The following is a 115,343-nucleotide window of genomic DNA, read 5'->3' as shown; positions in this document are numbered from 1 at the left end:
ATAAAAAAACGGTAATTATCCATAAAAAAAACACCATAAAAATGATGTTTTATATTAAAATGTGGAATTGATAAATTATTTTCTATTCTTAATAATAACGTATTATTTTTCGAACATCATTTTAGTAATAAAGTCCTTCTCTCCTTTTCCTCTGGCTGGTGAATATTCTCTTCCGTAGTAAATAATCTGAAGATGAAGCTTGTTCCATACTTCTTCAGGAAATATTGCTTTGGCATCTTTTTCCGTTTCTACCACATTTTTTCCTGATGTAAGCTTCCACTGTGTCATCAGTCTGTGAATGTGTGTATCCACAGGAAAAGCGGGAAATCCGAAGCCCTGGCTCATGACTACAGAAGCTGTTTTATGACCTACTCCCGGCAGCGCTTCCAGTTCTTCGTAAGTTTGGGGAACGATCCCGTTATGTCTTTCCAGTAAAAGTTCAGCCATTCTTTTAAGGTTTTTAGCCTTGGTATTGGAAAGTCCTATCTCTTTGATAAGCTCTTTGATCTGATATTCCTCCAGCCTGGCCATCCTTTGGGGTGTTCCTGCCACTTCGAAAAGAGCGGGAGTTACCTGGTTTACTTTTTTATCTGTGGTCTGTGCAGAAAGCGCTACAGCCACCATGAGTGTATAAGGATCGGTATGATCCAGCGGAATAGGTGTTGTAGGATATAATTTATCCAATTCTCTCTGAACGAGCTCCGCTCTTTGCTTTTTTGTCATTTAACCATTAAATTTGAACAAAATTAATTCATTATGCTGAAAGTAGGAGATAAATTACCTGAATTTGAAGGAACAAATCAGGATGGAGAAACAATAACCTCATCGAAGTTACTCGGAAAGAAACTGGTCGTTTTCTTTTATCCTCAAGCCAACACTCCTACATGTACTGTGGAAGCCTGTAACCTGAGCGACAATTATTCAAAGCTTGAAAAAGCCGGATATCAACTTCTGGGCGTGAGCGGCGATACGGTAAAAAAGCAAAAGAATTTCCACAGCAAATTTGCTTTCCCTTATGATCTTATTGCTGATGAGAACCATGACGTTATCGGAAAATTCGGGGTTTGGCAGGAGAAAAAAACATTTGGAAAAACATATATGGGTATTGTAAGAACTACCTTTATTTTTGATGAAAATGGCGTTTGTACAAGAGTGATTGAAAAAGTAACGTCAAAGACTGCTGCTGAGCAGATTCTGGAAGGATAATTTTTCTTTTGAAACACAGATATCACTACTATTTCACAAATAATACAATTACATCTCTGTATTATTTGTGAAAATATTTTTTATGATCTATTATTCGGTTTCGTAATAGTTTAATTCTTCGGTTTCTCCAGGAAGAATGACATGTTTTTTAAATTTTAACCCCAATTTTTCGATCAGTTTTTGGGAAGAAATATTATCTTTTGAAATGATAGCAGATATTTTTGTTAACCCAAATTCATCCATCCCGATAGATTTTACTTTCTGAGCAGCTTCAAAGGCATATCCTTTTCCTTCAAATTCTTCCAATAGAGAATACCCGATATCCACAATATCAAGACCTTCTCTTTCGAAAATTCCTACTGCTCCTACTTTTTCGTTTCCTTCTTTAGTTACTAAAAGATAGTTTCCATATCCCAGTCTTTCAATCTGTGGAGCAAATCTGTTCAGGATATAATTTTCTGCATCTTCAACGGTATTCACATTGCGATTGCCGATATGTTGAATAAATTTTGGTCTGTTATAAAGCTCAAAGATAAAATCTTTGTCTTCACGAGACATAGGACGAAGCATTAATCGTTCGGTCTCATAGGTATTATTTGCGCTTGGGTGTTTTTCTAGGCTCATCTTTCTTTGGTTCTTCTTTTTTTTCGATTTTTAAAAGTCTCGGGTTATTAGCACATTTTTTATTGTAGAGTTCAATATAAGTTCCATTATCCTTTACATTGCTTACAGCGCCTGTTGATTTATTGACAGTCACTGTATAATGTGTTTTCTGGTAAGGACACTCTTTTGAGGTAAGCTTCCCCAAATCCAGATAATAATGGGCTGTGTCTTCATAATAATTACCGGCAACATCTTTAAATTCTTCATCCACCATATAGCCGTCAGCTGTCAGAACAATGGCCGCCTCTTCAGCATTGTCAATTTTCCCGGCAAATTTTTTCAGGGCTTCAAGATCTGTAATGTAATTCATTTTTCCACCTGCTGAGTATGCAATATAATAAAAGCTGTCTTCTTCAGGGAATAGATTAAATCCTGAAAACTGTGGTGTATAGTCTGTTTTTCCGCCAGATGTTCTGATCTCCTGGTTTTTTCCGTAACTGTTATAAACCAAAACCCAGGAATCTATCCTGTCATTTGGAATAATTTGTTGTAAAATATTGGGAATACCTGAAAAGTTTTTCTTGTTCTGGGCATATCCTAGAAATCCCAAAAGCAGAAATATAAGAGCTATTGATCGTATTGCAGTTTTCATCATAATTTTAAAAATCAGCAGAAAGATAGCAATATTACATGAATTTATCTCCTTTCTTAAAGCTTTTCAGATCAAGAACATAGTCTTTAATCAGCTGATCATTGTCTCTGGGGCAGATCAGTAGTGCTTTATCTGTGTCTACAACAATAAAATTTTCAAGCCCGTCAATGATCACAGCTTTATTATTGTTCTTAAGACGAATAATGTTTCCCTTTGAGTTATAGTTCAGGAAATGCCTTAGCTTTACTGCATTTCCGTTCTTATCCTTTTCAGTGTTTTCATAGACAGAAGTCCATGTACCCAGATCACTCCATCCAAGATCTGAAGGAATAACATATACATTCTTTGCTTTTTCAAGGATCCCGTTATCAATGGAAATTTTCTGAACCTTCGGATAAATAGTTTCAATGCAACTGTCCTCTTTTTCAGAATTGTATTCACAGGCCATAAAATGCTGCATCATCTCAGGAAGATACAGTTCAAATGCATGATGGATGCTTTTCACATTCCAGATAAAAATTCCTGCATTCCACAGGAAATCACCGCTTTCTAAAAAGCTTTGGGCAATTTCAAGAATAGGCTTCTCCGTAAAGGTTTTTACTTTAAAATAATCTGACCCTTTCTTTTCCACAAACTGGATGTATCCGTATCCGGTATCAGGTCTTGTAGGTGTAATCCCAAGGGTTACGAGATAATCATGCCTGGCAGCGAGATCAAAAGCAAGCTCCACTTTCTCCAGGAATATCTCTTCTTTTAAAATCAGGTGATCCGCCGGAAGAACAATCATGGTTGCATCCGGATTAATTTCAGCAATCTTGTTAGCCATGTACAGATTACAGGCCGCCGTATTTTTCATCAGGGGTTCGCCCACAATATTTTCTTCAGGAACTTCCGGAAGCTGCTGATGGGAAAGTGCAACGTATTCTTTATTCGTTATCACGAATATCTGCTCTTTAGGAATGATCCGGCTGATTCTGTCATAAGTCTGCTGAATCATGGTACGCCCTGTTCCTAAAATATCCTGAAACTGTTTTGGAAATTTCTGTGTACTCATAGGCCAGAACCGGCTGCCGATTCCTCCCGCCATGATGACACAGTATCTATCTGATTTTAACATTCTTGCCTACATTTTTCAACCCTAGCCAGAGGCTTGAAAGAATACTTTCTTCCTGTAGCCAGATTCTTACAAAGATAGTTTTTTTTAATCAGACCTTCTAATAAATACTTTTCGTTCCGGTACATAAAAAACTCTCCTTTTTCAAGCTCTTCAATGAAATGCAGTCTATCGTCCTGTTTTTCAGTATGAAAATACCTTACGAGATCCGGGCTGGCCATGAAATTGGCCTTGGGGGATTTTGAAAATCTTATGATGATAGGTCTCAGATCCTCATCATAGATCTCAAGGCTTTCAAGAAGCATGTTTCTAAATGTTTCTTTCCATTCGTTTCCATGCGGTGATATTCTTCGCCCGTATTTTTCAAAGGCGATCAGATGAGCAAGCTCATGCGTAAGGACAAAGAAAAAAAGCGGCGGCGTCAGCGTTGAATTAACTGTTATTTCGTGGGAGTTATCAGGAAGTTTTCTATAATCTCCCAACTTAGAATTTCTGCCACGCGTCACTTTTATATGAATATAATAATCCGAAAACCAGACTCTTAAGTACTTATGGGTGTTTTGAGGTAAATATTTTTCTAATGACTGGATAGACATTTTACAAAGTTAATGGAATTCCTGAATAGAAGTTCAGCAGTTTAAGACTGAAAAGATAATTATATTTTGCCTGGGCAACAGATCCCTGGGCATTGGCATAGTTATTTCTGGCTACATTCACATCATAAATTGTTGATCTTCCTGCTGCATAACTTTTATCCGCAAACTCTAAGGCCAGTTTGGTACTTTTCTCTGTTTCTACTGCTGCAAGGAAGGTTTCATAATTGGCATCTGCATCAAACTGTGCTTTCTGCACATTCTGTCTTACCGTCTGCTTCTGTTGTTCCAGGGTATTTTTAGCGACACTCTGGTTAATTACAGACTGCTCCACCTGCAGTCTGGTAATTCCTTTGTTGAAAATAGGAATATTCAGGGAAAGTCCTATATTCTGACCGAAATTATCTTTATACTGCTGGAAAAAAGAAGGATCATTAACAGGGTTCCCAAGCTGGTCGTAGTTTTTACTTAACATATTATTATAGAACGAAGCAAGACCGGCATTCGCAGTCAGTGTTGGCCAAAACCCTGTCTTTGTAACTTCCGTCTGTGCTTCAGCAGAACGGATTCTGCTTTCGGCAGCTTTTATCTGCGGTTGGTTTTCATAGGCGGTAGTAAGAACGTCATCCACAGACTTAAGCTGGGACGGCAGTGTATCAGAAACAGTTACATCTTCCACATCAAAGCCTTTATATTCGGGAAGCTGTAAAAGCTGAACAATGGCAAACAAAGCTCTTCCTACGTTTATTTCCGCAGTTTTAAGATTCTGCTTTTCTCTTGCTAAGGCCGCTTCTGCTTCTGCCAGGATAGTTTGTGCGGTTGTTCCTACCTGGGTTGTTATTTTGGCTCTGTCATATTGCTTCTGAGCATTATCTACCGCACTCTGGGAGATTTTAACAATTTCCTTGTTCAGGAGAACAGTAAGATACTGCTGCGCTATCTGCAGAGAAATATCATTTTTAATGGTTTCTATATCGTATTGGCTGGCTTCTACATCAAACTGTATTTTTCTGATGTTTTTCTCTAATCTGCCATTATTGTAAAGCAGGACATCCGCACCCAGATTCGCACTGTTGTTGAACCTGTCATTCCTGATACTTCCCGTACCCAATGGAAGCTGCCCGAAACCTACTGAATTGGACATTCCTGCGGATACAGAAGGCAGATATTCTTTTTTAGCCATTTTAAGGTTAGAATCCTGGATCTGTTTAGAATATTGATTTTGGATAACCTGAAGATTATGCTCTACGGCATAGTCTACACATTCTTTTAAGGACCATTTCTTCTGAGCGCTTAATCCCAGACAACTTAATCCAAAAACGATAATCCAAACTTTTTTCATATTAAGAATTTTCCATATTAGACGAGCCAAATATAAAAAAGTTACAGTTTTAATAATTAATATTTTATTTTAAAAAAACTTTTGTGAATTTTGCATCATGACAAACGGACAATATCAGGAAGCTGTAGACTGGCTTTTCGTGCAGGCTCCCAACTATCAGATCGATGGGCTGAAAGCCTATAAGCCTGGATTAGAAAACATTACAAAGCTTTGTACTTTCTTTGGAACCCCACAGGAAAAGATACAATGCATCCACATTGGAGGCACAAACGGCAAAGGATCTACCAGTAATATGCTGGCCTCTGTTCTGCAGGAGGCGGGATATAAGGTTGGTTTATACAATTCTCCACACCTTATTGATTTCACAGAACGTATTAAGGTGAACGGTAAAAACTGCAATAAAGAGTTTGTTTATCATTTTATTCAAAAACTAAAAACCCTTCCTGAAGATATCCTTCCTTCTTTTTTTGAATTTACCACAATCATGGCTTTTGAATATTTTTATCAGCAAAAGGTTGATTTTGCCATTATTGAGGTTGGACTTGGCGGAAGACTGGATTCAACGAATATTATTAAGCCTTTGGTAGCTGCAATTACTAATGTACAGCTGGATCACCAGAATATTTTGGGAGACAGTATTGAAGAGATCGCTTCGGAAAAGGCAGGAATTATCAAAGCCCATATTCCGATAATTTCCGGCGATGAAAATGAGACCGTTAAAAATATCATCCGACAAACTGCGTATAAAGAAAATGCTCCTTTTATTGATGCTACAATGATACATTCTGATCTGGCTTCTGATCTCAAAGGAAATTATCAGAAGAAAAATATCCGTGTTGTTCTTGCCCTGATAGAAGAGCTGAAAAAAATAAATATTCCTGTTTCTGAAGAAAATATTGAGAAAGGATTGCTTCATGTTCATCAAAATACGGGTTTTATCGGGCGCTGGTTTGAGTTTTCAAAAAATCCGCTTACGATCTGTGACACCGGGCACAACCAGGCCGGACTTGAGTATGTATTTTCTCAACTGAACTCCATAAACAAGCATAAACACGTTATTTTAGGGTTTGTGAATGATAAAAAGATAGATGAAGTAATGGCTCTTCTTCCTGAAAATTCAGAATTTTATTTCGCCAAACCATCCATCAATAGAGGAAGGCATCCGGAAGACTATGAAAATCTCTTGCAGGAGGCAAAAATTTCTTATACAATTTTCGATTCCGTACAGGAAGCGTATCTTTCTGCAAAAGAGCAATGTACAAAAGAAGAAATGATTTTCATCGGCGGAAGTAATTTTGTGGTGGGAGAATTTTTAGAAAAAAATTTGGAGATTTCTGAATAAGTCGTATATTTGCACCACTCTAAACGAGGAAACAAGTATAGGGGGCTCTTAGCTCAGTTGGTTCAGAGCATCTGGTTTACACCCAGAGGGTCGGGGGTTCGAATCCCTCAGGGCCCACACAAAGGTAACTGAAGCCTTTCAAAAAAAGTTCAGGGCTCTTAGCTCAGTTGGTTCAGAGCATCTGGTTTACACCCAGAGGGTCGGGGGTTCGAATCCCTCAGGGCCCACAAAATCTCTCAATGTTTTGGGAGATTTTTTTTGTTTAAAACACTCGGGATATTCTTACCTTTGTGATCTTACTGCCTTAAATACACTTTTTTGAAGGAACTTCATCTTATATCATTCAATTATCCATATCCTCCCTCCTACGGCGGTATTATTGATGTTTATTATAAGATTAAAGCATTGTCCGGATTAGGCATAAAGATCCATCTTCACTGTTTTGCAGACAGCATTCCGGAAACAGTTGACCAGGAAATTAAAAGCATTACAGAGAATGTTTTCTTTTACAAAAAGAAGAAAAATCCTTTCTATTATCTTTCATCTGTACCTTTTGCTGCAGCTATAAGAACTTCTGATGCTCTTTTTGAAAATATTATGAGCGTAAATGCTCCGGTATTGTTTGAAGGACTGCAAACAACCCAGACTATTCGCAGATTAAAAAATAAAGGCTACAAACTCTATCTCAGGTTTCACAACAATGAATCTGAATATTACAAAGGCCTTTCTTCTTCGGAAAAAAATATTTTAAAAAAGATTGTTTACAGGATAGAATCCTTAAAATTTGCTGATTATCAGAAAAAGACTTTAAAGGAATTCGAAAGTGTATTCTGTCTTTCTGAGAAAGAATTTAATGAGGTAGATTCATATTCAAAAAATGCGCGGCTTATTCATATTTTTCATGGCAATGAATATGTAAAGCATCTGAACGGAAAAGGTAATTATTTTCTTTTTCATGGTGATCTGAGTATATCTGACAACAAAAAAGCATTGGAAGAAACCATCAGCATGTTTAAAAATCTACCTCAACACAAACTTGTAGTGGCGTCTGACCGCGCAGGTGATGATTTAAAAAAGAAGATTAATAACATCGGAAATATAAGCCTTGTCCCAATTGAAACCAGTGAAAACCTTCGCCGGCTTTTTGAAAATGCCCATGCTAATATTCTCCTCTCCTATCAGAATTCCGGCACGAAGGTAAAGCTGTTTAATGCATTGTATAACAGCAGATTCGTTATTATCAATCAGAATATCACAGATGATCCGGTCCTGATGAGTTTATGCCGTTTAGGTTCTACTTCCGATGAAATCCGCCAGCGGATTATTGAATCAGCAGCTGAAGTTTACAATGAAAACGAAATCCGAAGTAAGATTTTGGACAAGAATTATTCTGATCATGCTAAAGCAGAAGAAATAAGTAAGGTCATTTTTAAGAATTGACAGCTTTTACTATTTTCTGGATATTAAGCTCTTCAAGACAGGCCCAGTCACCACGGTAACATTCTTTATCTCCAAAAACAGAGCATGGTCTGCAGGTAAGATCAGTTACCTGAACCACATCATTTTCGCTTTGTCCGAAGCCTAAAAATCCTGCATAAGGATGTGTTGCGCCCCAAATGGAGATACATCTGGTTCCCATAAGGCTTGCAAGATGCATATTGGCAGAATCCATAGAGATCATCAGTTCCAGTTCAGAAATTTTCTGAAGCTCTTCTGAAAGATTCAGTTTTCCTGAAAGGCTTTTAGTATTTGGGATTTCACTTTCCCATTTTTCAAGGGTTTCTGTTTCTTTTTTACCGCCTCCAAAGAAATATATGGTCTGCTTTTTTGAGAGGATTTTTGCCAGCTCATATGATTTTTCCAAAGGAAGCATTTTTCCTCTATGCTGTGCAAAAGGAGCCAGCCCAATTCCTGATTTTTGTCCCGATGCCGGCCTAAGCTTATGAGAAAGCTCTACTTTAAAACCCATCGCGCGGAACACATCTGCATAACGCTCAACGGTCTTTTTTAACTGAACTTTATTTAAATTCCATACATCTGTAAGCTCTTCCTTTTCTTCTTTCCCTTTGTTTATTTTAAAGACTTTATATCCTTTTCTTCTGTAGATTCTATCCAGGATTTTGGTCCTTATTACATCATGAAGATTGGCTATAAGGTCAGGGTGGAATTCTTTGATCAGCTCATTGGCCAGTCTTCTCAATCCAAAGATACCCTTATAATCATCAAGGTTGATTCCTTTAAACGTAACATTTGGAATATCAGCAAATAAGCTTTCAAAATTTTTCCTGGAAACCATGATAATTTCCACATCAGGATTCTGTTCCAGAAATTCCCGAAAGACTGGCGCCGTCATCGCGACATCGCCAAAAGCAGAAAAACGATATGCTAGAATTCTGGTCACTGCTACGATTTTAGCTGATAAGCAACTGCGTAAAATTTAATCTGTTTTGTCATCGCCATTAGCCCGTTTGCTCTGGATGGTGAAAGAAATTCCTGAAGTCCGATCTCAGAAATAAATTCAAAATCAGAATCTAAGATTTCCTGAGTGGAATGGCCGCTGTAAATGCTTACTAAAAGAGAAACGATCCCTTTTGGAAGAATTCCGTCAGAGTCTGCATCGAAAAAAAGCTTACCATCTTTGAATTCAGCATCAATCCATACCTTACTCTGGCATCCTTTGATAAGATTATCATCCGTTTTGCGGTCTTCGGGAAGTCCTTTTAATTCTTTTCCAAGATCAATAATATACTCATACTTTTGTTCCCAGTCATCAAGAAACGCAAACTCTTCAATGATTTCCTGCTGTTTTTCTTTAATGGTCATTTTATTTAACAAATTTTTAATGCAAAGATACCATTTTTTATAAAGATTATTTATTTTGATGCTTTTTCAAAAACTTTCAGCAGTTTTATTTCTTCATTTTCCCAGCAAAATACTTTAGAAGCCTTCTCAAGTTCATCCTGATAGCTTTCCCTTCCCTTATTGAGGATTTTCTGTACTGCAGCTGCAATATTTTCTGGCTGGTGGTCTTTAATAATTTCTCCCACATCAAACTGATTTTTGATATTCTTCATTTCGGGAAGATTGGACAGGACCAACGGAACACGGGATTGGATACAGTCTAAAACTTTGTTCGGAAGTGAATAAAAGTAACTTTCGCCTCCGTTTTCTTCGATACTCATCCCCACATCAGCTGTTACCGTTATTTTTCTCAGGTTTTCCGGTTTTAATTTTCCTAAAAACTGTACTTTATCTTCAAGCTTTTCTTTACTAACAAGATCTTGATATTCTTTTTTTCTCGGGCCGTCTCCTGCTATTTTAAAAACTACACCGTCAAGATGATGCATTGCCAGAATAGCTTTGTCGATACCGCGAAAAGGATTAAGTGCTCCCTGGTATAAAAATATTTTAGGATTATTTTGGGGAATTTCTATTGTAAAATCCTGTAGTCTGGGCGCATTTTGAATGACTACCGGATCAACTCCGTATTTTATTTGGAACCATTTTGCGTAACTTTTGCTGGCCGTAGTCATAAATTTAAGCTTGGGAATGACTTTCTTTTCCAGATATCTCCAGATTTTTTGTGACATTTTGCCCTGAATTGCAGGCATTTCTGAAAAAATTTCATGACTGTCAAAAACCAAAGGGATATTTAATTTTTTGGCAATGAGATAATTTGGCAGCAATACATCAACGTCGTTGGCATGAAGAATTGTATTATAATCTGCCTTTTTCTTTAGCTCATGATATAGTTTCCAGTTAAATTCGAAGTAAGCCGTTTTTAAACTTGCGGAAGATAAATGCATCCTTGAAAACGGATAAGGCCGCTCCATGGGATCCGCTCCTTTCCAGTCATTACCTATCAGTTCTATCTGATACCCGTCCTCATATAAAGTCCTGCATACTTTTTCTATTCGCTGATCCGTATACAGGTTGCTGAAAGCAGAGGTAATTACTTTTTTCTTCATTACTTTTTGTTTCCTGCCAGTAAATGATAAACCTGAATAAAGCAGATCAGTCCATTTGGGATAATAACCGGCCATAGCATTCCATTGAAGATACCATAAATGACAAAGCAGATACAGCCTATCATATTGACTATTCTAATTTTTCTTACATCTTTTAATATAAAACTCAGTACTATAAAAATGGATGCAGAATAACCAATATATGTAGTAATTTCAGGATTCATGAGGAATTTTTAAAGGATAACAAACTTAATCATTTTCAATAAGATAATAAAATTTTTTCTGCCATAAAGTCATTAATTGATTTTTGGTAAAATATTTGTAATTTAGATAATGAATAAATGGCACCGCTGCCATTATTCTAATGAGATATATTATGGATTATAAGTTTTCACAAGGTTTGAGCCAAGTGTTCAAACAAAGCAAGAGCGAAGCGAAAAGGCTCAAAAGTGAATTTCTTAATACAGAACATCTACTTTTAGGTATTATAAAAACAGAAAACTCTGCAAAAGAAATCCTTCAAAACCTTAATGCGGATTTAACACAAATCAGAAGAAAAATTGAAACTCTAAATACAGCAAGTCTTAATCCTATTTCTGAGGAGGTTACTAATATTTCTTTCACTAAGATGGCAGATCATGCGATCAAACGTGCTGAGCTGGAATGCAGACAATATAAAAGCAATGAAATTAATACCGTTCATTTGCTTTTAGGCATTCTTTACAAATATGAGGACCCTACTTCAAATATTCTGGGAGCTTATGACATCGACTATGAAGGAGTTTCAAGAGAATACCAGACGATGCTTAAAAATTCCGGCCAGGCACCACAGATGAGTGCTTATGATGATGATGATGACCGGGAGGAATTTGAGCAGATGAGAAAGCCTTCAGGAAATCTAGGCTCTGCAAAAAGTAAAACACCTACATTGGACAACTTTGGCAGGGACTTAACTTCTTTGGCAAGAGATGGAAAACTGGATCCGGTAATCGGCCGTGAAAAAGAAATTGAGCGAGTTTCTCAGATCTTATCGCGTAGAAAGAAAAACAACCCACTCCTTATAGGGGAGCCGGGGGTTGGTAAATCTGCGATTGCGGAAGGGTTAGCTTTAAGAATTCAACAGAAAAAGGTTTCCAGAGTTCTTTACGGAAAACGTGTGATCACTTTAGATCTGGCAAGTTTAGTGGCCGGAACAAAATACCGTGGTCAGTTTGAAGAAAGAATGAAGGCCATCATGACTGAACTGGAAAAGAACAGAGATGTAATCCTATTCATTGACGAGCTTCACACTATTGTTGGTGCGGGAAGCTCTACAGGAAGTTTAGATGCATCGAATATGTTTAAACCCGCTTTGGCAAGAGGTGAAATTCAATGCATTGGGGCAACTACTCTGGATGAGTACCGTCAATATATTGAGAAAGACGGGGCTTTGGAAAGAAGATTCCAGAAAGTAATGGTAGAGCCTACTTCCATTGATGAAACCATTCAGATCCTGAATCAGATTAAAGATAAATATGAAGAGCATCATAATGTAGTCTATACTCCGGAGGCTATTCTGGCGTGTGTCAATTTGACATCAAGATATATTACAGACCGTTTCTTACCGGATAAAGCTATTGATGCCATGGATGAAGCTGGTTCACGTGTTTATATTAAAAACATGAAAGTTCCGACCGAAATCATCGATTTTGAAAAGAAAATCGAGGATATTAAAGAAATGAAGCAGAAAGCAGTTAAGGCTCAGGATTATCTTGAGGCCAGAAAGCTTAAAGATGAAGAAGAACGTCTTCAGATGGAACTGAATGCGGCTCAGGAGAAATGGGATAAGGATGTAAAAGAGAAAAAAGAAACGGTAACGGAAGAAAATGTAGCCGAAGTGGTTTCTATGATGAGTGGTGTTCCGGTAACGAAAGTCGGTAAAAATGAGCTTGATAAATTAGCTCAGATGGATGAAAAGCTGAACGGAAAAGTGATTGGTCAGGAAGACGCTGTGAAGAAAGTTGTAAAAGCAATTCAGAGAAACAGAGCCGGCCTTAAAGATCCGAACCGTCCTATCGGTACTTTTATTTTCCTTGGTACTACCGGGGTTGGTAAAACCGAACTTGCCAAAGTAATGGCAAGAGAGCTTTTCGAGTCTGATGAATCTTTGATCCGAATTGACATGAGTGAATACATGGAAAAATTTGCGGTTTCAAGATTGGTTGGTGCGCCTCCTGGATATGTCGGATACGAAGAAGGCGGACAGCTGACTGAAGCTGTGAGAAGAAAGCCTTATGCTGTGGTTCTTCTGGATGAGATTGAAAAAGCTCACCCTGATGTGTTCAACATTCTTTTACAGATCCTGGATGAAGGTCATGTTACGGACAGTTTAGGAAGAAAAATTGATTTTAGAAATACGATCATTATTCTTACTTCAAATATCGGAACAAGAGATCTTAAAGATTTCGGAGACGGTGTAGGATTCGGAACTTCAGCCAAGAAAACAAGTTCAGATTCAAGAGCAAGAAGTACGATTGAAAATGCACTTAAGAAAGCATTTGCTCCGGAATTCTTGAACAGAATTGATGATATTGTGATCTTCAACTCTCTTGTACAGGATGATATTAAAAGAATTATTGATATCGAACTGAATAAGTTATATGGCAGACTTGAAAAATTAGGCTATAAAGTTGAGTTAACCGAAGAAGCGAAAGACTTTATCTCTGAAAAAGGATGGGATAAAGATTTTGGAGCAAGACCGTTGAAACGTGCTATCCAGAAATATATTGAAGATTTATTGGCAGAAATGCTGGTAAACAAGCAATTATCTGAAGGAGAAACAGTGATACTGGATCTTAATGATGCAAAAGATGCATTGATTGGAAAAGCTCCTAAAGCTAAAAAAACGACTGAAAAGTCTTCACAATCGTAATTGATTAACATCATATATTGAAAAGCACCGGAAAATCCGGTGCTTTTTGTTTTATATGTTTTGGCCAAAGCCTTTTCATATATGTGTAAAAATTAAGCAGGCTAAAGTTCTTTTCTATTAATAATTTTGGTAATGCTCTCTTTATTTTAACCACAGATTTCACGGATTTTCACAGATATTTGCGAAAGTATTACTTTAATAATATCAACAAATAAAGTACTTAAAGAGCATACATTTTGATAGCCATTAGGGCATGATCTGTGAAAATCCGTGAAATCTGTGGTTAGAAAATATTGTGAAAAACAATTCTTATAAACAAAGATTAGAGCCCTACTACAAACCCAATACTTGGGACAAGACCGCTAGAGAAAACACTTGAATTTTCTTTCCACAGTACATTGTACATTACTCCCAACTGCATAAAAGAGTTTCCTCCTATTCTCTGCATATAACCGCCGCCAAGATACAGGGCAGTTTCCTGCTCATTTACTTTATAATCGTAAAATTTGTCTTTATAATTGATAAAGTACTGTTGAAGATTCGCTCCTACATAAAATGATCTCGCAAAATAATAGTTGGCGAAAGGTCCCACCCCAAACATCGTGGATTTATAATAATCGGAGGTTTGCCAGGAAACACTTCCTACCACACCAGCCTCAAGATCATCGGTAAGTCTGTACCCCACTCTGGGAGAAGCCTGAAGGTAAAAGGAACTGTTGCTGCCAAATCCTAACCCAATTCCCCCACCAAAGGTCCAGCGATTGGTTTCTGCGACAGGTGTGCTGGTGGTAATCTGGGAAAATACAGATCCTGAAATCATCAGCATTACGGGAATAATAATTTTTTTCATATTAATATCGTTTTTATCAATGTTTAAAATTATGGTTTTTTTGCGAATCTTTTTAATTGTATTTTTGCCGGGTCAAACTAAGGGCTCCCGTTAAGAGTTCCGTAAAATTGAAATAAAATGAAAGTAGTAGTAGGATTATCTGGAGGTGTAGACTCCAGTGTTACAGCGTATTTGTTGCAACAACAGGGCCATGAAGTGGTGGCTTTGTTTATGAGAAACTGGAATGATGCTTCGGTAACGCTGGAGGATGAATGTCCGTGGATTGAGGACAGTAATGATGCCCTGATGGTCGCTCAGAAATTAGGAATTCCTTTCCAGGTCATCGATATGAGCGAGCTTTACAAAGAGCGCATCGTAGATTATATGTTTGATGAATACCAGAAAGGAAGAACTCCGAATCCGGACGTTCTATGCAACAGAGAAGTAAAATTTGATGTTTTCATGAAGACCGCGATGTCTTTAGGTGCTGATAAAGTGGCTACAGGACATTACGCACAGGTTAATTCGACCTTTGATGAAAACGGAAAGGAAATTTTCCATCTTTTAGCCGGAAAGGATAACAATAAAGATCAGTCTTATTTCCTGTGCCAGCTGAACCAGGATCAGCTGTCAAAAGCGTTGTTCCCTATCGGAGAGCTTACCAAGCCTCAGGTAAGGGAAATTGCCAAAGAAATCGGGCTTGTAACTGCTGATAAAAAGGACTCTCAGGGATTATGTTTTATCGGAAAGGTAAGTCTTCCGCAGTTTTTACAGCAGCAGCTGATTCCCAAAGAAGGAGAAATTGTGGAAATCTTCAAAGATTCGCCTCTGTTTTCAGTAGAGAAACCTGAATTTTCTTCGAAGGAGGAAGAACTGGAATTTTTATCCAGAAAAATCGATTATAAAAAATCTGATGGCAAAGTAATAGGGAAGCATCAGGGTGCTCAATTTTTCACGATCGGACAAAGCAAAGGACTTGGTATCGGCGGGCACAAAGAAAGCTGTTTTATCCTCTCCAGAGATATGGAAAACAATATTATTTTTGTGGGAGAAGGTCACAGCTCTCCGGGACTGCACAAAAAAGCATTAAAAATTGACAATTCAGAGGTTCATTGGGTTCGTGAGGACTTGAAGCTGGAAAATGGCGGAACTATGGACGTAATGGCGAGATTCAGATACAGGCAATCGTTGCAGAAAGCCGTTCTCTATCAATTTGAAAATGCGGCTTATATTGAATTTGAAGAACCTCAGTCAGCGATTGCAGAAGGACAGTTTGCAGCCTGGTATATTGATGAAGAGCTTATTGGAAGCGGTGTTATTGCCTAAAGAAAAAATTTTTGAAAATTTTCTGTAACTCAGTAAATGACAATAAAAATATCACTATGAAAACTACTTCAAAAAACCAGTATGCTTTTGTGAATCAGATTTTAATCGCTGTAGTAGGTGGCGTTTTTGGCTATAATCTTTACCAAGCGATTGTACATCAGGAAACCTCAAATATTGCAGCAACTCTTATTCTGGCAGTTGTAACTTCTGTAATGGTCAGAAAATACGGTTACAAACCGATAAAGGAAAAACAGAAAAATTAAATCATTTTAATGATCCTTATAAATCCCGAAGCATTTATGTTTCGGGTTTTTTTTTATTGATCTATTGAGTTTTTAGTACTTAATTCTATTCTTGAATTCAGTTGATATAAAAATCATATTAACAATAATTTCCGCCATCAGAATACTGAATAAAATTCCTACCGGCCGGTCTAAGCTCAACCCCCTGAATAATTTAATAACGCCTAGAAGAAAAATAAAGATCATGAAGTAAAAAGAGATCTTAGAAGGACGTTCCCTGAAGAATTTTAAACTGACAACAGATAGATAAAACCCTATGGTCAGGGTAAAATAGAATTTTAAAAATTCCGGTCCTCTTAAAACAATGGGGTTCAGTGTATGATAAAATATAGCCAATCCTATAAAGCTTATCAATACTGGTATTGAGTGAATGATTATCTTTTTCATAGCTCCGTTTTTAACCTCCACATCCTCCTCCGCAACCACCACAACCTCCTCCGCAGCCGCTGCTACAACCACTTCCCCCTCCATCGCCGCTACAGCTGGAAGCACCACCATCGCCACCTCCGCCTATACTGCCATCATCTTTCTTCTTAACGGTGATATTATCGCTGTTGGCCTGAAATGAGCCCACTATATGAAAAAAAATAAAAAAGCCTATGATTGGCAATGCCACTAATGTTAATGTTCCAATAACTTCTCCCAGACAGGACGACAGCATGAAAAGGGCAGTAAATAAAGGAACGATTCTTAACCTTTTCAGCCATGTTGTCCTGACCCCGGTTTTTTCTTTTTCATACCAGATACCCTTAGGAGCTTCCTGCTGAAAGATCTCCTGATAGCTTTTCAAAGTATCTGAAAACCAGTTCCTGTGTTTTCTATTTTCATTAGAACCTCCTTTTGAAGGATGATGATGGAGTTTTCTTTTTAAAATATTCGGGCAGAAATCTTCCCAGTAATTCTGGGTATAAATCAAATGCATGTGCCATACTTTGTCTACCGTTTCGCTTGGAGAGGCTCCATTGGGAAGGATGCAGCAGAGATAAACAAATTTTTTGTACTCCTGAATAGCTTTTTGAGTAAAATCTAAGGTCCACCGTTCTTCTTTAGCTAGTTTTTTCGAAAAAGGAAAATCAGCATCTGAAGCATCTAATGAAAAACTCTGGATCCTGCTCCAAAGGGTTTCGTCTTTTAATAAGATTGTTGTTTCCATTATGTTAATTTTTGTTTTTCTACTCAAATATCATTTGATTTTAGAATATAAAAGTCTTTCAAAAATCTTATCTGGATGTATAAAAATCTTATATTAGTCTTATATTTAGATTTATCTGATACCTCATATTTAAGACTAAAGCTGATGAAAAAAGAAGATATTCTGCACCTTGAGAAATTAATGAATTTTTTAAGCCTGCATTTTTTAAAGAAAAATCATTGGGAAGATGTGACAAAAACCGAATGGTCGTACATCAGTTCGGAACTTAATGACCTCATCATCAGTGATCATTCTGAAAAAGAAATCAAAAAAGAGCCTGATCTTCTGGGGTCAAACTATCTCTATGAACATCTGATTATCAACAAACTAAAGAAATACAAACAAAATAGCAATGCTGTTTTACGCAGACCTAATCTTGCTAAGCTAAGCCAGATCGTGAAGGTTTTAGGCTATTCCAATTACATTGATTTCATTAATTCCAATACTGAAGCATTCAATTTCAATGATCTCAGGATAGAAATGAATAATGTGAATCAGAATACGGCTTTGCTGGAGCGTTTGGTTGGCTGCTGGTATTCCTACAACAGAAACCTCCCGGAGAATCCCCTTCAGTCCCGGGAAGAGCGTATATGGCGTTCCGCTATGGAAATCTATAAGTCTGAAACCTCCGGCGAATATTTCATCGAAAGAAGCGGCGGAGATCACCATAAATATTTTGGAAAGGTAACAGCTTATTCAGATTACGTATTCATCATCATGAACAGCAATACATTCATCCGTCAGCGACATTTTATCTCAAGGATAAAAGATATCAAGGAAAAGCTCAAAAATCCAGAATATAAGCTCCATGAGGTTCATTTTATAAGTACATGTATTAGTTTTAATCAAGAGCCAATAGCCCTGTTCGAAATATTCCAGAAAGCAGACAGAAAGACTTTTATTTCCGACTCCATCAGTTTTCCGATTGACAGTGATGAAATCCCAAAATCTATTATACAACAGCTTGAAGATACTGAGTCTAACAGGATTGATTACAGATAGTTACTGCTTAGGAGTGATAGGATTTGAGGGTTCGGCTTTAAAGTTAAGCGATATGGTTTCATTATCAATGCTTTAATCTTACTCTAGCCTAAACCAGAATCTGATGTCTGATGTCTGAAATCTAATCAATCTACCCTATCAGCCATTCTTTAAAATCTTTTACCCTGTCCCGGCTGACTGTGATCTCTTCCTGTGGCTGAAATTCCATATCAACTTTGTAATACGGTGAGGTGTGGATATTTTTTATATGGTCTGAATTGATGATAAACTGCCGGTTTACCCGGAAAAATTTCTTTTCTTCCAGAATATCTTCAAGCTCATCCAGCGTGAAATCTGAAGGATAAGCACGTTCTCCGGTCTGGAGATAGACAATCTTGTTTTCACTGAAAAAACAGCTTATTTCCTGTGTCTGGACTATTTTCAGATTATATCCTATCTTCACCAACACCCTGGAAAGTGTAGATTTTTCTTTCCTGATCAGCTGTTTGATGTCCTCAGAGCCTGGTGTATTGCTGGCCGGTATAAATGATTTGAACTTTTCTACTGCCCCCGAAAGATCTTCTTCCAGAATAGGTTTTAGAAGATAATCAATGCTGTTCAGCTTAAATGCTTTCAAAGTATACTGATCAAAAGCTGTGGTATAAATGATAAAGCCTTTGGTAGGTATTTTTTCAAAAATATCGAAAGATAAGCCATCACCAAGAACGATATCTGAAAAAATAAGTTGCGGATGCTCATTTTCAGAGAACCAGGAAATTCCTTCTTCTACTGATTCTATTTTGCCAACGATCTCTATTTCGGGAAAATTACTCAGCATTCTTTCCAGTTTCCTTGAGGCAGGTTTTTCGTCTTCGATAATGACAGTCTTTATCATGGCGTATAGTTTTTAAAGTAGGAAATAAAATTAGAAAAAACAGCTTAAAAATCTATGCTCTTTTTGCTTTTTTTCATCTCTTTTTCTATGATCTCCCTTTCCCATTCTGCATCTAAAAGGAACAACTTTACAGCTTTTACTGTCAAAATAACACCCCATATGAACAAAATGACGGATCCGTCGAATAAAGAAAAGTCAATTTTCCCATTTTCAAAAACATCATTAAAAAATATAATTCCAGCTACTATTCCAAACCAAAGTAAGCTTTTGTAAAATTTCTTTAGCTGAGTGACTCTTTCGTACGCACTATCGTAATCCATGATCGTTATAGTTTTATGATTAATTATAATGTTTTTATATTTTTCCTTTCCTGATCCATTAATTCTTTGATCTTTTTTTCTTCCCACTCTTTTCCAATCCCGAAAACGTTCACCGCATGAGCTAAAATTCCGATTCCCCATCCTAGCATGGGCCAGTAGAACCATAAGTGTTCCGGTGATGTTAGCAAATTCAATGCGAGCAGGAAAGGAATAACCAAACAGTATGAAGTAAGATTTCCGTAGAACCCTTTCAGTTCTTTTACTCTTTTTGCTGCTTTTTCATAAGCCAGTGTTTCTTTTGTGTATCCTAATGTTTCCATAATTGTTATTTTAAAAAGGTAATTTGTTTTTGTTGAATCAAAGGTAGTTCAGAAACAGGGCTCCAATCAATTTTATATGACTGAGTCGTAGAATATGCTTTCTGAATCGTAAAAAGTTTAACTTAACTGTATAAGCTTTGTTTTTGGATGTTCCTCTTTTTTGTCTCCCACAGATCCCGCAGTTTTACAGGTGACTATATTTGAAAGAAAAATCAGTAAATAAAAGGGATAAGCTTTTTGGTATTTTTCCGGTACTCTACATATTCCTCTCCGAACTGTTCTACCAAAGCCTGCTCTTCAATTTTTATACGATAAGTGAAAGCGATAAATGGTGGCAGGAACGCCAGGGACAAAGAAGCCCAGTTATTAAGATAAAATCCTAATCCTGAAGAAGTTAGAATGGAGAATGTATATGAAGGATGCCTCAGGTATCTGTAGAAGCCGTTTTTCTTGATCTTATGATCTTGTTTTATTGTGACATCCACTGTAAAATACTTACCTAAAGATCTGATTATTATAAATCTAAAAACAATTCCTATAAGGATAAAAGCTTCGCCTGCATATAAAATCCAGACTCCTTCGGTGATTGGGAATTTTGTGATATATGATATCGTTACGGATGCTGCAATGGAAAACGGAATGGCCATCCATAAAATATTCAGTGTGGATTTATCTTTGTCTTTCCTGTCCTCTTTGCCGGATTTCAGCATGTTTTTATAGAGAATCTCTGTAAGAAACCAGGCAACCATTGAGAGTGTAAATAAAACTTGGAGTAAATGCATATTATCAGATTAAGATAAGGTGAGTTTAAACTTCATTTTCAGCGTTTTTAGCTTTTCTTTTTCTCTATCAGTTTCCTGATTTGTTTTTCTTCCCAATTTCTAAAAAAGCTAATATTGGATGAAAAAGTGATGATAGCATGAGTTATCAGCCCAATTCCCCAAAATGTTGCCGTTAAAAAGTTATTGAACTGAAAATAACTCTCTCCGGGTTCTAAATGCTTAATATTATACACTACAATCATAGCATTCACTGCGATATACGAGAATAAGTGTCCATAGAAGCCCCTTAACCTTTCAACCTGCCTTTTGGCCTGCTGGTAACGGATGTCATTTTCATTGTAGGTTTCCATTATTTCTATTTTTTTGTTTATCCATAATTTCCCGGATTTTCTTTTCTTTCCAGGATTCTCCTACTCCAAAAACCTGAAATGCGTGAGAAGCCAGACCAATTCCCCATCCTAGCATTGGATAAAAGAACCAAAGGTGCTTAGGAGAAACAATCAGGTTTAAAATGATTAAAAAAGGAATGATTGTACAGTAGGAAATAAGATTACCATAAAAGCTTTTTAACTCTTTTACGCGTTTCCTTGCTTTTTCATAGGCTCCGTTTTCATCATCAGCTTTTACACTGATATTGTTTGGCTTAGTGGAAAGTATCGGAACTTTTACTTTAAAATAATCTTCTGATTTCTCAATGAAAACGTTCTTCTTGGTAAGCAGGGCATACCGCTGAACAATATTGGCCAGCCCAATTCCCGCGCTTTCTTTCATCTGCTCTCTTGCCTGCAGGTTGTTTTCTATACATAAGGAATCATTATCTGAAAATATTTTAATAACTAAAGGTTTTGAAGAGGTTGCAAAATTGTGTTTGATACAGTTTTCGAGCAAGAGCTGTAATGAAAGCGGCACAACATACCTTCTGTAATCTTCTTTTTTAACATCAAAAATAAAGTCTACGCTATCTTCAAATCTTGTTTTTAAAAGATCACAGTAAGTTTTTGCAAACTCAATCTCGTCTTCTATCGTTACCAATTCTTTGTCTTTCTGTTCAAGAACATAACGGTAAATCTTTGACATTGAAGCAGTAAACTTCTGCGCCTGCGCCGGATTCTCATCGATAAGAGAGCTCAATACATTTAAAGAATTAAATAAAAAATGTGGGTCCAGCTGGTTTTTCAGGCTTTCAAACTGTGCATTGGCAGATTTTGCGATGAGCTTCTGTTCCACCACTTCTTTCCTGGATGTTTTCTTAAGCTCCTCCATGAAGCTTTTTGCATGAAGAAATGCGGAGATAAGAAGCGCAATATTGATCATGAACCAGTTTGTTGTGGCATATTCTTTAGAAAAAAAGGTTTCTGCTGTGGCCACTTTCTGAATCACTACATAATTGATATAATTACAGAAATATACAAGCATAAAGTTTCCGATAATAATGGAAACGATACTTAAAATAGCTCTTGTTCTTGTTGTTTCGGACCAGGGAAACTTTTTATTGAGAAAGTCATTTATAAAAGCATTTCCAAATCCAAGAACAAAAGAATACATCGTAGAGATCAGAAGCGTAATCAAAAAATTGTAAAAAGTCTTCTCTTTTGTGAAAACCAAGAAGAAAAATAGCGCTGTGGCCAACGATACCCAAAATAAAATTATAAATCCTTTACGTTTCATGATCCGTTTTCTTGACTCAAAATTAGTCTTTAATAAAGGTATCTAAAATTATTTTTTACTGAAAGGCAGATTTTTCTTTCCGAATGGAATAAAAAAACCTTCCGTGTCAGGAAGGCTTGGTTTTCGTTATTACTTTGCCGACATACTGATAAAATATTCAGCTTCTACCCTTCCCCAATTCGGATCTAAGGCTGTTTTAGGTTTGTAAGCATTAAATTTTGCAATGGCCTCTTTAAACATTTCTATTCCTTTGGTTTTACTTCCGCCATACTGTTCAGGGGTAAAATAGGTGTCTTCTGCTTTAATAAGAGCTATCCTTGGGTTGGAAGGATCAAGCTTCTCTGCAATACCAAGCTCCTCAGTAGCTTTAGCACCATCTGTCATATAACGCTGAGCCGGGTTGACCATCATTCTTAAAGATGCCGCCATTTTTCTCAACAAATGGATCTCCGCATTATCCGCTCCCGCAAGGTTTTGGGCGCTTGCCAGATATTTATCAGCCTGAGCTGCTGTTTCATCCAGCTCCTGCATGTTTCCGTTTCTCATCATCAGCCTTCCTTTTTGAATCTGGGAGAATGCTGCGTAGTATGGAGGAAGCCATTTTGAGCTTTCTTTACTGCCGATTCTCTGAAAATCGTTAGCCAGAGCCTGGAACTCTTCAGGCGTTTTACAGGTTTCTGTTTTAGCGATTTTTTCGGCCATTATTTTTTCATAATCTGCCTGTGCAAAAGCAGTTAAGCTCATAAAAGCTAAAGCAAAACTTAATAGGTATTTTTTCATTATATTAATTTTTTAAGTTAGTTAATTGTATTTTCGAAGTTATGTATTTTGTAATTATTATAATATCCGTTGCTGTTATTTTATAAATTATTATTGATTGCGTCCTGCGTTCTGTCCACTCCAAAACTGATAAAAGCGCCTATAAATACAAAGGTATTGACTGGTGGGACTACTGATGAACTCCTGGCACCATCCAATGAGAAATTGTATCCGTAAACATTTTTAGATCCTAAAACATTGGAAACACTCAATACAAATACGGTAAAAGCTTTAGCATCTTTTTTTCCAAGATTCGGAAGGTAATTAAAGCTGATGTTAAGCGCATTATAATCTTTCAGCTTTCCTTCATTTCTTATATAATTGATCATGTTTCCATTTTCATCTTTTGTTGCTATATCATAATAAGGACGGCCTTTGGAATAGGTATAAGATAAATTGACGCCCAGCTTCCATTCCGGAATAAATCTCTTGGCCACAGCAGAAAGAGTATGTGCAGAAGCAAAATTCGGTTTTAAGCTGACCGGGTAATTGATGAAATCTCTCTTTGAATCAAGAAATGAATAGCTGATCCAGTAATCGATGTTGTCAAATGTCTTTTTATCTCTCCAGAAAAGCTCCAGACCTTTGGCATATCCGAAACCATTGTTGTTCAGAGCCGTCTGTACCTGCTGATTCTGCTCTTTATCCGGCGTGATATTGAACATTTTGATTAACTGATCATATTTTTTATAAAAAGCCTCAAAACGCAGGCTTCTGCCTTCTGACGCTCTCTGAACCTGGAAAATATAATGTTGTGATTTCTGGAAATCAAGATCTGCGGGGCCGTTGATGTATTTGCTCTCAGGGTTCTGGTAGAATAATCCATAGGCAAAGGAAGTCGTCCAGTCTTTTGCCAAACGGTAAGCCAATGCAAAGCGCGGAGCAATATTACTTTTCCCCAGAAAGGAAGAGTTTTCTGCTCTTAGTCCTATTTTTGCCGACAATGCATTGCTGAACCCCAGGTCTGTTTCTGCAAAAAAAGCAGATATGAGATCTTTATAATTCTTCTGCACTTCTCCAAAGTTGAGCTTCTCATCCGTATTATTCAATTCAAAACCGGCTCTTACCGCGCTGATTTTATTTATTTTCCGCTCAAGAACAGCTTTGAAGTTGATATAATTTCCATCCGTTAAAAGTTGAGATCTTCCTGATTCTGTTCCGTGAGTTTCCGTAGAAAAGTTAAGGTCAGATCTGTTGTAAGAATAAGAAGTTCCTGCGTTTAAAAGGTATTTCCCGAATTTCTGTTTGAAGGACAGATTGTGGTAGGTGTTTTTTCCTTTAAGCCTTACCAGCGCAAAATCATATTCCGGTTCTAAGCTTTCTGCTCTCACCCCCATTTTATTGGAATCGTACATTCCGTAATATTTAAAAAATCCGCCTGATTTTGTTTTGATTCTGAAATTAAAATCTCCGTTTAAGCCCTGTGGAGCATCAATAAAATCTGTATTAAAATTAAAAACCTTCTGCATAACGCTTAAAAGCGAATAACCCAAAGTGGCTCCGAAAGAATGGTTTTTATCTTCTCCAAGCTTCTGGAATCCGGCGCTCAAAAAGATGGGTGAAATTCCAAAATCATAAGAGCTTTGGTCCGGGAGATCTACGCTTTCCAGCATCAGTGCTCCTGAAAGGGCCTGGCCATATAATGCAGAGTAGCCACCACTTGAAAAGATGTTTCCTTTAAAAAGAGAGGTATTGAAGCGGTCCCTTCCTGCAATTCCCGGAACTGAGCTGGAGAAATAATTGTTGATCAGACTTCCATCCATAAAGATCTTGGATTCTGTTCCCGTACCTCCACGGATGAAAAGTCCTTCCGTTTCCCCTACTTTCTGTACACCGGGAAGATAATTTAAAGCTGAAGAGATCTGCCCATCCGCTCCTGCGGTAGTATAAATATCAATGGGTGTCAGCAGGGCTGTGGCTCTTTTTTTATCGCTGGCTTCTATGGAGCCTGCAGAAACCACTACAGCATCAATTTCACTGATCTGCTCTTTAAGCTCTGCATTAACTGAAACATCCTGATTATCAACCACTACTGTTTTTTCTACATCCTGATACTTCGGATGAGTAAATGTCAGGATTCGACTCCCTTTTTCTGACGTTTCAAAAGAAAAATTTCCCTGGGTATCCGTTGTAGCGCCGTCATAAGTATCTTTTAATGTAACATTTATTTCGCTGATCCCTTTATTTTTAAACGTAACCTTTCCTGAGATTCTGACCTGTGAATATCCTACAATAAAGGATAGAAAAGCAATCAAAAGTAACAGTTTATTTCCTTGTGTTTTCATGGGTTTTATTTTCGGATCAAAAATAACATGTAATATGTCTTTCTTTAAAATAAATTTTACTGAAAGGCATACTTTGGCTTCTGAATGGGAAACTGATGTGGTGCTGTTTTTGAAAAAAGGATTGAAATCATAAAGCCTTTCGGAAAATGTTTTATAAATTTATCGTTAAATCACTTTAAACCATTTAAAAATGAAAGGACAAACAATAGCATTACTGGCGGGGTGTGCATTTTTAGCGGCTTCATGCTGCACAACAAAAACGTACACGGTAAACGCTAAGAGCGGAACACAGACGGGTGGAACGGCAAAGTTTACCCAGAAAGGAGAAGAGGTGACCATGAAACTTGAAGTAACGAATCTTACTCCCGGTATTCATGCGGTACATATCCATGAAAAAGGCGACTGTTCTGCAGCCGATGGAACCTCTACAGGAGGGCACTGGAATCCGGCCAAGGATGACCACGGAAAATGGGGTACTGAACATTTCCACATGGGCGATATAGGAAACTTAACGGCTGACCAGACCGGAAAGGCTGTCCTTACTTTCAAAACGGATAAATGGTGTCTGGGCTGCACGGATGAGTCTAAAAATATCATCGGAAAAGGCCTTATCGTACATGCGGCGGCAGATGATTTCCATACTCAGCCTACAGGAAATGCTGGCGGAAGAGTGGGATGTATAGAGATTAAATAATTTCTATTGCAATAAAAAAACTCCGCTGATGTGTATCAGCGGAGTTTTTTATTTATGATTTGCTTCCCATATCGGAAACGATATTCATTGCTTCCTGCAGGTATGGATCTTTTTTCAGATTTTTGATCCACATTTCAGATTTTTTCTTGAAAGCTTCGTCTTTTTTCTCTCTTTCCATTTCAGCCGGATACATCGTGAACTTAAGACCGTTTTCAAATTTGCTTAAAGCTTTGAATTTCTCGATCTGAGCTTTTCTCTGCTTCATCAGTTCATTGAACTTATTAATGTTAAGTGTAATGTTTTCTTCTTTATCCAGCTTTTCTCTCCATTGGGCAGATTCAAGCAGAAGCTGATAGTTGCTGTTTTTAGCCATTCTGTCTGCGCTTGCTTTTTCAAGAGCCTGAATATTGAAATAGTTCAGTTTCTGGAAATTAGTCGCTGGAATTTTATCCCAGGCCAAGGCAAAATCATCATATCTCTCTCCTACTTCAGCATAGGTAAAGAAGTCTTTCATCTGGATATCGGAAACAATTCCTTTTCTCTGTGTAGATTCTCCTGTAATTTTGTAGAATTTCTGGATGGTCAGCTTTAAAGAACCGAAATCATCTTCAGTATTTAAGAACCTGTTCAGGTCCACAAAGGTCTGTACGGTTCCTTTTCCGAAAGACTGCGGAGAACCGATGATCATCGCTCTTCCGTAATCCTGCATTACACCGGCAAGAATCTCTGAAGCCGAAGCTGAAAGTTCATTCTGCATGATCACTAACGGACCTGTCCAGATCGGAGTTTCATTTTTATTCTTTAAGGTCTGGATTTTTCCGTTTCCGTCTTTTACCTGTACGTAAGGTCCTGCATCCATGAAAAGGCCCATGATATCGCCAACTTCAGTCAATGATCCTCCTCCGTTATTTCTAAGGTCAAGGACAATTCCTTCAATGTTCTGTCCTTTGAGCTTAATGATCTCATTTTTGATGTCATCAGAAGCATTTCTTCCTTTAGCATCCTCAAAATCAGCATTAAAGCTTGGAAGATTGATGAATCCGTATTTCTTTCCGTTCGGAGAGTTTACGACAATACTTCTTGCGAATGTATCTTCAATAGCAACTTCCTCACGGATCATGGTTACATCCTTAATGGTTCCGTCTTTCTTCTGAACCGTTAATGTTACCGGAGTTCCTTTTTCACCTCTGATGAGTCTTACGGCTTCATCAGAAAGCATTCCCACTACGTTCACAGCATCATCTTTCGGTTTTGATTTTACTTTTAAAATCTTGTCGCCTTCGGAAAGCTGTTTAGATTTCCAGGCCGGTGCACCAATCGTTAAAGCTCCAAGGAAAAGATTTCCTTTTTTCTCCTGGATAAGAGCTCCGATACCGATCACTTTTCCGGTGAACTGGGTATCAAAATCTTCTTTATCTTTTGGAGAATAGTAATTGGTATGCGGATCGAATACTTCAGTATATGCGTTCATATACACGGTAAACCAATCCATTTTCTTTCTCTTCTTGAATCTTGTGAAGGTATCTTTTACAAGATCTTTCACTTCATCAGTAGCTTTCTTGATTTTCTGATCCTGGTTAAGCGGCTGATATTTAATCGTATCTTTCAGCTTATACTTCTGAACAGAGTCTTTCTTCTCTTTCTGAGCTTCCTCCTTACTGTTCATAGACTCAATCTCCTGAAGAATATTGTATTTAATATACTTTCTCCACTCGTTATACTGCTCCTGTTTGTTGACAGGTACCTTTTTAAGCTTCGGCTCAAGAGTCAACGATTCGTCTTCTTCAAGATTAATCGGCTTGCTGAAGATATCCTGAGTAATTTTGTCTATCTCGTCCACTCTCTGATAAAGCCTGTCGATGGTAAGTTTGTAGAATATCAGATCGCCCTGGCTGATGTAATCGTCCAGCTTTGCTTCATGCTTGCTGAATTCGTCCATATCCGATTGCAGGAAGTATCTTTTAGCAGGATCCACCAGTTCGAAATAATGTTTATAAACGTCCTTTGAATAGGCATCATTGATGGGTTTCGGGCTGTAATGTAAATAAGAAAGTGTATTCTTTACGCTCACCATAATCGTCTGCATCTTTTCATCGTCATTCTTTGGCGAGTTGAAACAAAACATTAGACTTGTCAATGGAATTAGGAGTAAAAATTTATTCAGTTTGAAATTTTTCCACATAAACTGTCTTTATTTATTAATTTTTTTTAAAATATGTACTACAATTAGTAGCAGTAATTAATTCGCTGTTACAAACTATCAAATTTAATACCTTATTTATAATTATCGGATAGTTTTGAGTATTTTTGTTAAAATTTAATTTTTTTATGGAAAGACCACTTATTCTGGTAACTAATGATGACGGAATCACAGCGCCTGGTATCAGAAATCTTATACAATTCATGAACGAAATTGGAGAAGTTATTGTCGTTGCACCCAACTCTCCCCAAAGTGGAAAAGGCCACGCAATTACAATTAATTCTACCTTAAGCTACGAAGAAGTAACGCTTGACGGACCACAAACAGATTATTCCTGCAGCGGAACTCCTGTTGACTGCGTAAAAATGGCTCTTGACAAAATTCTGAAAAGAAGACCGGATATTGTAGTTTCAGGGATCAATCATGGAGCTAATTCTTCGATCAACGTGATCTATTCCGGAACGATGTCTGCAGCCGTAGAGGCAGGTGTGGAAGGAATTCCCGCTATCGGATTTTCGCTTCTAGATTTCAGCTGGGAAGCTGATTTTACCCAGGCAAAAGAACATATTCAGAACATTGTAAGAAGAACTCTTGAAAACCCAATGCCAAGAGGAATTGTACTGAACGTCAACATCCCGAAATTAACTGCAGGAGAAATAAAAGGCATAAAGGTCTGCAAACAGGCCAACGCCAAATGGGAAGAAAGCTTTGACGAAAGGGTGAATCCTCACGGAAAGAAATATTACTGGCTAACCGGATATTTCAATAATATGGATGATTCTGAAGATGCTGATGAGACGGCATTGGCCAACGGATATATTTCAATTGTTCCTGTAAAGTTCGACCTTACGGCTTATGAATATATGAAAACTCTTGAGGAAGTAATGAATTTCAACTGATGTACGGAAAGCTAGACAATCCTGTTTATCATTCACTTAATGAATATCACAAAAAGTTCTGCTTTAATTGTGGGGGCACGAAATTCTATAACCCTGAAGTAGCCTCTTTTGGCGGCGCAGCAGAGATTTCAACAGCAGAAGACATTACAGAATATGCGAAGATCTGTGATGATTTTTTGATTTTCGGAGCCCGGCCGGATCTTGGAAGTTTAAAAACTGATCTGTCACAGCTTGTATGTGACCAATATGTTCTTGAAAACCCGATTGAGCTTGATCTGACCGAGGAAATTGTTGAACTGAAAGAAGAAAACCACGAGGAACTCCTGGCATTTGTCATGAAGTTCTATCCTTATTATTTTAAAGCAAGGACGCCTGAACTGGGACGTTATTTCGGAATCTTTAAGGAAGGTAAATTAGTTGCAGTAACGGGTGAGAGAATGCAGATGAACGATATGACGGAGGTAAGCGCCGTGATCACAGATACAGATTATCTGGGAAAAGGTTTGGCCAAACAATTGGTCACTTTTGTGTCCGGAAAAATATTTGAAGACGGTAAAACACCTTTCCTGCATGTCGCAGAAAGCAATACCGGAGCTAAAATGCTGTATGAAAAGCTTGGCTTTATGCATAGAGGAAAAATAAACTTATGGGGCGTGAAAAGATAATTTCCCGCCCTTTTATTATAAAACTTCTATGTCCTAGCCAAATCTGCAGGAAATCATTTAAAACAGAACCTTATCCTCTTTTCTCAATTCCTGAAGGTATTTAATTTTATCATCTCTGTAAAATAAATTCATCGTCTCGAAAGGAATCATTTTTAAATCTTTATTGACAATATGAACACACGATTTTTTGATGGCGCGTACATCAAAATCATGGGCATCCATAAAATTCATGATGATAATTCTGAAGAGATTGTCATAGTCTAAATTGGGGGCTGAAACTTCCGGAAGACAACATAATAACTGGTTTACTTTAGGCTGAACTTTATCTACAGAAATTCCGGTGCCGAAAATATCCAAAAGCTGCATCTGCAGTCCCGTATCCTGTTCATACACGATGGTGTTTTTCGTTTCATTATTCAGCAAATCAGCAGGATTGATATATCGTGTAAGAGGAATGGTTTCCCCTTCCAGTTTAAGAATATAGCCCATTGCCAAGGCATCGGGATTACACGGAACAGGAATAATATCATCGCCGTTCAGAAGCGGAAACTGATTTAAAATTTCCTGTCTTACTTCCGTTAAAGTAATTTTTTCGTGTGCAGAATCTTCCCTGTTTCTTCCGGCTACTTCAACAGGCTGAAAGGTAATCCCACGAACGCATTTCTGTTTTAAGGCAAAATCAATCAATTTCCCTATTTCGTCGATGTTTTTCCCTTTCTGAAGAACGATAACCAAAGTCGTGGAGAGATTTAATTCATTTAATTTTTCCAAAGCTTTCATTCGGACATTCGTTAAATCTTTTCCTCTGAAATCTTCCAAAACTTCAGGCTTGAAAGAATCAAACTGAAGATAAATTTCAAATTCCGGAGCGTAAGTCGCCAGTTTTTCTGCAAAACCGGGATCATTTGCAATACGGATTCCGTTGGTATTGAGCATCAAATGTTTAATAGGCTTCGTTTTCGCGATGTCCATAATTTTAAAAATTCAGGATGAATGGTCGGCTCACCACCACTGATCTGCACAACATCCGGTTCTCCTTCATTTTTGACAATGGTATCAAACATCGCTTCAATCTGCTCCAAGCTCCTGTGACTGCCATAATGTGGTGACGACATTGCATAACAGGTTGGGCACGTAAGATTACACCGGTCCGTAACTTCCACAATAGAAAGACAGCTGTGCTGCTCATGATCTACGCACAAACCGCAATCGTAAGGACAGCCATATTCTACATCGGTTCCGAAATGAACAGGCATTTCTGAGGCCTTGTTGTAATTTCTGATATTTTTATAGTATTGAACATCTGAAGCAATCATCGTTTTAAAAAAACCATGATCCGGGCATCTTTTGGTCATAAAAACCGCTTCATCTTCAATAATGATCTTGGCTCCTACCCTTTTCAGGCATTCAGGGCAAAGACTGATTGTATAATCGTAGTATGTATAATTTCTTACCGGCATAATTTCTTTTTTTACATTCCTCCACAAACAAAACCACTGATCAGGCCACAAATCAACAACGAAATAAGCATCGTCTGCCAGAACTGCTTTTTTGTAAATTTTTTATCGTTATTCCACTCGTAAATAATTTTTGCTATTACAGTTACAAATAATGAAGCTACTAAAGCAATTACGATGATTATTCCTATAATCATCACAACCAAACCACTGAGGTTACCAACTTCCAGAAGTGTCAGCATTTTCATAATTTAATATTTTGTGTGTTTTAATCTTATAAATGTAATAAATAATCACCGAAAGGCATACCAGCTGAATTGTTCCTAAATTTCCAATGATATCAATTTTAGGCTTGATAAAGTCTAAAAAGAACCTGAATGTAAAATAACTGAGCATAAATAGCTGGAAAATAAAGCCTGAAGGGTATTTATTTTTTTTCTCAACGATTTTTAAACAAATCCACAGAACAATCAGAAAACCAATTTCATAAAGCGCTACCGGATGTCTTAAATATTCATCACCAAGATGCATTCCGAATATTGATGTGGTGGGCAAACCATAAGTTTCTTCGTGAACTCCCGTCAGAAAACAACCGATCCTGCCGATAATTATGGCTAAAATTAAAGGGTAAACAATCAAATCGCCGGTACTTTCTTTGTGGCCGACTATCTTTTTTGCCAATTCAACTCCAATCAACCCGAAAGCCAAACCGCCAACAATTGTGTTATTGGTCCAAAATCTTTTAAAGCTAAAGTTTTCAAATAAAACGTAGGGATTTTCAAGATTCCCGATGAGTTTTGAACCGATTAATGCGCCTGCCGTTGCACCGATAAGAACCGCTGCGGAAGTGTTGAAAGACAGTTTTTCAGTTGATTTTCTTTTTAAATAAAAATAAAAACGCATTCCCAAAAAAATCCCCAATGTTTCAAACACAGGATGTGCAAGAATAGTTTTACCTAAAATATGAAAAGTAACAGGAAAATCCATCCTATCAAAAGTAGTATATTTAAGGTAAATTACTAATTTTAATTTTTAAAACAACAAATAAATTCACCAAAATGCGTATAGAAAATGATATAAAGCTCGGTTTTAAAGATGTTATGTTCAGACCCAAGCGTTCTACTTTAAAATCCCGCTCAGAAGTGGATCTCGAGAGAGAATTCACCTTCAAGCATACTAAAAAGAAATGGAGAGGCGTTCCGCTTATTGCAGCCAATATGGATACGGTAGGAACTTTTGAAATGGCGGTAGAGCTGGCCAAAGACAAGATCATTACAGCCGTTCATAAGCATTATACTCCAGAAGAATGGAGCCAGTTTCTGGACAGCCAGCCTGAAAGCGTTCATCAGTATATTGCCTTAAGTACCGGTACCGGAAAAGCTGATGAGGAAAAGCTAAGACTGATCCTCGAAAAGCATCCAAAAATCGAGTTTTTGTGCATCGATGTAGCGAATGGTTATTCTGAGCATTTCGTTGGATTTGTGAAGAAGGCAAGAGCCAATTTCCCCGATAAGATCATTATGGCAGGCAATGTAGTGACGGGAGAAATGGTGGAAGAGCTTCTTCTTGTGGGGGCGGATATCATCAAAGTTGGTATCGGACCGGGTTCAGTGTGTACCACAAGGGTAAAGACCGGAGTTGGCTATCCTCAGCTTTCTGCTATTATTGAGTGCTCTGATGCTGCACATGGTCTTGGAGGGCATATTATTGCGGACGGAGGCTGTAAAGTTCCGGGAGATGTGGCTAAAGCTTTTGGCGGGGGTGCAGATTTCGTGATGCTGGGCGGTATGTTTGCCGGTCATGATGAAAGCGGCGGCGAAATCATTGAAGAAAACGGAAAAAAATACCGTTTATTTTATGGCATGAGTTCCAAAACAGCTATGGATAAGCATTCCGGAGGCGTAGCAGAATACCGTGCTTCGGAAGGAAAAACCGTGAAAGCAGCTTATAAAGGCCCTGTTTCAGAAACGGTAAAGGATATTTTGGGTGGCGTTCGTTCTACATGTACTTACGTAGGAGCTTCCAAACTGAAAGAATTGTCTAAGAGGACTACTTTTATCAGGGTTCAGGAACAGGAGAACCAGATATTTAAAGACTGATATCTGAAAAGAAATAGGCTCTCGCTGATTTTGCAGATGGAGCAGATTTTTTATTTTTGATCCCAGTAGAAATAAAAACCGGCTGTACAAGTGATTTACAGCCGGTTTTGTTTGTTTTAGTATTAAGTCAGCATTCCGCCGTCTACGTTTAGGGTTTGTCCTGTGATATAAGAAGACATTTCGCTTCCTAAGAAGATACAGGCGTTGGCAACATCCTTTGTTTGTCCTGCCCTTTTCATCGGAATCCTGTCTCTCCAAGCCTGAAGGGTTTTCTCATCCAAATCTGCTGTCATTTCAGTTTCCGTGAATCCCGGAGCAACCGCGTTACATCTTATATTTCTTGATCCCAGTTCAAGTGCGATAGATTTAGTAAATCCTATCACTCCGGCTTTAGAAGCTGCATAGTTGGACTGTCCCGGGTTTCCGCTGATCCCAACTACTGACGTCATATTGATAATAGATCCTGATTTAGCTTTCATCATCGGTTTAATCACCGCTTTTGTAAGGTTAAATACAGAATCCAGATTGATTCTCATTACCTGGTCCCAGTCTTCTTTAGACATTCTCAAAAGCAGGTTATCCCTGGTGATTCCGGCATTGTTGATCAGAATATCGATCTTTCCGAACTCTTCCATTACATCGTCGATTAATTTTTGAGCTGCATCGTAATCTGATGCGTCAGACTGATATCCTTTGATCTGGGTTACAGAACTTAAAGCCGCCTCTAATGCTTGAGCTTTGTCTACAGAACCGGCATAGGTAAATGCTACTTTTGCACCTTGTTCAGCATACATTTCAGCAATTTTTTTTCCGATTCCTCTTGTAGCTCCGGTAATTAGTGCTACCTTTCCTTCTAATAGTTTCATCATATCTCTTGATAATTATATTCTTGGTAAATACTACCGTCTTTAAAAAACGGCAATTTAGCATATTTAATTTTATACTAATTAAGCAGTCCGCAAAGATATTATAATTTGTTATTCAATGCATTTCAAATCATCAAATTAGTGAAATTTTTTCGCTGTTTTTTATCATATTCTACAGACGGCTTCCACTATTTTTAAATCTTGTAAAATAAAGAATATCCGTTTTTTTATCTTTATCCAGTTTCAGGACTTCCTTCTGCCAGTAATACTTATCATAAATAATATCTTTCAAAGGTTCGTTCTGAAAATTCACGACACCATATTTATCCTTCTTCTTTACGACAATTTCGTTCTCAGAATTTTCAAATACAATGATGTCATCGTAGATAAAAGGAACAACTTCCTTCCCTTTTTCATCAATTATTCCGTACAAATTATTGCTGTTTCTGCAGACTACAGGTTTTGAATACAGATTAAAAATATTGAAAAAATCTAGCTCCTGCTCTTTGATAAAAACAATGTCTTTCATAACAGAAACAGACTTATCAAGCACAGAGAATTTATAATAACTGTCCTGCTTTTTAATGATGAGATGCTCCGGATAGAAAGCAATGATTTGAGTATTTTCCTCCAGAATATCCGTCAAATCTTTATCCAGAAATTTTTCCTCCTTCCCTTTTTTAAGATAAATAAAATCTTTTCCTGAAATGCTGAAGCTCTGTATAAAATCATATTCCTGGGGAGCAATAATACTTCCCTGAAGGTTCACAATTCCTGTTTTCTTTAATGGTTCACTGTAAACACTGAAAAGATCATTGAATAAAGGTGTTAAATACTTGAAACTGACTGGATAGAGCTTTTTATCTTTTTTATTAAAAACAGTTGCTTTTCCTTTTTTTCTGAGATAAACATATTCTTTTGCCCCAAAATACTCCGGTGAAGCATCGTCAAAGATCTCATCAGCGAGGATATTATCTTCGGTATCAACCAATCCGTACTTTCCTGTCGTCTTGTTTTTAGTGATCAGAAAAGGATACGAGGTTAAATCGTAAATGTGTTTTGAAAATTTGTGCAGCGTTTCTCCGTTTTTCCCAATGATTTCACTCTGATTATCTTCATTGGTGATCAAAGCCCTGCCGTTTTCGAAGTGAATCTCTTCTTTAAATTCCCGGCTGCTGATCTGTTTTCCTTCCAAATCGTATAAGAACCAATTTTTATCTTTCAATACCAATAAACGGTCTTCTGCTACAAACCGAATCCTGTCAGAATAAGGAATAATCTGCCTCCCGTTATAATCATAAACGGCCTCTTCCCTCTGCTTTGAAGAAATAATGCATTTTTCGCTGAGCCAGGGAGTATTAAAACTCCGGTCATCTAAAGGGAGCAATTCGTTTCCTTTTTCATCAATGATGGCAGATTTGGTTTTGTAACCGGATTCTCCTGAAGTAAGAATGAATCGGTTTTTAAATAGATGTGAAATATTGTGAGGAGATTCAAACGTAATATTACCCAATGAATCCAGAATGCTCTCTTTCTTATTTTTTGAATCGTAAACCGTTCCATAGCCGTCTGAATAGGAATGAACTTCCATTCCTGTTTTTTTTGACAAAAGGATCTTGGTATACTGATTGGTCTGGGCCATACACACTGACGAACACAGTGCGAAAATTAAATTTTTCAATGAATTAAATAGAATTATTTACAATAAGAACAATCTCTCCTTTTAAAGTTTTGCTTTTGGAAAATTCAATTAATTCACTGATAGTCCCGCGTTTGGTTTCTTCAAATTTTTTCGAAATCTCCCTGCTCAGACTGGCTTTTGTTTCTTCTCCGAAAAATTCTTTGATCTGCTCCAGAGTGGTATTGATCTTATGCGGGCTTTCGTACAGAACGATGGTTTTTTTCTCTTCTGCAAGCTGTTTAAGCTTTGTCTGCCTTCCTTTTTTCTGGGGTAGAAATCCTGCAAACAGAAATTCATTATTCGGAAGTCCGGATACTACAAGAGCTGGAATTAAGGCTGTGGCTCCGGGAAGACATATCATTTCAATAGCGTTGTCTGAACCTGCTTTTGCCAGCAGATAGCCGGGATCTGAAATTCCGGGAGTTCCCGCGTCGGTAATGATGGCAATATTCTGCCCGCTTTTAAGATCAGCAATCACTTTTTCGGTGGCCTGATGCTCGTTATGAAGGTGATAGGATTTTAAAGGCTTGGAGATCTCGTAATGCTTTAAAAGTATTCCTGATGTCCTTGTATCTTCACATAAAATATAATCAACTTCCTTAAGGACTTTTACAGCCCTGAAGGTCATATCTTCTAAGTTCCCGACCGGTGTGGGAACAAAATATAAGATTCCGCTCAAAATTATAAGAATTTATTTTCTACCAATATCCAGAGTCTCTGGGCATATTCATCTACTTTACTCCACTTTCTTTCGTAATAAAGATCGCTGAGATATTCTTTTGCTTCTTCCAGGTTTCTGAAACTGTTCAATTGGGCTACTGTTTCGTTCAGATCCGTCTGGCTTCCGCCAAAAAGCATTTTTGAAAAGGCAATTCTGTCATTCAGATCGAGTCTGAATTCAGGCTTCACCTTATCAGCCTCCATAAAGTGGGTCGGAATATTTGTTTTCAGAATGCTTCCCGAATCTTCTTTTGGCTCAGAAACCGGTTTTTCTTTCGGCACTTCTCTTTCCAGAGGATCATCGTCAAAAAGCGTCTGCACGGCTTTCAATCCTTTGATGTTGGCCAGTTTTATTTTTTTCTCCTGCTGATAAGCCTCTAAATCTTCGAAACTTTCATCAGAAGCTGGCTTTGTTTTTTCTGTTTCTGGAAGAGCCTTTTCTATTTCAACAATTTTCCTTCTGTCATATACCTCTGCAAGGATAGTTTCTTGTTTTTCTTCTGAAGGAAAATCATTTTTTATTTCGCTCAGAATACTTTCAACATTAGAGGTTTCTGTCAGCATTTCACCCTGTTCAACAGTTACATTGGATACACTGAACTGTTCTTCGTTTTCCTCAATCAGCATTTCGTCTTCCAGCATTTCAGTATCAAAGATGCTTGGAATTATTTCTGTCTGTTTTTTGTCTTTAGCTTCAGTATTATGATCTGATTCTTCGTTTTCAAGGTCATTTGAAGCATGCGTTTCATGTGAAACATTGTCTTCATCTTCGTCTATTTCGTTCAACTGATTATTGAAAACAGCTTCTTCTTCTGTAATTTCATTGATGAATAAATTTTCATTGAGGCCTTCATCATTATCCGGTTCAGCATCAGCAAGAATTCTTTCTTCGTCCACAAAACTGAAGACTTTTTCGTTAACGTTGAATGCTTCATTTTCATCAATTTCGTTCAGCTGATTATTAAAAATAGCCTCTTCTTCTGTAAGATCATGGTGAGATTTTTTTTCATTAACACTTTCTGCCTGGTCCTGTCCAAAATTTTCTTCTGCAAAACTTACAATATTTTCATGAAATTCATTTTCTACGATTTCATCAAGCTGATGGTTGAATTTTTCCTCTTCATCCCCTGAAGCCACTGCATATTCCTCACCTTCATTTTCATCAATTTCATTAAACTCATTATTGAAGATCGCTTCTTCTTCCGTTACTTCATGATGAGATTCATGTATATCATCAGTATTTAATGAAATGTATTGGTTTTCTGAGTTTTGCTGTGAATTATCTGTAATAAAGTATTCGATATTTTTTTCCAGAAGCCTTAAAAAAGAAATTCTGTTCGCAAGCTCATCTACAAGATCCTGCTTGGAAAGTAATTCATCTACGTTGTTTATTTTCTCCAGAATATCAATGATATTCTTGGATTCAAAAAAAATTTTTTCCTTTAAATCTTGGATGTTCTGCATAATAAGAATCTTATTAAAATTGCTTACTTTTGATCTTAAAAATATACGGCTAATTTAACAAATGTTTTTAGAAAATACAATTAATCATTCCAAACAAAGCGGTTGGATGGAAGTTATTTGTGGCTCTATGTTTTCGGGGAAAACCGAAGAGCTGATCCGAAGATTGCGAAGAGCAGAAATGGCGGGTCAGAACGTGGAAATTTTTAAACCGAGACTGGATACACGATATTCTGACGAGGACGTTGTTTCTCATAATCAGAATAAAATACGAAGCACAGCAGTAGATAATCCCAATGAGATTCTTCTGCTGGCCTCTAACTGTGATGTAGTGGGAATAGATGAAGCTCAGTTTTTTGATGAAAGCATTGTTGATATTGCCAACCAGCTTGCCAACAGCGGTGTAAGAGTAGTTGTGGCAGGTCTTGATATGGATTTCCTTGGACGTCCGTTCGGCCCGATGCCCAATTTAATGGCTACAGCAGAATACGTTACTAAAGTGCATGCTATTTGTAAGAGAACAGGTAATCTGGCCAATTACTCTATGAGAACCTCTCAGGGAAATGATCTTGTGGAGCTAGGCGAAACAGAAAGTTATGAAGCAGTAAGCCGACGCGTTTTTATTGATGAAGTACTTTTAAAGAAGAAAAAATAAGTCATAAGGCTTGCAGTTATTTTAGGAGATGGGGTTATTTTTTGATAAAAATTTAACAAACTAAACCGCTGAAAATAACTGCAAGCCTTTATGGTCCAAAAAAATAAATTAACTTGTAAAGGTAAAGCTTTGAAGGAGGATGGTATAAACCACATATTAACTTCCCTACATTTACCATTATTAGCTCAAAATAAAGCAGAAGGGGTACCAATGAACTATACAGTAAAACAAATTGCAGATATCACCAATGCCCAGGTCATTGGAGACAAGGATTTATTGATCAGAAATATAGCGTTTGACAGCAGAATTATTTATTCAACGAAAAATACGGCATTCATTGCGATCAATACGCATAAGAATTCCGGGGAAAAATTCATTGAATCTGCCATAGATCGCGGTATTGGTGTGATCATTTCTGAGCACGAGTATCCGCAGTTTGAACATGTAACATGGATCATTGTTGAGAATTCGGTGGAATTCCTTCAGAAACTGGCAAAATATCATTTCGAAAACTCCCATCTTAAGTCCATCGGAATTACAGGAAGTAATGGTAAAACCATTTTAAAGGAATGGCTTTACCAATGTCTCTGGAATGAATTGCCGACTGTAAAAAGTCCGAAGAGTTTTAATTCCCAGATCGGACTTCCGCTTTCCCTGCTCCAGATCAACAGCTCCCATCAGCTTGGAATTTTTGAAGTAGGAATTTCAAAGCCGCACGAGATGGAAAAGCTGGAAAATATATTCCATCCTCGGATCGGGCTGCTTACCCACATCGGAACTGCCCATGCAGCTAATTTTGAATCTGAAGAAGAGCTGATCAATGAAAAGATCACGCTTTTTAAAGGTTCTGAAATCATTATTTATAATGGAGACAACACATTGGTTGACAAAAAGATACATGAATTATATTCAGATAAAAAATTAATTTCCTACGGACTAAATAAGAACAACCAGGTTTTCATCAAAGAAAATGTTTCTAAGGACGAAAAGATTACAGTAGTTTATTTTGACGAAGAGATCTCCTTCCCTGTTCACCAGAGAGATGAAGCTACTCTAACAAATGCTTTGGCTTTGATCACGGTTTTAAAAGAACTGAAAATAGATAATCAGAAGATTATTGAAAAAATCAATTCTTTAAAGGCTGTAGAAATGCGTCTGGAAGCCATTGAAGGAATTAAAAATAATATCGTTATCAACGATTCTTTTAACCTGGATCTGGATTCTCTGAAAACCGCCCTTCAGTTTCTGAACGAATATAACAAATCTAAAAAATCTTTGGTTCTGACGGATATTGTAGGTGTTAATTCCAATTCAAAAGAACTCTACGAAGAAGTTTCCGAGCTGGTGAATGACCAGAATTTTGATTCTGTATTCCTTATCGGTGACGAAATATCAAAATTCAGTGAATTATTTAAATCTAAAACTTCTACTTTCGTTAATACTCAGGAATTAATTGACAGCAAGCATCTTACTGAAATAGAAAACCAGATCATTCTGCTAAAAGGAGCAAGAAAATTTGAAATTGAAAAACTTAAAGATATTCTTGAACTCAGAAAGCATGATACTGTTCTAGAAGTCAACCTGAATGCAATCCTTCACAATATCAATTATCATAAATCCCTGCTGAAACCGGGAACGAGAATGATGGCGATGGTAAAAGCTAATGCCTATGGATTGGGCAGCTACGAAATTTCTGAGTTTTTACAGCACCATCATATCGATTATTTGGGTGTTGCCTACGCTGATGAAGGTGTAGAACTGCGTAAAAAGGGCATCACCACTCCTATTGTGGTTATGAATCCTGAACAGCATAGCTATGAAGCTATCATTGAATACAACCTGGAACCTGAAATTTACAGTTTCAGAGTTTTGGAATTATTCTATGAAGCAGTACAAAAATCCGGTTATGATAAGAAATATCCTGTTCATATCAAACTGGAGACAGGAATGCACCGCCTTGGTTTTAAAGTTTTTGAACTGGATCAGCTAAGCGAAACTTTAAATAATAAAAATGTAAAAGTCCAGAGCTTATTCAGTCATTTATCTTCTTCTGATATGCCTGAAGAAAAAGAATTCACATTAAAACAATTAGAAATTTTTGAAGAAAACTCTGCTTATCTTATTGAAAAGCTGGGATACGCTCCTATCCGTCATATTCTGAATTCTTCTGGGATAACAAGCTATACGGAACATCAGTATGACATGGTGAGGATAGGTATTGGAATGATCGGAGAATCACCTTGCAGTGAAATACAGAAGCAGCTTCAGTCTGTGGTAAGTTTTAAAACCGTAATTTCACAGATCTCAACGGTAGGTACAGGAGAATCTGTAGGCTACAGCAGAAAGTATAAGCCGGATCATGCAGTAAAGATCGCCACTATTCCTGTAGGCTATGCAGACGGAATCCCAAGACTGATTGGAAATCAGGTTGGAAATGTGGGCGTTAACAAAATGCTGGCTCCGATTGTCGGAAACATATGCATGGACATGATGATGATCAACGTAGATCAGATTCCCAATGTAAAGGAAGGTGATACTGTCACCGTTTTTAATGCAAAACCAAGTTTAAAAGAATTCGCAGGCTACTGCAAAACAATAACTTATGAAGTATTAACCTCCATTTCGCCCCGGGTGAAGCGGATTTATATAAAAGACTAGTTATGAGAAAACTCCTGATCCTTCTCTTCGTATTCCAACTCCTGATGATCCATTCTCAAGTGAAAAAGGATCTGGTTATTCCAAAAAATCCAAAAATCGGCCTTTCCCTTGCCGGTGGCGGTGCTAAGGGTTTTTCACACGTCGGAGTTCTGAAAGTATTGGATTCATTGGGAGTGAAAATCGATTATATTTCCGGAACGAGTATGGGAGCCATTGTTGGAGGCCTTTACGCTTCTGGGTATTCCGGAAAAGAAATAGAGAAGATCGTGATGGATACCGATTTCTATTCTCTGATCATGGATCCTAAATCCAGACAGGAAACTTCTTTTTTTAATAAATCCGTGGATAAATATCTTTTATCCATTCCCTTAAAAAACGGAAAAATATCCCTTCCCTCCTCCATCAGTTCAGGACAGAGAAATGTATATCTCCTTAAGGAGCTTTTTAAAAACGTCTCAAATATTGATGATTTTTCTAAACTTCCTATTCCTTTCATGTGTGTTGCTACCAATCTGGAAAGCGGCAACATGGAAATTTTCGAAAAAGGAGATCTCGTACAGTCCATTATGGCCAGCTCTGCCTTTCCTTCTTTGATGGATCCTGTAAAAATTGGCGACAGTATTTATATAGATGGAGCGATGACGGTAAATTATCCTTCAAAGCCGTTAAAGGACAAAGGAATCGATATCGTGATCGGGGTGGACCTTAATCAGGATTTATCGAAAAGAGAAGATTTAAATAATATCATATCCATCCTTAACCAGGTTATTGACTTCGGAATTAAGAGAGACACGAGAAAACAGTACAAATACACGGATATCAATATTAAGCCGAATCTTAAAGGAATGACAGCCACCAGCTACGACGAAAAGAAAAAAATTCTCGACAGTGGTTATGTAGAAGGCATGAAATACACCTCTATACTGGATCAGCTTCCAAAACGACAGTTTGACCGTCTTAGAGAGCGTGTAAATCCGATATATTCCAATGTATATAAGATTGACAGCATTTCTTTGGAAGGAGGCCGTATTTACGGTAAAAACTATGTTCTCGGGAAAATGGGGCTCCGTCTCCCTTCTATGCAGACCTACGGATCTATCAATAAAAAAATTGATAAACTTGTTGCCACCAATAATTACCGCTTTATCAATTATGATATCATTCCTGAAAATAATGCCAATTATCTTAAACTCTACGTTACAGAAGATGAGGCCCGGCATTTTCTAAAGGTGGGGCTGCATTATGATGAAGTATTCAAGACGGGACTTCTCCTGAACTATTCAGGAAAACGTCTTTTATTTAAAAATTCTAACCTTTCACTTGATGTTGTTGTAGGTGATAAACCGAGATATTATCTTAATTATTTTATTGATAACGGATATATCCCCGGATTCGGGATCTACTCTTCCGGTATGAGCTTTGATATCAAGAATATCGACAATACTGTCGTGGATAAATGGGAATGGTTCAGGAATGAAGCCTTTATACAGTCTGTATGGAGGGACAAATTTGCCATAGGAGGCGGAATCAGCCATGACTATTTCGGAGCAGAAATAAATGGTGAACATGAAAGATATATGCGTTTTCTAAACCCTTATGTATTTTTAAAAAGTGACACTCAAAATGATAAAGACTTCTCGTCAAGAGGAATTTATATCAACGCGGAAGGTAAGGTGATCGATCTTTTGAAATCCGAGGTTGAAAAGAGAATTATACAGGTTAAAGCAGACATCAGAATTAATGTTCCAATTTCAAAGCAGTTTTCATACCGTCTTAATCTGTACGGTGGTATTACAATTGGTGATGATCTTCCGGAATTTTACCAGTACAGGCTCGGTGGGATTTTTGAACAGAATATAATTAACTTCAAAAGCTTTGGAGGCTTCTATTTTGCCCAGCTTAATACCAATAATGTTATTCTTGTTTCCAATGATCTTCAGTTTAAATTCAACAAAAACTATTTCTTAAGCGGAAATTTTAGTTTTGCCAATCTTTCGGATGATATCAACTTCGAAGATGCAGTTAAAGTAAATTATAGTTCAGTAGGACTTACTGCCGGTTATAAATCACCGTTTGGACAAATCAAGGTCAATTTTAGCCATTCACTTAAAAACAATCAAAAAGGCATATTCAGTGTTATTTTAGGGCACTGGTTTTAATACAATGATACAATTCTTTTACGAAAATTTACAGGAATCTGTCAGTGCAGATTATCAAAAATGGCTGGAAGATATTATTCTTTCAGAAGGAAAAAAAACAGGGGAAATCAATTATATTTTCTGCGATGATGAATATTTGCTAAAGATCAATCAGGATTATCTGCAGCATGATTATTATACAGATATCATCACTTTCGATTATGTAAAAGGGAAAACAATAAGCGGGGAGATTTTCGTATCTTTGCAGCGAATTTCGGACAATGCTTCTACCCTATCCAGAGATTACGAAGAAGAATTAAAAAGGGTTTTGGCCCATGGAATTCTTCACCTTGCAGGATACAAGGATAAGACGGAAGAAGAAGAGAAAGAAATGCGGAGAATGGAAGACCTTTATTTAGCTAAATTTAAAGAATCAAATCCTTAAATAATTGAAGAAAAACTTAAATAAGTTATCGTAAAGTATTCAATTATAGCAACAATAAAAGCTCATCTAGAGCGTATTCTCCAAAAATGTTTCACGTGAAACATTAATATAAAAGATTAAAAATTAAAGGCTTTAAACAAGCAATATAAAAATGATTTCAGATACATATGACGTAATTGTAGTAGGTGCAGGACATGCGGGTTGTGAAGCTGCCGCCGCAGCCGCGAACCTGGGCTCAAAGACCCTGCTCGTTACAATGAATATGCAGACCATTGGACAGATGAGCTGCAACCCGGCAATGGGAGGAATCGCAAAAGGACAGATCGTAAGAGAGATTGATGCTATGGGAGGATACTCCGGAATCGTAGCAGATAAATCTGCCATCCAGTTCAAAATGCTGAATCTTTCCAAAGGCCCAGCAATGTGGTCTCCAAGAACCCAAAATGACAGAATGCTTTTTGCAGAAGAATGGAGATTAGCATTAGAAAAAACACCCAATCTTGATTTCTTTCAGGATATGGTAAAACAGCTTATTGTAGAAAACAATAAGGTAACCGGAGTTATTACTTCTTTAGGAATTGAGATAAAAAGTAAATCTGTAGTTCTTACCAACGGAACATTCCTTAATGGGTTGATTCACGTTGGAGACAAACAATTAGGCGGTGGAAGAATGGGAGAACCAAGAGCATTCGGGATCACCGAACAATTGGTAAGCTTAGGTTTCGAAGCTGGAAGAATGAAAACAGGAACTCCTCCCCGAGTAGACGGAAGAAGTCTTGATTATTCTAAGATGGAAGAACAGAAAGGAGATGAAAACCCTCAAAAATTCAGCTATACAGATACTCCGAAATTAACAAAACAATTAAGTTGTCATATCGTTTATACCAATGAAACGGTACATGATATTCTGCGGGAAGGTTTCGACAGAAGTCCAATGTTTAATGGTACAATCCAGAGTTTAGGACCAAGATATTGCCCAAGTATTGAAGATAAGATCAACCGTTTTGCGGAAAGAACCAGACATCAGCTTTTCGTAGAACCGGAAGGATGGAAAACGGTTGAAATCTATGTAAACGGATTCAGCTCTTCCCTTCCGGAAGACGTACAGATCAAAGCCATGAAGCATATTCCCGGCTTTGAAAATGTAAAAGTATTCCGTCCTGGTTATGCTATTGAGTATGACTACTTCCCTCCTACACAGTTAAAACATACTTTAGAAACAAAACTGATTGATAATTTATATTTTGCAGGTCAGATTAACGGAACTACAGGATATGAAGAAGCTGCAGGACAAGGTTTAATCGCCGGTATCAATGCCCATAATAAAGTACACGAAAAAGATGATTTCATTCTGAACAGAGATGAAGCTTATATTGGTGTGCTTATTGACGATCTGATCACAAAAGGAACAGAAGAACCATACAGAATGTTTACTTCCCGTGCAGAATACAGACTTTTATTAAGACAGGATAATGCAGATATCAGACTAACAGAGAAAGCTTATCATTTAGGTCTTGCAAAAGAAGACAGATTAAGAAAAGTAGAAACGAAAGTGGCTAATAGTCAGGAACTTGAAGAATTTTTAAGAGAAACTTCTTTAAAACCAGGCATTATCAACCCTATATTAGAAGCTATTGATAGTAATCCTGTAGATCAGGCTTACAGAGCATCACAGTTTCTTACCAGACCGAATATTACGCTGGACAAGCTTGATACTATTGATGTTATTAAAGAATTCTCATCACAATATGATGATGAAGTAAGAGAACAGGCCGAAATTAATATCAAATACAAAGGTTATATTGAAAAGGAAAAAGAAAATGTAGCGAAACTCAACCGTCTGGAAAATATAAAAATTCCTGAAGATTTTGATTATAAAAGCCTTTCCAGCCTTTCTTCGGAAGCAAAACAGAAAATGTCTAATGTAAGGCCGAAAACTATTGCACAGGCAGGCAGAATCAGCGGTGTTTCTCCGGCCGATATAAACGTTTTACTGGTCTATTTAGGACGTTAAATCAAAAATGTTTCACGTGAAACATTTATAATAAAAAGAAAAAATTAAGGTATTTATAGGCGTTAAATTTTCAAGCAGTAAATACCTTATTTTAAAAATCAAGTTATTAATTCAATGAGAATAAAGGATCATTTTCTTTCAAAGGAAATATTTGAAATAAAAGAAACAGAAACGAAAGGGGTTTTCAAAACCTCTCCTATTCCATCCAATATTTCAAAATATTACGAAAGCGAAGATTATATTTCCCATCACCAGGATTCAGGAAGCTTTAAAGAAAAGCTTTATAAATTCTTACAGTCTTTTAATCTGCAATACAAAAAAAATATCCTCGCAGACAGAATAAAAAAAGGTTCTAAAGTTCTTGATTACGGTTGCGGTGCCGGAGAATTTGTAAAATATATAGAAAACGATTTTGAAACTTTTGGTTTTGAACCTGATGCTGATGCCAGAAAAGCTGCACTTAATAAAATATCCAAAGCAACGGTAATTGATAATATTAACATTATTCAAGACCAAAGTTTAGATTCTATTACATTATGGCACGTTTTTGAACACGTAGAAAACCAAGATGAAATGCTTGAGATTTTTCACAGGAAATTAAAAGATAAAGGACTTCTCATTATAGCTGTTCCCAACCCTACTTCCTATGATGCAAAACATTACAAAGAATACTGGGCGGCTTATGATGTACCGAGACATATTTATCATTTCTCCAAAAATGGTATGGAAAATTTAATTTCCAAGAAACCAGATTGGAAAATGAGAAAAATTAAACCTTTAGTCCTTGACTCATTTTACATCTCAATGTTAAGCGAAAAATACAAAAAATCACCTCTTTTTTGGCTAAAAGCGATTATCTACGGAACTATTTCTAACGTAAAGGCACTTTTTTCGAACGAATTTTCAAGTTTGATATACATTATCGAAAAAAGATAGAAAATCGATTTTTGGGCCATTTATGAAGGTCAATTTTCGCCAATTTCAACAAAAAAACAAAACCTGGAGAATATTCCGGGTTATTTTTTGATCGATATATAAGTCAAATTAAAAGTAAATTTAAAAACTCCCCTACTCGACTTCTTTAACAATTTAGAAAATATAAAAAAGGAAGTATATCAATTTATAGCAAACTGTAAATTTCTAAAAATTATTGATTGAACAATTTCAGGTTAGAAAAATTATCCAAATAAAAAAGCTATTGGAATAAAATTGAGCTAACAAATTATTTTACAAAATTTTGAATAAAGGTTAAAAATTTGATCATATGAAAAAATAACTTTCAAAAAAATATTCGCCAATAGTAAATTTTCATCAAAAAAAAATTTTATAAAAAGTTTGCAGATATCCACATCTTTTTTAACAAAATTGGAATTTACCACTGATTTTCGACAATTAGCCTTAACTCACTCTTAATTCAAAAGCAAAATAAAAAAAGACCGCCACAGCTGACGGTCTCCTATATATAAAAATAAAATATTATTTATTGATAGCAGCAATTCCCGGAAGCTCCAGACCTTCCAGACTTTCAAGCATTGCGCCTCCACCTGTAGAAACATAACTTACCTTGTCATCATAACCAAACTGCTTTACAAAAGCAACACTGTCACCTCCACCCACTAAAGAGAAAGCTCCTAATTTTGTAGCCTCAGCAATACTGTCACCTAAAGCAACTGTTCCTCCTGCAAAGTTTGACATTTCAAAAACTCCGATCGGTCCGTTCCAAAGAATTGTTCTTGAATTCAGCAGCACATCATTGAACTGGTCTCTCGATTTGTGACCTGCATCAAGTCCCATCCATCCTTCAGGAATTGCATAGATATCTGCTTCTTTTCTTTCAGCATCATTATTAAAAGCTTCTGCAATAATAACATCTGAAGGAAGATATACTTTAACCTTATTTTCTTTAGCCTTTCCTAAAATCTCAAGAGCCAAAGGTAACTTATCCTCTTCTACCAATGAGTTCCCTATTTTTCCGCCTAAAGCTTTAATAAAAGTAAACGCCATACCTCCTCCAATGATCAGATTATCTATTGCCGGAAGTATATTTTCTATAATGGTAATTTTAGTTGAAACCTTAGAACCTCCAAGTATGGCAGTTACAGGCTTCTCACCTTTTCTCAACACTTTATCAATAGCCTGAAGCTCTTTCGCCATAAGTAAACCGAAAAATTTAGTTGATTCGAAATACTGAGCAATAACAGCTGTAGAAGCATGAGCTCTGTGAGCCGTCCCGAAAGCGTCGTTTACAAAAGCATCACCCAATTTCGAAAGCTTCTCAGCAAATCCTTCATCACCCTTTTCCTCTTCATTATGAAAACGAAGATTTTCCAACAATAAGATCTCTCCGGGCTGAAGCTCAGAAGCAGCTTTTTCAGCCTTTTCTCCGACACATTCGTCCACAAACTTAACTTCCTTTCCAAGAACACTTGAAACTTCATCTACGATATGCTTAAGAGAGAATTCATCCTTCACTTCGCCTTTGGGTCTGCCAAGGTGAGTCATTAAAATTACAGAACCTCCGTCATTAAGAATTTTTTCTACAGTTGGTTTTACAGCTGCGATTCTTGTATTATCTGTCACTTTAAGCTGATCATCCTGCGGAACATTAAAGTCCACTCTTACCAGAGCCTTCTTGTCTTTAAAATTGAAATCATTGATTGTTTTCATAAGTATCGTTGAATTTTCGTTTCACAAATGTAAGCTTTTAAACATTTTCTACGGAACCATTAAAACAAAACTTTTTGAAAACTTTCCCCCAACCCACTCATCCACTAATCAACAATTTTTCTCTCTTTAAAAAAAAGAATAATGTAGTTGTTGTTGAGTATTGTTAGTTTCGGGGATAAGTTTTATCAAAATAATTGGTAACAATTAATTTTTATTCAATTCATATTTAATTCACATTGTAAAATATTGTAAATCTGCTTTTTCACGCACTTACCAACAGATGTGGGTAACTTTCCCACAAATCTGTTATTAGTAATTTTTTTATGGAAAAACTTTGGATTAAGTGGAGAAAAGATTTTGAAAATTGTGGTTAAAATTTTCAAATACATTTTCCATTACGAAATAATTTCATCTTTAAAAATAGAAAGTTGAAAAAAGTTTTCCACAGTTATTCACATGGCTTTTCACAAATTACTACGGATTAACTAACAGACTTTGTTATTATTCTTACCTTTGTCATGAAATAAAATCTAAAAAGACTTAATACAAGTATTATGAAAAGAAAAATAGCTATTGCTGCAGACCATGCAGGCTATGAGTATAAGGAGATTGTTAAGAACTATTTGTCTGAACAATTTGATGTTCAGGATTTTGGAACGTTTTCCACAGACAGTGTGGATTATCCGGACTTTGTTCACCCTGCTGCAACATCTGTTGAAAACGGGGAAAATGAATTGGGAATATTGATCTGTGGAAGCGGAAACGGAGTCCAGATCACTGCGAACAAGCATCAGAAGATCAGATGTGCACTTTGCTGGATGCCGGAGATCGCAGTACTGGCAAGACAACATAATGATGCCAATATGATTTCAATGCCTGCAAGATTTATCTCTAAGGAAGTGGCTATAGAAATTGCTGAAAAATTTCTTTCCACAGATTTTGAAGGTGGAAGACATCAGAACCGAGTTGATAAAATTGCTGTTTGCTAGAAATATAAAGGCCTGTAAATCAAATTACAGGCCTTATTTATTATTTATTTTGTACATTTGCAATAGCCAATAGAAATTACCATTCTATTATTTCCATACCAAAACCAAGATATTTATTCAAAGGTTTTTCTCCCTCTTCTCCATATTTGTAGTAATTTTAACAGACTAAAGTTTCCATTGTAAATAAATTGGAAAGAAAATTGATGCTGTTGAATTAATAAGAAAACGTAAAAACAGTAATCAATAAAGGTAATAATTCCTGAAACAGTTTTATTCAGATACGGGTGAAATTACTTATTATTTGAATTTAAAAACTCTATCCTTAATTAGGTTTCAAAAAGGATTATTACAATTAATAACAATTAAATAACATTAAAAATGCCAAGAAAAGGTAAATATATAAGCCATAAAAACGAACAGAAACTCATAGAGATCGGAAGACAGATCTTGCGTTTCATGAATACTAATGCGTCAAAGATCTATAATTATAAGCAGATCGCAGACGGAATAGATTATAAGAATCCCCGCCAGAGAGAACTGGTGATCCAGGCTCTTCACAAACTTCAGGGTTCTGAAAAGATCAAAGAAGTTGAAAAAGGAAAATATATCATTAATCTGAAAATTGAGGGAACCCTGACTGGAACCATTGATTTCAATCAGTCCGGCAACGCCTACGTTAGTGTAGAGGGAATAGAAGATGATATCTTTATTCACTCTAAGAATGTAAAAGATGCACTGCAGGGCGATAAAGTACTGATTGTAACTTATCATTTCAAAGGGAAGAAACTGGAAGGCTCCGTACTGGAAGTTCTGGAAAGAACAAGAACAGAATTTGTAGGAACATTCCAGCTGGTTGCCCATAAAGATTTTGGATTTGTAGTCTGTGATAAAAAAACAATCAATACCGATATTTTTATTCCTAAGACTAAATTCGGAGGAGCTGAAAACGGCGATAAAGTGGTTGTAAAAATGACAGAATGGAAGCCTGGTGATAAAAATCCTGAAGGAGAAATTATCCAGGTTCTGGGAGCTCCTGGCGAGCACGAAACAGAGATCCACTCTATTCTTGCAGAATACGGCCTTCCTTACGAATTTCCACAGGAAGTTGAGCTTGATGCGGATAAAATCGACAGAAGAATAACTGATGAAGAGGCAGCAAAGCGTTGGGATATGCGTGATATTTGTACGTTCACTATTGACCCTAAAGATGCAAAAGACTTTGATGATGCCCTTTCAATCAGGAAACTGGAAAACGGAAACTGGGAAGTTGGTGTACATATTGCCGATGTATCTCATTACGTTGTTCCCGGAACGATTCTGGATGATGAAGCGTATAACAGAGCGACTTCCGTTTACCTTGTAGACCGTGTAGTTCCGATGCTTCCCGAAGTTTTGAGTAACGATGTATGTTCACTTCGTCCTAATGAAGATAAATATACATTCTCTGCAGTTTTTGAGCTGAATGATAAAGCTGAGATCAAGAAACAATGGTTTGGAAGAACAGTGATTCATTCAGACAGAAGATTTACTTACGAAGAAGCTCAGGAACGTATAGAAACAGGCCAGGGAGACCTTGCAGAGGAAATCAATACCCTTGACAGGTTAGCCAAAATTATGCGTGACGAACGTGTAAGAAACGGAGCTATTACATTTGACAGAAGTGAAGTAAGATTCAATCTGGATGAAAACAACTCGCCTATCGGGGTATACTTTAAAATAAGTAAAGATTCCAATCACCTGATCGAAGAATTCATGCTTTTAGCCAATAAAAAAGTATCTGAATTTGTATCATTGAACAGTAAAGGCGGAGTAACAAACAATACCTTTATTTACAGGGTCCACGATGATCCGAATCCTGCAAAACTGGAAGCATTGAGAGATTTTGTTTCTACATTCGGGTACAAAATGAATCTTGACAATACCAAGAAAGTTGCAGAATCTTTAAACAAGCTTCTTTCCGATGTCAAAGGAAAAGGAGAAGAAAATATGATCGAAACGCTGGCCATGAGAAGTATGAGCAAAGCGGTATACTCTACAGAGCCTATCGGCCATTACGGTCTAGGCTTCGAATATTACAGCCACTTCACCTCTCCTATCCGACGTTACCCTGACCTTCTTGCCCACCGCCTTTTACAGCACTATCTTGACGGAGGAAAATCCCCAAGCAAGGGAGAGCTTGAAGACAAGGCAAAACACTGCAGTTCTATGGAAAGACTTGCTGCCGATGCAGAAAGAGACTCCATCAAGTTTATGCAGGTGAAATTTATGGAAAAACATCTTGGAGAAACATTTACAGGAGTAATTTCAGGAGTTGCAGAATTCGGTTTCTGGGTTGAAATACCTGAAAATGGAGCCGAAGGTTTGATTAAATTAAGAGATCTTGTAGATGATTCTTATTCATACGATGCGAAGACCCATGCCGTATATGGTAACAGAACCGGCAAAAAATATCAGTTAGGAGACCAGGTTCAGATCAAAGTAGTAAAAGCCAACCTTATTCAAAAGCAGTTAGACTTTAAGATTGTTGATTAATTAAATCATAAAGTCTAACTTTGTATTAATGGGATGAAATTTTTTTCATTTAAAATACTATTGAATGTTTGAACTTGTACTATCTGCTATTGTCTTAGGATTTATGCTGAGCCTGGTTTTTATAGGACCTATTTTTTTCCTTTTAATTGAGACCAGCTTCAGCAGAGGGCCAAGACACGCTCTGGCACTGGATCTTGGAGTCATTACGGCAGATTTATTATGCATTGTTGCTGCATATTATGCAAGTGCGGATATTGTAACATTAATAGATAAGCATCCCGGATTTTACAGGATCACTTCCATACTTATTTTTGTATATGGGATTGTCATGATGGTCACCAGGACCAAAATGCATATGCCCGGTGAAGAAAAAATCATTGGCCAGAACTATTTTAAAACGTTTTTCAATGGTTTTTTCTTCAATCTTTTAAATGTGGGGGTTATTCTTTTCTGGCTGGTTACAGTAATCTCTGTAAGAAACCAGTACCCTGATACCAGTAGTTTTATACTGTATGTGAGTATCGTTATTGGTACCTATTTGTGTATCGACCTGGCCAAAATATTCTTAGCAAAACAATTTCACGATAAACTTACCCAGAAGCTTGCCAACCAGATCAGAAGAATCGTTGGTGGGATTCTTATTGTTTTCAGTTTCTTTATCTTTCTGCAGAGCTTTAAGAAATTTAACCAGTTCGACAGGCGTTTAGAAGAAGCTGAGAAAAAAGAAATCAAGTATCAAAAAACAGAATGAAAAAAATATTATTTCCCAAATCCTTAAAAAAAGGAGCTAAAATAGCCATTATTTCCCCAGCCGGAGCCGTAGACACTACTCACCTAGAAAAGGGAATAGAAATGATTAAAAACAAAGGCTTTGAGTCTGTTCTTGGCGAATACCTTTATACTAAATATTCAAATGGGTATAATTACGCCGGTACAGAACAGCAAAGAATTAAAGACATCAACTGGGCTTTAAATGACAAAGAAATCTCTGCAATCTGGGCCTCTCGAGGAGGTTATGGCTGCCAGCATCTTGTTCAGCATTTAAAACTCAAAAATTTTACAGAAAATCCGAAATGGTACATCGGTTATTCAGATAATACCGTTATTCAAAGCTATTTATTGAAAAAAGGTTTTGCATCTATCCATGGGCAGACCATTAAAACATCCAGCTTTGGAGTAACAGATGAAAGCTATGACCTGGTTTTTGATATTTTAAAAGGGAAAAAGCCTGAATATGCTTTAAAATCTCATAAATTTAATAAAGCAGGGAATATTCAAGGAGAACTGGTAGGAGGTAATTTAGCGCTGATCTATGCCCTTTTAGGAACCAAGTATTCTTTTGATTTCAAGGATAAGATTTTATTCATTGAAGATATAGGGGAAAATTTTTATGCCCTGGACAGAATGATCATGACTCTGGAGTTAGCCGGAGTTTTCAATAAAATAAAAGGATTGATCGTTGGTGGGATGACCAATATGGGGGATGAAAAAGAAAATAAAAGCTACGAAGAAAGCTTCGATGAATTCGCCTATAAGCTGATCTCGGACAGGATTTCAAAATATAAATTCCCAACTGTTTTCGGATTTCCGAATGGACATATTAAAGATAACAGACCTTTGATTATAGGAGGAAACGTAAAATTACAGGTCAAGGATAAGGTTAAAGTTGAGTTTTAATAGATCAACGATGTTGACACTCTCCCATTCTCAAACTCTCAAGCTCAAATAATGGCAGTTCACAACGATTTTGGTAAAATAGCAGAAGACCTTGCGGCTGAATATCTGCAGAAGAATGGTTATAAAATTCTTACCCGGAATTTCAGATTTCAGAAAGCTGAGATCGATATCATTGCTGAAAAAGAAAACATAATCATCGTCGCAGAAGTAAAAGCCCGTTCTACAGATCTTTTTATGCTGCCCCAGGAAGCGGTTACGAAAACAAAAATTAAGTCTATCGTTATGGCAGCTGACCATTATCTTGAAGAATTTAGCAGGAACAATGAAGTGAGATTTGATATTATCTCTGTTCTTGCCGATGGAAAAAAGAAACTCACAATTGAACATATAACCGATGCTTTTGAAGCATTGGATGGCAACTAAAAAGTATAAAGTATTAAGTGCTTTGTATAATTATACATTTTTATAATACAATGAAAACAATACTCATCACCGGAGCCACTTCCGGAATAGGAAAATCTACGGCAGAGCTTTTGGCCAGACAAGGAAACAGAATTATTATTTGCGGAAGGAGAAATGAAGCTTTAGAATCTCTAAAGAACGAACTCTCTCATTTTACCGAAATATTTAGTTTGAAATTTGATGTGAGGAATCTTGAAGAAGTTGAAAAAGCTATACACTCTCTTCCTGAAGAATGGAAAACTATTGATGTTCTTATTAATAATGCTGGAAATGCACACGGTTTAGATCCTCTTTCTGCTGGAAAGACAGATGATTGGGATTCTATGATCGATGGGAATGTAAAAGGACTTTTATATGTTTCCAAGATGATCATTCCTTCCATGAAAGACCGTAATTCAGGACATATTGTAAACATTAGTTCAGTTGCTGCAAGGCAGACTTACGCCAACGGAACTGTTTACTGCGCAACTAAAAAAGCAGTTGATGTAATTTCCGAAGGAATGCGCCTGGAACTTACTGAGTTCGGAATCAAAGTGACCAATATCCAGCCGGGTGCTGTGGAAACTGACTTCTCTCTCATAAGATTTAAAGGAGATAGTGAAAGAGCAGCTACAGTATATGCCGGCTATGAAGCTTTAAAAGCTGAAGATATTGCTGATGCTATTGCTTACTGTGTCAATGCTCCAAAACATGTTATGGTTTCAGATATGACCATTTATCCAAGTGCGCAGAGTGAGCCGAGAACGATATACAGAAAATAGTTAAAATAAAGACATAAATTTGCAGAGTATTCGGAAGCAATATTGCCTTTCGTAATTTTGCCATCAGCTTAAAATAAAAGAGATGAAAATTTTATATCTGGAAACCTCTTCTAAGAACTGCTCTGTAGCTGTTTCAGACAATGAAAAGCTCCTATGCCTGTGCGAAGAAGTTTCCGAAAACTATAAACAGTCTGAAAGCCTTCATACCTTTGTAGAATGGGCACTGGAAGGTGCAGAGCTCACTATGAAAGATATTGAAGCTGTTTCATTAGGTAAAGGACCTGGTTCATATACAGGATTGAGGATTGGAGCTGCCTCTGCAAAAGGCTTCTGCTATGGACTGAAGGTGCCTTTAATTGCAGTGAATTCTTTAGAAAGCATGATAGAACCTTTTTTGGGCAAAAACTATGATTATATAGTGCCGTTGATCGATGCGAGGAGAATGGAGGTTTATACGGCCGTTTACGACGGTGAAACAGGGAAAGAACTGTCTTCAACCGAAGCTAAAATTTTGGATGAAGCTTCTTTTGAAGAATTTAAAGATAAAAAAGTGGTTTTTGTGGGAGACGGCGCAAAAAAAGCCAAAGAAATCTTGAATCTTCCGGATGCAGATTTTAAGGATGACGTCTACCCTTCTGCGCAATACCTGATCAAAAGAACCATAGAGAAGATTAATCAAAAGGAGTTTGAAGATATAGCCTATTTTGAGCCTTTCTATCTCAAAGACTTCCATGGAGTAAAGAAAAAGAAGTCTTCAGATTCTCTATGACCATAAATAAGCAATTACATATAAAAGCGAAGAGTAAATCTTCGCTTTTTTTTATTTAGGCATTGCCGGAATATCATCAGGATTTTTTTCTTTATCCTTTTTCAGTTTTTGTTTAGGCTTTTTAGGCTCTGTATCTGCGCCCTGTACGGACTGCTGAAGCTGGCTGTTATTACCATTTCCCGCAGGATTCTGAGGAATGCCGTTAGTCGTATTCTCTACGGGCTGTGTTGGCATTTGTGGCTGCTGCGGAAGAGAATTTCCTTTATTGTCCGTTGCCTGGAAAGAAAGTTCGCTTTTCAGATAATTCAGCATCTCCTTAGCTTTAATACCTTCAGGAGTTTTAGAATAGTTCAGGGCGATCTGCTCAAGCTGCAGAATCATTACCTCTTTTCCACTGGTTTTTCCTGTGTTGAATGCATTCAACAGGTGAAATTTTGGAACAAGGGCGTCTTTAGGATATTTCTGTATCGTCTGATCTATGATATCACGGCTTTCTCCGAACTTTTCAGATTCATAGAGAGCATAAGCTTTCTTATATTCGCTTTCAACATCTTCCGATGACTTCACGAATGAATTGTTCTTGGGATTCCTTGCAAATTCTGCATAAGAAGTATAAGGATAATCGGTCAAAAGGATCTGTTTTGCTCTTTCAGAAGCCTGAGGATTCTTTTGGTAATTCATTGCAAAGATTTCGTAAAGGGCCTGAAGCATTACTTTTTCCTCAGGTTTTACATCAACAAGGTCATATAATGTCTTTGTTGCCAAAGGGGTATTTGTAAAATAATTCTGGTACATCACACCCAAGCCTAGCGAAGCAGTGTCTCTATCTTTCTTTAACTGACCCAGTTTTTCCTGATCTGTAGGGATCTGCTCAATATAATATGTTGGCTCAAAACGTCTTGGATTAGGTGCCGAAGTCACACCAAGAGCTTCATTTTTCATGTCTTCAATAGTCGCCATCTTTTTAGAATAACGCCAGTTATCAGCCAATGCCCTGTCTCCCCAGATCTGCTTAAATGAAGAAGTACCCTTGCTTACCGTTCCCGTATTGCTGAAATAAAACCCTTTGGTGGTAACCCCAAAATCTTCAAAAGAATTGGAATTATTGGCAAAAATTGAATTAGCGTTGTAATCTCCGGCATCAAAGCCTTTGCTTCTTTCTGCACGTATTCTCTCCTGCTCTTCCTTTTCTTCCTTAGCTTTGAGTTTGGCGATATATTTCGAAAAAAAGTCAGTTTTCTGAGCATCACTCATCTTTGCTAAAGAAAGAATACTGTCGTTCTTCTTGATCAGATAATAGTTTCTGGAGATCTTCTTAATATATTCAGACTGGTCCTTTAAAAGGATCTTGGAAGGCTCATAGGTCATCACCGTAAGTGCAGAATCATAGTAGGTTCCGGCGCCGATATAATCGTTCTTTTCGAGATAGCTCTTCCCTATCTCATAATACGTAAGGCCTCTTACCTGTGGATCAGAAACCTTCTCGAACAGAGATTTTTTGAAGAATTCCTGTGCTTCATCTTTTTTTCCGGCCTTGTTGGCCATTAAACCTAAAGCATAATAAAATTCATTCTTTCTGGAGCCGTAAGTTCCTTTCTTACTGATGCTTTCCAAATAATTTTTGGCTCCGTTATAATCGCCTTTTCCATTGAACGTTTTGGCGATAGCAATTTGGGATTTCACCTCAAACTCAAAATCATTGGCATATTTATAAGCCTGGGTGAAGCTTTCACGGGCTTTATCATTTTGTCCCAGATTTTCAGAAACCTGTCCTCTCAGATAAGCTATCCTGCTTTTCAGTTTTCTGTCAGAATTCAGTTCAAAAGCCCTGTCCAGCTCTGCTCCGGCTTCCTCCAGCTTTCCGGCATCCAGAAGAGCTTCAGAATGATAAATGCTCAGCAGTTTTGCATAGCTTTTATTAATGTCCTCCCCTTTCAGCTTGGCAAAAGTTTCGTTGGCTTTATGATAATCTTTGATCTGTGCATAGGCTACTCCCTGATAAATTCTAGCCAAAGGAAGCCTTTTATCATCCTTCATACGTGTAAAAACATAGTTCAGGGCGTCCAGAGCCTGTACTGCCTTGTTCTGGTAGATTCTGGACTGTACAAGAATCATATAGGCATCAAAGATCTTCTTATTTTTTTCTTCACCGTTTCTGATAACAGAATATTTGTTGATTGCTTTCTGAGCCTTGGCCTCGGCAATTTCTAGTGTAGTTGCTCCTTTATTCTGAAGCTCATCAGGCATTCCGGGAGTTCCATTTCCTTGTGCACCAGGCATTTCTGGCGGCATTCCCGGAACTCCCCTTTCTGAGGAAGATTTGTTTACTTCAGCCATTTTCATGGAATTTTCAGCGAATGCTGCGGATTGTCCCAGATCGCTTCCCAAAGGTTGGTCTTCAAACGTAAGGATAGGAATATAAGGAGCATAAAAATTATCCTTATGTGCCTTGTCTCTGCTCGTAAATTCACTATTTAACGCATCTTTTGCATTAAAAAGGGTATTATAATATGTGTTGAATCCTTTCATGAATTTTGATCGCTGTTCCGGCTTTTTGGTCTTGGTAGCACAGGAGGCAACGATACACATGATTAAAAGGAATAAAATATTCTTTTTCATTATTCAATATAACTCTCTTATCTGCTTTTTATTATAAGCAGTTGATGATTTTGTAAAAATAACAAAATTTTGTAATGAATAATATTTATATTTCTCTCAAAATTTTATAAACCAAATGAGTAGGAAGTCCCATGATCGTATAAAAGCTTCCGTTCATCTTCGTGATCTTTGCCATACCCAGCCATTCCTGGATGCCATAGCTTCCGGCTTTGTCGAAAGGTCTGTAATTCTGAATGTAATATTCTATTTCATCATCTGTAATCTCATCAAATTCTACATCCGCAACATCGGTTTCAGTCCATGTTTTATTAACGGATTTTATGGTAATTCCCGTATAAACCTGGTGAGTTTTTCCTGAAAGCAACCGTAGCATATGCTTTGCTTCATTCTCATCTTTCGGTTTTCCAAGAATCTGATTATTTATTGCAACTACGGTATCAGCAGTTAACAATACTTCATCATCAGCTAATTTTCTGAATGCAGATGCTTTTAATTCAGACAGATAAGCTGCTGCCTCCTCTATTTCGATATTCTCTGGAATAATCTCTTCACAGTCTATTTTTACAACCTCAAAATTGAAACCTAAACTTGAAAGCAGTTCTTTTCTTCTGGGTGATTGGGATGCTAAAAGTAATTTCATAAAAACTTTATACAGATTGTGTGTTATCATCATGCCAGTTCCCCTGAACCTTCATTACCTGTTCTATCACATCACGGACTGCGCCGCTTCCCCCTTTTTTTCCCGAAATATAGTCGGATATTCCTTTTACCTCGGGAACAGCATTTTCAGGACATGCCGCAATAGCGGAGTTCTCCATGATATGGATGTCGGGAAGATCATCTCCCATGGTCAGGATGTCTTTGTTTTTAAGATTGTGTTTCCTTTTAAAATCTTCAAAATCAACCATTTTATCATGTGACTTTGGATAATAATCCTCTATTCCAAGATAATTGATCCTGTGTTTTACCATTTCATCATTTCCACCAGTAATTACTCCTATTAAATAATTGTTTTTTAATGCCTTAACTACCGCATAGCCATCCAAAACATTCATTACCCTGCACATATTTCCTCCAGGAAGCAGATAAACACTTCCGTCTGTAAAAACTCCGTCTACATCAAATACAAACGCCTTGATATCTTTTAATTTCTCTTTATAGCTCATACATTTTTTGAATAGAATGATTCATTGTTTTATAAATCTCAAGACTTTCGTCTTTTAACAGCTGTTCATGTAATTCCAGTATCCTCACATCATTTCTTACGGCAGGTCCGGTTTGAGCAGCTTTAGGCTCTATCTCATGAATTTTCTGTACCGTTTCATCAATCAGAGGCAGAAAATAATTAAATGGAATTTCCTGCGAGTCTGAAATTTCCTTTGCTCTGGCGAAAAGATGATTGACAAAATTGCAGGCAAAAACCGCAGTAAGGTGGATATATTTCCTTTTCTCGTAGCTGCTTTCCATCACGTTCTCTGAAATTTTGGAAGCAATTTCAAAAAGAAGCTGCTTATCCTGTGCGTTTTCAGTTTCAATAAAGAACGGAGTTTTCTCATAATCCAGCTCTTTCGATTTTGAAAACGTCTGCAAAGGATAAAAACTTGATTTCCGGTACTCTCCTTTCAGGATTTCTTTGGGAAGAGATCCTGAAGTATGGGCTACCAGACAGTTTTTTTTAGTGATAAGCCCGGAAACATTTTCTACAGAATTGTCGCTTACACAGATGATATACAGGTCTGCATCTTGCAGGTGCTCAGTAGAATAAGGAACATTCAGTTCCCCGGAAATTTTTTTCAGTTCTTCGCCGTTCCTTCCAAAAACCTGTATTAATGGAATATTATTCAGACTAAAAGCCTTTGCCATGTGATAAGCCACATTTCCGGAACCTATAATTACAGTTTGCATCTAACAAAGATAAGATTTTATAAAGAAGACGGATGCAGAGCTGCGGAAGTTTATGATGGAAATGCTTGTTGCCCGTTGTATAAGGTTCGGGCTATAACGATCTGATATTATTTTAAATATTTGGACCGAAAATTGAATAAGTAATTTAACTTTCGGCTATTTTTGTAATCCAAAACAGTGAAAGCATCTTATGAAGATTAAGGACGCGGAAATTATTTCGTTGATGCAGAATCCACGGACCCAGGAAAAAGGTGTCCGTGCCTTGATGGATGCTTATCAAAGCAGATTGTACTGGCACATCAGAAGAATTATTGTGGATGGAGATCTTGCTCAGGATACACTGCAGGAGACTTTTATTAAAGCCTACCAGAATTTTCACCAGTTCAAAAATGACAGCCAGCTGTATACCTGGCTTTACAGGATTGCTACGAACGAAGCATTACAGCAGGTCAACAAGTTGAAGAAAATGCAGAAAACGGATGAAGATCCTGAGTATTATATGCAGAACCTGGTGGCCGACAATACGGAAGGAGACGCAGAAGAAATACAGCTGTTGCTTCAGAATGCTATACAAAGCCTGCCCGAAAAGCAGAAACTGGTATTTATGATGCGGTATTATGATGATCTACCCTATGAAGAGATATCTAGAATTGTAGATATGTCTGTAGGGACTTTAAAGACCAATTATCATTATGCCAAACAAAAAATAGAAGAATTTATTAAAGGAAATTACGAGAGATAATTTTTGAACAAAACAAAGATGAAAGAGTTCGACATAGAAAAACTAGAACGAAAGAATATTTACAAAGTTCCGGATCATTTATTTGAAAATATCCAGAATAATGTGATGAACGAAGTGAAAGCGAATAAAAAAGCACCGGTTTTCAAGCTGAACTGGATGTATGCCGCTGCAGCATCGCTGGCTTTGATATTCGGGGGAACGTATGTTTTTAATTCTGATAATGATCAGTCTAAAGATGTGTTGAATTCAAAAACATTAGCTGTCCATAATCAGGAACCTAAAACAGAAAGCGAACGCGCATATGAAACTCTGGAAGCAGATTTAACTTCTGTTGAAAATAATAATCAAACAGTTAGCAATCAGGGGACTAAAACTGTTTCATACATTCCTAAAAAGGATGTAGAAAACGGGACAGCTCCGCAGCCCGTAAAAGCTGCCACAAAAAAAGAAGAAATTAAAATGAATGAATATCTGGATTCGTTTTCCAACTCTGAGATATCAGAACTGGCAAGCAATTCAACTCAGGACGTTTATTTAGATTTATATAATTAAAAGAAAGATGAAAAAGATATTATTTGCACTTTTTATTATTTATGGTTTTGGCCTGAATGCCCAGAATTCAGATTATGACTGGAAAAAAATGAACCCTAAACAAAGAAAAGAGGTAATAAACAATCTTTCTCCTGAAGAGAGAAAAGAACTTCTTAAGAAGTTTAGGAATAATATGGTGGTGGAAAATCTTGAAATTGAAGCAAGTGATAAAACAGAATTCACTCAGCTTTATAACGAATATTTAGATAATCAGAAGCAGATAAAAAGCCAGTTTAACCCTGATTTCAACCCAGAAACATTATCTGATGATGAGGCCAAAGCAAAGCTTCAGCAGAGTTTCGAAGTAGGACAAAAGCTGCTGGATAACAGAAAGAAATATGCTGACAAGATGCAGCAGGTGATTCCCTGCCAAAAAGTATTGAAACTGTTTCAGTCTGAAGGAATGATGAGAGATAAAATGAATGAGAGAAAACCTCACAGCGGACGCAATAATAGTCTGGCAAAGCCCAAACAAAACCCATAATAGTTTATTTTTTTAATGTTGGACGGCTCTTACAGACATTGTTTGTGAGAGCCGTTTAGTTTTAAAGGATGTATAAAATGATTTAATTTCAATAGATAGTGAGCTAATTCTTATTTTTGTGAAGTAAGTTCAATTAAACTCAAGGTTTCTGTTTAAAGCAGATCCCGGTTTCGTAAAATTATCAGTATGAAAAAAATATTCTTCTTTCTATTACTTTCCGGCTTATTTTTCGCCCAGAAAACGGAAGTAATTGACCTGTCTAAGTCTATAAAAGACACTAAAAATACGTACAAAAGCTTCACTGTAATTGATCAGCGACCCAATAAAGAAATTGGGAGTATATTATTTCACAAAAATCAAGTGAATATTGTTTTTGAAAATGACGCGAGTAAAGACATTTCAGATTGGTTTTATAAATACAATATGGCTAAAGGAAATGATGAATTGGTACTTTTACTGGAAAATATAATTATTTCTGAAGATATAAAAGAAAAATATTCTATCGGAAAGCTTGAATTGCGGGCGAGTACTTTTAAAAAGAAAAATGACGGTTATCATTTTGTTAACAGAATAGATACCGTTGCAACGATTTCATCACGAAATACACCTTACTTATCACAAAGTTTAGCAAAGAAAATTACACTGTCTTTAGCAGATTTGCTGAAAGATTCTTACAGTAAAACTACTTGGGAATTTGGTATTTCAGAAAATGATCTTGCCAGTTATCATTCTATTTTGATAGATAAGCTTGATATTTTAAAGTCGGATGCATTAAAAGAAGGGGTTTATAAAGATTCCTACAGTTTCTTTACCCACAATCCGGAGCCGGGGTATACGGTTGAAACCAACAGCAAAGGTGTTGTGACAAAAGCTGTGAAGGGCGATGATAAAAAGCCAATCAGAAATTTTTATGCATTTGTTCATAACGGAGTTCCATTTAAGGTAATTCCGGTGGGTTATGTTGAAATTTTCAGAGATGAAATGGGACTTTTCATTGAAGTTAAAAAAGAAGAGCTTTTTCCTGAATCTAATTCTACGATGGTAATGTTTGGCGGCGGTATAGGAGGTTTGATAGGAAGTATAGCAGTCAATGTAGCCATTGATGCCAAAGCAGCGAAAAAAAGAAAAGCAATGGCGGGAACAGAAGTTTCACTTGACCCTTTAACGGGAAATTATATATTGCCGGAAAATTTTGATAAATCTAAATAATACATAGAGAGCATATTGCTTCTCTTTTTTATTGAAATCAGAATTAAAAGGAAGCATTTGTGACTAAAAATTAAAAATGAATTTCTCCTGCATTTTTTTATCTTTGCAAATTACAACGTTCTTAAATGAAAAACATACGAAATTTTTGCATAATCGCTCATATTGACCACGGTAAAAGTACTTTGGCAGACCGTCTTTTGGAGTATACCAACACAGTTACTCAAAGAGAACTACAGTCTCAGACCCTGGATGATATGGATTTGGAGAAAGAACGTGGGATTACCATCAAGTCTCACGCAATCCAGATGGATTATGAGTATAAAGGAGAAAAATATATCTTAAATCTTATTGATACCCCGGGACACGTAGACTTTTCTTACGAGGTTTCCCGTTCTATCGCTGCCTGTGAAGGTGCGCTGCTTATTGTAGATGCGGCACAGAGTATCCAGGCACAGACTATCAGTAACCTTTACCTGGCATTAGAAAATGATCTGGAAATTATTCCAATTCTTAATAAAATAGACCTTCCGTCAGCAAACCCTGAAGAAGTTACCGATGAAATTATGGGACTTTTAGGCTGTAAATATGAAGATGTCCTTAGGGTTTCCGGAAAAACAGGAGAAGGAGTTCATGATTTGCTTGAGCAGATTGTCAATAGAATTCCACCTCCGGTTGGCGATCCGAAAGCTCCATTACAGGCATTGATTTTTGACTCTGTTTATAACCCATTCAGAGGAATTGAAGCGTATTTCAAAGTGGTAAACGGAAGTATTTCTAAAAGCGAGAAAATTAAATTTTTCGCGACAGGAAAAGAGTATGGTGCTGATGAAGTAGGAACTTTAAAGCTAAAGCAGGTTCCGAAAAAAACAATTGAATGTGGTGATGTAGGTTACATTATTTCCGGGATTAAAGATGCCAGAGAAGTGAAAGTAGGGGATACCATTACCTCTTTTGTGAATCCTGCCGCTGCCGCGATTGATGGTTTTGAAGAAGTAAAGCCAATGGTTTTTGCCGGAATTTATCCTATTGAATCCGAAGATTTTGAAGAATTAAGATTCTCATTGGAAAAATTAAGACTGAATGACGCCTCTCTGGTTTTCGAACCGGAAAGTTCAGCAGCGCTTGGTTTCGGTTTCCGTTGCGGATTCCTGGGAATGCTTCACATGGAAATCGTACAGGAACGTCTTGAAAGAGAATTTGATATGAACGTAATTACTACGGTTCCCAACGTTTCATATCACGGGTTCTCTAAAAAAGATCCTGAAACTGCAATTCTAATCAACAATCCATCTGAAATGATTGATCCCAATCTTTTAGATAGAGTGGAAGAACCCTATATAAAAGCTTCTATTATTACTAAATCCGATTTCGTAGGAGCTGTAATGACACTTTGTATTGAAAAGAGAGGAGAGATTGTCAACCAGAGTTATTTAACGGCAGACAGAGTAGAATTAACATTTAATATGCCTTTGGCAGAAGTTGTTTTCGACTTTTATGACCGTCTGAAATCTATTTCCAAGGGATATGCTTCATTCGATTATTCTCCAATCGGTATGCGTTCTTCTAAATTGGTTAAAATGGATATTCTGATCAATGGGGATATGGTAGATGCCCTTTCTTCACTGATCCACGATAGTAACGCTTATTATATCGGTAAAAAGATGTGTGAAAAGCTTCGTGAGCTGATTCCTAGACAGCAGTTTGACATTGCGGTTCAGGCAGCATTGGGAGCGAAAGTTATTGCCAGGGAAACCATCAAGGCTTTAAGAAAAGACGTTACCGCAAAATGTTACGGAGGAGATATCTCCAGAAAACGTAAGCTTCTTGAAAAACAGAAAGAAGGTAAGAAGAAAATGAAACAGATTGGTAGAGTAGAGGTACCGCAATCAGCATTTATGGCTGTACTAAAACTAAACGATTAATATAAAAAGACCGGTAATTTTACCGGTCTTTTATTTTTCAGAAAGTTCGCTGTTTCTCAGTCAGATTGGCCTGTATTACCAAAGCTCCGAGGCCGAGAATTACTTCAGCGATTCCTAAAGTTCGTATAAGGTTAATTCCGCATACAATACATTCAGGTTCCGGGAAAGGCTTTTTCCCCACAACAATGATCAAAACTCCTCCTATGATAATAATGACCACGATAAAGGCTCTTAATAATGTTTTCATGATGGTATAAATTTTTATTTTCTATACCAAAGTTGAGCATATCTGTCATGAAATTTATAAGGAAAATCACTGTTTCACTGCGGGGATTTCACTTGTTTTATTTCTTCTTAGTGAATTTTATTTCCATGGTTTTATATTCTTTCCCTGTCTTAGAATCAGGACCATACATTTCCATGGTGTGATTGTTGGCATCCGTAAATGTGTAAACCTCTCTGAATTCACAATCTTTTCCGGGTCTTGCCGGATCAGTCATCTTACCTTTAAGTTCAATAGACTTTTTAGAGGGATTCCAGTCTCCTTCTGCATGCATAATACCTGTTCCCATATTATCGATCCAGGTGCTTACAAACTTTTTCTTAGCGTTATCGTAGCCCATAATGCTCATACCTTCAAACGGCATTCCCATAAAGCTTCCTTTGAAGGTACTGTGCTGATATCTGCCATCGAAGATCATTTTATTGGTACATTCAGATTGGCTGGTGACAGGTTGCGCACCATTTTCCATCCAGCTTGTTGTCGCTCCGGTCCAGTTTCCGTCATATAATGCTAATGTTTTGTGCATTTCACCTGGGGTGGCATATTCCATCCAGGCTTTGGTTGCGGTAGCAGAATCTACATGCTTCCATGTTGTGGAATCTGTTTTTGTTACATCTTTTTCTGTTTTGGACTTGCTTTTTTCACAAGCAGTAAAAAATAAAGCAATTGAGAATAGCAGCATTAGATTTTTCATAATTAGTTAATTTTAAGTGGGTTATTGAAAAATAAAGTTAGTAAATTTTATTATGTACCCAATTTCTTTTTTGCTCTCATTTTATAACCTTATCTTTGTGTATTCATAACGCAAACTAGATTATGGCATCTCCAAAAAAAATTCAGGATATTAAAGTGGCAGTCGATACTGTTATTTTCGGATACTTTGATAAGCAGGATCTTCAAATTCTTTTAATCAAAAGGAAGATTGACCCTTTTAAAGGAGGCTGGGCGCTTCCCGGAGGCCTTGTTCTGGATGATGAAAATCTGGATGAAGCAGTGAAAAGAGAACTTCACGAAGAAGCGGGCATAAAACCCGATTTTCTGGAGCAGCTCTATACTTTTGGTAACGTAGGCCGGGATCCGCGGAATAGAGTAGTTTCTGTGGCTTATTTAGGCCTTGTCAACCCATCCTATCATGAACTGTTTGCAGATTCTGATGCGGAAGACGCCCAATGGTTCAGTGTAAATAAGCTTCCGTCGCTTGCCTTCGACCATAAATCCATTATTTATATTGCGTTAAACAGACTTCGTACCAAGCTTCAGTACCAGCCTATCGGCTTTAATCTCCTGAATGAAGAATTTCCTTTTTCTGACCTTGAAAATCTTTACAGAACTATTGTTGGGCGTGAGATAGACCGCAGAAATTTTCGCAAAAAGATCATGAGCTATGGTCTGCTTAACGAAACCAATAATGTTAAAAAAGAAGGTAGCGGCAGGCCGGGAAAACTTTTTACATTCAACAAAGAGAAGTATGAAGAGCTTGAAAAAGAAGGATTCTATTTCGAAATTAAATAATCTTTACTTCAGACGAATCAAGTTCGAATTTACATAAAAAACTTATCATTTACCATTTTAAATCATTAAACTGAAATTTTAGTTTATTTTAGCTCGTGATATTCGTGAAAACATTAGTGCCATTTGTGTTTAAAATACTTAATTTTAAATATTGATAATCAATAGGTTAAATATTTAGCGTTAAAATAACACAAATAAATTTTGTTCATAGAATTATATTGTTTTACATTTGTGTAATAATAACACAATCATTAAACACAAAATATATCATGGAAAGGATAGAACTTCACCCGAAAAAAGGGTATATCCTAATCCGGGAACATGGGAAAAAGAATTTAAAAGCAGAAGTCCATGTGCAGTGGGATCCGGAAAGGAAGATTAAAGGAAATAAACTGACGTACCATTTTATTCAGGTTGGAATCAGCCGGTACCTGATTGAAGAATTTAATAATGAATGGATCGTTAAAATAGAAGATTATACGCCTTTGGTAAAAAAGATCTTAAACCTTACAAAGTTGGGATAATATGATAAGGCAAAAAAGCTGTTACCCATTGAAAAATTGTATCCCTTGCCGGCTGAGCTTGCTCTTATAATAGGGTCAAGTATTTAAAAAAACAAACAAAAGAAATGAAAACAATAAGTCTTTACAGACCGGTAGGAGAAAAAGAAATGATCCTGATTGTAGAAAGCGGATATAAAAAATTTCCTCCAAGACTGGAATGGCAGCCTATATTTTACCCTGTACTAGATGAAAGCTATGCTTCAGAAATTGCTGAAAAATGGAATACAAGGGATGAAGCTGGAAATTATCTCGGATTTGTTACAAAATTCGAGGTTCCGGAAGAAATCATGAATCAATATCCAGCTCAAAATGTGGGTGCGAGAAACCATAATGAATTGTGGGTTCCGGCGGAAGAGCTGGAAAGCTTTAATAATGCGATTTTTGGGGATATTAAGGTGATTAAAGTATTCATAGGAGACGAGTTTACAAAAGAGACAAGTCCTGAATTGGAAAGCCTTATATTAAAGATTAAAAAATTACCATGACAAATAAAGAGATGGCAAAAGATACCTTAGGGGATCTTGGCTAAAAAATATTATATAAACGAAGACAACGAAAAAATAACAATAGAAAAAGAACTGGAAGCTTGTAAAAAAGAAACCATTTTGTTTTCATCAGAAGAACTTGCTGAAATGGCAAAAAGTGAACTTCCGGAAGTCGATTTTGAAACAACATTCGAAGTCTGGAATTGCAGTTCCTTGAAAGCAATATTAAAATTAGCGGATGAAGAAAATCAGGAAAAATTAATGTGTCTGAATTTTGCGTCAGCCAAAAATCCAGGCGGTGGATTTATCAACGGTGCTGAAGCGCAGGAAGAAAGTCTGGCCAGAACATCAGCATTGTATGAAACTCAGCTTCAGGCGGAAGATTATTATAAGATTCACAGAGCAATGGAGTCTTGTTTTTATACCGACATGATGATTTACGGTCCTAAAGTTCCTGTTTTCAGAAAAGATAAAGGAGAATTATTACCGAAACCTGTTTTGTGTAATTTTATTACTTCTCCTGCGGTCAATGCCGGAGTGGTAAAGCGGCAGGAACCGGAAAGAGCAGATGAGATATGTGATGCCATGGATATTAGAATGGATAAAATGCTTGCTTTGGCCCTGAATCATGCAAATGAAACCCTAATTTTAGGTGCCTGGGGATGTGGAGTCTTCAGAAATGATCCGAAAGAAATTGTAGAATTGTTTAAAAAGCATCTGCACGGAAAGTATAAAAATAAATTTAAAAGAGTAGTTTTTGCAGTCTTGACTAAAAATGAAGAGATGCTGAAGTTGTTTGAAGCAATATGATGAAACCACATTTAGAACTGTATAAAAAGATTTTATAATAATGGAGAAATTTAATTTCAGATTTGTAAATGATTCTAAAAATCAAAATGTAGGATTAACAATTGAAGAAATTGATATGCTCAAAGATAATGTGGGTGTGAGATTTCCAAAAGCTTACATTGATTATCTTCTGAAAGCCGGGAAAAATTCAAATGTGTTCAATGTTGAAACAAACAGCAATGAATTTCAGAGAATTCAAAAAGGATTAAGGGCAGAATTAGATGCTCTTAATCTATTACAAAATGAAGAAATCTTATGTATCAAGAAAGAACTTGGAACGTATTATTTTTTTAATCTTTCTGAAAACAATCAGAAGCCCACACTATATATTTTTGATGAGGATGGCGTAGAGGTGTATTGGGGTGCTTTTCAAAAAACAATAATAAAAGCGGAAGGGGGAAATTTTATAACCTTCATTAATAGACAGGCGGAAAGAATATATGGAACAACGGTAAAACAATATCTTAAAAATATTCCATTATACATCATTGCAATACCAATATCTATTATCTTTCTAATGATAGCTGGGACTGTAATAGTAATAAAAAAATTTAGAGTAAAAATTAACAAACAATGAAAAAACTAACCATATTAAGCGGTGCGGGAATCAGCGCCGAAAGCGGAATAAAAACATTCAGAGACGGAGATGGTCTCTGGGAAAGTCATAATATAACAGATGTGGCAAGTCCGGAAGGATGGAGGAAAGACAGGGAGTTGGTTCTGGAATTTTACAACCAGAGAAGAAGACGGCTTCATGAAGTTGAACCTAATGAGGCTCATCGATTGGTCGCAGAACTTGAAAAACATTTTGATGTTCAGATCATTACCCAAAATATAGACGACCTGCATGAAAGAGCCGGATCAACCAATATTCTTCATATTCACGGAGAATTGTTCAAATCTTGCTCTTGTAATAATAAAAATTTGATCTACGAACAGAAAGGAGATATACGAATTGGCGACAAAGCAGAAGATGGAGCTCAGTTAAGACCTTTTATCGTGTGGTTTGGGGAGGATGTTCCTTTGTACAAGACTGCGCAGGAAAAGGTAAAAGAGGCCGATATTTTGGTCGTTATAGGAACCTCTCTGCAGGTGTATCCGGCAGCCGGACTGATCCATGACATCAAAGACGACTGTCTGCTGGTGGTTATCAATCCTAACGAAACAGGATTCGGATATGGACAAAGAGCCGTAGTGATGAAAGAATCCGCAACAAGAGGTATGCAGCTGCTATTTGATAAACTGGTAAACCTTGCCTGATGGAAAATATGGTAAAAGCCGGAATTTTTGGAGTGTGCATTGGGGATGCGCTGGGGGTTCCGGTTGAATTTAAGAAAAGAGAGGATTTAAAAAGATTTCCCGTTACGGGTTATCTGGAATTTATGTCATGGAACCAGCCCAAAGGAACATGGAGTGATGACAGTTCGTTAACTCTTTGTCTTGCAGAAGAGCTCACGAAAGGCTATGATTTAGAAAAAATTGGACAAAGCTTTGTAAAATGGAACAAATATGGACACTGGACAGCTCACGGAAGACTTTTTGATATTGGTGGAACCACAAGACACTCCATTGCACGATTGATCAAAGGAGAAAGCGCAAGGTTTTCAGGAAATATTTTTGAGGAAGATAATGGGAATGGTTCTTTGATGAGAATTCTTCCCTTAGCTTTTTATCTTAAAGATGAAGAAAATATCGAAAAACTATATCAAACGGTAAAAGAGGTTTCCGCCATTACCCATGGGCATTTCCGTTCTGTTTTTGCATGTTTCATTTATGTTATTTTAGCCATTGAGCTAATCAAAGGAAAGAAAAGGAAAGAAGCTTATATGCATATGCAGAAGGTGGCCTTGGAATATTCAGAAATTCAAGGTTTTAACCCTAAAGAGATAGGACTTTTTTATAGAGTTTTAAAAAATGATATTTCAACCTATCCGGAAGAAGAGATCAAAAGTGGCGGCTATGTCCTCCACAGTTTAGAAGCCTCGCTTTGGTGTTTTCTCAACTCTGAAACTTATTCCGAAGCTGTATTAAAAGCAGTGAACCTGGGAGAAGATACCGATACAACCGGAGCCATCACAGGAGGAATTGCAGGCATTTACTACGGATTTGAAAATATTCCGGAAGAATGGGTTTCCGAACTTGTAAGAAAAGGAGATATTGAAGTTTTATGTGAAAAGCTTCAGAAAAAATTAATGAATTAAAGACAAAAATCATGAACGAAATACAAAGCAAAAGAATAAGCAAATTTCTAAGCCTTATTCTGAGGCATCAGCCCGAGACCATTCAGCTGACACTGGATGAAAACGGATGGGCAGATGTTGATGAACTCATTACAAAATCTGCAAAAGGCAGAATGCATTTCAGTTTTGAAGAGCTGGAAGAAGTGGTGGAAACCAATAATAAAAAACGGTTTGCTTTTAATGAAGATAAAACCAGGATCAGAGCCAGCCAGGGACATTCCATTGATATAGACCTGGCCCTGAAACCGGCACAGCCACCCGATTTTCTGTATCACGGAACAGCAGAAACCAATATTTCTTCTATTCTGGCAAAAGGAATTGATAAAAGGAGCCGCCAACATGTTCATTTAAGCTCAGACAAGGAAACAGCTGCAAAAGTGGGAATGCGCCATGGAAAACCTGTGATTCTGACTATAAGAACAAATACAATGCATGAAGACGGAATAGCGTTTTATCTTTCGGCAAACGGAGTGTGGCTGACAGATTTTGTGGATGCCAAATATATTTCAAAGTAAAGATGAGCAGAACATTAGTAATAGGTGATATCCACGGAGGGTTTAAAGCACTGAAGCAGGTTTTTGAAAGAGCAGAGGTTACAGTTGAAGATCAACTCATTTTTCTGGGCGACTATGTTGACGGCTGGGGCGAATCTTCTCAGGTTATCCGGTTTCTGATGGAGCTTTCCGAAAAGCAGGAGTGCATCTTCATTAAAGGAAATCACGATGCCTGGTGTGAGGATTGGATGTCCACCGGAGAAAGACAGGATGTATGGTTATTCAACGGAGGAAAAAGCACTGTAGAAAGCTATAATGACTACTCATTGGAAGATCTGGCTTTACATCTGGAATTCTTTCAAAAGATGAAAAACTATCATGTAGATGATAAAAACCGGCTGTTTATTCATGCAGGCTATTCCTCTATGCATGGACCTGAAAAGGAAGTTTATTCCAGCAATTACCGTTGGGACAGGACCTTATGGGAAACAGCAGTCGCAATGGACACGAAATTAGCGAAAAATTCAGAACTCTATCCGAAAAGGCTGCTTTTGTACAGTGAGATATTTATAGGACACACGCCAACGTTAGATATAGGAGTTAGTCACCCTATCAACAAGGCCAACGTCTGGAATATAGATACCGGCGCTGCTTTCACGGGTTCCTTGTCAATAATGGATATTGACACCAAAGAATTCTGGCAGAGCGACCCTCTTCCGTCTTTATATCCTGACGAAAAAGGAAGGAATACTGACAGCATTAAGAAGTAAATCTGATAAGAATGCATCCCAGATTTTTACCACCTTCAACCTTATAGGTTTTTAAAAATCTATAAAGCTTTCTACTCACAATTGGAACATATTTCTATTTTTCTCTTCCGCACCCAAATCATATTAAGTAATTTTGAAGCTCAAAAACTGCTTCAATGAAACTGAAATATCTCCTGATTTTCCTGACTACCTCTTTGTTTTTCGCCCAAAATTCATTTCAAACCCCTTTTGAAAGAGGAAATAAAAACCAAACGGTTACTTATGATGAAATGAATAGCTATTATCAGAACCTGGCTAAAAGCTTCAATTCCGTCCAATACCTTAAAAAAGGAGAGGACGATAATGGAAGGCCCATTTATGTGGTGATTTACAATCCCTTTTCCGAAAAAGATGTTGAAAAACTCAGAAAAGACAAAGCCATTATCTTTGTGAACAACGGAATTCACCCGGGCGAACCGGACGGAATAGATGCCACAATGATGCTTATAAGGGATCTCGCAACCGGGAAAATAAAAGCACCACAGAATTTTATTATAGCAGCTATTTCTGCCTATAACGTCAGTGGAATGCTGAACAGAGGCTCCCACTCCAGAGCTAATCAGAACGGTCCCGAGCAGTATGGTTTCAGAGGAAATGCGAGGAACTATGACCTGAACAGGGATTTCATCAAAGCAGATTCAAAAAATGCCAGAAGCTTCCAGGAAATTTACCAATGGCTACAGCCTGATGTTTTTATTGATAACCATGTTAGCAATGGAGCTGATTATCAGTATACTTTCACCTATATTTCAACCTTCAAGGAACGTTTGGGAAACACATTGGGAAATTACTTTTACAATGATTATCAGGCCAAAAACCTTGAGGATATGAAGAAACTGGGCTATGAAAGCACTCCTTATGTCAATATTCACGGGGATATCCCGGATGAAGGATTTGCTGCTTTTGAAGACTCTCCGAGATATTCTACAGGCTACACATCGCTATTTAATTCGCTTGGAACGGTTCCTGAAACGCATATGCTGAAGCCTTATGATAAAAGGGTGGATGCGACATACAAATATATGCTCGTGAATCTTCAGAATTTAGACAAGAATTACAGGAAAATAAAACAGCTTCGTCTTGATAATTTGAAGCAGTACAAACCCGGAATGCAGTACGGAATCCGTTGGAAAATAGATTCAACCAGATTTTCTACAATGGATTTTAAAGGTTATGAGGGAAGCTATAAACCAAGCGATATTTCCGGGAAACCGAGACTGTTTTACGATAGGAATAAACCTTTTACGAAGAAGATCAAGCTATTCATGACAGCACTTCCTACTGGATATATCACCATTCCCAAATACTATGTGGTTCCACAATCCCAATACCGCGTGATCGAAGAGCTGAAAAGAAATAAGATCCTTATGACCGCTCTTAAAAAAGACAGCACGGCAATGGTTGAGTCTTATAAAATTAAAGATTTTAAAACGGTTAAAAATCCATACGAAGGACATTACCTTCATTATGATACCAGTGTGGAAACGGCAAAAAGAGCACTGAATTTTTCAGCTGGGGATTATTTAATTCCAACAGACCAGCCTGGTGTAAAATATATCATTGAAACACTTGAACCTGAGGCTTTAGACTCATTTTTCAATTGGAATTTCTTTGATGGAATCCTGGCGCAGAAAGAATATTATTCCGCCTATATTTTTGAAGATACCGCTTCAGAATTACTAAAGTCAGATAAAAAGCTGAAAGATGCTTTTGAAGCTAAAAAATCATCCGATAAAAAATTTGCAGAAGACGGATCTGTCCAACTCGACTGGATCTACAGAAATTCTCCTTACTTCGAAGAAAAAACATTCAGACAATATCCCATTTATAAAATCTTATAGATTGGTTTAATTTGATTTAAAACATTGATTATCAGTATTTAATTTACAGGTTTTTCACGCTTGCATAAAAGGTGTTTTTCCTGATAACTTTAGTACATATTCGGACGAAATTTGCTTTATAAAACCAATAAAAACTATAGTTATGGCAACTAAAAAGCATTTTTTCGTTTCACTGGAAGGAGTAGATCTTTCGGATGAACAGTTGAAAAACATTGACAGAGGAATTCAGAATGTAGTGCTTTCCGAACTTTCAAAGATTGATAATACACAGGCTTTTGGAGCTCACAGAGATTTCAAAGGACTGCTGAGACCCATGAAAATAAAAGATTGGTTTCCTTGGGGAATCATTATTTTCAAGCCGGGAATTGATATTCAGAGCCAGATGAAAAGCATCCAGTCTCAAATAAAAAGCTATGGAGGCTAATTCCAATACTTCAAAAAAGATGTGCCCCAGTTATCTTGGAAAAGTTGGGGCACAGCTTTTCGGAGTGGTCAGCAAAGACGGGAAGGTTCAGTTTATCACTCCTCTCACCGTTACAGAAGATTTTCTGAAGCAGAATGAAGATAAAACCAATCTTGAGCAGAGATTCCGTTTTACCGGTAAATGTGTCGAAAAAGGCTGCGCACAATGGGACAAAGAAGAATCTAAATGCTCTCTATCCCGGAAAGTTCAGAATTTGGATTTTCAGAAAGAAACAGAGCTTGGCTATTGTCCGATCCGCTCTAGGTGCAGATGGTTTTCCCAGGATGGAAAAGAAGCCTGCTTTTCCTGCAATGAAGTGACAAGAAATATGGAAGAGCTCCTTGTAAATAGGCAGCAATAAAAAAGACGCTTCAAACTGAAACGTCTTTTTGTTTTATTTCGGTAAGCCTCTCTTTAAAGCAATTTCTGCTCGTTTAACAGCTACTTTTTCTTTCCAGTCCATGTATTTCTTTTTGAAGTTGGACTTCATAATATCGTCAAATTTACGCTGTACGGTAAGGTTCCATAAAGAATGAGCCTTTACTGCCCAGGATTTATCCCATGCTCTCAAAGAGATAGAAAAACTTCCGTCCAGGTATTTCATCCAGTGCCACCACCCGGTAGGCATGAAAAGCGTATCACCGTGCTCAAGGAAGCACTCAATTCCCTCTACACCGTCCAGGGCGGGATATTTATCGAAATCAGGGTTGTCGATATCATAATCTTCCAGTGCATAGGTTGCATAAGGAAGTCTGTACAGTCTTTCTTTCCACTTATATTCAAACAGCTTCACATGTTTTCTCCCGTTAAAATGAGTATGGAAAATATGCGCCATATCAATATCAAAATGAAGAAAGGTTACAGAGCCTTTACCACCAAAAAACATAGACGGATATTTATCAAGGAAACCTCCCATCAGTGCTTTAGGAGAAATATAGTCTTCCAGTAATTTTTTAGCATGTTTTATGGGATCAAAAAAGAAGATTCTCAGATCAGTAGGCTCTTTTTGGATGAGGTCTATATAATCTGCAAACTTCATTTTTGTAGTGGGCGTATTGATGGGAGCTGCAGGGTCAGCTTTCTTGGAATCATAAAGAGGAACCTCCACATCACCTACTGCTTCTTTTACATAATCCATAGTCCACTTCTGGTAAGCAGGCCAGTTTCTTGCCATATTTTTAATGACAACGGGCCTTCTGGGCTTTAGATATTTTTCCGTAAACTCTTCCTGAGTAATATCATCTACAACATCTATAGGCTTTAAAATAATTCCCATTCTATAAATTTTATGTTACAAAATTATTAAATAAATATATATGAATCAGTGTTTAAGTATTTTTTAATCTATGATTCAAATCATTTTTAACTATTTAGACTAAATAAAAAATTTGAAATACAATTCTTCTCTAGGTTCTGCAGGGATTTTCCTTTATTGTCAGAGCTTTTTTTATTGAAAAATGTTAGATCTTGATAGAATGATCAATGATTTAAATTCAGGCATATAAACATATTTTGACGATTTTACATACCAAACATATTTTAGAAATCGAATTTACATATTTCCCAAATAGTTTATTAAAAATTGAATTTATAAAAAATATCACTAAGTTTATAGTGTTAGACATTTAACCTTTATCATTAAAATACATCTTTATAAAAGTGTAACAAAAAACACAAGCTACGAACTAATTAAGCAAATAATAAATTATGAAAAGAAAGATTTCCTTATTTCTGATGCTTTTTTTCATGGTGCTCACATTTGCACAGAAAACAGTGTCAGGGAAAATTACTGATGAAGACGGATCTCCTATTCCCAGTGCCAGTGTTACCATAGAAGAGCCTGGCAAAGATGCTATTTTGGCATATGGAATTACCAATTCCAAGGGAGAATATAAAGTGACATTTACTTCTGCGGAACCTAATGTGGATCTGAAAGTAAAAGCATTCAACCAAAAACCCCTAACCCAACAGATCAGTAACAGCGACCAGACTCTGACCTTCAAAATGCAGTCTGAAGCTACAGAAATAAAAGAAGTCCAGCTTAAAACAAAGATGATTACCGCAAGAGGCGATACCATTGCCTATGATCTTAAAGCTTTTGACAGTAAAAGTGACAGAACACTTGCCGATGTAATGAGAAAAATTCCAGGTATTGAAGTCAATAAGGACGGATCAATTCTTTACCAGGGAAATGCCATCAATAAATTTTATGTTAACGGAAAAGACCTGATGGAAGGCGGATATGGAACTATCAACAACTCGCTTCCCAAAGATGCAGTGCAGAAAGTGGAAGTCCTTGAAAACCACCAGCCTGTAAAGATTCTTCAGGATAAAGTACCTTCTGATCAGGCGGCAATCAATATCAAGTTAAAAAACTCCGTTACCATGACCGGAAGAGGAGAAGTAGGAACAGGCTTTGGAGATCCGTGGCTATGGAATGTTAAACTTACCCCGATGTTTTTTGGACAGAAAAGCCAGTGGGTGGTGAATTACAAAACTAACAATATGGGTGAGCAGGTGGAAAATGAAGGAAATATCTTAGCTTTCGGAAACAGATTTGAAGGAAGAAGAACCAATACCTCTCAGAACGACTGGCTGAATGTAGAAAATGCAAGTACACCGAACCTTCCGGTAAAAAGATATTTGATGAACAATGTGCATTACCTGTCGGCAAATTATCTTACCAATATCGACAAAAAGAAAGAATGGGAGCTTAAAGCCAATGCCAATTATACCAATAATGCAGTTGAAAGAGAATCTTACAGCCAGACAGATTATTTTGGGGGAAGCTCTAATATTGTAAACATTCTTAATAATTTTTATACAGATAAGGCAAAAGGAGAATTAATATTTACAAAAAATGCCAAAAAGGGATTCTTTAAAAACACCACAAGCTTTTCTCAGTTTTGGAATGCAGACAGAGGGATTGTTGACAGAACGGACGCCGCAAGCGGAGTGAAAAGACACGGCGATGAAGCAATAGAATCTCCAACAACATCTTTCCAGAACTCCCTGAGTACCATTATTCCGTGGAAAGAAAAAATGGTGAATCTTTTATCTTTTGTAAGTTACCAGACAGATAAACAGACATTGAAAGTTTTTCCGGCCTCTTATCTGGACATTCCGGGATTCACTCCTGAGCCTAAGAATTTTGCAAAACAGAGCCTGAGACTTAAAACGATTGAAGCCAATCATTCTGCGAATATTGGATTCTCTACAAAAGGATGGACGTTCACTCCGGAAGTTGGATTTAATTTTAAAACAACAAGTTTAGTTTCAGATTTATCAAATATTGTTACAACAGGAGCACTTCCGACAGCCTATAGTAATGATCTCACGTATACTACAGCAACGCCTTACGGAAGCTTGGGGGTAAATTATAAAAATGATTCCTGGATGTTGTATGCCAATTTTCCAGTAAACTCTAATAACATTAAAGCAGAAGATCCATTAAGAAATGTTGCCAAGGATGTAAATAAAGTGACTTTCGAGCCAAGCGTTTTTGCACAGTATACTTTTGCTTCTTTTTGGAAAGCTTCGGTAAATGCTAATATTAATAACAATTTTGGAGAAATAAACACGGCTTATTCAGGATTCTTAATGACCTCTCCAAGCGGAATCAATGCAATGGACATCAATAATCCTATACCTCAGAATAATAATAAATCTGCAGGAACAAGATTGGAATACAGAAATCCTTTGAATAATTTATTCTTCAATATCAATTACAGATTTTCGGATGCTAAAAGAAACCTGATTTCAAACCCGTTAATTAATGGAGCAGGTTATACCGTAATGCAATATATAGAACAGGATAATCATGTGTTAAATAACGGTTACAGCGTAGAAGTAGGAAAATATTTTCCAAAGTTTAAAACAAACGCCTCTCTTAGCTACAGCAACAATACAGCAAAATCTGACGCATTCCTGAATAATAATTCTTTTACAAACAACAACAACAGCCAGTCTTACGGAATTAAATTCAATAACACTTATTTCAGTTGGATGAGCATAGATTATAATGCAAGTATTTCCAGAACAAAGCAAACCAGTACAGGAAATATAAACTCCAGTGCCACCAGAACCGGATTTACACATAATCTTGGTGCGTTCTTCTATCCTGTTGAAGACCACACTATTGGATTCAACTGGGATCAGGTAAATACAAATGCCGCTGATCAAAAATACCACAACGGATTCTATGACATTTCATATCAGTTTACCTGGGCTAAAAAGAAAATTGATTTTGAGCTTAAATGGATGAATATAGCCAACAAAAAAGTATTCGAAACGTATGATATTAATACTACAAACATTACTTTTACAAGATATCAACTCCGTCCAAGCCAGGTTATGTTTACCGTTAAATTCAACTTCAAGTAACAATAAAAAATAAAATAAAAAACCAATCTCACAGAGATTGGTTTTTTATTTGAGATATATTTGTTCAGATTACTAAAAGCTCTGATGATCTGCGGATGGACCATAGCTTCCGGGAAGAGGAATATCATTCAGCCTGTAATATACTCCCAGTTGCGCCCTGTGATGCGTAATTTGGTTTAAAGAATGGCGGATAGAGCCGTATTTGGTCCACTTTGCCACTTCATGGCCATTGTTTTTCAAAGCCCAGGTCTCATTAAGGTTTTCTTCTTTAGCATTGTCAAGAGCTGCCTGCGCAGATTTGAAATTCTCATCCAGGGTTTGAAGAAGATCTTCTTTGGTAGAAAGATGCTTAGGCTGAAAATCTCCTTTTGCAAAATCCAGATCAGAAGTTTTCAGCATCACGTCCGGCCATCCGAAAATCTCGGAAATATGAGTGGCAAGAGGCATCATTTTCATGCTTTTTTCATGAGGTGCATAGTCGTTTTTCCCTTCAGGATAAGCTTCGAAAAATTTCCGCGTCGTCTGGTATTCTGTTTCCAGCTCATCTTTAAATTGTGATAAAGTATCCATAATATTTTGTTTTTAAGTACTTAAAGGTAAGGCTTTTGGGATAGAAAATGTTTTAAGGAAATCATAATTTTATTCTATTGCTTGGGGATAATCAATGTGTTCTTGGAAATTCTAACAAATGTAATGATGTACGGTATGTTGCTAGTCATCAGTGATCTACGCTGTATTAAATAAAATTTTGAAAAAAAATGTAACATATTACAGCAATTGATAACTAATTAGTAAATGTTATTACAATGAAAAATCTATTTTCTGTATTCTTTATTGCTCTTTTTGCTTTTGGATCAGCACAGGATTCCAAAGAATCAAAAGAAACAGCAAACAGGTTCTTTTATGAACTTACTTTTAAGCCGAAGAAAGATTCTACCAAGATGGATAAAGTAATTACAATCTTGGATATTACAGACAAAAACAGATCAATTTATCAGGATTATACTGTGATTGCTCAGGATTCTATTATGAAAGTTGAAATTGAAGCCATGCAGAAAGCAGGAATCATGAAAGATTTGTCAAAAACCATTAAAACCCCTAAAATTTCAGCCAGAATATACAAATCATATCCAGGCATGAAAGTGCAGTATGTCGATAAAATAGCGAGCGGATTTACACCAACTAATATTGGATATAGTGAAGACTTAAAATTTAACTGGAATATCCTTAATGATAAACAAAAAATAGGAGAGTATAACACTCAAAAAGCAACTACTGAATTCGGAGGGAGAAAATGGACGGCTTGGTTCAGTACAGACCTACCATTTCAGGATGGCCCTTACAAATTCTTTGGGCTGCCAGGTTTGATTGTTAAAATTGAAGATGATCAGAAAAATTATTCGTGGGTTTTACAGGGAAACAAGAAAGTGAAAGATTATACGGAATATTCTTATATCGAAAATCTGATGCAGGCAAAAGGTGGAAAAGTAAATGAATTGTCAAGAGAAAAATTTGAAAAAACATTCAGCGATTTCAAAAAAGATCCTTTTGCATCCATAAGACCTATGATGACGCAGGAAATGTTGTCCAAAACAGTTCCGGGAATGGATGGTACGGTTGGCGATATGGTGAAAAAGCAGGAGAAGCAGTACAAAGACTTTTACAGTGCCAATGACAACCCGATAGAAATATCATCAGCACAGGAGGACAAAAAGAAAAAATAAGCATTCATATCAACTAAATTATATTTTGAATCAACCCGGATACAGCAATGTATTTGGGTTGATTTCTTTCATACCCTTTCGTTATTTAGATTAAATTTAAATAGCGTATATTTGCCCTTACAAAAAATCCGGCTTTGAAACAGATTAACTTACATAAATTAAGTGATTTCCCTAAAAACAAAATGGGGAAGATTTTGGGGTACGATAACGATTACCTGAAAATGCCAAACAAGATCATAGAAATGGGCCTCTTACCGGAAACCATTTTCAGGATATTGTACCAGGCACCCTTCAATGGTCCCATGTATGTAGAATTTGGAGAAGAAAAAAGCCGCATCGCTCTTCGTGAAGAAGAAGGAGAATATATCATTGTTGAAGAATTGAATTAATGCAGGAAAATAAGAAAAAACAGGTCCTTTTAGTCGGGAACCCTAATGTAGGAAAGTCTACGGTTTTCAATGCACTGTGCAACAAAAAACAAAAGACCGGAAATTATGCAGGAGTTACCGTTGCTAGCCATTCCGGAAATTATACCTATAAAAATGAGGAGGTTGAAGTAATCGATCTACCAGGCTCGTACAGCGTATATCCAAGTTCAGAAGACGAGGCCATTTTTTCCAAATTTCTTATTGATGAGCAGGAAAATTATGAAGGTGTAATCTATATTCTTGAAGCATTAAGCTTAAAAAGGGGATTGCTTCTTTTCCAGCAGATACAGGATCTTGGTATTCCTATGATCCTGGTGGTCAATCAGATCGATCAGGCAGCAAGAAGAGGAATTAGCATTGATATCCAGAAATTTTCTGATGCTCTGGGAATTAAAATTATCCAGACCAATGCCAAAGAACAGATTGGAATAGAAGAGATCAAAGAAGCTGTCCTGAAAGACGGATTTAAAAAAGCAGATAAGATCTCCTTTGAAACACCAAACGAACATAAAGATTTTATTCAAAAAATAGCAGCCCACAAAGGTCTCGACAACGAATATAAAGCCTGGATGAGTCTTTCATTAGGCTCCGATATCGGAAGAATAGAATCCATAAAAGATCTTCTTAACCAGCCCGATCCCAAAAGTATGGTTCCAAAGCGGCTCCAGGTTCAGGAGACCGTAAGAAGATATCAGAGTGTAGATAAAATATTAGCAGATGTAATCACTAAAAAAGCCCAGTTCAAAGAGCTTTTAACAGAAAAATTAGATAAAGTGCTGGTCCACAAATTCTGGGGCTATGTTGTTTTTCTCTTTATCCTGTTGATTATTTTCCAAAGCGTTTTCTTCCTTGCAGAATATCCGATGAACTGGATCGAGGATTCCTTCTCATGGCTGGCTGCTTTTACAGCAGAACACCTGCCGGAAGGGCCTGTCAATTCACTGATTTCGAGCGGAATTATTCCCGGAATCGGAGGAATTGTAGTATTTGCCCCGCAGATTGGTATTTTATTATATTTCCTATACCTGCTGGAAGATTCAGGATATATGGCGAGAGTAGTGTTCCTTATGGACAGGCTGCTGCGTCCTTTCGGACTGAATGGGAAAAGTATAGTGCCGTTGGTATCAGGAACTGCCTGTGCTATTCCCGCAGTGATTTCTACAAGAAATATTGAGAATGTAAAAGAAAGATTATTAACCATACTGGTTACGCCTTTCATGACCTGTTCCGCAAGACTTCCGGTATACAGCATCATTATCGGTCTGATCATTTCTGACGGATCTTTCCTAGGAATTAAATATAAAGCGCTGGTACTGATGGGAATGTACCTTTTAGGCTTCCTTGTAGCGCTGTTTTCAGCAGCAGTTTTAAAAAGATTTATCAAAAATAAAGATAAGACCTATCTTGTGATGGATCTGCCTACTTATAAAAAACCACTTTTCGGATACGACCTTAAAATGGTGCTGGGTAAGGTCTGGGATTTCGTTACTGGGGCAGGAAAGATTATTTTTATTGTAAGCATCATAGTCTGGTTTTTAAGCTACTTCGGACCCAAGCAGAATCCAAATCAGTTTGTGGCTACCAATGTAGAACTGGATCATTCCTATCTGGCTAAAATGGGTAAAGGAATCGAGCCTCTTATTGAACCTTTGGGCTACGACTGGAAAATGGGTGTGGGAATTCTGACAAGCTTTGTGGCCAGAGAAGTTTTCGTGGGAACAATGTCTACGCTCTACAGCCTGGATGATGATGCCCCGGAGGTGAAAGTAATAGATAAAATGAGAAGAGACGTAAAGCCTGACGGGGAGAAAGTGTTCAGTTTCGCAACGGGAATTTCCGTGCTTTTATTTTATGCATTTGCAATGCAGTGTGTTTCTACACTTGCAGTAGTCTTCAGAGAAACCAAAAGCTGGAAATGGACCGGCTTTCAGGTTGTGATGATGACCGGTTTGGCATATTTTGTGTCGTTGATAGCATATCAGATTTTAAAATAATGGATACTTCATTAATTTTTCAGTACGTAATTATCATACTGATCGTTGCATTTGCCTGTTATTCTTTATTTAAAGTACTCAGAAAGAATTTTGCACCGAAAAAATTCAGTTCCAAAAGAACCAACTGCGACAAAGATTGTGGTTGCTCCTAATCCTGTTTTAAGCCTATAATTGAAAAAATTGTAGTAATTTCATTCTCTGAAACTAAAACCTTTTCGATTTGAGCCCGAAATCAGCAGCTGTCTTTTTATTCTCACTTCTAACCATTTGGGCAAACGCTCAGATCGATACCACTAAAATCAAGTCCTATGCAGATCAGGTAATGGTCCGTATAAATCTCGATACCAATATTGAAAAATATGTTTTTACAGAAGGCCCTGAGGATAAACCTTTTGAAACCATCTTTTCAATCAACAATAAAACAAGAGCTTCCTTTTCTGTTGATTATAGGATTATAAGTGCCACTGTTTCATTCACACCAAGTTTTCTTCCCGGGAATAATGATGATGCGCTCAAAGGAAGCAGCTCTTATGCAGACTTGAGGTTCAGGTTTTTCCCAAAAAAGTTTATCCAAACCGTTTATTACAAAAATGTAAAAGGATTTTACATGGAAAATATGAACGACTTTTTCCCGGACTGGAAAGAAGGAAGAGATCCATATCTCCAGTTTCCTGATCTGAGGGTTCAGAGTTTCGGAGGATCTACGGCCTATGTGATGAAAGATCATTTCTCACTGAAAAGTATTTACACACAGGGTGAATGGCAGAAAGAAAGCCGCGGGAGCTGGGTTCCCATTGTAGATTATGACCTTTCCATATTCCGAGATATTTTAAACGGAAAGAAAAGTAAAGAAACCCAATACAGTTTCGGCGGCAGTATGGGTTACTTTTACAATTGGGTGCTGGGTGCGAAAAAAAGAGTAAATATTGCTCCCCATATATCGTTGGGCTTAGGCGGAATGTTTTCCAGCAGCTGGGATATTCAGAATGACGGGACAAAATTAAACAAGCAAAATACACAGTATCTAACCCTGAAGTTTGCCAGCGGGCTTCATATTGGATATAATACAGACCGGTTTCTGTTCGGAGGAAAATTTAATGTCAATGCCTATGCCTACAATGAAAAAAATAACCAGAATGTTCAAAATAACAATCTATACGGCCTGCTTTATATAGGTTACCGTTTTCCGCCACCGAAGGTTATCAAAAGGAATTATGATAGGGTTCAGAAAAAGATTCCCATTCTATAACTTATTAGGTCTTTTAAGTATCTTTGCTACCGAAACCAATTAAAAAAATAAAAAAAGAATGTCGTTAATAAAATCTATTTCCGGGATCAGAGGAACGATCGGAGGAAAAGTAAATGATAACTTAACCCCTCTGGATGTCGTGAAATTTGCATCAGCATTTGGAACATGGCTTCAGAATACACAGAATAAAAAAAATTTAACCCTTGTTATAGGAAGAGACGCCAGAATTTCCGGGGAAATGGTTTCCTCACTGGTAACAGCTACTCTGCAAGGATTGGGAATAAATGTAGTAGATCTTGGACTTTCCACAACACCAACGGTGGAAATAATGGTTCCCGAGCTTAATGCAGACGGAGGAATTATCCTGACTGCTTCCCACAATCCAAAACAGTGGAACGCCCTTAAGCTGTTGAACGGTAAAGGAGAGTTCATCAGCGGCGATGACGGCGCAAAAGTACTCGCTCTTGCTGAAAGTGAAGATTTCAACTACGCAGAAGTAGATGATCTTGGAAAATATGAAACAAGAAATGATGCTTTTGACATTCATATTCAGCAGATTTTAGATCTTCCGATGGTAGATGTTGAAGCCATTAAAGCTAAAAAATTCAAAGTAGTACTGGATGCTGTAAACTCTACAGGAGGAATTGCAATTCCAATGCTTCTGGATAAGCTTGGCTGCGAAACGATTAAATTATACTGCGAACCGAACGGACAGTTCCCGCACAATCCTGAACCTTTGAAAGAGCATTTGGGAGATATCTGCGAGCTTGTAAAAAAAGAAAATGCAGATTTAGGAATCGTTGTAGATCCGGATGTAGACAGACTAGCCTTGATTGATGAAAAAGGAGAAATGTTCGGGGAAGAATATACCTTGGTTGCCGTTGCAGATTATTTATTGAAACATAAGAAAGGCGCTGCTATATCAAACCTTTCCTCTAGCCGTGCTTTGAGGGATGTTGCCAGAAGCCACGATTCAGAATACTTTGCAAGTGCTGTAGGAGAAGTAAACGTAGTAAACCTGATGAAAGAGAAAAATGCCGTGATTGGCGGGGAAGGAAACGGAGGAATTATCTATCCTGATCTACATTACGGAAGAGACTCTTTGGTTGGAGCTGCATTATTTTTAACTCATCTGGCCAAAGAAAACAAAACGGTTTCCCAGCTAAGAGCCGGATATCCGGAATACTTCATGGGCAAAAAGAAAATAGAGCTGACACCGGAGATCGATGTGGATGATATCTTAGCCAAAATGGAGAAAGAATATCAGAATGAAGAAGTTTCTACCGTGGATGGTGTTAAGATTGATTTTGAAAAGAACTGGGTTCACCTGAGAAAATCCAATACCGAACCTATCATCAGGATTTATACTGAGGCCCACTCACAGGAAGAAGCCGATAAGCTTGGAGATGATATCATCGCTAAAATTAAAAGTTTAATTTAAAATAAAACAGGAACGGAACAGAAATGCTCCGTTCTTTTTTTGCTGGATTTCTTTTTAAATAGTCCAAAAGAAAGAAAAGAAAACAGAATAAATGCATCAGTCCTGAATTTTGAGATAGAGCCGAAAAATGGAACGTTGTAACTATTTAACCACAATTTCCGGTTTTTATCCACAATCCTTTTATCTGTTTTCTTTTTTTACTATCTTTAATATAGAAATTTATGAAAAAATAATTCAAAAAAAAGTTGCAACTTTGCATAAACATTTGAATTTCAGTTTCAGAGGTTATTATTAATTAAAAAGTTTGCCGAGGTTTGTAAGCATATTCAGACATCGGGCCGACAAAGACGACACTATTGGAAGAGTATTTTGGAAATGAACTTGTAAAAAAGTTCGAGGAAATGATGGAAAATAATGATGAATTCTACTTCGATACCGAAGAGCTAGAAGACATTATTGTTTATTATTTGGAGCTGGGAGATTTTAACTACGCAGACAATGCTGTTAATTATGGCCTTAAGCTTCATCCCAATTCATTGGATATCAAGATCAAAAGACTTGAAATTCTTTTGGAATGGGAAGATTATAATACCGCAAAAGAACTCATTGACGAACTGAAAGGTTCATCCATGGAAAACACAGACTTTATGGTCTGCTATGCGAAGTATTATTCGAACCTGGGTAACCCCAGAAAAGCCATTGACATCTGCAAAAAAGCCCTAGAACTGCAGGAAGAAGAAAACTTCCTTCACAACTTTATTGCGGACGAATATGTAAACTTGGGAGATCCCTTTAACGCTCTTAAACACTACAGAAAAGCCCTGAAAGAAGATCCTATGGATGAGTATTCTCTCGAAAACTGTATGATCTGCTTCAGCGACCTGAATAAGAGCGAGGAGGCTATTGCCTTTCTTAATGAATATTTAGATGAATTTGCCTATTCCGAAACCGCATGGTTTGAATACGGACAGTTTTACTTCAACAGAAAGAACTATGAAGAAGCCATAAAAGGATATGATTATCTTTTGGCTATTAATTCAAGTTCTGTAGGTGTATATGCAAACAAAGCAGCCTGTTATGAAGCCTTGGCACAGTACCAGAAGGCGGTGGAGGTTTATGAGGAAATGCTTGAGCTTGAATATACCAAAGCATTTACATTTTATAAAATAGGATTGTGCTATAAGGCGCAGAAACAGTCTATAATGGCTTTAAACGCATTCCAGAAATCACTGAGAGAAGACCCTCAGTTTTATCTTGCGATGATGGAACAGTCTTATCTTTATGAAGAAATGGGAGGGATGAAGGAAGCCCTTCACTTTGCAAAAGAAGCCACCCAGCTGAATGACAGTAATCTTGACTATCAGAAAAGACTGGCGTTTCTGTTCATTGATTCCGGAAAATTTGAAGAAAGCCTTGCCTGCCTGAAAAAGCTGGTAGATGCAGAACCATCAAGATTTTATAACTGGTATGCCTATTCAGAGGTTTTGATGCTTCTCGGGGAATATGAAGAAGCGGTAACTATTCTGGACAATGCCTTAAAGGTACATGACAGAGCGGAGCTTTATTATCAGCTCAGCAACTGCTATTTCAACCTGAGAAACCCGGAAAAAGGAGCAGAATCTCTTCAGAAAGCTTTAAATATCGACGCATCGCTTGCTCAAGATATGCAGAAAAAATATCCTTTCATTAAAGATGAGGTAAAGAAAGTCAAGGCCAAGGTGAAGAAGAAAAAGAATTCTTAATGATTAAATTAAAATCATAAATAAAAAATCCTGCAGCAATGCGGGATTTTTAGTTGATATAAGTTTAAAATAAAAGAATTCCCATTTCCTTATTATTTTTGAACTTGGTCAAAATATTTATTTTTATCGCAAGGCAAACAAGAATGCTCATTTAGTAAAGTAATAGAATATGATTCCTATGTATTGCTTACCAATAAGTGAAACGGCTTTGTTATCTTAAAAACCAACTGATTGCTTTATAAAACTTTGTTTATCATTGCGTTGAATTTTAATCCTATCCTGAATCCAGTTAAAATAGCATTCGAATTAATCTGCTTTATGTTAAAATAGTACAAAAAGCTTACTTTTTTACAGCAACGGATTTAGCTCTTAAAAAAATCAGTCCGCCGATAATGACTCCTGCCCCCACAAACTGTAAGAAGCTCAGTTTTTCACCATCTAAAAAGCCCCAGATAATAGCAACGATAGGCATCAGCAGAGTTACGGTGGAAGCAAATAACGGGGTAGATACCTTCAATAGCCTGTAATTTAAAGTCATGGCCAGCCCCGTTCCAAAGATGGATAATAATCCCACAAACATCAGCCCCAGCATATTATCTTCATTAAATGTGAATGTTGAAAAGAATCCCGTGAATGCTAAAGCAATCAGAGAAGGGAAAAATAAAACAAATGAAAAAACGAATGCTGATAAAATCGTGGAAGAGACATTCATAAGCTTAGACTTCACCGTTGTTGTGCTTACAGCATAGCACAATGTGGCCAATAACAACAGTAATATCGGAATGAGTTTAAACTTTCCACCCTCTCCATCTCCTCCAAAAGCCAGTAAACAGACCCCAGCAAAGCTGATTATTGTTCCCATGATCTGCCTTTTGGTTGTTTCAAATTTCCAGATCAGCGCGCCCACAATGATCACGAAGATAGGCATCATTGAATTGATAATTCCGGCGATACTGCTGCTTACTTCCGTTTCCGCAATCGGAAATAGAAACATAGGAATGAAATTTCCTGTAAATGCAGCCAGGATAAGCCACTTCAAATGCTTTTTGGGAAACAGTTTATATTTTGAAATCGCGACCGGCATTAAAATGATTCCGGCGATCAGAACCCTGAGCGCTCCCACCTGGTACGGGCTGAAATGTTCAAGAGACTTTTTGATTAAAATAAAAGACGAGCCCCAGATAACAGTTAATACAATCAGAAGGATCCATTTTTCTTTATCTGCGTTCATTGTTTTTGTGTAAGATGTTTAAAAATTCTTTTTTAGGAATCATTTTTGCGCCTAAGCTTTCCAGATGTTCGGTATGAGACTGACAGTCAATGAGATCAATGCTGTTCTTGTTGCTTTCCACAAAATGAATGAAGCCGGCTTTAGAAGCATTGCTTACTTTCGCAAACATACTTTCACCACAGAAAACATTTCCGATCAGAAGACCGTAAAAACCTCCAACCAGTTTTCCGTCCTGCCATACCTCAATGCTTTTGGCAAATCCATGCTCATGAAGCTGAATGAAAGACTCCATCAGCTCATCCGAAAGCCATGTTCCCGTCTGTCCCTTTCTGCTGGTTTGCTGGCAGTTTAAGATAACCTCCCTGAAATTTTTGTTTTCCGAAAATGTAAAAACACCCCTGTTTAGTATTTTCCGCATCGACTTGGAAACTTTCAGTTCGCCAGGAAACAGGACAAATCTTGGATCCGGGCACCACCATAATATTTCTTCTCCAGGATTATACCACGGAAAAATCCCAAGCTGATAGGCAAACCAAACCCGTTCTGTAGACAAATCTCCACCAAAGGCAACCAGGCCATCGTGACCGTCATAAAGTTCAGGATCGGGGAATGAAATCTCGTTTTCGTCTAATCGGACCATTTTTTTGGAAAAAAAATCCCACTTGAGAAAGCAGGATTTATATTTGATCTTATTTTTTAATTAAAAAGGTAAATCATCATCATCGTCACCAGCGAAAGGGTTTTCATTGGAAACCGGAGATGCAGATTGAGAAGGAGAAGCTTGTGTAGGCTCGGATCCGTTATCCATAACTTTTTCTATTCTCCATCCTGTAATAGAATTGAAATACTTAGTCTCACCCTGAGGAGAAACCCATTCTCTTCCTCTGATATTGATTCCCACTTTTACATTTTCACCTTCCTTCAGGTTATCTAATAAACTGATTTTATCAGACAAAAATTCTATGTTTATCGGCTGTGGATACTGTTCCTGGGTTAAAATAACCATTTCTCTTTTTTGAAAGCCGCTTGCAAATGTCTGAGCATCAAAAAGTTTCTTTACCGTTCCTTGTAATTCCATATTGTAATAATTAACGTTGTAAAAGTAAGAAAATGAAATGTAATAATTGGAGGACCTGGAAAAAAATGTGAGAATTTTAATTTTTTTTTCTGAAAAGTTTGGAGACAATGGAAAAAGTCCTATATTTGCACTCACAAAAACGAAGCAAGCTCTTTAAAATAAACAAAACAAACCAGCGGATGTGGTGTAATTGGTAGCCACGCCAGACTTAGGATCTGGTGCCGTGAGGCGTGGGGGTTCGAGTCCCTTCATCCGCACTATGCGAAAATAGCTCAGCTGGTAGAGCACAACCTTGCCAAGGTTGGGGTCGCGGGTTCGAATCCCGTTTTTCGCTCCACACCTGCCCTGGTGGTGGAACTGGTAGACACGCAGGACTTAAAATCCTGTGTTCGTAAGAACGTGCGGGTTCAAGTCCCGCCCGGGGTACTAAACTCTCTGTTGATTTCAACGGAGAGTTTTTTATTTTTAAAAGGTTTGTAAGAATCGTTTATTTATCATTGTTTATAAGTATTTATGTTTTTTTAGTTCTTATTTTAAAGCAAAATGTTTTATATTTGTAATTACAAAAGAACAAATTCTTTACACAAAAAAATTAAGCGGATGTGGTGTAATTGGTAGCCACGCCAGACTTAGGATCTGGTGCCGTGAGGCGTGGGGGTTCGAGTCCCTTCATCCGCACTTTGCTAAAAAACTCTCTGTATTGTTACAGGGGGTTTTTTATTTTAAAGCCTCATATAAACGCTCGAGTATTTAAAGCCTCAGATGTAATGCTCTTCGAGTAAAACTACAAATTCTTTAATCTGTACCCAATATAATAATAACTTCTGTATCTGTATCCTTAATGGAATACTCCATAACTTTGTTATACTAAAACAGAGTATTATGGAAACTATTATTCGAAACCAGCAGCAGCAGTTTCAATATGCTGACGTCTATATTTCAGATATGCAGACTCTGAAAAATATTTTTCTGCAGTCACAGAATCTGTCCAGATTAAACCAGGATTTCGGTGTACCCTTTCTTTTGGTTAAGAAAAGAAATGAGATTCTGGGTTTTGCAAGCTTGATCATTAACGGAAAAGGAGAGATCACATTTAAGATCTATGGGAAAAGTGACTTTACAGACTCCGAAAAAAAGAATTTTAAACTTCAGGCAGAGCGTTATTTTAATAAAAACAATTCAGCAAATTTCCGGAATGCAGAACAGTTGAAAAGCAGTATTATCAGAATGATCAGCTGGTTGAATGTTGGCTAAAACGTCAATAAATTTGTACATTTACTTAAAACTGAGACTTTATGTCAAAAGACGTTCTCTATCTTAGAATAGCAAAATCTGTCACTGAGCAGATCAAAAGCGATACGCTGCAGCAAGGAGACAGACTGCCTTCACTAAGAAGTGCTCAAAAACTCTATAATGTCAGCCTGAATACTGTAAAACAGGCTTATATGGAGCTGGAAAGCCGCTCTCTGGTAGAATCCCGTCCCAAATATGGCTATTTTGTGAGCCAGACTTCCCAAAGAAAGTTGGCATTGCCTTCAGTGGCTCCAATGAAAGTGGCTGAGAAGAAAAATACGCCGGAAGATCTTATTGATAAAGTATTCGGAACCATTGACGGTACAGATGTTACCCAGTTTGCTTTAGGTATTCCGGGGAAAAGCTTCCTGCCTTTGGCGAAGCTTAAAAAATGCATGATCAATGTGATCAAGAGAAAGAATGACAGCGGGACAGATTATGAACCGGTACAGGGAAGCGAATATCTCCGCCGTGAAGCAGCCAAATGGGCTCTGGTGCTGGAAGGAAAAATATCAGAAGATGATCTGGTCATCACCTCCGGAGCCATGAATGCAGTGTATACCTGCTTGATGGCAGTGACGAAACCCGGGGATTCCGTAGCGGTGGAAAGTCCGGTCTATTTTGGGGTGCTTCAGGCGATCCAGCAACTGGGTCTGAAGGTAGTGGAGATTCCTACCCATCCTATTTACGGGGTAGATCTGGATGCTTTGAAAAAAGTGCTGCCTACACTTTCTGCGTGCTGTTTTGTAACGAATTTCAATAATCCGTTAGGCTTTCAGATGCCTGATGAGAATAAAAAAGAACTGGTAAGAATGATCACGGAATATAACGTTCCTCTGATCGAAGATGATATATACGGAAACCTGTATTTCGGATCAGAAAGACCAAAACCCTGTAAATTTTATGATGAGGCTGGCCTTGTGATGTGGATAGGATCGGTTTCCAAGACGCTAGCGCCGGGCTACCGGGTAGGATGGGTGGCTCCCGGAAAGTTTAAAGAAAAGGTAATCCGGCAGAAGTTGGTACAGACCGTGTGCAGTCCGTCCCTGTATCCTGATGTGATTGCAGATTTTCTTGAACACGGCCGCTATGATCACCATCTGAGAATGTTCAGAAATAAACTGTATGCGAACTACCTTCAGATTCAGAAATCAGTGATTCAGTATTTCCCGGATAATACCAAAATTTCGGAACCCAAAGGAGGATTTATGCTGTGGCTGGAGCTGGATAAAAGAATCTGTACGGAAGACCTGTATGATGAAGCAATGAGTCAGAAAATAAGCTTTGCGCCCGGAAGAATGTTTTCCCAATACAATCAGTACCAGAACTGTATGCGCCTGAATTATGCCCTGGAATGGACGGACAGGGTAGAAAGTGATCTTGAAAAGCTGGCAAAAATGGTAAAAAAAAGAATTTAATAAACACTATATTAATGATAATATGAACAATGAAGTAAAAATTATAGCTTATGACCCTCAGTATAAAGAAGCTTTCAAGGCATTAAACGAAGAATGGATCAAAACATTTTTTACCATGGAGGCAGGTGATTATAAACTACTGGACAATCCTGAAGAGCATATTATAAATAAAGGAGGATATATTGTTTTTGCAATATTGGATAATGAAGCTGTCGGAACCTGTGCATTGGTGAAAATATCCGATTCACCCCTTAGATTTGAACTCTCAAAGATGGCTGTAAGCCCCAAAGCACAAGGAAAAAAAATAGGTTATCTGATAGGAAAGTCCTTAGTAGATAAAGCCAGGGAATTAAATGCAGAAAGTATTTCTCTTGAAACAAACTCCGTGCTCGTTCCTGCAATAAAATTATATGAAAAGCTTGGTTTTAAACACATGCCAATCTGTGGTTCAGCTTATAACCGCTGTAATACACAGATGCTGTTGGAATTTAATGTTTAAACAGTTAAATTCAAACATACTCCGGAATAAGATTAAAGGAGGGACACAATAATAAACAGAGCTCATAAAGCATTTAGTTGATTTTTAAGAAAACAAAGCTGTTTCACTTATTAGTAATCAATACACAAGACATACTTGTATTACTTTGCTGAATGAAATACCTTTGTTTTTCTTACTATACATATCGGAAAATCTACTTTGTTTGCCTTTGCGATAGAGATAAAATTGTTTTCAGGCTTTTCACCATTTCTTGTTAAGATTCTTTCTGTTCGTGAGGTTTCGTCTTCCCGAATGTCTATTCAGACTTTTTCCCTATTTTTGTGAAATTCCTTATTTCAATGAAAAAGATTATCCTCATCGAAGACGAAACCAGCGTAGTCTCTTTTATAAAGAAAGGGCTTCAGGAAAACGGATACGAAGTTTCAGTGGCTTTTGACGGGCGTACGGGTGTACAGCTGGTACAAGGCAACGAGTTCGATCTGGTAATTTTGGACATTATGCTGCCGGAAATGAATGGTCTGGATGTTTGTAAAGAGATCAGGAAAACCAATCAGCATGTTCCGATCCTGTTTTTGACGGCACTGGGAACCTCAGAAAATATTGTTTTGGGCTTGGAAAGTGGTGGCGATGATTATCTCGTTAAGCCTTTTAAATTCATTGAGCTGGTAGCCCGGGTAAAATCACTATTGAGAAGAAGTAATGGAATAAACCCTCAGGAAACTGCCGAGCCGGAGCCTGACAATGAGCATGTGTTCCAGTTTTCAGACCTGATCGTTAATGATTACACAAAGAAAGTGACCCGCGCCGGAGATGAAATTTCTTTAACTTCCACAGAATATAAACTTCTATTGTATTTTCTGAATAATCCCGAAAAAGTAATTTCCAGAGCTGAAATTCTGGATGCAGTATGGGGTGTTAATTATGAGCTGGGAACCAATGTAGTAGATGTTTACGTAAATTATTTAAGGAAAAAAATGGATAGCCAGGATGATAATAAGCTGATCCACACTGTGATAGGAATGGGGTATGTACTGAAAAAACCTTAATGGATGTTTAATAAAGTTGTCACAAATCAGACCAAAACAATGGTGCTCTTAATGCTGGTATTTACTGCCATCATTCTGCTGTTCAGCGGGTTGGTGTATTTTTCGATTGTCAACTTTTCACATCAAAGGTTTTATGAGCTGCTGAAGATTCGCACAACCACCATTGTTCAGATCGAAAAAAGCAAGGACCATCTTGATCTCCCCGAAAACTATATCCTGAACGGTCTGAATGATGAGGAGCTTCCCATGGAAAGAGACTATGTTTTTGCGGTTCCGGCGGATTCCAATTTCAGAAAGATCTCACAGGAGGTTCATATTCCGGATTATTTTTTCAAAAGTATCGTCAGAAAAGGAGAGGCCAATTATAATGATAAAGAATTCTATTATATCGGGCAGACCTTCAAATATGATGATAAAGACTATATTGCCATTGCTTCTGCCAAGAATCATTATGTAATTTATTACCTGGGATTTTTAAAGAGAACGCTGATCACCTGTATCGTGCTGTCTTTGTTCTTCAGCATGATCTTTTCTTTTTATCTGTCTAAAACTTTATTCAAACCCATCTTAAAAATTACCGGTAAAGTAAAAGAGATCAGCTCCGAGAACCTTCACCTGAGGCTGGAACCGCAGCCTGACAATAAGGAACTTAATGAGCTGGTAGATACTTTCAACGGAATGCTGAACCGTATAGAAACCTCATTTGAAACCCAAAATCACCTGATAGGAAATGTCTCCCATGAACTGAGAACTCCTCTTACCTCGATCATGGGAGAAGCGGATGTAGCTCTTTCTATTGGCAGAACAGCTGATGAATACAAAGAAACTCTGGAGATTATTCTTGATGAAGCAGAAAAGCTGGATAAAAAGATCAAGGCTTTATTAATGATTGCTCAGACCGGTTTCGATGGAAAGATCCAAAAAATTGATAAAGTAAGAATTGATCAACTGCTTTGGGATGTCATTGAAACATTAAGAAAGATTGATTCAAGAAATAATATCTATCTGGATATCAGTATGCTTCCTGATAACCCTAAAAAATTAAAAGTACAGGGCAACGAACAGCTGCTCCATCTTGCGGTAGCCAATATTATCAACAACGGCTGTAAATATTCTAATTTCCAGCAGGTAAAAGTTTCGCTGGGTGCCACGGATACAGATGTTTATATCATTGTAAAAGACTTCGGGATTGGGATTCCGGAAGTGGAAATGAACAAAATCTATGACCCGTTCTTCCGGGCTTCCAACACTAAGAATTATGAAGGCTATGGAATAGGGCTTCCGTTGGCAAGAAATATTGTAAGGATGCACAACGGCGAGCTGATCGTAAGTTCTCACGAAAACCAGGGAACAACCGTACAGATGCGCTTTCCTAATTTCTACAGTACGAGACCGGAAGGAGCTTAATAGCAAAGAGCAATCCCACAACGACAAAAAACAAAAAAAATCTGCTTAATCTCTTAAATCAACGAGAGAAATCTACACACTTTATTTTCATTCCTCCGAAAAATTAAAGTATCCATCTCAAATGTCTCATATTAACGCCTGTTAACAATATTCTAATCTCATTTTAATCTCTTTAATCACATTTTAATTCCGTTCCAAAGAGCTTTTAATCTTGCCGTTTTAGTTTTGTATCATCAAAATATGACAACAAACCTAAATCTAAAAGATATGACCAAAACAATCTTAATCGCAACGGATTACTCTCTTGAGTCACTGAATATATTAAAAAAAGTGCTGAAAGAGAAAGAAGCTTCGGAAGACCAGAACCAGTATACTATTCTTTTGGTTTCAGGATATGATGGAGGAGATTCCATCAGGGATCTTCTATTCAACACAAAAAGCACCATTTTTAATAAGATCAGGCCGCAGGAATTCTGTGATGCCTATGGAATTATCAGAAATAAATATCCGCATTTAATTAATAAGATCGTCTGCGATATTTTCACAGGAAGCTTTCAGAGAACATTCAATAATTATGTGAAGGCAGAGAATATTGAAGAAGCTTATTATTCGCTATCCATTAAGAGTAAAGGCAAAGGAAAGTTTGATATAGCCCCTTATATTAAAAAATGCAGAACGCTTCAAGCTTGGGAAATTAAGGTGGAAATCGCTGAACGGCTTCCGGAAAGAGGAAGATTGGCTGAGGTCTTTGTGGAGGTCTAAGAAAAAAGAAAAACACAACAATATAAAGAATAAAAAATGTTAAGAAATTATAGTAACAGCCGAACGTTGGGAGACAATATCAGATTGGGAACGCTGACTGCATTCACTGCAGGGACTATAAATATCGCCTCTCTGTTAATATTTCTCTCTTTTACCTCGAACGTAACGGGACATTATGCCATCCTGGCTGCTGAGATCAGTAAAGGAAACTGGACGCAGGTGGCTGTGGTAGGAGCGTGGATCTTTCTGTTCTTCTTCGGAAGCTTTCTGTCCAACTTCATAGTGATCAACTTTAATAAAAAGAGTAAATATTTTGCACATTCCATGCCCATTGTTTTAGAAATTATATGCTTACTGTTTGTGGGGATATATGGACAGTTCTACTATCAGAAAACACTGGAAGAAACTGAATATCTGGTAGCGCTGATGCTTTTTGCCACCGGACTTCAGAACGGCCTTACAGCAAGTATTTCCAATTTTTCGGTGAAAACAACCCATCTTACGGGAACCACCACCGACCTTGGAATCCTGCTTTCCATGTTTACCCAGAAAAAATACAGAAAGAATGGTGAGCTGATCGGAAGGGCAAAATTACTTATGAGTATTATGGCATCCTATGTTTTGGGAGCTGTTTTTTCAGGACTTACTTATTATTATCTTGAATTCAGGGTATTTTATGTGATCAGCATCTGTCTTTTAGTGGTGATTGGCTATGATGCCTATAAGATTCATATAAGACACTTTAATACCAAATACCGATACAGCAGAATTTATAAAAAGCCTAATGTACTGGCTTATCTATACGACAAAGTCCATGGTATTCCCAAAAGAAAACAAAAAAGAACGCTTGTCTTTGATGAATAAGCGATAAAGAAATAAAATAAATATTAAATCATTTTTGTGTAAACTAGCTGTGAAACACCCCTTTTCGATGGAAGAAAAGGGGTGTCTTCCTTGGTTATTAATCAGAAATTAGTCACTTTTAAAGAGCCTTTTTATTTAATGCAAGACTGATATTAAGGCATTTATTTTTAAGACTGAAAAGTAGGAATCAATCTTTGATTAATTTCACTAAGCACATGAATAATACATACGTCCGGCCAGTGGCATCGCCACACCTCTTTGCATCTCTTAAAGCTAAAACAGCCCATCTTTAAACTTAGCGTTAAAAAATACTAGCCTTTCAGAATTCTTTCCCTCTGTTGAGGATTAAAAACCAAAGAGGACACAAAATGTGATGAAAATGTTGATAATTAAATTTTAATTCACGGTTTTAATGTTTTAATTCCGGTTTTCATTGACTATTTTTGTAAGTTGATTATACGTTTTATGTCAGATATTATTCAGCTTTTACCGGATCATGTAGCTAACCAAATTGCGGCAGGAGAAGTGGTGCAGAGACCTGCGTCCATTGTGAAGGAACTTTTGGAGAATGCTATTGATGCAGGAGCGTCCAAGATAGAATTGATTGTCAGGGATGCCGGAAAAAACCTGATCCAGGTGGTGGATGACGGTAAAGGAATGTCTGAGACTGATGCCAGAATGGCGTTTGAAAGACATGCGACGTCAAAGATCAAAGGAACAGAAGATATTTTCAAAATCGTTACAAAAGGATTTCGGGGTGAGGCGTTAGCTTCTATTGCTGCAGTTTCTCAGGTTGAACTGAGAACAAAGCAAAATGATGCTAAAATTGGGACAAATATCTATATTGAAGGTGGTGTTTTTCAGTTCCAGGATCCTATACAGACAGCCGACGGATCTAATTTTCTGGTCAAGAACCTCTTTTACAACGTTCCGGCCAGAAGAAAATTCCTTAAAAATAATAATGTTGAATTCAGACATGTTATTGATGAATTCCAGCGTGTTGCCTTAGCTCATGAAAACCTGGAGTTTTCCCTGTTTCATGATGATGAGGCCGTTTTCAGATTAAGAAAAGGAAGCCAGATGCAGCGTATTGTGGATGTTTTCGGACGTAAACTGCAGCCACAGCTGATTCCTATCAAAGAAGATATCATCTGGTGTAAGCTTCACGGATTCGTTGCGAAGCCGGAAGGGGCTAAAAAATCCAGAGGCGAGCAGTTTCTTTTCGTGAACGGAAGATATTTCAGAAGCCCTTATTTCAATAAAGCGGTTCAGGAAGCTTTCGAAGGACTGCTTCTGCCGGGTTATGTTCCTACATTTTTCCTGTATCTTGAAATGGATCCGGAAAAAATAGACGTAAATATCCACCCTCAGAAAACGGAGGTGAAATTTGAAGACGAGCACCTTATTTTTGCTCTTCTCCGTTCCACCATTAAAAGATCCCTGGGGATCTATAACGTTTCTCCGAGCCTTGATTTTGATAAAGATCCTGAAATGGATGCGATGATGAACAAACCTTTTCCAAGCAAAGGAAACGGTGGCGGAGGGGTGATCAAAATGCCGGAAATTATAGTGGACAAGGACTATAACCCTTTTATTGAAGAAAGAAATGTACGTCCCGAAGAGATCCAGAACCTGACGGAAATGTACCACCAGAATATTACGGCAGAACCCTCAAAGATCAATCTATTTGAAGACGAAGATTTTGATGAGGATCTGATGAGGCTGCCGAACGGTTACTGGCTGTTCAATAAAGGCGATGTAACCCTGATGCTGGACCTTGGCAGAATGCACAGGCTGGTTGTGTCCGAAAACAATAAGACCTCCAAAAAGCCTAATATCAATCCAAACAGCCATACACTTCTGTTTTCTCTGGAGTATCATATGAACGAAATAGAAAAGAATAAATACAATTCTTTTAAAAAATTTCTGCCTGAACTTGGGTTTGACATGAAAATTGCACATGAAAGCGTGCTGAGGATAGATGCACTTCCTGAAGGATTGAAAGAAACTCAGGCCATGAAGTTCCTGGAGAACCTTTTTGAAATCCTGGAATATAAGACTGAAGAAGAGTTTATGCAGTTTTATCTCAACCAATGGAACAAAATGCAATCAAAATCAAGGTTTGATTTTATCTATAAAAAAGATGCGGAACAGATGATCAAAGATTTTACAGCATTAGGCTTCCCGGAATTTTTACCGGATGGCAAGAGATGCTTTTATGAAGTTCCGTTTAATGATTTTAAAAACAAATTTTAAAAAATGTTTAACAATATACCGCCCATCACAAGGAATATTATCATTATCAATGTTATTGTATTCATTGGGACTTATTTTCTTGGAAACCAGGTAATCGGCTATCTTGCCGGGTTTTATCCTTTTTCCCCGTTTTTCCATTCATGGCAGATCATTACCCATATGTTTATGCATGGAAGCATCATGCACATTTTGTTTAATATGCTGACTCTCTACAGTTTCGGGCCCATCCTGGAGCAGACATTAGGAGATAAAAAATATTTAATTCTCTATTTTCTAAGCGGGTTAGGAGCATTCTTCCTTTTTAATTTATGGAATTTCGTTGAAGCACAGCAGCTTACGAGTGAATTGCAGCAGCTTGGGTTCAATGTCAACGCCTATTTATCCGGAGCAAGCGTAAGTTTTAGTGGAGATGCGGCATCAGTTCTTAAGCAGAAAGAATTGCTGGAGAGCTTAAAGGGAATTGTGGCAACACCCATGGTTGGTGCTTCCGGAGCTATTTTCGGAGTAGTAACAGCTTTTGCAACACTTTATCCTGATTCAAAAATCATGATGATGTTTATCCCGGTTCCTATAAAGGTAAAATATCTCATGCCTATTGTTATTGTAGTTTCCATATATCTGGGTGTTTCCGGGAACGGAGGTGGTATTGCTCACCTGGCTCACGTTGGAGGGGCATTAGTTGGCTGGATTCTTGCAAGGATCTGGAAGAAACATCTGTATAGATTCAATTAGAAACATCTGTGAAAGTCTTCCGTCTTATTATATTAATCCTGCATGTAGGCGTTTTATTCCTGCTGCTTTGTACCTTTCTGAATGCCTATGTGCCACCTAAAGTATTTCCGTGGTTTAATATGCTTTCCTTAGGTTTCCCTGTTCTTATTGTCATATATGCAGTATTTACGCTTTTCTGGCTTTTCAGCCGGAAAAAAAGAACTTTTATATTTATGCTAGCCGGGCTTATCTTTATGCATCCCGTACAGAGATGGATAAATTTTTCCTCAGGTAAAAAAGAAACAGCAGATCTTAAGGTTATTACTTTTAATGTAAAAGCTGGCTTAATGGGAGCTTCTGACATTGAAAAATACCTGAATAATGCCAATGCTGATGTTGTGATGCTACAGGAGGCCGGTAAAAAAGTTTCTGTTAAAGATATGGAAGTGATTAATAAGAATGGAATTCTTAAAATCTTTTCAAAGCATAAAATTATAGATTCCAAAGAACTCATCAAGAGCGATTATGAAAGTAATAATGCTTATGCTTCCCAGGCAGATATTGAAATCAGAGGAAAAATATACCGTTTTATCAATATTTATTTAGAGCCATTTAAATTTGAAAAAAAGATGATCAAAATTGATGGGCTCAAAGATGAAGATGAAAGAAAGCTGAAAAACATTGTTAAAAGGCTTGTTCCGGTTTTTAAGAAACACCAGGATCAGGTAAGCGCTATCAAAGAAGGAATTGAAAATTCACCATATCCTGTGATTGTTATGGGAGATCTCAACTCCGTTCCCAATTCTTATGAATATTACCACCTATCTGAAGGACTGGAAGATGCTTTCCTGAAGGCAGGAAAAGGAAGCGCAACAAGCTTCCATGACTATAAGTTTCCAATAAGAATAGATTATATTTTTAACTCGAAAAGCATACAGCCGGTTACCTATAAAGTAGACCGGACTATAAAGCTTTCAGATCATTATCCGGTGATAGGAACATTCTCAACCAGCAACTAATAATCATAAAATTAGTTAAAGTAATATCCTTGGTAAGGTTTTTGATGAAAAAAAGTATCTAGACCGTTACTTCATGAAGCTGAGCCAATTACTGTTGTTTATACATATCGCTGTTGCCGTGCTGCTACTGTGCACATTAAGTAATGCATGGATTCCGCCTAATTTCTTAGGCAGTCTTAATCTGCTTTCCCTGGGCTTCCCGTATCTGATCATAATATATGTTCTGCTGACACTTGTCTGGATTTTCAAAAGAAAGAAAATAGCCATTGCTTTTGCGCTGGGTAGTCTTCTTTTTTATAATCCCGTAAGAAGATGGGTGAATTTCTCTCCAAAAACAGAAAGTTTAAAGTCAATCAGAGATATTAAAGTACTTACATTTAATGTAAAATACGGAGATTTCGGCTGGGATAAAGTAACAAAGTACATTACAGATCAGGATGCGGATATCATTCTTGTTCAGGAAAAGGATACCAACAGAGCGATACAGCGTGATATGATAAAATATCCATCGGTTATTCTGAAAACAAAACATAAAATCTTAAGACAGGAGCAGCTGATTGAAGATAAAGCAAGAGGAAACTCTTTCTATGCCGATGTAGATATTAACGGAAAGATCATAAGGGTGGTTACCGTTTATCTGGAACCTTTCAGGCTTCAAAAATCAATGTTTAAATTTGATGGTTTTGCAAAGATAGGAGGGAAAATCACCAATTTTATCTCTCATATGACACCAACCTTCAAGGCCCATGAAGATCAGATCAGAAAAATCAGAAAGGTAATTGATTTTTCACCTTATCCTGTAATCCTGGCGGGTGATTTTAATTCGGTTCCTAATTCATATGAATACTATAATCTGGGGAAAGATCTTCAGGATGCGTTTGTTACTGTAGGAAATGGTGCTTCTACCAGCTTTCATGACTATAAAGTTCCACTTCGGATCGACTATATATTTACTTCAAAATCTATCATTCCTTTAAGCTATAAAGTAGATCATGCTGTAAAATTATCGGATCACTATCCCGTAATTGCAGAATTTCTGCTAAATTAGTTCCATGAAAAATTTACTGTCTGCAGTTTTTATTGTATCATTGTTATTAATGGCCTGTTCAAAGAAAGAGACTCCGGGTTTCGCAGCTGATCAGGATATTAAAATTCATTATGATACGGCAGCGGTGGATTCATTCTCAGCAGGAGCAACATCAATAGATATTGTTCGCCAGATCAGGATGTCTTCACAGAAATACCAGGACTCTGTAGAACAGGCCGAAAAACTTCAGAAAGAAGAGCAGAAGCTGAAAGAAGAACTTGAGAAAGAAAACAAAAAGAAGCTGGAAGAGGATAAGAAAAAGACTGAAGCAGATAAGAAACAGAAAACAGCTGACAGCCCGCCAGCCAACAGAGTGAAAACAGAATAAAATACATTTAAAAAAATATACAATATGAAAAAACAAATTTTAGCAGCAGCTGCAGTGGCAGTACTTGCTGTATCATGCACAAAGTCAACGACTAAAACAGAACAGGTTGAAAATGCAGACGGATCGGTAACCACTACTACCACTACAGTTTCAGAAACACCTTCTGTTATAGATACTACTAAAATAGATAAGGCTAAAGAAAATGTAAAAACTAAAGTTGATGCTGCCGGGAATAAAATAGACGATGCCGCTCAAAAAGCTAAGGAAGACCTTAATAAGGCCGGAAAAGATATCAAAGCCGGTGCTAAGGAAGTTGGGCAGGACGTAAAAGATGCAGCAGCAGATGGAGCAGCTAAAGTAGAAGAAGGGGCAAAAAAGCTTAAGGAGGATTTAAAGAAATAGTAAAATATTAATACTAAATACAGAAAACGCAGCCAAATTTTTGGCTGCGTTTTTTATGAATTATATTTTCTTTTGATGGAGAGAGGCGTGTAATCTCATCTTCCGGAAAATTTATTTATCATTAAGTTCCAGTAGGGGATCTATATATTCCCTGTCATTGCTCAATCTCGGGACTTTATTCTGGCCGCCGAGTTTTCCTTTAGATTCCAGCCAGCGGTAGAAAAGATCCGGCTTTGCAATGTGGACAATTGGTCTTTTCAGGGTCAGGTTATTGTATCTTTTGGCTTCATAATCCGAATTGACCGTTTTCAGATGATGATCAAAAGCATCGGTAAAACGCTCCAGGTCATCCGGATGCCGGCTGAATTCGAAGATCCATTCATGGGCGCCACTTTCATTTTCTTTCATGAAAACAGGGGCTCCGGTAAAATCGGTGATGCTTGCTCCGGTAGCTTCACAGGCTTTGGTAAGAGCAGACTCCACGTTGGTAATCATAAGTTCTTCTCCAAAAGCGTTGATATAATGCTTGGTTCTTCCCGTAATTTTTATTCTGAAAGGATTGGTTGAGGTAAATACAACAGTATCTCCGATCAGGTATCTCCACAGTCCCCCGTTTGTCGTGATCACCATTGCATAGTTTTTTCCCACTTCAACATCTTCCAGGCTTACGACTTTCGGATTGGAAAAATGAAACTGGTCCATCGGAATAAACTCATAAAAAATACCATAATCCAACATCAGCAGCATTTCATCGCTGTCGGATCTGTCCTGTATCCCGAAGAACCCTTCGGAAGCATTGTAAATTTCGTAGTAATTGATCTTTTTCCCGATGATCTGCCTGTATTGGTCCCTGTAAGGTTTAAAACTGATCCCGCCATGGAAAAAGACCTCTAAATTAGGCCAGAGCTCAGAAATGTTTCCGGTTCCTGTCTCTTTTAAAACTCTTTGAAGAAGGACCATCATCCAGCTGGGTACTCCAAGGATGCTTCCCACGTCTTCGTTTTTTACTTCCGAGGTAATGGCTTTAAGCTTACTTTCCCATTCAGCCATCAGGGAAACTTTTTTGCTCGGTGTTGTAGTGATTTCTACCCAAAAAGGAAGATTGTCAATTAAAATAGCAGAAAGATCTCCGAATTTGGTGTTGAAATCTGCATGAAGTTCGGAACTTCCGCCCAAACGAAGATTCTTATTGGTAAATAGTTGGTTCTCAGGATGGTTATTGGCATAGATGGAAACCATATCTTTTCCCGCTTTCATGTGGCAGTATTCAAGGCTTTCTGCAGAAATGGGGATAAACTTGCTTTTTGCATTGGTAGTTCCCGATGATTTTGCAAAATGTTTGATGTAACCCGGCCAGCTTACATCCTTGTGTCCCTGTCTGGCTTTCTCAATATAAGGTTCAAAATCTTCATAAGCAACGATCGGAACCTTGTTTTTAAAGTCCTGATAACTCGAAATCGAATTAAAGCCGTATGTTTTGCCGTATTCAGTGTCTTCTGCATGAAACAATTGCGAAAAGAGTATACCTTTCTGGGTTTCAATAGGATGATCCATGAAATTCTGAATCTGATCTATCCTTTGACGGATAAACCAGTTGACGACAGTGTTAAAAAGTGCCTTTGTTGCCATTTCAACAAATATAATAATATTTGGATTTTTAGAAAATTTTTATGATGTTAAATAAAAAAACCGCTACAAATTATGTAACGGTCGGTATTTAGATTTATTATTTTCTTAGCAATACTCATCAAAAGCTGCCTGAAGATTGGCTGCAATAGCACCTGCAGGATTTCCTTCAATGTGATGTCTTTCCAGCATGTGAACCAATTCGCCATCCTTGAAAAGGGCTACGCATGGTGAGCTTGGAGGGAATGGAGCCAGGTGTTTTCTTGCTTCTGCTACAGCTTCTGTATCAAATCCTGCAAAAACAGTTGTTAAATGATCAGGCTTTTTATCTCCTGTCAAAGAATATACAACTCCCGGTCTTGCTGCACCAGCCGCACACCCGCAAACTGAATTAATAACCAATAGAGTAGTGCCCGGCTGTTTTAAAGCTGCTTCTACCTGTGCTGGAGATGTTAAATCTTCGAAACCTTTATCTGTAAGTTCTGCCTTCATAGGCATTACTAAATCTGTTGGATACATATATTTTGTTTTTATCGGTACAAAGTTAAACAATTCTTTGCGTTTGTTCAATATATAAAAACTATCAAAGATTTAGTCATAAGAAATTATTCAAATATTAATATTTCAACAATATTTGAATAAACATGAAATAAAATTATGAATAATGAGATTTATTTATTAAATTTGAAATGATTCTGAAAACAACTGACCATGAAAAAAACATTTACTGCTTTCCCTCGAGCACTCAAATTATTTAACACGACCTGATTTACAGCAGTTAAGTAAGACTTATTCGGTTTTGAGCGATGCTAGACTGAATTAAATATTATGAATATCCAAAATGAATCCCGGAACGCCAGCGTTCCGGGATTCTTTAATCAAATCGATATGCAAAGGTTGGATATCCTGGTTTTTAAGGCTTGTGCCTCATGTTGCCCCGAATCTCGTGACACGTATTTGTTTACGAAAGCAGCTTCTTAGCCATTTCGGAAATACTTTTTCCGTCAGACTTTCCTGCCAGTGCCTTTGAAGCAGCTCCCATCACCTTACCTAAGTCTTTGGCAGATTCAGCTCCGGTTTGGGCAATAATATTCTTAATTTCTGTTTCCAGTTCTTCCGGACTAAGCTGTTTGGGCAGATATTTCTCAATCACCTTCATCTGGGCTTCTTCCACTTCAGCAAGGTCATTTCTTCCCTGTGCCGCAAACTGTTCAAAGGAGTCTTTACGCTGCTTGATCATTCTCTGCAGGATAGCAATTTCCTGTTCTGCAGAAACTTCAGCACCTCTCGCTTCCGTCTGTAGAAGTAAAATCTGAGCTTTTACAGCTCTCAGAGAGTCCAGAGCAACTCTGTCTTTTTCTCTCATAGCTGTTTTAATAGCTTCACTTATAGTATTTTCTAAACTCATGGTATATAATTTATCAATGTAAAAGTGCATCAATGTACCAATTTGAACAAGTCATTGCTACACTGTTAAATTGATACATTGTTATATTATTTAGTCAACATCTTTATTCAAAAATCTGTTTTCTCTCACCTGCATGGATCCATTGTTGTCAGATAGGTAAGTGTTGATATTCTGGTCTGATGCGTTGGTTCCGTCAATGGCAATATTTTTTCTCTTGAATGCCGGTACAGATTCGAATTCGCTTGTGCTGTCAAAGCTTTGATAGCGTGAATTGAATTCTTTTAATTTATTTCTTCTCTCCGAAATTCTTTCCTGATCAACAGCTTTATTTACAAACGTGAATTCTGACTCGGCAGGTTTTGGAGTTTCAATTTCTGTTTTTTCCTCAAAAGCTGGTTTTGTTTCAGCTTTTGGTTCTTCCTGTCTTGTCTGGAAGATGGCTTCAACTGCCTGAACCGGAATTTCAGTTACTGCACTGGCGGGAGCTGTAAACTCTGCTTTTGGCTGTCCGAAATCTGTTTTAGGCTCATTATTAGATGAAGGCTGGTTGTTGACAAAGAAACTGAATTCAACGGGCTTTTCATCTGAGAAAGCACGGGTTGCCGGTGTAGACGGAGCTTCATCTTTTCTGGCATCAAAATCAAATTTAAAAGACTCAATTTCCAGATCATTAGGATCTTCTCCTTCTTCGTCATCATGAGAGAACAGGCTGTAGGATTCTTCTTCTGCTTCTTGTTCATTTCTCCAGCTATTCTGTGTACCTTCCTCTTTATCAAAGAATTTTATATCAGTTTTAATTTCTTCTTCTTTAATAATCATTTTTTTTTCAGAAGAAGTCATACCGAATTGTGGAGCATCACTGTCTTCATCATCCAGCCTGAATGTGTGTTTTCCTCCGAAATCACGTGTTGTTTCAGAAGTGGCATCTCTTTCTTCCCTTGTTTTAAAAGGAGAGGCTTTCGGGGCCTCTAAACTGTCGTTAAGGCTAATTCTGATTTTTTCTGTAGGTCCGGCGAATCTCTTGCTGTCATTTGAAAAACCTGTAGCGATAACAAGAACGCTTACAGAATCTCCTAATTCCTCATCAGCACCCACCCCGAAGATAATATCAGCGGTATTTCCTGCCTCTTTCTGGATGTGATCCATAATTACACCGATCTCATCCATGGTTACTTCTTCAGCACCACTTCTGATCAAAAGAAGAACATTTTTAGCTCCTGTGATCTTGTTGTCATTCAACAACGGAGAGTCCAGTGCTTTTTTAACAGCTTCTTCTGCTTTGTTTTCTCCTGAAGCAATTCCGGTAGACATCAGAGCTGTACCAGAGTTCTGAAGCACAGATTTAGCATCTCTAAAGTCAATATTTACATCGAAGTAACCGGTAATAACTTCTGCCATTCCTTTCGCGGCATTGGTTAAAACTTCATCGGCTTTTGAGAATCCCTGCTTGAATCCCAGGTTTCCGAATTGCTGTCTCAGTTTATCATTATTGATCACAATCAGTGAGTCAACATTATTTCTTAGTTTTTCAAGACCTATTTCAGCCTGTTCAAGTCTTCTTTTACCCTCAAAGCTGAAAGGAACGGTAACAATACCTACCGTTAGAATTCCCATGTCTTTGGCTACTTTGGCAATAACCGGAGCTGCTCCTGTCCCGGTACCACCACCCATTCCGGCTGTAATGAACACCATTTTGGTATTCTGACCCATGGATGCTTTGATCTCTTCGATGCTTTCAATAGCGGATTTTTCCCCAACTTCAGGATCGGCTCCGGCCCCAAGACCTTCTGTGATGGTAGTCCCCAGCTGTACTTTATTGGCAACAGGGTTATTGTCTAAAGTCTGGGCATCGGTATTACAGACCACGAAATCTACTCCGTAAATACCTTTTTCGTACATGTGTTTCAGGGCATTGTTTCCGCCGCCGCCTACACCGATTACTTTTATGATGGATGAATTTCCTTTTGGCAAATCAAATGAAAATCCTTGTGTACCTATATTTTCCATAACTATGCTTTTTATAATTGATGATTGATGAATGATAATTGATGAGTGATAAATGGCGCCGGCAATAAACTGTGTGCATTTTATTTATCAATTATCAATAATCTTCTATCATTTATATTTTATTCTACTTCTTCAAAGAATTTTTTAACTTTTTCCATAAGCGACTGTCCGAAGGTCAGTTTCGCTCTTCTGTTTTCCTGCTGCTCGTTAACAGTGGGTTGTTCCTGAACTATAGCTGTCGGCTGGGCCTGCTGGGCTGTTTCTGTCTGTACTGCAGCAGTTTCTGCTTTAGCCATTTCTTCTTCCACGAGATCCTCTGCTTCAGCACCCTGTTTTTTGTCCCGAATCTTTAAACTTTCCATCAGCAAGCCGATTGATGTAGCAAATTCCGGGCCTTTCAGGTACTGATTTTTATCGTTCGCAATATATTCGTTGGCAAAACCGATTCTGCTGTCAAAACCTGTTGTATAGTTGGCAAGCTGACGAAGATGCTTTAAGTTGGATCCACCTCCCGTAAGGACAATCCCTGCGATCAGCTTTTTCTTTTGCTCAAATGCTCCGTACGCTTTTAATTCTGTATTTACCATTTCAAGGATTTCTTCTACTCTGGCGTTGATGATCTGTGCCAGGGTTTTAAGAGAAATTTCCTTATCCGGTCTTCCATGAAGCCCGGGAATAGTAACAAATGTACTGTCTTTTTCTAATTCCGGAACAGCAGAACCGAATTTTACTTTCAGCTGTTCTGCATGTTTTTCTATAATAGAGCAGCCTTCTTTGATATCTTCCGTAATTATTCCGCCTCCGTAAGGAATTACGCAGGTATGACGGATGATATTGTCCTTGAAGATTGCAATATCTGTGGTACCGCCACCGATGTCTACAATAGCAACGCCGGCTTCTTTTTCTTCTTTAGTTAATACAGCTTCGGAAGATGCCAAAGGCTCCAAGGTAAGGGCTTCCATTTCCAAGCCGGCCTCTCTTACACATCTTGCGATGTTTCTGATGCTGCCCATCTGTCCTACTACCACGTGGAAGTTAGCTTCTAAACGTTTTCCGTGCATTCCTACCGGCTCCTGAATTTCACCTTCAGAATCCACTTTGTATTCCTGTGGAAGAACATGGATAATTTCTTCTCCGGGAAGCATCACAAGCTTTTTTACCTGATCTTTCAGTGCTTCAATGTCGTCGTCTGTAATAAATTTATCCGGATGCTCACGCATGATATAGTCGGAATGCTGCAGAGAACGGATGTGTTTTCCTGCAATACCTACTGTCACTTTACGGATAGGAACTCCTGCGCTGGACTGTGCTTCAGAAACGGCGGCCTTGATTGAATTAATGGTTTGTGAGATATTATTCACAATTCCTTTATGAACTCCAAGACTTTTGGCCTTTCCAACCCCGAGAACTTCTATCTTCCCGTGTGCATTCCTCCTTCCGACAATCGCGACAATCTTCGTTGTCCCGATGTCCAGACCTACTGAATACTCTTGATTTTCCATTTTATGTCGATTTGATTTTTTTCTACTTTTTCCTTATTTTTTCTGAATTGGATTTTCTCCAATTGTATGCTGAACTGTCCATTCGGACTCATTTTATTCTATTTTAACCTTTGCCTTAGGCTTTGTGGCCGTTGGCTTTTTCACTGTTTTTTTTGTTTCCCTGGGCTTAGTTGCAGTTTTTGGTTTTATGCTTTCCTTCGGCTTGGCTGCAGCTGTTTTTATCTTTTTTGCTGCAGTTCTTGGCAGTATATCCGGTTTTTTTACGGCTGCTAGAACAGGTGCTTTTGCCAGCTCTTTATTCCCTGCTTTAAGAATACTGTCGTTTTCTTTGAAATAAGGGTTTAAAGTGGTTACAATCTGGTTTTGGTATTTTACAGAAACCATGCTGTATTTTTGGGGATCCTGGAAGACAAGATATTTTTCCACGAAAGTTTTTAAACCTTTTACTTTAAATTCAATATTGTCAAGATCTCCTATTTCCACTTTATAATTTCCGTCGCTGGTCAGAAGGTTATAATCGTCTTTGTCTTTTGAAATTCCGATAAAGAATTTTTTGCTGAAATCATCTTTATCAATTTTTTCAACCAGCTGGGCCAGTTTCTGATACTCGTCCGGCTTCACATTTCCGGTTACCAGCATGCATGGATGCGAGTAGGTTTTGGAAATAGGGAATTCGGTTCCTTTTTCATCTACATAAAAGTCTCTTCCGTCTTTGTTTAATCTGAAAACGGGAACCCTCTGTTTAATATCGAGATACAGTTTCCCGTTCAGGTTTAAATAGACATTGGCACTGTCTACGGCCGGAAGTGAATTGATCTTCTTTTCCAGAACAGGAATATTCAGTTCTCCTACTTTCCCGGAGGGATTTTCTTTTTTTACAATTTCCCGGATATCTTTTTCATCAATGAAGTATACGGGTGTTTTTTCATTCATTTTTACAGAAATCTTATTGTCCGTGATCTTCTGGCCGCTGAATCTCTTCAACGAGAAACTCAGCAGTAATCCAAGAATGATCACTGTGACAGCAATTTTTAATATTCTGTATTTATTTTTCATATACTTTGTACAGAAGAATTTATCCATTCACAAATAGGATCATACAGGGTATCAATATTTCCTGCACCTACGGTGAGAAGGATGTCAAAATCTTTTTCTTTTATTTTTTCGAAAGCACCGGACAAGTCGGATTTTTCTTTTTTATCTAAATTCACTTTTTCCAATAACCAGCCAGAGGTTATTCCTTCGAAATTTTCCTGAAGCTCTCTTGCAGGGTAGATATCAAGAAGAATCAGTTCATCCGCTTTGCTTAAACTTTCTGCAAATCCGTCCGCAAAATCTCTTGTTCTGCTGAAAAGATGCGGCTGAAAGACCACTAACAGCTTTTTATCCGGGTAAAAGGTTCTGATTGAACCCATTACCGCATTGATTTCTGTTGGGTGGTGGGCATAATCATCGATATAAATTTTACCGTTAGGATAAATATGCTTGGTATATCTTCTTTTAATTCCTTTAAAATTGGCAATAGCCTTTTTCAGGGTTTCAAAATCCACGCCTAAATTGTGAAGAATTGCCAATGCTGCTGTAGCATTTTCCACATTATGGATCCCCGGGATTTCCCACACGAAATCTTTTACGGTTTCAGAAGGAGTATGGAAATCAAAATAAATTTTGTCATGTTCCATCCGCAGATTGTCTGAATAATAATCTGCCTCTTCATTGACAGCATAGGTTTTATGATCTCTGCCAATATCCAGTCCTTTTCTTACAAATAACTGTCTGTCATTCGGAACAAGGGCTGCAAACTGCTTGAAACCTTCTTCAATCATATTTTTATCACCGTAAATATCCAGATGGTCTGCATCGGTAGAAGTTACTACTGCCCAGTCCGGAGAAAGGGTAAGGAAGCTTCTGTCATATTCATCTGCTTCTACTACCGAATATTGTGTGCCATTATATAGGAAATTGGATCTGAAATTCTCGGAAATACCACCTAAAAAGCATGAAAACGGAAGATCGGCTTCTTTGCACAAATGTGAAACCAATGTAGAAGTAGTTGTTTTCCCGTGGGTTCCGGCTATGGCAATACATTCTGTATTTTCTGTGATCAGGCCCAGAACTTTGGCACGCTTTAAAACTTCAAACTGATTTTGGTTAAAATAATCTAATATTCCCAATGTTTTAATGGCGGGAGTGTAGATTATAAGGGTGTTTGCTGGTTGAAGCGCTATTATTCTTTCGTCAATAAGATCTTCAAAAACAATATCAATTCCTTCGTTCATCAGCTGTGTGGTAAGCTTGGTATTGGTCTTGTCATAGCCCAGCACTTTTTTACCCGAAGCATTGAAATAACGTGCCAAAGCACTCATTCCGATACCTCCGATTCCTACGAAGTAATAATTTTGATATGTTTCTAATATGTTCATTCTTTGTCTATTAATGTATTTTGTACAATGCATTCATGTATATTTATCGCTAATACATTTACATTGTACTCTTTACCGTTTTAAATATCTCATCCACAATTTCCTTTGCTGCATTTGGTTTAGCAAAATAGTTCAGATTTTGAGACATTTCACTTCTTAAATTCTCACTGCTGCATATTTCCTCTAACGTACTCCAGAATTTGTCCTGCATTTCAGAGTCTTTTACCATTCTTGCTGCATTTTTTTCCACCAGGTTCATGGCATTTTTGGTCTGGTGGTCTTCCGCAGCAAAAGGGAATGGCACGAGAAGAACAGGTTTCTTTGCTACTGCCAACTCTGAAATGGCAATGGCGCCAGCTCTTGAAACAATAATATCTGCTGCAGAATAGGCCAGCTCCATATCTTTAATGAATTCCAGGATCTGGATGTTTCTGCTGTCGGTATCTTTTGTTTCTTCAATAATATCTTTATAATCAAGCTTCCCTGTCTGCCAGATCAGCTGATAATCTTTTTTGATCACTTCATTTAAATGGGCTCTCCATGCATTGTTGAGTGTTCTGGATCCTAAAGAGCCACCTACTGAAAGGATAGTAAGCTTATCTTTATTCAGTCCCATTTTTTCTTTTGCCTGAGCGGTTTCCTGCATTCCTGTAATGATATTCTCGCGAATAGGATTGCCCAGGAATTTTATTTTTTCGGCAGGGAAGCCTTCTACTTTTGGATAAGCTGTGAAAACCGCTTTGGCTTTCTTGCTTAATATTTTATTCGTTACACCGGCATGGGCATTCTGCTCCTGAATGAAGATTGGAATTCCCAGTTTACTGGCTTCATATAAAGCCGGTCCGCTTGCAAAACCACCTGTTCCTATCGCAAAATCCGGAGCGAAATTTTTAATTATCCTTTTTGATTTAGATAAGCTTTTCAAAATTTTGAAAGGCAGTCCTAAATTTGATAATATATTCCCTCTGTCGATTCCGGCGATATCAATTCCTTCAATTTTATAGCCTGCCTGCGGAACTTTTTCCATCTCCATTTTTCCGTTGGCTCCTATGAACAAAAATTCTGTATCAGGAAATCTTTTTTTGATCTCATCTGCAATGGCAATAGCCGGGAAGATGTGTCCTCCTGTTCCGCCGCCGGATAATACTACTTTTAGTTTTTTGTTCATTTTTATTTTCTTATTGATACCGGTTGTTTGCATTAAGCGATATCATTAATTTCTGCCACACTCTGTTTTTTGCCCATTCCTTCTTCATCGTATATCTGGATTCTTGAGCTTATATTTAAAATAATTCCAAGCTGGAGGTAGGTGACCAGCATGGAGGTTCCTCCATAACTTATCAGTGGCAATGGCTGCCCTGTTACCGGGATCAGGTTAACGGCTACTGCAATATTGACAGAAAGCTGTATGAAGATCATTACCCCGAGACTAAGCACGAGCAGCGAGCCGAAAAAAGCGGGCATTTTACTGGCAATCATCACAATCCTGATCATCATAATAAGATAGAGACATATCAGGAAAGCGGCGCCAATCAGTCCGTATTCTTCTACAATCACAGCAAAAATAAAGTCGGAGGCGGATTGCGGAAGCATTTGCTTTAATGCGCTTTTTCCAGGTCCCATTCCGGTAATTCCACCATGCACAATAGCTGCTTTGGCCTGCATTACCTGATAGTTTTTAGCTTTTACGCTTTCATCATCTACATCCGCAGTTTTTGCTTTGCTGGAGGTAAATGTTTCAATACGGCTCATCCACGTATGCACACGGTTTCCACCGATGAGGTTGGTGTTTAGTGCAATAATCAGGAAGAGAACAATGGCCACAACCGATGAAGATATAAAACCTGCAATGTATTTCCAGTGAAGCTGTCCTATGACCAGAACAATTACAGAAACCATCAGGATCATCAATGCTGTAGAACCGTTGTCTTTCGCTACCAACACAAATACCAGCAGGATGGGCCCGAAGATATACATAATGTTCTCAATCGGAAGTCTTTCCCGTGTTATTTTCTTAGTCAGATACCTGCAGAGATAAATGACGAGCATTAAAAAGGCAAATGACGACGGCTGGAATGAGATAGGGGTTCCTGGGATTTTCAGCCATCTTGAAGCACTGGCCCCATCAATGGTTTGTCCTGTAAACATGGTGACTACGAGCAGAACAATCATTAAACCGAGCAGGATACTGCTGAGCTTTCCGATGTACTCATATTTTATCATTCCAACGACTCTCATGATCACCAGACCCAGAACTACAAAGAACATATGCTTGATAACGTGACCTGTAGTGGTGCCGTTATTAACAATATATTCCAGATTTGAACTTGCAGAGTATACCGGGAAAATAGAGAAAATGGAGATCACAAGGATGACCATCCAAAGTACTTTATCGCCCTTTAGCAATTCAATTCTGCTTTCTGTGTTCTGTTCGTCCATATTTTTTTGTATTGATGTAAAATGTATATTGTAGTTACATCCGACATTTACTTTTTACATTTACTTTAATACCTGCTCTTTAAACTGTTTTCCCCTGTCTTCATAACTTTTGAACAGGTCAAAACTTGCGCAGCATGGCGAAAGTAAAACGGTATCTCCGTTTTTTGCCAGCGATTTTGATATTTTCACGGCTTCTTCCATGCTTGAAGTATCATAAATGAATTCTTTTTTGTCTTTAAAGAAGTCTATGATCTTCGTATTATCTATTCCCAAGCAAACGATTGCTTTAACTTTTCTTTTAACGAGATCCTCAATTTCTGAGTAGTCGTTTCCTTTATCAAGTCCTCCCACGATCCAGACCGTCGGGGTTTTCATGCTTTCTAAGGCATAATAAGTGGCATTTACGTTCGTTGCCTTACTGTCGTTGATGTATTTTACACCATTGCTTTCTGTTACAAATTCAAGCCTGTGCTCTACCGCCTGGAAAGTCATCAATGAGTTTCTGATGCTTTCATTATTGATTTCCAATATTTTACCGGCAATAGAAGCGGCTAAGCTGTTGGCAACATTATGATTTCCAAGAAGAGACAGTTTATCGATCTTCAT

The 115,343-nt window shown here is 37.5% G+C and carries 111 protein-coding genes, 6 tRNA genes and 1 pseudogene (1 of these 118 only partly in view); 67 read left to right on the top strand and 51 right to left on the bottom strand.

All coding sequences use genetic code 11. The features are described from left to right. Positions 1 to 102 precede the first annotated feature (102 nt). Positions 103 to 723, bottom strand: a complete 621-nt coding sequence (locus ACMGDK_RS14405; protein WP_436808596.1) for an endonuclease III domain-containing protein — start codon at positions 721 to 723, stop codon at positions 103 to 105. A 33-nt stretch (positions 724 to 756) separates the two neighbouring features. Between ACMGDK_RS14405 and bcp the strand changes: the two genes are divergently transcribed. After that, positions 757 to 1,206: a thioredoxin-dependent thiol peroxidase gene (gene bcp / locus ACMGDK_RS14400; protein WP_436808595.1), complete on the top strand. Its 450-nt coding sequence runs from the start codon at positions 757 to 759 to the stop codon at positions 1,204 to 1,206. A 90-nt stretch (positions 1,207 to 1,296) separates the two neighbouring features. On the opposite strand, the gene ACMGDK_RS14395 is transcribed toward bcp, so the two are convergent. The 5 genes from ACMGDK_RS14395 to ACMGDK_RS14375 are packed head-to-tail and all read right to left on the bottom strand — an operon-like array spanning position 1,297 to position 5,510. Further along, positions 1,297 to 1,830 carry a GNAT family N-acetyltransferase gene (locus ACMGDK_RS14395; protein WP_436808594.1) on the bottom strand — a complete coding sequence of 178 codons (534 nt, stop codon included), beginning with the start codon at positions 1,828 to 1,830 and terminating at the stop codon, positions 1,297 to 1,299. Further along, positions 1,799 to 2,464: a hypothetical protein gene (locus tag ACMGDK_RS14390; RefSeq protein ID WP_436808593.1), complete on the bottom strand. Its 666-nt coding sequence runs from the start codon at positions 2,462 to 2,464 to the stop codon at positions 1,799 to 1,801. Before ACMGDK_RS14390 ends, ACMGDK_RS14395 begins: the two co-directional genes overlap by 32 nt. 31 nt (positions 2,465 to 2,495) lie before the next feature. Continuing rightward, positions 2,496 to 3,578, bottom strand: a complete 1,083-nt coding sequence (locus ACMGDK_RS14385; RefSeq protein ID WP_436808592.1) for a mannose-1-phosphate guanylyltransferase — start codon at positions 3,576 to 3,578, stop codon at positions 2,496 to 2,498. Beyond that, positions 3,572 to 4,171 carry a SprT-like domain-containing protein gene (locus tag ACMGDK_RS14380; RefSeq protein WP_436808591.1) on the bottom strand — a complete coding sequence of 200 codons (600 nt, stop codon included), beginning with the start codon at positions 4,169 to 4,171 and terminating at the stop codon, positions 3,572 to 3,574. The genes ACMGDK_RS14385 and ACMGDK_RS14380 overlap by 7 nt, the downstream gene beginning before the upstream one ends. Position 4,172: 1 nt before the next feature. Next, positions 4,173 to 5,510 (bottom strand): TolC family protein, encoded by a 1,338-nt coding sequence (locus tag ACMGDK_RS14375; protein ID WP_436808590.1) that lies wholly within the window; start codon positions 5,508 to 5,510, stop codon positions 4,173 to 4,175. Positions 5,511 to 5,607: 97 nt separating this feature from the next. On the opposite strand from ACMGDK_RS14375, the gene ACMGDK_RS14370 reads away from it, so the two are divergent. The 4 genes from ACMGDK_RS14370 (at position 5,608) to ACMGDK_RS14355 (ending at position 8,292) form a co-directional block, all read left to right on the top strand. Continuing rightward, positions 5,608 to 6,852 (top strand): bifunctional folylpolyglutamate synthase/dihydrofolate synthase, encoded by a 1,245-nt coding sequence (locus ACMGDK_RS14370; RefSeq protein ID WP_436808589.1) that lies wholly within the window; start codon positions 5,608 to 5,610, stop codon positions 6,850 to 6,852. Positions 6,853 to 6,894: 42 nt separating this feature from the next. Continuing rightward, positions 6,895 to 6,969: transfer RNA gene (locus tag ACMGDK_RS14365), tRNA-Val, on the top strand. Between the two features lie 35 nt (positions 6,970 to 7,004). Continuing rightward, a tRNA-Val gene (locus tag ACMGDK_RS14360) sits at positions 7,005 to 7,079 on the top strand. Positions 7,080 to 7,170: 91 nt separating this feature from the next. Next, positions 7,171 to 8,292, top strand: a complete 1,122-nt coding sequence (locus tag ACMGDK_RS14355; RefSeq protein ID WP_436808588.1) for a glycosyltransferase family protein — start codon at positions 7,171 to 7,173, stop codon at positions 8,290 to 8,292. Here ACMGDK_RS14355 and ACMGDK_RS14350 read toward each other — a convergent pair. Genes ACMGDK_RS14350 through ACMGDK_RS14335 form a run of 4 tightly spaced genes read right to left on the bottom strand, consistent with a single transcriptional unit; the run spans position 8,282 to position 11,044 of the window. Then, the gene (locus ACMGDK_RS14350; RefSeq protein WP_436808587.1) at positions 8,282 to 9,253 is read right to left on the bottom strand and encodes a glycosyltransferase family 9 protein; all 972 of its coding nucleotides are present in this window, start codon (positions 9,251 to 9,253) and stop codon (positions 8,282 to 8,284) included. The genes ACMGDK_RS14355 and ACMGDK_RS14350 overlap by 11 nt on opposite strands. Before the next feature lie 2 nt (positions 9,254 to 9,255). Further along, positions 9,256 to 9,675, bottom strand: a complete 420-nt coding sequence (locus ACMGDK_RS14345) for a SufE family protein (RefSeq protein ID WP_116010450.1) — start codon at positions 9,673 to 9,675, stop codon at positions 9,256 to 9,258. Positions 9,676 to 9,725: 50 nt separating this feature from the next. Further along, positions 9,726 to 10,820 (bottom strand): glycosyltransferase, encoded by a 1,095-nt coding sequence (locus ACMGDK_RS14340; RefSeq protein WP_436808586.1) that lies wholly within the window; start codon positions 10,818 to 10,820, stop codon positions 9,726 to 9,728. Continuing rightward, complete coding sequence (locus ACMGDK_RS14335) at positions 10,820 to 11,044, bottom strand: uroporphyrinogen decarboxylase (protein ID WP_111954019.1); 225 nt, start codon at positions 11,042 to 11,044, stop codon at positions 10,820 to 10,822. Before ACMGDK_RS14335 ends, ACMGDK_RS14340 begins: the two co-directional genes overlap by 1 nt. Before the next feature lie 152 nt (positions 11,045 to 11,196). Here ACMGDK_RS14335 and ACMGDK_RS14330 point away from each other — a divergent pair, with 152 nt between their 5' ends. Beyond that, positions 11,197 to 13,731 carry an ATP-dependent Clp protease ATP-binding subunit gene (locus ACMGDK_RS14330; RefSeq protein WP_436808585.1) on the top strand — a complete coding sequence of 845 codons (2,535 nt, stop codon included), beginning with the start codon at positions 11,197 to 11,199 and terminating at the stop codon, positions 13,729 to 13,731. A 322-nt stretch (positions 13,732 to 14,053) separates the two neighbouring features. Here the strand turns inward: ACMGDK_RS14330 and ACMGDK_RS14325 are convergent, their stop codons facing one another. Then, on the bottom strand, positions 14,054 to 14,581 hold the full coding sequence (locus tag ACMGDK_RS14325) for a hypothetical protein (RefSeq protein WP_436808584.1): 528 nt from the start codon (positions 14,579 to 14,581) through the stop codon (positions 14,054 to 14,056). Between the two features lie 117 nt (positions 14,582 to 14,698). Here ACMGDK_RS14325 and mnmA point away from each other — a divergent pair, with 117 nt between their 5' ends. Next, positions 14,699 to 15,886 carry a tRNA 2-thiouridine(34) synthase MnmA gene (mnmA, locus tag ACMGDK_RS14320; RefSeq protein WP_436808583.1) on the top strand — a complete coding sequence of 396 codons (1,188 nt, stop codon included), beginning with the start codon at positions 14,699 to 14,701 and terminating at the stop codon, positions 15,884 to 15,886. Positions 15,887 to 15,942: 56 nt separating this feature from the next. Next, a complete protein-coding gene (locus ACMGDK_RS14315) occupies positions 15,943 to 16,149 on the top strand; it encodes a hypothetical protein (RefSeq protein WP_436808582.1) in 207 nt (68 codons plus the stop codon). Between the two features lie 72 nt (positions 16,150 to 16,221). On the opposite strand, the gene ACMGDK_RS14310 is transcribed toward ACMGDK_RS14315, so the two are convergent. Continuing rightward, a complete protein-coding gene (locus ACMGDK_RS14310) occupies positions 16,222 to 16,575 on the bottom strand; it encodes a hypothetical protein (RefSeq protein ID WP_436808581.1) in 354 nt (117 codons plus the stop codon). A gap of 10 nt (positions 16,576 to 16,585) precedes the next feature. Then, positions 16,586 to 17,341 (bottom strand): glycine-rich domain-containing protein, encoded by a 756-nt coding sequence (locus ACMGDK_RS14305; RefSeq protein ID WP_436808580.1) that lies wholly within the window; start codon positions 17,339 to 17,341, stop codon positions 16,586 to 16,588. A 144-nt stretch (positions 17,342 to 17,485) separates the two neighbouring features. Between ACMGDK_RS14305 and ACMGDK_RS14300 the strand changes: the two genes are divergently transcribed. After that, positions 17,486 to 18,382 (top strand): hypothetical protein, encoded by an 897-nt coding sequence (locus ACMGDK_RS14300; protein ID WP_436808579.1) that lies wholly within the window; start codon positions 17,486 to 17,488, stop codon positions 18,380 to 18,382. Between the two features lie 130 nt (positions 18,383 to 18,512). On the opposite strand, the gene ACMGDK_RS14295 is transcribed toward ACMGDK_RS14300, so the two are convergent. The 8 genes from ACMGDK_RS14295 to ACMGDK_RS14260 form a co-directional block, all read right to left on the bottom strand. Further along, positions 18,513 to 19,256 carry a LytR/AlgR family response regulator transcription factor gene (locus tag ACMGDK_RS14295; protein ID WP_436808578.1) on the bottom strand — a complete coding sequence of 248 codons (744 nt, stop codon included), beginning with the start codon at positions 19,254 to 19,256 and terminating at the stop codon, positions 18,513 to 18,515. A gap of 44 nt (positions 19,257 to 19,300) precedes the next feature. Then, positions 19,301 to 19,576: a 2TM domain-containing protein gene (locus ACMGDK_RS14290; protein ID WP_436808577.1), complete on the bottom strand. Its 276-nt coding sequence runs from the start codon at positions 19,574 to 19,576 to the stop codon at positions 19,301 to 19,303. A 23-nt stretch (positions 19,577 to 19,599) separates the two neighbouring features. After that, a complete protein-coding gene (locus ACMGDK_RS14285; protein ID WP_436808576.1) occupies positions 19,600 to 19,896 on the bottom strand; it encodes a 2TM domain-containing protein in 297 nt (98 codons plus the stop codon). A gap of 212 nt (positions 19,897 to 20,108) precedes the next feature. Continuing rightward, on the bottom strand, positions 20,109 to 20,678 hold the full coding sequence (locus tag ACMGDK_RS14280; RefSeq protein WP_436808575.1) for a methyltransferase family protein: 570 nt from the start codon (positions 20,676 to 20,678) through the stop codon (positions 20,109 to 20,111). A 47-nt stretch (positions 20,679 to 20,725) separates the two neighbouring features. Next, positions 20,726 to 21,028, bottom strand: coding sequence for a 2TM domain-containing protein (locus tag ACMGDK_RS14275; protein ID WP_436808574.1), 303 nt, complete (start codon positions 21,026 to 21,028; stop codon positions 20,726 to 20,728). Beyond that, positions 21,012 to 22,346, bottom strand: a complete 1,335-nt coding sequence (locus ACMGDK_RS14270; protein ID WP_436808573.1) for a 2TM domain-containing protein — start codon at positions 22,344 to 22,346, stop codon at positions 21,012 to 21,014. The genes ACMGDK_RS14275 and ACMGDK_RS14270 overlap by 17 nt, the downstream gene beginning before the upstream one ends. 129 nt (positions 22,347 to 22,475) lie before the next feature. Next, positions 22,476 to 23,126: a hypothetical protein gene (locus tag ACMGDK_RS14265; RefSeq protein WP_436808572.1), complete on the bottom strand. Its 651-nt coding sequence runs from the start codon at positions 23,124 to 23,126 to the stop codon at positions 22,476 to 22,478. An 80-nt stretch (positions 23,127 to 23,206) separates the two neighbouring features. Beyond that, positions 23,207 to 25,450 carry a TonB-dependent receptor gene (locus ACMGDK_RS14260; RefSeq protein WP_436808571.1) on the bottom strand — a complete coding sequence of 748 codons (2,244 nt, stop codon included), beginning with the start codon at positions 25,448 to 25,450 and terminating at the stop codon, positions 23,207 to 23,209. Positions 25,451 to 25,640: 190 nt separating this feature from the next. On the opposite strand from ACMGDK_RS14260, the gene ACMGDK_RS14255 reads away from it, so the two are divergent. Next, a complete protein-coding gene (locus tag ACMGDK_RS14255) occupies positions 25,641 to 26,144 on the top strand; it encodes a superoxide dismutase family protein (protein WP_436808570.1) in 504 nt (167 codons plus the stop codon). A 52-nt stretch (positions 26,145 to 26,196) separates the two neighbouring features. On the opposite strand, the gene ACMGDK_RS14250 is transcribed toward ACMGDK_RS14255, so the two are convergent. Further along, positions 26,197 to 28,326 carry a carboxy terminal-processing peptidase gene (locus ACMGDK_RS14250; RefSeq protein ID WP_306841045.1) on the bottom strand — a complete coding sequence of 710 codons (2,130 nt, stop codon included), beginning with the start codon at positions 28,324 to 28,326 and terminating at the stop codon, positions 26,197 to 26,199. 146 nt (positions 28,327 to 28,472) lie between these two features. Between ACMGDK_RS14250 and surE the strand changes: the two genes are divergently transcribed. Both surE and ACMGDK_RS14240 read left to right on the top strand, forming a co-directional pair. Continuing rightward, positions 28,473 to 29,243, top strand: coding sequence for a 5'/3'-nucleotidase SurE (gene surE, locus ACMGDK_RS14245; RefSeq protein ID WP_436808569.1), 771 nt, complete (start codon positions 28,473 to 28,475; stop codon positions 29,241 to 29,243). Then, positions 29,243 to 29,908 carry a GNAT family N-acetyltransferase gene (locus ACMGDK_RS14240; protein WP_436808568.1) on the top strand — a complete coding sequence of 222 codons (666 nt, stop codon included), beginning with the start codon at positions 29,243 to 29,245 and terminating at the stop codon, positions 29,906 to 29,908. The genes surE and ACMGDK_RS14240 overlap by 1 nt, the downstream gene beginning before the upstream one ends. Positions 29,909 to 29,965: 57 nt before the next feature. On the opposite strand, the pseudogene ACMGDK_RS14235 reads toward ACMGDK_RS14240, so the two are convergent. The 3 genes and pseudogenes from ACMGDK_RS14235 to ACMGDK_RS14225 form a co-directional block, all read right to left on the bottom strand. Beyond that, positions 29,966 to 31,368, bottom strand: a pseudogene (locus ACMGDK_RS14235) (radical SAM protein). An 11-nt stretch (positions 31,369 to 31,379) separates the two neighbouring features. Further along, positions 31,380 to 31,613, bottom strand: coding sequence for a hypothetical protein (locus tag ACMGDK_RS14230; RefSeq protein WP_436808567.1), 234 nt, complete (start codon positions 31,611 to 31,613; stop codon positions 31,380 to 31,382). Further along, entirely contained in the window at positions 31,582 to 32,352 is a 771-nt protein-coding gene (locus tag ACMGDK_RS14225; protein WP_436808566.1) for a prolipoprotein diacylglyceryl transferase, read from the bottom strand. The genes ACMGDK_RS14230 and ACMGDK_RS14225 overlap by 32 nt, the downstream gene beginning before the upstream one ends. 71 nt (positions 32,353 to 32,423) lie before the next feature. On the opposite strand from ACMGDK_RS14225, the gene ACMGDK_RS14220 reads away from it, so the two are divergent. After that, positions 32,424 to 33,464 (top strand): GMP reductase, encoded by a 1,041-nt coding sequence (locus ACMGDK_RS14220; protein WP_436808565.1) that lies wholly within the window; start codon positions 32,424 to 32,426, stop codon positions 33,462 to 33,464. 122 nt (positions 33,465 to 33,586) lie between these two features. Here ACMGDK_RS14220 and fabG read toward each other — a convergent pair whose 3' ends face one another. From fabG to ACMGDK_RS14200, 4 genes are all read right to left on the bottom strand, one after another. Continuing rightward, positions 33,587 to 34,330 (bottom strand): 3-oxoacyl-[acyl-carrier-protein] reductase, encoded by a 744-nt coding sequence (gene fabG / locus ACMGDK_RS14215; RefSeq protein ID WP_116010544.1) that lies wholly within the window; start codon positions 34,328 to 34,330, stop codon positions 33,587 to 33,589. Positions 34,331 to 34,502: 172 nt separating this feature from the next. Further along, a complete protein-coding gene (locus tag ACMGDK_RS14210; protein WP_436808564.1) occupies positions 34,503 to 36,011 on the bottom strand; it encodes a WG repeat-containing protein in 1,509 nt (502 codons plus the stop codon). A gap of 4 nt (positions 36,012 to 36,015) precedes the next feature. Beyond that, positions 36,016 to 36,690 carry a 16S rRNA (cytidine(1402)-2'-O)-methyltransferase gene (gene rsmI / locus ACMGDK_RS14205; RefSeq protein ID WP_436808563.1) on the bottom strand — a complete coding sequence of 225 codons (675 nt, stop codon included), beginning with the start codon at positions 36,688 to 36,690 and terminating at the stop codon, positions 36,016 to 36,018. A gap of 2 nt (positions 36,691 to 36,692) precedes the next feature. Next, positions 36,693 to 38,195 (bottom strand): DUF8457 domain-containing protein, encoded by a 1,503-nt coding sequence (locus tag ACMGDK_RS14200; RefSeq protein ID WP_436808562.1) that lies wholly within the window; start codon positions 38,193 to 38,195, stop codon positions 36,693 to 36,695. Between the two features lie 61 nt (positions 38,196 to 38,256). Here ACMGDK_RS14200 and ACMGDK_RS14195 point away from each other — a divergent pair, with 61 nt between their 5' ends. The 6 genes from ACMGDK_RS14195 to ACMGDK_RS14170 all read left to right on the top strand — a co-directional run bounded on the left by ACMGDK_RS14195 (position 38,257) and on the right by ACMGDK_RS14170 (position 47,038). Continuing rightward, a complete protein-coding gene (locus tag ACMGDK_RS14195; RefSeq protein ID WP_223557889.1) occupies positions 38,257 to 38,847 on the top strand; it encodes a thymidine kinase in 591 nt (196 codons plus the stop codon). A 210-nt stretch (positions 38,848 to 39,057) separates the two neighbouring features. Then, on the top strand, positions 39,058 to 41,505 hold the full coding sequence (locus ACMGDK_RS14190; RefSeq protein ID WP_436808561.1) for a bifunctional UDP-N-acetylmuramoyl-tripeptide:D-alanyl-D-alanine ligase/alanine racemase: 2,448 nt from the start codon (positions 39,058 to 39,060) through the stop codon (positions 41,503 to 41,505). Positions 41,506 to 41,507: 2 nt separating this feature from the next. Further along, positions 41,508 to 43,664, top strand: coding sequence for a patatin-like phospholipase family protein (locus tag ACMGDK_RS14185; RefSeq protein ID WP_436808560.1), 2,157 nt, complete (start codon positions 41,508 to 41,510; stop codon positions 43,662 to 43,664). 4 nt (positions 43,665 to 43,668) lie between these two features. Continuing rightward, positions 43,669 to 44,088, top strand: a complete 420-nt coding sequence (ybeY, locus tag ACMGDK_RS14180) for an rRNA maturation RNase YbeY (RefSeq protein WP_436808559.1) — start codon at positions 43,669 to 43,671, stop codon at positions 44,086 to 44,088. Between the two features lie 151 nt (positions 44,089 to 44,239). Beyond that, positions 44,240 to 46,102 (top strand): tRNA uridine-5-carboxymethylaminomethyl(34) synthesis enzyme MnmG, encoded by a 1,863-nt coding sequence (mnmG, locus tag ACMGDK_RS14175; RefSeq protein WP_436808558.1) that lies wholly within the window; start codon positions 44,240 to 44,242, stop codon positions 46,100 to 46,102. 114 nt (positions 46,103 to 46,216) lie between these two features. Next, a complete protein-coding gene (locus tag ACMGDK_RS14170; protein WP_436808557.1) occupies positions 46,217 to 47,038 on the top strand; it encodes a class I SAM-dependent methyltransferase in 822 nt (273 codons plus the stop codon). 540 nt (positions 47,039 to 47,578) lie between these two features. Here the strand turns inward: ACMGDK_RS14170 and ACMGDK_RS14165 are convergent. Continuing rightward, complete coding sequence (locus ACMGDK_RS14165; protein ID WP_436808556.1) at positions 47,579 to 48,769, bottom strand: phosphoglycerate kinase; 1,191 nt, start codon at positions 48,767 to 48,769, stop codon at positions 47,579 to 47,581. A gap of 554 nt (positions 48,770 to 49,323) precedes the next feature. Here ACMGDK_RS14165 and rpiB point away from each other — a divergent pair. The 7 genes from rpiB (at position 49,324) to tsaB (ending at position 55,959) form a co-directional block, all read left to right on the top strand. Then, positions 49,324 to 49,758: a ribose 5-phosphate isomerase B gene (rpiB, locus tag ACMGDK_RS14160; protein WP_426048222.1), complete on the top strand. Its 435-nt coding sequence runs from the start codon at positions 49,324 to 49,326 to the stop codon at positions 49,756 to 49,758. Positions 49,759 to 50,136: 378 nt separating this feature from the next. Beyond that, the gene (gene rnr, locus ACMGDK_RS14155; RefSeq protein WP_436808555.1) at positions 50,137 to 52,290 is read left to right on the top strand and encodes a ribonuclease R; all 2,154 of its coding nucleotides are present in this window, start codon (positions 50,137 to 50,139) and stop codon (positions 52,288 to 52,290) included. A 64-nt stretch (positions 52,291 to 52,354) separates the two neighbouring features. Continuing rightward, positions 52,355 to 53,041, top strand: coding sequence for a LysE family translocator (locus ACMGDK_RS14150; RefSeq protein WP_436808554.1), 687 nt, complete (start codon positions 52,355 to 52,357; stop codon positions 53,039 to 53,041). Then, the gene (locus ACMGDK_RS14145) at positions 53,038 to 53,967 is read left to right on the top strand and encodes a S66 peptidase family protein (protein WP_436808553.1); all 930 of its coding nucleotides are present in this window, start codon (positions 53,038 to 53,040) and stop codon (positions 53,965 to 53,967) included. Before ACMGDK_RS14150 ends, ACMGDK_RS14145 begins: the two co-directional genes overlap by 4 nt. Before the next feature lie 51 nt (positions 53,968 to 54,018). Further along, positions 54,019 to 54,390: a YraN family protein gene (locus ACMGDK_RS14140; protein ID WP_436808552.1), complete on the top strand. Its 372-nt coding sequence runs from the start codon at positions 54,019 to 54,021 to the stop codon at positions 54,388 to 54,390. A 50-nt stretch (positions 54,391 to 54,440) separates the two neighbouring features. After that, positions 54,441 to 55,190 (top strand): SDR family NAD(P)-dependent oxidoreductase, encoded by a 750-nt coding sequence (locus ACMGDK_RS14135; RefSeq protein WP_436808551.1) that lies wholly within the window; start codon positions 54,441 to 54,443, stop codon positions 55,188 to 55,190. 82 nt (positions 55,191 to 55,272) lie between these two features. Then, the gene (gene tsaB / locus ACMGDK_RS14130) at positions 55,273 to 55,959 is read left to right on the top strand and encodes a tRNA (adenosine(37)-N6)-threonylcarbamoyltransferase complex dimerization subunit type 1 TsaB (RefSeq protein ID WP_436808550.1); all 687 of its coding nucleotides are present in this window, start codon (positions 55,273 to 55,275) and stop codon (positions 55,957 to 55,959) included. A 51-nt stretch (positions 55,960 to 56,010) separates the two neighbouring features. On the opposite strand, the gene porW is transcribed toward tsaB, so the two are convergent. The 4 genes from porW to ACMGDK_RS14110 all read right to left on the bottom strand — a co-directional run bounded on the left by porW (position 56,011) and on the right by ACMGDK_RS14110 (position 60,483). After that, complete coding sequence (gene porW / locus ACMGDK_RS14125) at positions 56,011 to 58,578, bottom strand: type IX secretion system periplasmic lipoprotein PorW/SprE (RefSeq protein ID WP_436808549.1); 2,568 nt, start codon at positions 58,576 to 58,578, stop codon at positions 56,011 to 56,013. A gap of 85 nt (positions 58,579 to 58,663) precedes the next feature. Continuing rightward, the gene (locus ACMGDK_RS14120) at positions 58,664 to 59,218 is read right to left on the bottom strand and encodes a Maf family protein (protein WP_436808548.1); all 555 of its coding nucleotides are present in this window, start codon (positions 59,216 to 59,218) and stop codon (positions 58,664 to 58,666) included. Positions 59,219 to 59,225: 7 nt separating this feature from the next. Then, entirely contained in the window at positions 59,226 to 59,744 is a 519-nt protein-coding gene (locus ACMGDK_RS14115) for a KdsC family phosphatase (protein ID WP_436808547.1), read from the bottom strand. Further along, positions 59,734 to 60,483 (bottom strand): Rossmann-like and DUF2520 domain-containing protein, encoded by a 750-nt coding sequence (locus tag ACMGDK_RS14110; protein WP_436808546.1) that lies wholly within the window; start codon positions 60,481 to 60,483, stop codon positions 59,734 to 59,736. Before ACMGDK_RS14110 ends, ACMGDK_RS14115 begins: the two co-directional genes overlap by 11 nt. A 190-nt stretch (positions 60,484 to 60,673) precedes the next feature. Between ACMGDK_RS14110 and ACMGDK_RS14105 the strand changes: the two genes are divergently transcribed. The 5 genes from ACMGDK_RS14105 (at position 60,674) to lepA (ending at position 65,431) form a co-directional block, all read left to right on the top strand. Next, positions 60,674 to 61,225: an RNA polymerase sigma factor gene (locus tag ACMGDK_RS14105; protein ID WP_436808545.1), complete on the top strand. Its 552-nt coding sequence runs from the start codon at positions 60,674 to 60,676 to the stop codon at positions 61,223 to 61,225. An 18-nt stretch (positions 61,226 to 61,243) separates the two neighbouring features. Then, complete coding sequence (locus tag ACMGDK_RS14100) at positions 61,244 to 61,777, top strand: hypothetical protein (protein ID WP_436808544.1); 534 nt, start codon at positions 61,244 to 61,246, stop codon at positions 61,775 to 61,777. A 7-nt stretch (positions 61,778 to 61,784) separates the two neighbouring features. Further along, complete coding sequence (locus ACMGDK_RS14095) at positions 61,785 to 62,300, top strand: hypothetical protein (protein ID WP_436808543.1); 516 nt, start codon at positions 61,785 to 61,787, stop codon at positions 62,298 to 62,300. Between the two features lie 186 nt (positions 62,301 to 62,486). Then, positions 62,487 to 63,509 (top strand): hypothetical protein, encoded by a 1,023-nt coding sequence (locus ACMGDK_RS14090; protein ID WP_436808542.1) that lies wholly within the window; start codon positions 62,487 to 62,489, stop codon positions 63,507 to 63,509. A 125-nt stretch (positions 63,510 to 63,634) separates the two neighbouring features. Continuing rightward, positions 63,635 to 65,431 carry a translation elongation factor 4 gene (lepA, locus tag ACMGDK_RS14085; protein WP_436808541.1) on the top strand — a complete coding sequence of 599 codons (1,797 nt, stop codon included), beginning with the start codon at positions 63,635 to 63,637 and terminating at the stop codon, positions 65,429 to 65,431. Between the two features lie 37 nt (positions 65,432 to 65,468). Here the strand turns inward: lepA and ACMGDK_RS14080 are convergent, their stop codons facing one another. Together ACMGDK_RS14080 and ACMGDK_RS14075 are read right to left on the bottom strand one after the other, a co-directional pair. Further along, the gene (locus ACMGDK_RS14080; protein ID WP_436808540.1) at positions 65,469 to 65,678 is read right to left on the bottom strand and encodes a hypothetical protein; all 210 of its coding nucleotides are present in this window, start codon (positions 65,676 to 65,678) and stop codon (positions 65,469 to 65,471) included. Between the two features lie 97 nt (positions 65,679 to 65,775). Beyond that, positions 65,776 to 66,408: a DUF1579 domain-containing protein gene (locus ACMGDK_RS14075; protein ID WP_436808539.1), complete on the bottom strand. Its 633-nt coding sequence runs from the start codon at positions 66,406 to 66,408 to the stop codon at positions 65,776 to 65,778. A 140-nt stretch (positions 66,409 to 66,548) separates the two neighbouring features. Here ACMGDK_RS14075 and ACMGDK_RS14070 point away from each other — a divergent pair, with 140 nt between their 5' ends. The 12 genes from ACMGDK_RS14070 (at position 66,549) to ACMGDK_RS14015 (ending at position 75,331) form a co-directional block, all read left to right on the top strand. Further along, positions 66,549 to 67,226: an NUDIX hydrolase gene (locus tag ACMGDK_RS14070; protein ID WP_436808670.1), complete on the top strand. Its 678-nt coding sequence runs from the start codon at positions 66,549 to 66,551 to the stop codon at positions 67,224 to 67,226. A 269-nt stretch (positions 67,227 to 67,495) separates the two neighbouring features. After that, positions 67,496 to 67,750, top strand: a complete 255-nt coding sequence (locus tag ACMGDK_RS14065) for a DUF4291 family protein (protein ID WP_436808538.1) — start codon at positions 67,496 to 67,498, stop codon at positions 67,748 to 67,750. 104 nt (positions 67,751 to 67,854) lie between these two features. Next, on the top strand, positions 67,855 to 68,274 hold the full coding sequence (locus tag ACMGDK_RS14060; RefSeq protein ID WP_436808537.1) for an ADP-ribosylation/crystallin J1: 420 nt from the start codon (positions 67,855 to 67,857) through the stop codon (positions 68,272 to 68,274). A gap of 36 nt (positions 68,275 to 68,310) precedes the next feature. Beyond that, positions 68,311 to 69,084 carry a TIGR02452 family protein gene (locus ACMGDK_RS14055; protein WP_436808536.1) on the top strand — a complete coding sequence of 258 codons (774 nt, stop codon included), beginning with the start codon at positions 68,311 to 68,313 and terminating at the stop codon, positions 69,082 to 69,084. Positions 69,085 to 69,124: 40 nt separating this feature from the next. Beyond that, a complete protein-coding gene (locus tag ACMGDK_RS14050; RefSeq protein WP_436808535.1) occupies positions 69,125 to 69,700 on the top strand; it encodes an SMI1/KNR4 family protein in 576 nt (191 codons plus the stop codon). Continuing rightward, positions 69,697 to 70,383 carry a Sir2 family NAD-dependent protein deacetylase gene (locus tag ACMGDK_RS14045; protein WP_436808534.1) on the top strand — a complete coding sequence of 229 codons (687 nt, stop codon included), beginning with the start codon at positions 69,697 to 69,699 and terminating at the stop codon, positions 70,381 to 70,383. Before ACMGDK_RS14050 ends, ACMGDK_RS14045 begins: the two co-directional genes overlap by 4 nt. Then, positions 70,383 to 71,324 carry an ADP-ribosylglycohydrolase family protein gene (locus ACMGDK_RS14040; RefSeq protein WP_436808533.1) on the top strand — a complete coding sequence of 314 codons (942 nt, stop codon included), beginning with the start codon at positions 70,383 to 70,385 and terminating at the stop codon, positions 71,322 to 71,324. Before ACMGDK_RS14045 ends, ACMGDK_RS14040 begins: the two co-directional genes overlap by 1 nt. An 11-nt stretch (positions 71,325 to 71,335) precedes the next feature. Next, positions 71,336 to 71,878 carry an RNA 2'-phosphotransferase gene (locus ACMGDK_RS14035; RefSeq protein ID WP_436808532.1) on the top strand — a complete coding sequence of 181 codons (543 nt, stop codon included), beginning with the start codon at positions 71,336 to 71,338 and terminating at the stop codon, positions 71,876 to 71,878. A 2-nt stretch (positions 71,879 to 71,880) separates the two neighbouring features. Further along, on the top strand, positions 71,881 to 72,627 hold the full coding sequence (locus ACMGDK_RS14030; RefSeq protein ID WP_436808531.1) for a metallophosphoesterase family protein: 747 nt from the start codon (positions 71,881 to 71,883) through the stop codon (positions 72,625 to 72,627). A gap of 155 nt (positions 72,628 to 72,782) precedes the next feature. Further along, entirely contained in the window at positions 72,783 to 74,507 is a 1,725-nt protein-coding gene (locus ACMGDK_RS14025; protein ID WP_436808530.1) for a M14 family metallopeptidase, read from the top strand. A gap of 142 nt (positions 74,508 to 74,649) precedes the next feature. Beyond that, positions 74,650 to 74,931 (top strand): hypothetical protein, encoded by a 282-nt coding sequence (locus ACMGDK_RS14020; RefSeq protein WP_436808529.1) that lies wholly within the window; start codon positions 74,650 to 74,652, stop codon positions 74,929 to 74,931. Then, complete coding sequence (locus tag ACMGDK_RS14015; RefSeq protein WP_436808528.1) at positions 74,921 to 75,331, top strand: hypothetical protein; 411 nt, start codon at positions 74,921 to 74,923, stop codon at positions 75,329 to 75,331. The genes ACMGDK_RS14020 and ACMGDK_RS14015 overlap by 11 nt, the downstream gene beginning before the upstream one ends. A 33-nt stretch (positions 75,332 to 75,364) precedes the next feature. Here the strand turns inward: ACMGDK_RS14015 and ACMGDK_RS14010 are convergent, their stop codons facing one another. After that, positions 75,365 to 76,246: a cupin-like domain-containing protein gene (locus ACMGDK_RS14010; protein ID WP_436808527.1), complete on the bottom strand. Its 882-nt coding sequence runs from the start codon at positions 76,244 to 76,246 to the stop codon at positions 75,365 to 75,367. Between the two features lie 431 nt (positions 76,247 to 76,677). On the opposite strand from ACMGDK_RS14010, the gene ACMGDK_RS14005 reads away from it, so the two are divergent. Next, on the top strand, positions 76,678 to 79,353 hold the full coding sequence (locus ACMGDK_RS14005) for a carboxypeptidase regulatory-like domain-containing protein (RefSeq protein ID WP_436808526.1): 2,676 nt from the start codon (positions 76,678 to 76,680) through the stop codon (positions 79,351 to 79,353). A gap of 72 nt (positions 79,354 to 79,425) precedes the next feature. Here ACMGDK_RS14005 and ACMGDK_RS14000 read toward each other — a convergent pair whose 3' ends face one another. Beyond that, positions 79,426 to 79,923 carry a DinB family protein gene (locus ACMGDK_RS14000; protein ID WP_436808525.1) on the bottom strand — a complete coding sequence of 166 codons (498 nt, stop codon included), beginning with the start codon at positions 79,921 to 79,923 and terminating at the stop codon, positions 79,426 to 79,428. 236 nt (positions 79,924 to 80,159) lie between these two features. Between ACMGDK_RS14000 and ACMGDK_RS13995 the strand changes: the two genes are divergently transcribed. The 6 genes from ACMGDK_RS13995 (at position 80,160) to ACMGDK_RS13970 (ending at position 87,931) form a co-directional block, all read left to right on the top strand. Further along, positions 80,160 to 81,077: a GLPGLI family protein gene (locus ACMGDK_RS13995; RefSeq protein ID WP_436808524.1), complete on the top strand. Its 918-nt coding sequence runs from the start codon at positions 80,160 to 80,162 to the stop codon at positions 81,075 to 81,077. Between the two features lie 134 nt (positions 81,078 to 81,211). Further along, positions 81,212 to 81,466 (top strand): FeoA family protein, encoded by a 255-nt coding sequence (locus ACMGDK_RS13990; RefSeq protein WP_436808523.1) that lies wholly within the window; start codon positions 81,212 to 81,214, stop codon positions 81,464 to 81,466. After that, positions 81,466 to 83,499, top strand: a complete 2,034-nt coding sequence (feoB, locus tag ACMGDK_RS13985) for a ferrous iron transport protein B (RefSeq protein WP_436808522.1) — start codon at positions 81,466 to 81,468, stop codon at positions 83,497 to 83,499. Before ACMGDK_RS13990 ends, feoB begins: the two co-directional genes overlap by 1 nt. 220 nt (positions 83,500 to 83,719) lie before the next feature. After that, positions 83,720 to 84,748, top strand: coding sequence for a DUF4421 family protein (locus ACMGDK_RS13980; protein WP_436808521.1), 1,029 nt, complete (start codon positions 83,720 to 83,722; stop codon positions 84,746 to 84,748). 58 nt (positions 84,749 to 84,806) lie between these two features. After that, positions 84,807 to 86,189, top strand: coding sequence for a phosphoglucosamine mutase (glmM, locus tag ACMGDK_RS13975; RefSeq protein ID WP_436808520.1), 1,383 nt, complete (start codon positions 84,807 to 84,809; stop codon positions 86,187 to 86,189). Positions 86,190 to 86,545: 356 nt separating this feature from the next. After that, positions 86,546 to 87,931, top strand: a complete 1,386-nt coding sequence (locus ACMGDK_RS13970) for a tetratricopeptide repeat protein (RefSeq protein WP_436808519.1) — start codon at positions 86,546 to 86,548, stop codon at positions 87,929 to 87,931. A gap of 340 nt (positions 87,932 to 88,271) precedes the next feature. On the opposite strand, the gene ACMGDK_RS13965 is transcribed toward ACMGDK_RS13970, so the two are convergent. From ACMGDK_RS13965 to ACMGDK_RS13955, 3 genes are read right to left on the bottom strand one after another with little or no spacing between them, the layout of a single operon-like run. Continuing rightward, complete coding sequence (locus tag ACMGDK_RS13965; protein WP_436808518.1) at positions 88,272 to 89,162, bottom strand: DMT family transporter; 891 nt, start codon at positions 89,160 to 89,162, stop codon at positions 88,272 to 88,274. Further along, positions 89,149 to 89,802 (bottom strand): leucyl/phenylalanyl-tRNA--protein transferase, encoded by a 654-nt coding sequence (gene aat / locus ACMGDK_RS13960; protein ID WP_436808517.1) that lies wholly within the window; start codon positions 89,800 to 89,802, stop codon positions 89,149 to 89,151. The genes ACMGDK_RS13965 and aat overlap by 14 nt, the downstream gene beginning before the upstream one ends. A gap of 60 nt (positions 89,803 to 89,862) precedes the next feature. Further along, complete coding sequence (locus tag ACMGDK_RS13955; RefSeq protein ID WP_436808516.1) at positions 89,863 to 90,240, bottom strand: DUF3127 domain-containing protein; 378 nt, start codon at positions 90,238 to 90,240, stop codon at positions 89,863 to 89,865. Between the two features lie 175 nt (positions 90,241 to 90,415). Here ACMGDK_RS13955 and ACMGDK_RS13950 point away from each other — a divergent pair. The 17 genes from ACMGDK_RS13950 to ACMGDK_RS13870 all read left to right on the top strand — a co-directional run bounded on the left by ACMGDK_RS13950 (position 90,416) and on the right by ACMGDK_RS13870 (position 103,332). Then, positions 90,416 to 90,497: transfer RNA gene (locus tag ACMGDK_RS13950), tRNA-Leu, on the top strand. Positions 90,498 to 90,501: 4 nt separating this feature from the next. Further along, positions 90,502 to 90,577: transfer RNA gene (locus ACMGDK_RS13945), tRNA-Gly, on the top strand. 5 nt (positions 90,578 to 90,582) lie between these two features. Further along, positions 90,583 to 90,666 (top strand) — tRNA-Leu (locus ACMGDK_RS13940). A 170-nt stretch (positions 90,667 to 90,836) separates the two neighbouring features. Then, a tRNA-Leu gene (locus tag ACMGDK_RS13935) sits at positions 90,837 to 90,918 on the top strand. A 204-nt stretch (positions 90,919 to 91,122) separates the two neighbouring features. Further along, positions 91,123 to 91,494: a hypothetical protein gene (locus ACMGDK_RS13930; protein ID WP_436808515.1), complete on the top strand. Its 372-nt coding sequence runs from the start codon at positions 91,123 to 91,125 to the stop codon at positions 91,492 to 91,494. Between the two features lie 41 nt (positions 91,495 to 91,535). Next, positions 91,536 to 92,951 carry an aminotransferase-like domain-containing protein gene (locus tag ACMGDK_RS13925; protein ID WP_436808514.1) on the top strand — a complete coding sequence of 472 codons (1,416 nt, stop codon included), beginning with the start codon at positions 91,536 to 91,538 and terminating at the stop codon, positions 92,949 to 92,951. Between the two features lie 22 nt (positions 92,952 to 92,973). Continuing rightward, complete coding sequence (locus tag ACMGDK_RS13920) at positions 92,974 to 93,450, top strand: GNAT family N-acetyltransferase (RefSeq protein ID WP_436808513.1); 477 nt, start codon at positions 92,974 to 92,976, stop codon at positions 93,448 to 93,450. 338 nt (positions 93,451 to 93,788) lie between these two features. Then, positions 93,789 to 94,496 (top strand): response regulator transcription factor, encoded by a 708-nt coding sequence (locus ACMGDK_RS13915; protein WP_436808512.1) that lies wholly within the window; start codon positions 93,789 to 93,791, stop codon positions 94,494 to 94,496. Positions 94,497 to 94,499: 3 nt separating this feature from the next. Continuing rightward, positions 94,500 to 95,903, top strand: coding sequence for a HAMP domain-containing sensor histidine kinase (locus tag ACMGDK_RS13910; RefSeq protein ID WP_436808511.1), 1,404 nt, complete (start codon positions 94,500 to 94,502; stop codon positions 95,901 to 95,903). A gap of 240 nt (positions 95,904 to 96,143) precedes the next feature. Further along, a complete protein-coding gene (locus tag ACMGDK_RS13905) occupies positions 96,144 to 96,665 on the top strand; it encodes a hypothetical protein (RefSeq protein WP_436808510.1) in 522 nt (173 codons plus the stop codon). Positions 96,666 to 96,701: 36 nt separating this feature from the next. Continuing rightward, complete coding sequence (locus ACMGDK_RS13900; RefSeq protein ID WP_436808509.1) at positions 96,702 to 97,529, top strand: YoaK family protein; 828 nt, start codon at positions 96,702 to 96,704, stop codon at positions 97,527 to 97,529. Positions 97,530 to 97,994: 465 nt separating this feature from the next. Further along, positions 97,995 to 99,785, top strand: coding sequence for a DNA mismatch repair endonuclease MutL (gene mutL, locus ACMGDK_RS13895; RefSeq protein ID WP_436808508.1), 1,791 nt, complete (start codon positions 97,995 to 97,997; stop codon positions 99,783 to 99,785). A 3-nt stretch (positions 99,786 to 99,788) separates the two neighbouring features. Beyond that, the gene (locus ACMGDK_RS13890; protein WP_436808507.1) at positions 99,789 to 100,517 is read left to right on the top strand and encodes a rhomboid family intramembrane serine protease; all 729 of its coding nucleotides are present in this window, start codon (positions 99,789 to 99,791) and stop codon (positions 100,515 to 100,517) included. 8 nt (positions 100,518 to 100,525) lie between these two features. Next, positions 100,526 to 101,515 (top strand): endonuclease/exonuclease/phosphatase family protein, encoded by a 990-nt coding sequence (locus tag ACMGDK_RS13885; RefSeq protein WP_436808506.1) that lies wholly within the window; start codon positions 100,526 to 100,528, stop codon positions 101,513 to 101,515. Positions 101,516 to 101,588: 73 nt separating this feature from the next. Beyond that, positions 101,589 to 102,563, top strand: a complete 975-nt coding sequence (locus ACMGDK_RS13880; protein ID WP_436808505.1) for an endonuclease/exonuclease/phosphatase family protein — start codon at positions 101,589 to 101,591, stop codon at positions 102,561 to 102,563. 4 nt (positions 102,564 to 102,567) lie between these two features. Further along, the gene (locus ACMGDK_RS13875; RefSeq protein ID WP_436808504.1) at positions 102,568 to 102,930 is read left to right on the top strand and encodes a hypothetical protein; all 363 of its coding nucleotides are present in this window, start codon (positions 102,568 to 102,570) and stop codon (positions 102,928 to 102,930) included. A 24-nt stretch (positions 102,931 to 102,954) separates the two neighbouring features. Then, complete coding sequence (locus ACMGDK_RS13870; protein WP_436808503.1) at positions 102,955 to 103,332, top strand: hypothetical protein; 378 nt, start codon at positions 102,955 to 102,957, stop codon at positions 103,330 to 103,332. Positions 103,333 to 103,443: 111 nt separating this feature from the next. On the opposite strand, the gene ACMGDK_RS13865 is transcribed toward ACMGDK_RS13870, so the two are convergent. The 10 genes from ACMGDK_RS13865 to murD form a co-directional block, all read right to left on the bottom strand. Then, positions 103,444 to 104,961, bottom strand: a complete 1,518-nt coding sequence (locus ACMGDK_RS13865; RefSeq protein ID WP_436808502.1) for a GH3 auxin-responsive promoter family protein — start codon at positions 104,959 to 104,961, stop codon at positions 103,444 to 103,446. A 105-nt stretch (positions 104,962 to 105,066) separates the two neighbouring features. Then, positions 105,067 to 105,477 carry a BrxA/BrxB family bacilliredoxin gene (locus ACMGDK_RS13860; RefSeq protein ID WP_436808501.1) on the bottom strand — a complete coding sequence of 137 codons (411 nt, stop codon included), beginning with the start codon at positions 105,475 to 105,477 and terminating at the stop codon, positions 105,067 to 105,069. Positions 105,478 to 105,919: 442 nt separating this feature from the next. Then, on the bottom strand, positions 105,920 to 106,366 hold the full coding sequence (locus ACMGDK_RS13855) for a GatB/YqeY domain-containing protein (protein ID WP_436808500.1): 447 nt from the start codon (positions 106,364 to 106,366) through the stop codon (positions 105,920 to 105,922). 90 nt (positions 106,367 to 106,456) lie between these two features. Then, positions 106,457 to 108,373: a cell division protein FtsZ gene (ftsZ, locus tag ACMGDK_RS13850; protein WP_436808499.1), complete on the bottom strand. Its 1,917-nt coding sequence runs from the start codon at positions 108,371 to 108,373 to the stop codon at positions 106,457 to 106,459. A 119-nt stretch (positions 108,374 to 108,492) separates the two neighbouring features. Beyond that, on the bottom strand, positions 108,493 to 109,875 hold the full coding sequence (gene ftsA / locus ACMGDK_RS13845; protein ID WP_436808498.1) for a cell division protein FtsA: 1,383 nt from the start codon (positions 109,873 to 109,875) through the stop codon (positions 108,493 to 108,495). A gap of 93 nt (positions 109,876 to 109,968) precedes the next feature. Continuing rightward, the gene (locus ACMGDK_RS13840; protein ID WP_436808497.1) at positions 109,969 to 110,931 is read right to left on the bottom strand and encodes a cell division protein FtsQ/DivIB; all 963 of its coding nucleotides are present in this window, start codon (positions 110,929 to 110,931) and stop codon (positions 109,969 to 109,971) included. Then, positions 110,928 to 112,298: a UDP-N-acetylmuramate--L-alanine ligase gene (gene murC, locus ACMGDK_RS13835; RefSeq protein WP_436808496.1), complete on the bottom strand. Its 1,371-nt coding sequence runs from the start codon at positions 112,296 to 112,298 to the stop codon at positions 110,928 to 110,930. Before murC ends, ACMGDK_RS13840 begins: the two co-directional genes overlap by 4 nt. Before the next feature lie 58 nt (positions 112,299 to 112,356). Next, the gene (gene murG / locus ACMGDK_RS13830; protein WP_436808495.1) at positions 112,357 to 113,466 is read right to left on the bottom strand and encodes an undecaprenyldiphospho-muramoylpentapeptide beta-N-acetylglucosaminyltransferase; all 1,110 of its coding nucleotides are present in this window, start codon (positions 113,464 to 113,466) and stop codon (positions 112,357 to 112,359) included. Between the two features lie 32 nt (positions 113,467 to 113,498). Then, positions 113,499 to 114,737, bottom strand: a complete 1,239-nt coding sequence (locus ACMGDK_RS13825) for an FtsW/RodA/SpoVE family cell cycle protein (protein WP_436808494.1) — start codon at positions 114,735 to 114,737, stop codon at positions 113,499 to 113,501. Positions 114,738 to 114,797: 60 nt separating this feature from the next. Next, positions 114,798 to 115,343: the 3' end of a UDP-N-acetylmuramoyl-L-alanine--D-glutamate ligase gene (gene murD, locus ACMGDK_RS13820; RefSeq protein ID WP_436808493.1), read on the bottom strand. It continues 780 nt past the right edge of the window; only the last 546 of its 1,326 coding nucleotides appear in the window; its start codon lies off the right edge, out of view; its stop codon occupies positions 114,798 to 114,800.

It is taken from the genome of Chryseobacterium hilariae (assembly GCF_051400735.1).
Taxonomy (GTDB): domain Bacteria; phylum Bacteroidota; class Bacteroidia; order Flavobacteriales; family Weeksellaceae; genus Chryseobacterium.
The sequence above is the reverse complement of the archived record's forward strand: the minus strand, read 5'-3'. Positions and strand labels throughout refer to the sequence as shown.

Bases quoted from the DNA above. Each gene is read 5' to 3' on its own strand.
- ACMGDK_RS14405 (WP_436808596.1), bottom strand. From the start codon at position 723: ATGACAAAAAAGCAAAGAGCGGAGCTCGTTCAGAGAGAATTGGATAAA.
- bcp (WP_436808595.1), top strand. From the start codon at position 757: ATGCTGAAAGTAGGAGATAAATTACCTGAATTTGAAGGAACAAATCAG.
- ACMGDK_RS14395 (WP_436808594.1), bottom strand. From the start codon at position 1,830: ATGAGCCTAGAAAAACACCCAAGCGCAAATAATACCTATGAGACCGAA.
- ACMGDK_RS14390 (WP_436808593.1), bottom strand. From the start codon at position 2,464: ATGATGAAAACTGCAATACGATCAATAGCTCTTATATTTCTGCTTTTG.
- ACMGDK_RS14385 (WP_436808592.1), bottom strand. From the start codon at position 3,578: ATGTTAAAATCAGATAGATACTGTGTCATCATGGCGGGAGGAATCGGC.
- ACMGDK_RS14380 (WP_436808591.1), bottom strand. From the start codon at position 4,171: ATGTCTATCCAGTCATTAGAAAAATATTTACCTCAAAACACCCATAAG.
- ACMGDK_RS14375 (WP_436808590.1), bottom strand. From the start codon at position 5,510: ATGAAAAAAGTTTGGATTATCGTTTTTGGATTAAGTTGTCTGGGATTA.
- ACMGDK_RS14370 (WP_436808589.1), top strand. From the start codon at position 5,608: ATGACAAACGGACAATATCAGGAAGCTGTAGACTGGCTTTTCGTGCAG.
- ACMGDK_RS14345 (WP_116010450.1), bottom strand. From the start codon at position 9,675: ATGACCATTAAAGAAAAACAGCAGGAAATCATTGAAGAGTTTGCGTTT.
- ACMGDK_RS14340 (WP_436808586.1), bottom strand. From the start codon at position 10,820: ATGAAGAAAAAAGTAATTACCTCTGCTTTCAGCAACCTGTATACGGAT.
- ACMGDK_RS14335 (WP_111954019.1), bottom strand. From the start codon at position 11,044: ATGAATCCTGAAATTACTACATATATTGGTTATTCTGCATCCATTTTT.
- ACMGDK_RS14330 (WP_436808585.1), top strand. From the start codon at position 11,197: ATGGATTATAAGTTTTCACAAGGTTTGAGCCAAGTGTTCAAACAAAGC.
- ACMGDK_RS14325 (WP_436808584.1), bottom strand. From the start codon at position 14,581: ATGAAAAAAATTATTATTCCCGTAATGCTGATGATTTCAGGATCTGTA.
- mnmA (WP_436808583.1), top strand. From the start codon at position 14,699: ATGAAAGTAGTAGTAGGATTATCTGGAGGTGTAGACTCCAGTGTTACA.
- ACMGDK_RS14315 (WP_436808582.1), top strand. From the start codon at position 15,943: ATGAAAACTACTTCAAAAAACCAGTATGCTTTTGTGAATCAGATTTTA.
- ACMGDK_RS14310 (WP_436808581.1), bottom strand. From the start codon at position 16,575: ATGAAAAAGATAATCATTCACTCAATACCAGTATTGATAAGCTTTATA.
- ACMGDK_RS14305 (WP_436808580.1), bottom strand. From the start codon at position 17,341: ATGGAAACAACAATCTTATTAAAAGACGAAACCCTTTGGAGCAGGATC.
- ACMGDK_RS14300 (WP_436808579.1), top strand. From the start codon at position 17,486: ATGAAAAAAGAAGATATTCTGCACCTTGAGAAATTAATGAATTTTTTA.
- ACMGDK_RS14295 (WP_436808578.1), bottom strand. From the start codon at position 19,256: ATGATAAAGACTGTCATTATCGAAGACGAAAAACCTGCCTCAAGGAAA.
- ACMGDK_RS14290 (WP_436808577.1), bottom strand. From the start codon at position 19,576: ATGGATTACGATAGTGCGTACGAAAGAGTCACTCAGCTAAAGAAATTT.
- ACMGDK_RS14285 (WP_436808576.1), bottom strand. From the start codon at position 19,896: ATGGAAACATTAGGATACACAAAAGAAACACTGGCTTATGAAAAAGCA.
- ACMGDK_RS14280 (WP_436808575.1), bottom strand. From the start codon at position 20,678: ATGCATTTACTCCAAGTTTTATTTACACTCTCAATGGTTGCCTGGTTT.
- ACMGDK_RS14275 (WP_436808574.1), bottom strand. From the start codon at position 21,028: ATGGAAACCTACAATGAAAATGACATCCGTTACCAGCAGGCCAAAAGG.
- ACMGDK_RS14270 (WP_436808573.1), bottom strand. From the start codon at position 22,346: ATGAAACGTAAAGGATTTATAATTTTATTTTGGGTATCGTTGGCCACA.
- ACMGDK_RS14265 (WP_436808572.1), bottom strand. From the start codon at position 23,126: ATGAAAAAATACCTATTAAGTTTTGCTTTAGCTTTTATGAGCTTAACT.
- ACMGDK_RS14260 (WP_436808571.1), bottom strand. From the start codon at position 25,450: ATGAAAACACAAGGAAATAAACTGTTACTTTTGATTGCTTTTCTATCC.
- ACMGDK_RS14255 (WP_436808570.1), top strand. From the start codon at position 25,641: ATGAAAGGACAAACAATAGCATTACTGGCGGGGTGTGCATTTTTAGCG.
- ACMGDK_RS14250 (WP_306841045.1), bottom strand. From the start codon at position 28,326: ATGTGGAAAAATTTCAAACTGAATAAATTTTTACTCCTAATTCCATTG.
- surE (WP_436808569.1), top strand. From the start codon at position 28,473: ATGGAAAGACCACTTATTCTGGTAACTAATGATGACGGAATCACAGCG.
- ACMGDK_RS14240 (WP_436808568.1), top strand. From the start codon at position 29,243: ATGTACGGAAAGCTAGACAATCCTGTTTATCATTCACTTAATGAATAT.
- ACMGDK_RS14230 (WP_436808567.1), bottom strand. From the start codon at position 31,613: ATGAAAATGCTGACACTTCTGGAAGTTGGTAACCTCAGTGGTTTGGTT.
- ACMGDK_RS14225 (WP_436808566.1), bottom strand. From the start codon at position 32,352: ATGGATTTTCCTGTTACTTTTCATATTTTAGGTAAAACTATTCTTGCA.
- ACMGDK_RS14220 (WP_436808565.1), top strand. From the start codon at position 32,424: ATGCGTATAGAAAATGATATAAAGCTCGGTTTTAAAGATGTTATGTTC.
- fabG (WP_116010544.1), bottom strand. From the start codon at position 34,330: ATGAAACTATTAGAAGGAAAGGTAGCACTAATTACCGGAGCTACAAGA.
- ACMGDK_RS14200 (WP_436808562.1), bottom strand. From the start codon at position 38,195: ATGCAGAACATCCAAGATTTAAAGGAAAAAATTTTTTTTGAATCCAAG.
- ACMGDK_RS14195 (WP_223557889.1), top strand. From the start codon at position 38,257: ATGTTTTTAGAAAATACAATTAATCATTCCAAACAAAGCGGTTGGATG.
- ACMGDK_RS14190 (WP_436808561.1), top strand. From the start codon at position 39,058: ATGAACTATACAGTAAAACAAATTGCAGATATCACCAATGCCCAGGTC.
- ACMGDK_RS14185 (WP_436808560.1), top strand. From the start codon at position 41,508: ATGAGAAAACTCCTGATCCTTCTCTTCGTATTCCAACTCCTGATGATC.
- ybeY (WP_436808559.1), top strand. From the start codon at position 43,669: ATGATACAATTCTTTTACGAAAATTTACAGGAATCTGTCAGTGCAGAT.
- mnmG (WP_436808558.1), top strand. From the start codon at position 44,240: ATGATTTCAGATACATATGACGTAATTGTAGTAGGTGCAGGACATGCG.
- ACMGDK_RS14170 (WP_436808557.1), top strand. From the start codon at position 46,217: ATGAGAATAAAGGATCATTTTCTTTCAAAGGAAATATTTGAAATAAAA.
- ACMGDK_RS14165 (WP_436808556.1), bottom strand. From the start codon at position 48,769: ATGAAAACAATCAATGATTTCAATTTTAAAGACAAGAAGGCTCTGGTA.
- rpiB (WP_426048222.1), top strand. From the start codon at position 49,324: ATGAAAAGAAAAATAGCTATTGCTGCAGACCATGCAGGCTATGAGTAT.
- rnr (WP_436808555.1), top strand. From the start codon at position 50,137: ATGCCAAGAAAAGGTAAATATATAAGCCATAAAAACGAACAGAAACTC.
- ACMGDK_RS14150 (WP_436808554.1), top strand. From the start codon at position 52,355: ATGTTTGAACTTGTACTATCTGCTATTGTCTTAGGATTTATGCTGAGC.
- ACMGDK_RS14145 (WP_436808553.1), top strand. From the start codon at position 53,038: ATGAAAAAAATATTATTTCCCAAATCCTTAAAAAAAGGAGCTAAAATA.
- ACMGDK_RS14140 (WP_436808552.1), top strand. From the start codon at position 54,019: ATGGCAGTTCACAACGATTTTGGTAAAATAGCAGAAGACCTTGCGGCT.
- ACMGDK_RS14135 (WP_436808551.1), top strand. From the start codon at position 54,441: ATGAAAACAATACTCATCACCGGAGCCACTTCCGGAATAGGAAAATCT.
- tsaB (WP_436808550.1), top strand. From the start codon at position 55,273: ATGAAAATTTTATATCTGGAAACCTCTTCTAAGAACTGCTCTGTAGCT.
- porW (WP_436808549.1), bottom strand. From the start codon at position 58,578: ATGAAAAAGAATATTTTATTCCTTTTAATCATGTGTATCGTTGCCTCC.
- ACMGDK_RS14120 (WP_436808548.1), bottom strand. From the start codon at position 59,218: ATGAAATTACTTTTAGCATCCCAATCACCCAGAAGAAAAGAACTGCTT.
- ACMGDK_RS14115 (WP_436808547.1), bottom strand. From the start codon at position 59,744: ATGAGCTATAAAGAGAAATTAAAAGATATCAAGGCGTTTGTATTTGAT.
- ACMGDK_RS14110 (WP_436808546.1), bottom strand. From the start codon at position 60,483: ATGCAAACTGTAATTATAGGTTCCGGAAATGTGGCTTATCACATGGCA.
- ACMGDK_RS14105 (WP_436808545.1), top strand. From the start codon at position 60,674: ATGAAGATTAAGGACGCGGAAATTATTTCGTTGATGCAGAATCCACGG.
- ACMGDK_RS14100 (WP_436808544.1), top strand. From the start codon at position 61,244: ATGAAAGAGTTCGACATAGAAAAACTAGAACGAAAGAATATTTACAAA.
- ACMGDK_RS14095 (WP_436808543.1), top strand. From the start codon at position 61,785: ATGAAAAAGATATTATTTGCACTTTTTATTATTTATGGTTTTGGCCTG.
- ACMGDK_RS14090 (WP_436808542.1), top strand. From the start codon at position 62,487: ATGAAAAAAATATTCTTCTTTCTATTACTTTCCGGCTTATTTTTCGCC.
- lepA (WP_436808541.1), top strand. From the start codon at position 63,635: ATGAAAAACATACGAAATTTTTGCATAATCGCTCATATTGACCACGGT.
- ACMGDK_RS14080 (WP_436808540.1), bottom strand. From the start codon at position 65,678: ATGAAAACATTATTAAGAGCCTTTATCGTGGTCATTATTATCATAGGA.
- ACMGDK_RS14075 (WP_436808539.1), bottom strand. From the start codon at position 66,408: ATGAAAAATCTAATGCTGCTATTCTCAATTGCTTTATTTTTTACTGCT.
- ACMGDK_RS14065 (WP_436808538.1), top strand. From the start codon at position 67,496: ATGGAAAGGATAGAACTTCACCCGAAAAAAGGGTATATCCTAATCCGG.
- ACMGDK_RS14060 (WP_436808537.1), top strand. From the start codon at position 67,855: ATGAAAACAATAAGTCTTTACAGACCGGTAGGAGAAAAAGAAATGATC.
- ACMGDK_RS14050 (WP_436808535.1), top strand. From the start codon at position 69,125: ATGGAGAAATTTAATTTCAGATTTGTAAATGATTCTAAAAATCAAAAT.
- ACMGDK_RS14045 (WP_436808534.1), top strand. From the start codon at position 69,697: ATGAAAAAACTAACCATATTAAGCGGTGCGGGAATCAGCGCCGAAAGC.
- ACMGDK_RS14040 (WP_436808533.1), top strand. From the start codon at position 70,383: ATGGAAAATATGGTAAAAGCCGGAATTTTTGGAGTGTGCATTGGGGAT.
- ACMGDK_RS14035 (WP_436808532.1), top strand. From the start codon at position 71,336: ATGAACGAAATACAAAGCAAAAGAATAAGCAAATTTCTAAGCCTTATT.
- ACMGDK_RS14030 (WP_436808531.1), top strand. From the start codon at position 71,881: ATGAGCAGAACATTAGTAATAGGTGATATCCACGGAGGGTTTAAAGCA.
- ACMGDK_RS14025 (WP_436808530.1), top strand. From the start codon at position 72,783: ATGAAACTGAAATATCTCCTGATTTTCCTGACTACCTCTTTGTTTTTC.
- ACMGDK_RS14020 (WP_436808529.1), top strand. From the start codon at position 74,650: ATGGCAACTAAAAAGCATTTTTTCGTTTCACTGGAAGGAGTAGATCTT.
- ACMGDK_RS14015 (WP_436808528.1), top strand. From the start codon at position 74,921: ATGGAGGCTAATTCCAATACTTCAAAAAAGATGTGCCCCAGTTATCTT.
- ACMGDK_RS14010 (WP_436808527.1), bottom strand. From the start codon at position 76,246: ATGGGAATTATTTTAAAGCCTATAGATGTTGTAGATGATATTACTCAG.
- ACMGDK_RS14005 (WP_436808526.1), top strand. From the start codon at position 76,678: ATGAAAAGAAAGATTTCCTTATTTCTGATGCTTTTTTTCATGGTGCTC.
- ACMGDK_RS14000 (WP_436808525.1), bottom strand. From the start codon at position 79,923: ATGGATACTTTATCACAATTTAAAGATGAGCTGGAAACAGAATACCAG.
- ACMGDK_RS13995 (WP_436808524.1), top strand. From the start codon at position 80,160: ATGAAAAATCTATTTTCTGTATTCTTTATTGCTCTTTTTGCTTTTGGA.
- feoB (WP_436808522.1), top strand. From the start codon at position 81,466: ATGCAGGAAAATAAGAAAAAACAGGTCCTTTTAGTCGGGAACCCTAAT.
- glmM (WP_436808520.1), top strand. From the start codon at position 84,807: ATGTCGTTAATAAAATCTATTTCCGGGATCAGAGGAACGATCGGAGGA.
- ACMGDK_RS13965 (WP_436808518.1), bottom strand. From the start codon at position 89,162: ATGAACGCAGATAAAGAAAAATGGATCCTTCTGATTGTATTAACTGTT.
- aat (WP_436808517.1), bottom strand. From the start codon at position 89,802: ATGGTCCGATTAGACGAAAACGAGATTTCATTCCCCGATCCTGAACTT.
- ACMGDK_RS13955 (WP_436808516.1), bottom strand. From the start codon at position 90,240: ATGGAATTACAAGGAACGGTAAAGAAACTTTTTGATGCTCAGACATTT.
- ACMGDK_RS13930 (WP_436808515.1), top strand. From the start codon at position 91,123: ATGGAAACTATTATTCGAAACCAGCAGCAGCAGTTTCAATATGCTGAC.
- ACMGDK_RS13925 (WP_436808514.1), top strand. From the start codon at position 91,536: ATGTCAAAAGACGTTCTCTATCTTAGAATAGCAAAATCTGTCACTGAG.
- ACMGDK_RS13920 (WP_436808513.1), top strand. From the start codon at position 92,974: ATGAACAATGAAGTAAAAATTATAGCTTATGACCCTCAGTATAAAGAA.
- ACMGDK_RS13915 (WP_436808512.1), top strand. From the start codon at position 93,789: ATGAAAAAGATTATCCTCATCGAAGACGAAACCAGCGTAGTCTCTTTT.
- ACMGDK_RS13910 (WP_436808511.1), top strand. From the start codon at position 94,500: ATGTTTAATAAAGTTGTCACAAATCAGACCAAAACAATGGTGCTCTTA.
- ACMGDK_RS13905 (WP_436808510.1), top strand. From the start codon at position 96,144: ATGACAACAAACCTAAATCTAAAAGATATGACCAAAACAATCTTAATC.
- ACMGDK_RS13900 (WP_436808509.1), top strand. From the start codon at position 96,702: ATGTTAAGAAATTATAGTAACAGCCGAACGTTGGGAGACAATATCAGA.
- mutL (WP_436808508.1), top strand. From the start codon at position 97,995: ATGTCAGATATTATTCAGCTTTTACCGGATCATGTAGCTAACCAAATT.
- ACMGDK_RS13890 (WP_436808507.1), top strand. From the start codon at position 99,789: ATGTTTAACAATATACCGCCCATCACAAGGAATATTATCATTATCAAT.
- ACMGDK_RS13880 (WP_436808505.1), top strand. From the start codon at position 101,589: ATGAAGCTGAGCCAATTACTGTTGTTTATACATATCGCTGTTGCCGTG.
- ACMGDK_RS13875 (WP_436808504.1), top strand. From the start codon at position 102,568: ATGAAAAATTTACTGTCTGCAGTTTTTATTGTATCATTGTTATTAATG.
- ACMGDK_RS13870 (WP_436808503.1), top strand. From the start codon at position 102,955: ATGAAAAAACAAATTTTAGCAGCAGCTGCAGTGGCAGTACTTGCTGTA.
- ACMGDK_RS13865 (WP_436808502.1), bottom strand. From the start codon at position 104,961: ATGGCAACAAAGGCACTTTTTAACACTGTCGTCAACTGGTTTATCCGT.
- ACMGDK_RS13860 (WP_436808501.1), bottom strand. From the start codon at position 105,477: ATGTATCCAACAGATTTAGTAATGCCTATGAAGGCAGAACTTACAGAT.
- ACMGDK_RS13855 (WP_436808500.1), bottom strand. From the start codon at position 106,366: ATGAGTTTAGAAAATACTATAAGTGAAGCTATTAAAACAGCTATGAGA.
- ftsZ (WP_436808499.1), bottom strand. From the start codon at position 108,373: ATGGAAAATATAGGTACACAAGGATTTTCATTTGATTTGCCAAAAGGA.
- ftsA (WP_436808498.1), bottom strand. From the start codon at position 109,875: ATGGAAAATCAAGAGTATTCAGTAGGTCTGGACATCGGGACAACGAAG.
- ACMGDK_RS13840 (WP_436808497.1), bottom strand. From the start codon at position 110,931: ATGAAAAATAAATACAGAATATTAAAAATTGCTGTCACAGTGATCATT.
- murC (WP_436808496.1), bottom strand. From the start codon at position 112,298: ATGAACATATTAGAAACATATCAAAATTATTACTTCGTAGGAATCGGA.
- murG (WP_436808495.1), bottom strand. From the start codon at position 113,466: ATGAACAAAAAACTAAAAGTAGTATTATCCGGCGGCGGAACAGGAGGA.
- ACMGDK_RS13825 (WP_436808494.1), bottom strand. From the start codon at position 114,737: ATGGACGAACAGAACACAGAAAGCAGAATTGAATTGCTAAAGGGCGAT.